This is a genomic window from Methylobacterium sp. Leaf88, assembly GCF_001422795.1.
Taxonomy (GTDB): domain Bacteria; phylum Pseudomonadota; class Alphaproteobacteria; order Rhizobiales; family Beijerinckiaceae; genus Methylobacterium.
Genome location: NZ_LMMK01000052.1, coordinates 21,253 through 133,365 on the forward strand (window position 1 = coordinate 21,253; position 112,113 = coordinate 133,365).

Here is a 112,113-nt window from a genome sequence, read left to right on the forward strand (position 1 = left end):
TAAGGGCGCCAGAGGCGTCAGCCGCCGAGATCGGCCGCGAGCCCGGCCAGCATGGCGAGGCCGAGCACCAGCACGAAGGCGCCGGCCAGGAGTTCGAGGCCGCCGACCGCGAGCACCCCGGCCCGTCCGCGTCCGCCCGCGAGGCGCAGGGCGAAGGCCTTGGCGAAGACCGCGAGGCTCGCCAGCGTGCCCGTGGTCAGCGCGGTGCCGAGGGCCATGGCCAGGGTCGCGGCGATGCCGGCGGCCAGCAGGCCCTGCGAGGCGGAGAAGACCAGGATCAGCACCGCCCCGGCGCAGGGGCGCGTGCCCGCGGCCAGCACGACGCCGGCGCGCTCGCGCCACGAGTCGAGCCGGGCCAGGGCCGCGGCGTCGTTCAGGTGGACGTGGCCGCAGCCGGGGGCGCAGGTCGGATCGGTGCGGCCGGCCAGTCGGCCGGCCTTGCGCCAGGTGACGCTGAGGCCGAGGAGCGCCACGAGGGCGAAGCTCACGGTCTCGATCACCGTGCCGGCGCGGGTCATGCCGGCGGCGGTGGCGCCGAGCACCAGGGTCCCGATGCCCACCAGGGCGATGGCGACCAGGGCCTGGAGCAGGGCGGCGGCGAAGCTGAGGCTGAAACCGCGGGTGAGGGCCCGCTCGCCGGCGACGATGTAGCCGGCGATCACCGCCTTGCCGTGGCCCGGTCCGGCGGCGTGGAAGACGCCGTAGGCGAAGCCGAGGAGCATCATCGGCCCCCACGCGCCGCCCGCCTTGAGGGACTGCACCGCGGCCTGGAGGCTGCGGGAGAAGCTCGCCTGCAGGGCGAGGATCCGGCCCCCAAGGCCGCTGGCGGACGGGGTGGCCTCGCGAAACCCGATGCCGAAGGGCGAGCGCGGCGGCGGCGCGGTGACGCTCGGGCTCACCAGCCAGGCGAGGCCGGCGACGATCAGGGTCGCGAGGGCGACGGCCGCCAGGACGAGGAGGACCTGCCGGGCGAGGCGGGACCGGCCGTCCGGGCGGGCGGCGTCGAGGGCGGTGCCTACGGACACGCGACGATGATCCGGTTGGCGAACTGGACGCCGTAGTTCGATGCCGAGGTCAGCGCCTCGAAGAACGCCTCCGACATGCCCGGTTTGGCATCGCCGGGCTTGGCATCGGCGGTCTTGGCGTCCGGGGTCTCGGTCTTGGGTCGGGTGAGGGTGGCGGCGCAGCCGGTCGGCGCCCCGGCGAGGCGGGCGGCATCCACGCCCTCCGCCAGGCTGAAGGCGACGAAGAAGGTCGGGTCGTAGACCTCCAGGGCCGTGACGCCGCGGCCCTGCGCCACCGGCGTCTTCAGGGGCAGGAGGAAGCTTAGGGTCAGCTTGTCGCCCTCCATCGCCATGCGGGGCTCGACGGGATCGGCGAAGGCCTGCTCCTTGCCGCCGACCTTCATTTTCGTGAAGTAGGCGAATTCGGCGAGGTTGGCGGTGTTCTCGGCGGCGAGGCCTGCGAGTTCGTCCGGCGTCAGCTTGCCGTCGTTGTTCGTGTCCAGCCCCTGGGTCACGAAGGCCGAATACGAGGCATCGAAGGTCCAGGCGTGGCGGACGCCGGTGACGCGGCCGCCTTCGCCGTAGGCGATCTCGGCCTTGGTGGTCACCCAGACGTGGGGATGCGCCTGGGCGGGGAGCGCGGACAGGGCGGCCCCGAGGGCGGCTCCGGCCAGGGCGGCGATGCGGAAAAGCGAGGCGGTCGGCATGGCACGGGACGCTCGCGAGTCAGGGTAAAGACTTCGTAAAGCCGCGCCGGCCGCGGGGTCCGTCGCTGCGGACCGGTCTCCCGCCTCACTGGGGCAAAAGCGAGGCGTCGGCCCACGGGCGCTTGTGCATCCGGACCACGCGCCCCGGGACCTTTGAGGCCGTGTCGCGCAGGCGGGCGGGAGCGACGCCGACCGCGCTCGGCCCGCAGCCGGCCGGGGTCAGTCTCGCCGGGTCAGAGCGGCGATCTCGGCACGCTCCTCGGCGCTGAGGCCCGCGGCGGCCGCGGCCGGGCGGCGGCGGGACAGGCGCCAGAGCCCGAACAGGCCCAGGCCGATCACCGCGACCGGGGTCAGCCACAGGAGCAGGGTGTGCAGGGCGAAGACGGGGCGCAGCAGCACGTACTCGCCGTAGCGCCCGACCACGTAGGCCTGGACCTGCTTGTCGTCGTCGCCGGCGGTCAGGCGCTCGCGCACGATGAGGCGCAGGTCCCGGGCGAGGGGAGCGTCGGAATCGTCGATGGACTGGTTCTGGCAGACGAGGCAGCGCAGGCCCGACGAAATGTCCCGCGCACGCGCTTCCAGGGCCGGGTCCTTCAGCACCTCGTCCGGCTGGACCGCCAGGGCGCCGCCGACGGAGGCCAGCGTCAGCCCGAGCGCCAGGGCGAGGTGCGGGAGCACGGCCCGGCTCATTCGGCGGGGGCCATGCCGGGCGGGACGCACTTGGCCCGTGCCCGCGCCGGGGCGCCGACGCGCATGCGCCGGTCGGTCAGGGAGATCGCGCCGCCCAGCGCCATCACCACGGCGCCGAGCCAGATCAGCAGCACGAGGGGCTTGTAGTAGAGCCGCAGGCCGATGGCGCCCTCCGGCAGGACCTCGCCGAGGCTGGCATAGACCTGGCTCGCGCCGATGGTCAGCAGGCCGGATTCCGTCACCGTCATCTTGCGGCTCGGATAGAACCGCTTGCCGGTCTCCACCGTGCCCACGAAGTCGCCGCCCGCGTTGCGGATGGTCAGGAACGCGGTGGTCTCGGCGTAGTTCTCGCCGGTGCGCGGACCGACCCGGTCGAGGGTCGCCACGTAGGGGCCCGAGGCGAGGGACTCGCCGGGCTTCAGGGTCTTCAAGCCTTCCGTCGCCCAGCCCTGCGCGGCGATGCCCAGGACCACGACGCCGACGCCCGCATGGGCCATCGCGGTGCCCCAGGCGGAGCGCGGCAGGCCCGCGGCGCGGCGCCAGATCGCGGCGCCGCGGGCGCGGTTGCCGCCGTAGCCGCGGGCGCGGGACACGATCTCCATCGCGGAGCCGATGACGAGGTAGGCGCCGAGGCCGATCCCGACGGGTGCCATCATCGGGCCGCCCCAGGTCAGGGCCGTCACGGTGAGGCCGACCACCAGCGCGGCGGCCAGGGCCGCGAACAGGCGCTGCGTCGCCGCGTGCACGTCGCCGCGCTTCCAGGCCAGGGTCTGGCCGAAGGGCACGATGAGCAGCAGCGGGATCGCCAGGGGCACGAAGGTGTAGTTGAAGAAGGGCGGCCCCACCGAGATCTTCTCGGCGGTCAGCATCTCCAGCAGCAGCGGGTAGAGGGTGCCCACGAAGACGGTGGCGCAGCCGGCGGCCAGGAACAGGTTGTTCATCACCAGCGCGCCCTCGCGGGAGATCGGCGCGAAGATGCCACCCTGGCGCAGCATCGGCGCCCGCCAGGCGAACAGGGTGAGCGAGCCGCCGATGAACAGGATCAGGATCGCCAGGATGAAGACGCCGCGGGTCGGGTCCGTGGCGAAGGTATGGACCGAGGTCAGCACGCCCGAGCGGACGATGAAGGTGCCGAGGAGCGAGAGCGAGAAGGTGAGGATGGCGAGCAGCACCGTCCAGACCTTCAGGGCGTCGCGCTTTTCCATCACCACGGTGGAATGCAGGAGGGCGGTGCCGGCGAGCCAGGGCATCAGCGAGGCGTTCTCGACCGGGTCCCAGAACCACCAGCCGCCCCAGCCGAGCTCGTAATAGGCCCAGTACGAGCCCATCGCGATGCCGAGCGTCAGGAAGCTCCAGGCGATCAGGGTCCAGGGCCGCACGGCCCGGGCCCAGACCGCGTCGATGCGCCCGTCGATCAGCGCCGCGATGGCGAAGGCGAAGGTGATCGAGAAGCCGACATAGCCGACGTAGAGGAGCGGCGGGTGCACCGCGAGTCCGAAATCCTGGAGCAGCGGGTTGAGGTCGTTGCCCTCCACCGGGGCCGGGCTCACCCGGGTGAACGGGTTCGAGGTCGTGATGATGAACAGCACGAACACGAAGGTGATCAGGCCCTGCACCGCCAGGGTGTTCGCCCGCAGGGTCGGCGGCACGGACTCGCGCGAGACCGCCACCAGCGCCCCGAACAGGGCGAGGATGAGGACCCAGAGCAGCATCGAGCCCTCGTGGTTCCCCCACACGCCGGAGATCTTGTAGAGGAAGGGCTTGGCCGTGTGGGAGTTCTCGATCACGTTGAGGACCGAGAAGTCCGACGTGACGTGGGCGTAGGTCAGCGCCCCGAAACTGAACAGGATGCAGGCGAAGGCGCCGAGGGCGGCGGGCGTCGCCACGGCCCGCAGGGCCTGGTCGCCCGAGCGGGCGGCCCAGACCGGCATCACCGCCTGGACCAGGGACAGGGCGAGCGCCAGGGCGAGCGCGAAATGGCCGACCTCGATCAGCAAGGCGGGGTGTCCTTCCAAGGGAGGATGTGCCGCGGGACGCGGGGCCGACGGGGGACGGGCCGGGGCGCGCGGGGCATCATCGCTCGCTGCGCTGGCCGAGGGTCTTGTCGCCGGCGACCGTCTGGGCCTCGGGGGCGGCCGCTGCGGGCTTGTCGACCAGGCCCTTGCCCTCCTGCCACCGGCCCTGCGCCTTGAGGGCGTCGGCGACCTCGCGCGGCATGTAGGATTCGTCGTGCTTGGCCAGAACCGTGTCGGCCCGGAACAGGCCGCCCGGCAGCAGGGTGCCCTCGGCGACCACCCCCTGGCCCTCGCGGAACAGGTCGGGCAGCAGGCCGCGGTACTGGACCGCGATGGTGGCGTTGGTGTCCGTCACCGCGAAGTCGACGGTCTGGTCCGGCCCGCGCTGGAGCGAGCCGTCTTTTACCAGGCCGCCCAGGCGGAAGCGCGTGCCCGGGGCCACGGTCTGCGCGGCCACCTCGGTGGGCGAGCGGAAGAACACGATCGACCCGCTCATGGCCGACAGGATCAGGCCGAGCGCCAACGCCAGCACGGCGCCGCAGGCGGCGATCAGGATCAGGCGGCGGCTCTTGCGGGTCACGTGGGCAGGATCCCGGTTGATGGTTCGGACGGTGGGGCGGCGCGCGTTCCGCGCCGGACCGCCCGGCGGGGTTTCTTGCAGGTTCCGGTGTCGGCCGGGGCGCCACCCGGGTCAAGGGCCGGGGCCGGGACCGATTGTCAGGGGCTCAAGGCTTTGCCGCCGCATTGCCGGGCTTCGCGCTGGGCTGGAGGCTGAGCTCGCGCGACAATTCGCCGAGCCGTTCCATGGCCGCCGCATCGGGGCTTAGGGCCATGCGGGCCCGATCGAGGGCCTGGAGGGCGCGCTCGCGCTCGCCGAGCACGCTGTAGGAGCGGATAAGGCGCAGCCAATCGTCGACGCTGCCGCCCTTGGCCGCCAGGCGGCGGTCGAGACCCGCGACCATGCCGCGGATGGCGGCGTCGCGCTCGGCCACCGGCATCGCCTTGACGGCCGCGACGGCGGCCTCCGTGCCGGCTCGGGCGGCCTCGTCGGAGGCCGAACCGCTCCGGGCGGGAGGAGCGGAGGGCGTGGCCGCGGCCGCATCCGCGGGGGCCGCGGCCAGACCGGCCTCGGCGGCGATCGCGTCGAGGCGGGTCTTCGCCTCGGGATCGTCGCCCAGGGCCTTGCGCGCCCGCTCCAGGGCGTCCTTCGCTTTGTCGCGCTCCTGGAGCACCCCATAGGAGCGCACGAGGCGCAGCCAGTCCTCCAGGCTCCCGCCCCGGTCGGCCAGGCGCTTGTCGAGGCTGTCGACCATGGCGCGGATGGCGCCGTCGCGGCTCGCCGGGGGCAGGGCCTGGAGGGCGGCCGCGGCGCCGGCCTCGGGGGCCTTCGTCTCGCCAGGCGCGGCCTCGCCCTTCAGGCGCGCCAGGTTCTCGCGCACGAGGGGCAGCCAGGGGGCGTCAGCCGGCGCCGCGTCGGCCATGGCCTGGAGGCGCTGGATCGCCTGGGGAATATCGCCGTCGAGCTCGGCCGCCCGCGCCAGGTAGAATTTCGGCTTGGCGACCTGCCCGTCGAGGTCGACCGCCCGCTGGAAGATGGCCTTGGCCTGGGGCGTGACCGCACCGTTGGCCGCCGCCACCAGGGCCTCGCCCCAGTCGGACAGGCGCTGCGCCGTCTCGCCGAGGATGCGGGTGGCGGCCTCGTAGGCATGGGCGGCGTCGTCGAAGCGGCCCATCCGCATGTAGACGGGGGCGAGCACGGACCAGCCGCGCCCGTCGGTGGGATCGGCCGCGAGCCGCGCCTCGATCTGGCCGATGGCCTTGAGCAGGTCCTGGTCGCCGCTCTGGGCGGACTGGCGCTCCGCCGCACTCTGAGCCGGCATGTGCGGCGAGCCGTAGAGACCGTAGGCGATGAGCGCGACCAGGGGGATGGTGGAGAGGGCGAAGGCCGAGGCCGCCCGGCGCTGGCGCAGGGCCGGCTCGGCGATGTCCTGGGCCGCCGGGACGCCGGCGCGGTTGGCGCGCAGCAGGCGCCGGGCCGCCTCGGTGCGCGCGGCCTCCGCTTCGGGGGGCGCGATCAGGCCGCGGGCCTCGTCGCGCTCGATCTCGCGGAGCTGGTCCTCGTAGAAGCCCGTCTCGGTGGCGAGGCCACCGCCCTCCGGCGGGGCGGCGGGATTGGCCCGGCGCGACATCGGCCAGAGCAGGGCGAACACCGCCGCGCCGGTCATGACCGCCAGTATGAACCAAAGTGCCGTCATCACGCCCCGAACGCTGCCCCGCTTGCATGTAGACGCGGGCCCCCGCCGGCACGATGCAGGCCTCGGGCGACACGGTGTCACGCGCAGCACGTCGGGGGGAGGACGCAACCCTAGAGCATGACGGCTTGCGGGGAAACCGGGTCCCGGGATCCCGGCCGGGGATCGGCGGCCCTCACGCCGGTGCGCGGCCCTCCGCGGGCCCGCGGCTCAGTGCGGGGCCACGCCAGCCGGCGCATCGCCCGGCACCTCGATCACCGCCCGCAGGCCGCCCAGCGTCGCCTCCTCCAGGCGGAAGCGGCCGCGATAGAGGGCCGCGAGATCGGCCACGATCGAGAGGCCGAGCCCGGAGCCGGGCTTGGTCTCGTCGAGGCGGCGGCCGCGCCCGAGCACGTCCGCCCGGTCCTCCGGGGCGAGGCCCGGGCCGTCATCCTCGATCGCCACGAGAAGGTGGGGATAATCGTTCTTGCCCACCGCCTCGGCGCGGATCGCCACGCGGCCGTGGGCCCATTTCGAGGCGTTGTCGACGAGGTTGCCGATCATCTCCTCGAAGTCCTGGCGCTCGCCCCGGAAGCGCAGGCCGGCCGGCACGTGGACCTCGTAGGCGATGTCCTTGTCGCGGTAGATCTTGCCGAAGGTGCGCACGAGGCCGGCCAGCGCCGGCTCGACCTCCGTGGAGGTGCCGAGGGTGCCGGCGAGTGCCGCGGCCCGGGCGCGGTCGAGGTGGTAGTTCACCTGGTCGCGCATCACCGCGGCCTGCTCGCGGATCTTGGCCGCGAGGTCGTCGGGTGCATCGGCGGCGCCGACCTCGTTGACGATGATCGAGAGCGGGGTCTTCAGGGCGTGCGCGAGGTTGCCGACCTGCGTCCGCGCCCGCTCCAGGATCTCCCGGTTGGTCTCGATGAGAAGGTTCACCTCGCCCGCCAGGGGGGCGATGTCGCGCGGATACTCGCCGGTGATGCGGTCCGATTCGCCCCGCCGGATGGCGCCCAGCGCCGTGCGCAGCTTGGCGAGCGGCGCGAGGCCGAAGCGGATCTGCAGCAGGGTCGTCAGGGCGAGCGACAGGCCGAGGAGCCCGAAGGTGACCATCAGCGAGAAGCGGAAGCGGTCGACGTCGTTCTCGATCTCGTCGGCGGGGCCGGCCACCCGTACGGTGTAGCGGCCCTCCTCGCCGAGATCGACGTCGCGCTCGATGATGCGCAGGCGGCGCTCGTCCTGGGCCCGGCCGTAGCCCTGGCGGATCTGGCCGATGCCCGCCTTGCTGTCGGGGTTGGCGGCAGCCTTCAGGGGCACGCCCACCAGGGAGCGCGAGGTGCGCAGGTCGCGCGGCTTCGCGTCGGGCCGGCCGATCTGCCAGTACCAGCCCGACAGGGGCAGGTCGAAGCGCGGATCGCTCAGGGTGAAGGACCGGCTCTCGGGGTCGTTGGGCGAGACGAGGTCGGTGGCGAGGTTGTTGGCGTAGACCAGCAGGCGGCTGTCGAAGGCGCGCTCGGTGTTCTCGCGGTACAGGGTCGTGAGGATCCAGGCGGCGATGAGCAGGATCGCCGAACTCGCCAGCAGCGCCGAGGTGGCGAGGCGCACCGCGATCGAGCGGCGGCGCATCGGGAGCCAGGAGGGGGAGGGAATCATGCTGGCCAAAGTCTGGGTTGCAGCCGATCTGCGTTGCAGCCGAAAATCAACGCGACGGCCGAGGATGTGCCGCCGCCGATCGCACGGGTCTTGGGGTGGTCGCCTGAGATTTCGATCGACTCCGGCTTGACCGGCACGCCCATTCTAGCCTGGGCGCAGGCCCGTGTCTCACCATGACTCGATCCGTATAATCCGCAGAATACGGATTATACGGATCTGTCTCCGCTTGTTGTCGAGGCTTGGATCGGCATGAACCTGTTCAAACTGATCGATACGGATGCCACCGACTTCGCCAAGCGCGCAGGATTCTATCAGGACGAGGCGATCCGTAACCCGGTCGTGATCAGCAAGAACGGGCGCCCGAAGACGGTCCTCGTGGCCTATGACGAATTCATCCGCCTGCGCGAACGCGACCGGCGTTCGTTCACGATCGACGACATCCCGGACGACATCGCCGACGCGATCCTGAGCGCCGAGGTCCCGAAAGGCCTGACGGACACGGATGAGCGCAGGTCTCCGACCATGGTCCCGGGCGAGCCGCCGATCGCCCGGGACCGTGATCCGGTACGCGTTCCTCTGGTCGGACGAGAGTCGCGAGGGTTTGGAATCGGCGCGGAAGGACCGACCCGCCGTCCTGGTCATCGCACGCAAACCCACGGACGGAAGCTGCATCGTGGTTCCGATCACCCATCGGGAGCCCGAGGGCCGAACCGTCGGCCTGTAAATTCCCGCGGAGGTTTGCAAAAGCGTGGGCCTCGATGACCGGCGACAGTAGGTCATCGTGTCCGCGGGCAACGATTTCGTTTGGCCGGGACCGGACCTACGGTCCATTCCCGACCACGACCCGCCGAGCGTGATCTACGGAACCGTGCCGCGGCGCTTCTTCGCCCTCGTGCTCGCGCACATGCAGACCCTGATCCGGGCGAGGCGGCTCGCGGTGAGTCCGCGTCGTTGAGATCACACCCGCGGCGCGGGCTGGTTCGGGTCGACGAGATAGCCGAGGCCCCGCACGGTCTGGATCAGGTCGACGGCGAGCTTCTTGCGCAGGCGGCCGACGAAGACCTCGATGGTGTTGGAATCGCGGTCGAAATCCTGGTCGTAGAGGTGTTCGGTCAGTTCGGCCCGCGAGACCACCCGGCCGGTGTGGTGCATCAGGTAGGAGAGCAGGCGGTATTCGTGGCTGGTCAGCTTGACCGGGTTGCCGTCCACGAAGACCCGGCCCGAGCGGGTGTCGAGCACCACCGGACCGCAGGCGATCTGGCTGGTGGCGTGGCCGGCCGCGCGGCGCAGCAGAGCGCGCACGCGCGCCATCAGCTCCTCCATGTGGAAGGGCTTCGTGACGTAGTCGTCGGCCCCGGCATCGAAGCCGTCGACCTTGTCGGACCAGCGGTCGCGGGCGGTGAGGATGATGACCGGGGTCTTGATGCCGGCCCGGCGCCACTTCTGCAGAACGCTGACGCCGTCGGTCTTGGGCAGGCCCATGTCGAGGATGATGGCGTCGTAGGGCTCGCTCTCGCCCAGATAGCCCCCCTCCTCGCCGTCGAAGGCCTTGTCGGCGACGTAGCCGGCCTCCTCGAGGGCGTTCACCACCTGCCGGTTGATGTCCCGGTCATCCTCCACGACGAGCAACCGCACGGTCCCGAACTCCTACGATGATGGCCCGGACCCGCGGGTCGGCGCGGCGCGCACGTTAGACGTCTCCGCGCCGGCGCGAAACGGCTTCCGGCCGAAAGCCTTCACGGTCCGCTGACCTGCCCGGTGGTGGCATCGACGACGACGTGGACGAACTGGCCGTCCCGGCGCAGGGCCGTGAGCAGGTAGACGAGGGTGTCGTCGCTCCGGCACAGGCGGGCCCGCTGGATCTCCGCGCGGGGAATCACCTGGCGGGCGGCGCGGATGGCCGCCACCGGGGCGATCACCCGCTTCTCGGCGACGGCCTCGCGCAGGTCCGCCGGACTGAGACAGGTTTCGCTGCGGGGCATCGCGATCAAGGGCGCCGAGACCGCGCTGGTGCCCGTCGTCGTCTCCTCCGCGAACGTGTCGATCGAACCCGTCGCGAAGCCCGCGACGGTCAGTCCGATCAACACCAGGGCGAGGAGGATGCGCATGCGATGACGTTTAGGAAGGATGCACTGAATGTGCCCTGAATGCCGACCCAAGCCCAACCTCGGCCATTCGGTTCCCGCCGGGCTCCCGGGGGCTCGCGGCTCAGGCCGGCCCGGGGGCCTGGGCGGCGAGGCGCGCGAGGGTCGCCCGGAGGGTCGCTCCGACCAGGGCCTGGCTGTCGATATGCGCGAGGGCGGCCCGCCGCAGGGCCTGGGACGAGCGGTCGAACCCCGCCCGGGCGTCGTGCAGGCGCAGGGCCGCCACCCGGCGGCGGTCGCGGCGGCGATTCAGCAGGAGGGCGAGGCGGTCCATGGCGGTGTCCTCAGGGGCGCGGCCGGATCTCGGCGAGCCGGCGCAGGATGTCGTCCAGCTTCTCCCGCGCCCGCTCGTCGTTGCGCTCGACGCTGCGCGCGAGCTCGGCGATCACGCGGGCGAGGTCGTCCAGCACCCGGGTCCGGCTCTCCAAGGCGGCCGCCACGGCGGCATGGCTCTGCGAGGCCCGCTCGAGGGCGGTGGCGGTGGCGCCGGTATCCCCGAGGCGCGCCTCCTGGGCGCGCACCGAGTCCCGGTGGAGATGGAAGCAGGCGAGGCCGAGGAGGACGGCGACGATCCATCCCGCGCCCTCCTGCGAGACGAGCAGGTGCGCGGCCTCCAGGGCGATCTTCTGCAAGGCCCCCTCCCTCGTGAGATTCCCCCCGCCCGCGGACCCCGTCCGTCAGGCCGGGCGGTGCGCCCGCGCCGCCCGGAGCGCGGGCAGAAGCGTGTTGGCGACCGTGGCCTCCTCCGCCAGGGGCAGGCTGCGAAACACCTTCTCGCCGAGGCCGTCGACGCCGCCTGCGGCCCGGATGAGCCAGCCCGGAGCCGCGTCGAGGCCGCGCTGGACCGCACCTGCGATCACCAGCGATCCCATCGGGACCGTCAGCGTGCGGCCTTGCGCCGCCCCCGCCACCGCGTTGACCGCGTAGGCGCCGACATTGCGCACCAGACGCTCCACCAGGCTGGCCGTGATCAGGACCCGCACGGGCCCGGCGATCCGCGCCAGGGCCGCCGTCAGGGCGGTGACCGCGAGGGGCACCACCACGCTCCCGATGCCCTGGACGGCCGCCGCGAGGGCGTCCCCCCAGGGGACGGTCACGGCGGCGGTCGCCGGTGCGGCCGAAGGGGCCGCCGAAGCCCCCGCGACCGAGGCCACTGCGACCGCCAAGAGGGCGAGGCCGACGCCGGCGGCGAAGGGGCGGGCGCGCAAGGGGCGGGCGCGCGAGGGAACGGGGACGAATCGGATCATCGCGGACTCCATCGGTGGGGACATCGAAGCGAAGGCGGAGGGGCCGGCCCTCAGAGGCCGCCGCGCAGGCGGTTGCGGAGGGTCGCCCACAGGCGGGCCAGGGCGACGGGCCGCCCGGGCGCCGGATCGGGGGCCGGCTCGAGGCCGCGGCGCGGCAGCGGCGGGATGCGCGGCACCGTCCGGCGCTGCACGGGCAGGGGCGGGGTCAGGGGAAGCTGCAGGGACGGGGTCAGGGCACTTGGCGCGGGAACCGGCGCCGCGTCGCTCCGGCGCGCCCGCGGCAGGGCGCGGTCGTAGGGCGTCAGGAACTGGTCGTGCTCGGCGCCGCGCCGCGGGATCAGCGCGGCCGGGCGGTTCCAGAGCAGGATCGCCGCCGCGGCGCCGTCGCGGTCGCCGGCCTTCAGGCGCCGGACGACGGTGGAACGCGCGAAGGCCGACGGGCCGATGTTGAAGCAGAGCGAGACCAGGGCGTCGAAGGCGTGGTCGGGCAAGGCGTCGGGCAAGGCGTCCTGGATGGCATCGTCCACCGCCCGGACGTAGCGGGCGACGTCGCGCCGGAAGAGGGCGTCGCAGGCGGCCGCGGTCAGGCGCAGGCCCGGCGTCACCAGGGGCGGCCCGGCCGCCGCGGTGTGGCCGATGCCGATGGTCCAGATCCCGACGCTGTCGCGATAGGCGGTGAGGCGGCGCCCTTCGCGCGCGATGAGCACGGCTTCGCCGATGGCACTGAGGTTCATGGCCTGTCTCCGCTTGATGGCGTGGCAGCTAGACTTGCGCGATACGCGACGCGATAACTGACGCGATACTTGGAAGGACCGCGGGGTCGGGGGCGGACATGCTGCGAAAGCTCATCTCGACGGCTTTGCGACGCGAGACCGAGACTGAGACCGGCGACATCGCCCGTGAGGGGTCGGCGCGGCCGCCCGACCTCGCGTTCCCGCCCATGCGGCCGGTCGAGCCGCCCGCCGCCCGGAACGACAACCCGCTGGCGGCCCTATGCGAGGCGGTCGAGGCCGACCTGCGGGCGGCGGGATACCTGCGCTGACCCGCGCGGATCAGGGACCGGCGGCCGCCTCCAGGGCGGTGAGCCGCGCCTCGAAGCCGCGGGCGAGGAACAGCAGCAGCTGGTCGGTGCGGAAACCGTAGCGCTCGCCGGCCGCGCGCCCGGGACAGGCTGCCCGTGCCGGGACCGCTGGCGCGATCGTGGCGCCGTCCGCGTCGCGCACGGCCTCCGTGGCCGGGACGGCCTCCTGCGGGGCGACCGCTGGCCAGGAATCGCGGCAGACGAAGCCGTAGGCGAAGGGATCGAGGCCCTCGGCCTCCATGATCGCGACGGCCCGCTGGACGGTGAGGCCGACGTGGCGCCGGGCCCCGTCCCCCTTCCGCGCCACGGCGTCATGGAACCGGAAGGTGCCGATCTCCCGGGCCAGCGCGCGGCCGGCGGCGATCTCGGCCTCCGAGAGGGGGGCGACCGGCGTCTTCTCGCGGGCATCGGACGTGCTGATCGCTCCGGTCCCGGCATAGAGCACCGAGGCGCGCAGCGCCGGCGTGCCGAGGCTCCAGGTGTTGTCGGCGGCGTGGGCGATGATGCCGGCGACCCCGAGCCGCGTCGTCAGGGGGGCGCTGGTGCCGAGGCCGAGATTGCCCTCCGGCCCGAAGCGCGCCGCCTCGCGCAGGGCGCCGGGGCGGGCTCCGTCCGCCGGCTTGACGAAGACCGCGAGGCCCCCCGGAAAGCCGCCCGCCGTTCCGCCCGTTCCGCCCGTTCCGGCCAGGCCGGCGACGGTCCAGGCGAGGCCCCCGCTCGACGCCTGCATCGTCAGGCCGCCGGCCAGCAGGCTGCCATCCGTGGCGAGGTCCTGGGTCAGGCGGAGGGCCGGCGCTCCGAGGAGAGGGGCGGGCGCCGGCCCGGCGACGTCGACCCGGCCCGTCGCCCGGTCGATCCGCAGGGCCTCCCGGAACCCCCCGGTGTCGGGCGCGACCTTGATCGTGAGATCGTCGCTGCCCGACAGCCCGATCTCGGCCCGTCCCGTGAAGGCGCTCTGGAACAGCAGGGAGAGGACGTTGCCGGGCGCCTGCTTGTTGAGGGTGCAGCGCAGGTCGCCGGTGCCCCCCTCGGCCGCCGTCAGGGCGGTCCAGAGGGCGGTGTTCAGCTTGGCCGCGAAGGGGTTGGCGGCGTCCGCGGTGGTGCCGAGGCCGAGGCGCGTCAGGGTCTGGAGCTGCCGGAGGGTGCTGCGGAACCTGACCCATCCGGCGGCCGTGAAGATGTAGAGTTCGTCCTCGTCGAGGATCCAGGCGAGCCAGCCGGGTTTCGGCGCGAGGCCCCGCCAGCGCCCGTCCTGGAACTGGGCGACCTGGCCGGACAGCCCCGCCCAGGCCCCGGTGGGGGCGGGGCTCAGCACGAGGTAGCGGTCGCCCTCGGCGGGGGCGGCCGGCGGCGCGGCGAGGTCCTTGTCGCGGCAGGCGAGCTGGACCACCGCGTCGAGCTGGATCAGGGCCTCGTTGTGGGTGACGTGCTTCTGGGCCTGGCCGGCCGCGATCAGCGGCAGCGCCAGAATCGGGGTGGTCTCGGGCATCGTCGGGCTCCGGGTGTCTCGGGACTGGGTTGAATCGCGGGTTCAGGCGGGCTCCACCGGCACCCGCGCCCGGGTCTCGGGGCCGGGTCCGGCCGCCGCGCCGACCTGCGCCACCGCCACATCGAGGCGGTCCTGGGGCGTGCCGAAATCCGCCGCCTCGTCCGCCGCGGCGTAGAGGAGGTCCGACCGGTCCGCGCTCAGGGTCCGGAGGGGGTGGCCCGCGGCGGCGTAGATCGTGACCCGGTAGGCCTCGGGCTCCTCCAGCGGGACCTCGACGGCGTCCCAGGAATCCCCGTCGCGCCGGGCCCTCCGGATCCAGGCGAGGCGCACGCCCCCTGGCGCCCGCCATGCCCGGAGATGGACGGGGCGCAGGGGCTTAAGGGCGGTGAGGCCCGCCGTGGCGCGCAGGGCGACGGTGGCCGGATCGGCCGGATCGCGCGCCGCCGGGCCGAGCCGGTAGCGGAACGGGCGGCCGGCCTCGTCGAGGCGCTCGACCAGGGGCACCACCGCCCCGTCGAGGCGCACGATCAGGCTGCCGGCCGGGGCCGCGCGCCCGGCCTGCGCCTCGCTGCTGGCCAGCCCGCGCAGGAGCCCGGTGAGCCGGTAGGTGCCCGGCCCCACCAGCGTGGCGCCGGCGGCTGCGATCAGCTCGATCGCCCCGTCCCCGGCGCTGCGCACCGCGAACAGGTTGCCGCCCGCGAGGGCCGCCGCCTCGCCGATGGCGTCGAGGTCCCCGGCGTGGCGCAGGCGGACCGTGAGGGCCGCGCCCCGGTCGAAGCGCCAGAGCGGGCCGGGGGGCAGCGCCGTCAGGGTCTCGCCGAGGCAGGCGGGGTGGTCGACGAAGCCCTGCGGCACCAGCGGGGCGGCCTCGCCCTCCGCCCGCCAGATCGCCATCGGCCCGGGCCAGGGGTCGGCCGTCACCGCCAGCGCCTGCAGGGTGGTCGGGGTGCCGCGGTCGGCCGGCAGGTCGAGGGCGACCGCGAAGGGCGGCCCGGCCAGGGCCGGCACCGCCCGGCGCGGGCGCGGTCCGGCCGGTTCGCCCGCGCGCGGCGCCCGGCCGTGACGGGGGACGCCCCGCGTCTCGATGGCGCGCCCGCGCGGGCTGTCGGCGATGCGCAGGATCCGGTGCGGGAGCCGCTCCCCCGGCAGGGCCAGGAGGTCGCCCGGCGCGAGGTCGATCCGGCGCGGGCTCAGGGTGAAGCGCGCGGTGTCGCGGGCCGCGAGGGCGGCGTCGAGGGCGGCCTCCGCCAGGGCCTCGGCGCTGGCGCGCCGGGTCACCACGGCGGCCTCCATCCGGGTCTCGCGCCGGCGCCGGCCGGTCGGCCGGGTCGCGGCGGCGCTCGCCCGGCGGTACTCGGCGGTCTCGCCGTCGGTGAAGCCGATCGCCAGGGAGCGCGGCAGCTCCGCCTCCTCGGCCCGGACCCGGGCCAGGGGGGCCTCCGCGTCGCGCAGGACCACGAGGTCGTCCGCCGCGATCGCCCGCGGCACCTCCCGGCGCGGCCCGCGCACGATCAGCGCGCCGGCCGCGGCGGAGACGTCGAGGCCGTAGAGCTGCGCCAGGGGCTCCAGGGCCGCCCGGGCCGACATCGGCCGGTCGATGACGTAGCCGTCGAGGGTCGCGTCGGCGGTGATGGCGGCCGGCACGGTGATCCCGAGGTCGGCCAGGATCGCGGCGATGAGCCGGTCGAGCTCCAGCCCCTCGATCCGCCCGGTGATCCAGTGGCCCACCGGCCAGTTGCCCGCATCCGCCCAGACGGTGTCGAAGTCGGGAAAGGCCGGGTAGGGCCGGGCGTCCCAGCACCAGACGAAGATCCCCTCCGCCGGCACCATCGGCCCGCCATAGACCGGCGAGACCGGGTTGTGGGCGGCCTCGAAGCCGGGCAGGTCCGGGTCGAACCGCCCCAGGATCGCCGCGAGGCCGCGCGCCTGGATCAGGTCGTCGCGGGTGCCGCGCGAGGCGGGCGGGCTGGCGTTCTCGGCGGATTTCGGGTCGGGGAAGACGTTGGGGCCGTTGGTGCCCTTGTCCACCGCCGGCACCCCGATCTCGGTGAGCCAGATCGGCTTGCCCCGCGGCACCCACGCCGTCGCCCGGGTCTCGCGCCCGTCCTCCCGCTCGATGTGCGGGTTCGCCCACCAGCCCACGAGGTCCTTGGCCCGGAAGATCCAGGGCTTGGCGGCGGCCCCGTCGGTGATCGGCGTGCGGACCTGCGCCGCCCGGTCGGCCGCACCGGCATAGAACCAGTCGAAGGCCTCGCCGGCGCCGAGCCGCCCCTTGAGATAGGCCGGGTCGTAGATCGAATCGGCGAGCGCCAGGTCGGCATGGGCGTCCCCGTCGCGCCAGTCGGTCAGGGGCGGGTAGTAGTCGATCCCCACCGCGTCGATGGCCGGGTCCGCGAACAGGGCGTCGAGGGGGAAGCGGACCGTGGCGCCGCCGTCGCGCACGTCGGCGCCGTACTCGGTCCAATCGGCGGCGTAGACGAGCGCGACGTCCGGGCCGAGGCGCTGGCGCAGGGCCGTCGCCAGGCTGCGGAAGCCCTCCACGGCGGGGTAGCGCCCCGCCTCCGCCCGCACCCGGGTGAGGCCGACGAACTCGCTGCCCAGGATGAAGCCGGCGAGGGGAATCCCCGCGGCGGCCCAGGCGGCCGCGAGCGTCGCGTAATGCAGCACGAAGGGGCGATACTGCGCGAGGAAGGCCGCCACCTGCGTGCCGGCCGCGGCGGTGCCGTCCGGGCTCGCCGGCTGCCCGGGGGCGGGGTCGCAGGTGATGCGCCCGCGCCAGGGATAGGCCGGCTGGCCGGCGGCGGCCGGGTCGCGCGGGTCCGGCCGGCGGTTGCCCGCCGGCACGTCCATCATCACGAAGGGGTAGAGCACCACCGCGAGGCCGCGCCGGTACAGGTCGGCCACGAGGCGGGTCAGGCCCGCATCCGAGGGCGTGCCGCCATAGGCCGGCCCGCCTTCGGGCCCGGTCGAGACGGGCGCCACCTGGTCGCGGCCCAGGCCCGCCACCGACCAGGCGTCGCCGCTCGTCACCTTGGCGGCGGAATCGACCCGGGGGGCGAGGGTGCAGAGTCCGGCGCGCAGGTCGTCCCCGAACCAGCTCGCCACCACGGAGACGCGCTCCAGCCGCGGGCAGAGCGCCTGGAGCGCGTCGAGGGAGGCGGTGACGTCGGTGCCCGCCTGCAGCTGGAACCGGTTGGCCGGGCGGGTCGTGCCGTAGCCCGCCTCCTCGGTGACGCGCAGCGGATCGAGGCCGAACTCGGTGGAGCCGGGGATGAGGCAGACCGCCCGGATCATCCCGGCGAGGCCTGCCACGGGGCGCAGCACCTCGAAGGCGAATTGCGGGATCCGGTTGCTGAACTCGGCCAGGGCCAGGCGCTCGAGCACCACGTAGGCGAGGCCGCGATAGGCGGGCGCGTTCGCCGCCCCCTCCTTGGCGACGATGAGCGGGTCCGGTGCCTGGTCCCCGTCGCCGACGTGCAGGCGGAGGGCGACCGTGGTCAGGTCGATCTCGCGCCCGTCCGCCCAGACCCGCCGGAGGCCCGCCACCGGGCCCTCGCAGAGCCCGATGGCGAGGTCGACAAAGTAGGCATAGGCCGTCCGCTTGACCTTGCCGCCGCCGATGCCCTTGCCGCCGGCCGCGCTGGCGGCGGCGGGGCTCGCCACCTCCAGGGGCCGGGTCGCCCAGATCAGGGTGCCGCCGATGCGGGCCCGGCCATAGACCCGCGGGATGGGATCGCCCTCGCCGGAGCTGAGGCCCGCCACGTCGGAGAGGCGTGGCCCCTCGACCGTGCGCCCGCCCGCCAGTCCCCCGAACAGGGCGGCGTCGAGGCCGGAGCCCGCCGCCGCCCCGAGGGCACTGCCGATGATCCCGCCGATCGGCCCGCCCAGCGCCGTACCGGCCGCCGCCCCGGCGGTTTGCAGGATCAGCGTGGCCATGACGGACTCCGATAGCGGGGGCGAGGTCTGAGATCTCGGGGCAACTCGCCCTTGCGGTATTATAGCGATGTGCTATTTTTCGTTGGTGAAACGGATCGCTTACAGCAAGGCTGCCCTGAAGACGCTGAGCCGGATGCCGGCCAACGTCTTGGCGATGATCCGCTCGAAGATCGCCCTGCTGGCGGCCGATCCGGCCGCCCAGGCCAACAACGTGAAGGCCCTCAAGGGCGAACCCGGGGTCTTCCGCCTGCGGGTCGGCGACTGGCGGGTCCTCTATACGGACCAGGGTGAAATCCTCGCCGTGATCCGGGTCGCCCCCCGGGGCAGCGCCTATGACTGACCCCGACGAACCCGTCGCATCGGACACTGCCGGAACGGACCTTCGCCCATGAACGCCCAGACCATCGTCACCCCGGCCGGCGAGCGCCTCGTCGTCCTGTCGGAAGCCGATTTTCGCGCCCTGAGCGAGGCGGCCGAGGACAATGCCGACCGCCTCGCGATCCAGGAATTCCGCCGTCGGCTCGCCGCCGGCGAGGAGGAGTTGCTGCCCTCCGGGATGGTGGACCGCATCCTTGGCGGGGAGAACCGCATCCGCGTCTGGCGCGAGCACCGCGGCCTCACCGCCCGCGCCCTGGCGGAGGCCGCCGGGATCGCCCAGCCGTTCCTGTCGCAGATCGAGACCGGCAAGCGCGAGGGCACCGTGGACACCCTGCGCCGGATCGCCGAGGTCCTGTCCGTCACGATCGACGACCTCGTCGGTTAGCCGCCCTCCACGCCCGGGAAGCGGAAGACCTGGGCGAGGTGGCGGCGCCACCAGGCCGTCAGGGCGACCTCCGTGACGGCGGCGCCGTCATGGGCGTGGATCATCGTGCCGGCGCCGGTGGCGAGGGCGCAGTGCCGGGCCGGCAGGTGGGCGCGGAAGCGGAACAGCAGGACGTCGCCGGCCGATGGCGGACCGTCGACGGGCAGGAGGTGGCGCGCGGCCGCGTCCGCCAGGGGATCGCAGCCGGGCGGCGCGGATTCGGCCCAGGACGCGGCGTAGGGCGGGGCCGCCTCGGGCTCCGGGCCGAGGGCCTCGCGCCAGACCCCGCGCAGCAGCCCGAGGCAGTCGCAGCCGACGCCCTTCAGGGAGGCCTGGTGGCGATAGGGCGTGCCGATCCAGGCCCGCGCCAGGGTGACGATCCTCTCGGGCGTCATCGATTCGGATGTCATCGTCTCGAATGTCATCGTCTCGGATGTCATGGCGGCCTCACCGGAACAGGCTGCCGCCGTCGAGGCCCGGGCCGGCGCCAGGGGCGGGGCGCAGCACGAAATCGTTGCCCGGCAGGTGCGGGAAGCCCTGGAAGTTCGGCACGTTGGCGAACTTGTCGCGGCAGGTGGCGAGGCGCTTGTCGCAGCCCGCCGTCAGGCGGAAGCGGTCGCCCGGCGCCACCGGGCGGGGCGGGGCCTGCCAGAGGTCGAGGCGGATCGTCCCCGTCGCGCCGGCCTGGTCGCGGATCTCGGCCTCCTGTCCGGCCTGGCCGTCGCCGATCCAGGCGAGGCGCCCCCCGGCGAACCACCCTGGCGCGAAATCTCCCGCCAGGGCGACGGCGAGGCGGCCGGGTTCCGGCGCCGCCAGCACCGTGCCGGTGGTGGCGAAGCGGGCCTCGGTCAGGTCCACGCGGCAGCGGGCATCGCCGAGATCGGCCCCGCAGGTGGCGCGGTAGGTCCGGCCGCGCTCGGCGTCGAGCTGGTCCATCAGCCCGCGCAACTCGGCCACGAAGGCGGTGCCGGCCCGGCGCACCTCGCCGACCGTGCCGATTTCGAGGAGCAGGTGCGTCTCGGGGCGGCGCCAGTCCACCAGCCAGGTTTCCACCGAGGCGGCGTCGTAGAGGCCGCCGGCGATGTCGGCGTCGGTGAGCCCGACCGCCGAGAGCGCCCCGGCGACCTCGCCGCCGCCGATGGCGAAGCCGAGCTCGGCGCTGGCTTCGGCCGCCTCCAGCCCGGAGCGGGCGGCGTAGGTCAGGCCGCCGAAGCTGAGGTCGCGGTCGTGGTCGGTGAAGCCGAGCCGGACGCCGTCGCGCCGGGTCAGGGCCCAGCAATGGCACAGCGTGGTCGCCCCGCCGGCGAGATGCGCAGCGAGGTCGGGGGGCAGGTCGCGCATGGTCTGGAAGCCCCGAAGAATGTCAGGAACGGGTCGGGTTGACCCGCGGGTCGGCCCGGAGCCGCGCCACCGCGAGATCGATGAAGGCCCGCACCTTGGCGGGTGCGCGCCGCCCCTCGGGGCTCACGACGTGGACCGGCATCGCCGCCGCCTCCGGATCGTCGAGGACGAGGCGCAGGCGCCCCTCCGCCACGGCCGGGGCGACCTGGTAGGACAGGAGCTGCGCGAGGCCCTGGCCGGCCAGCGCCGCCGCCAGGACGGCGTCGATGGTGTTGCAGGTCAGCCGGGGCCGCAGGGCGACGGTCCCGGGGCCGGTGCTGGCCGAGCCGATCACGGCGTGGTCGCGCAGGTCCCGCACCGTCCCGGGCGTCCCGTGCCGGTCGAGGTAGGCCGGTGCGGCGCAGAGCACCCGCCGGACGGTGCCGACCCGGATCGCCGCGAGGCCGGAATCGGCAAGCGCGCCGATCCGGACGCCCACGTCGGCACCCTCCTCGATCATGTTGACGATCCGGTCGAGGAACAGGGCCTGCGCCGAGACGGCGGCGTGATGGGCCAGGTATTCGGTGATCACCGGCAGCACGTAGAGGCGGCCGAACTGCACCGGCGCCGTCACCGTCAGGGTGCCGGAGGGCGTGGCGTAGGAGCCCGCCGCGGCGGCCTCCGCCTCCGCGATCTCCGCCAGGATGCGCCGGCAATCCTCCAGGTAGCGCCCGCCCGCCTCGGTGAGCTTCACCGAGCGGGTGGTCCGGGTCAGGAGCCGCGCCCCGATCCGCGCCTCGAGGGCCGCCACCGCCCGGGTCACGGCCGGCGGGCTGAGGCGGAGCTGGCGCGCCGCTTCGGCGAAGCCCCCGCCCTCCGCCACCCGGACGAAGACCCGCATCGCCTGCCACCGATCCATGTCGTCCTCCGCCGACTCTCGATTGTTCCATTTTGCGGAACAGTGGCTTGCGCGGAAAGCGCATTCTCCCCGTCCGGCCCCTGGTCTTGAATGCGGATGTCGCCGGTGCCCCGGCCCTGGTTCTGTCCCCGTCCCCGAGGAGGCCTCCCATGAAGCTGTTCCACGTCGCGCTGTCCGGCCACGCCCACCGGGCCCGCCTGTTCCTGTCCCTGGTCGGCCAGCCCTGCGAGATCGTCGCGGTCGATCTCGCGAAGGGCGAGCACCGGACGCCGGACTTCCTGAGGCTGAATCCCTTCGGCCAGGTGCCGGTGCTCGTGGACGGCAAGACGGTCGTCCCCGATTCCAACGCCATCCTGGTCTACCTGGCCAAGCGCCTCGGCCGCACCGACTGGCTGCCGGAGGACGCGGCCGGCGCGGCGCGGGTCCAGCGCTGGCTCTCGGTGGCGGCCGGGCCCATCGCCTTCGGGCCGGCGGCCGCCCGCCTGATCACGGTCTTCGGCGCCACCTTCGACGCGGCCGAGGTCATCGCCCGGGCCCACGCCATCCTCGGCCGCATCGAGGCCGAACTCGCCGAGCGGCCCTGGCTCGCCGCCGACCACCCGACCCTCGCGGACGTGGCGCTCTACAGCTACGTCGCCGCCGCGCCGGAGGGGAACGTCGACCTCGCCCCCTACGGCGCCGTCCGCGCCTGGCTCGCCCGCATCGAGGCGCTGCCGGGCTTCGTGCCCTTCCCGCAGACGCCGGCAGGCCTGCGCGCCGCCTGAGTCCCATCCCTCCCGTCAGGAGAACGCCCATGTCTCCCACCGACTGCCCCTCCCGCTCTCTCCCGGAAACCCGGCCCACCCCGCCCTGGCACGCGGGCGAGACCGCCCTCCAGGCCCGGGTCGGCGTCGCCGAGCGGATGGCCGAACTGGGTCCCCGGGTGATCCGCGACCACCTGATCGCGCAGCACCGCGCCTTCTACCGCCAACTCCCCTTCGTGGTGCTCGGGACGGTCGATCCGGACGGCGAGGCCTGGGCGACGGTGCGGACCGGGGCGCCGGGCTTCCTCGACGCGCCCGATCCCGGGCACCTGCGGGTCCGGGCGGCCCCCGAGCCCGACGATCCCGCCGAGGCGGGGCTCTCGGACGGCGCCGCCCTCGGCCTCCTCGGGATCGACCTCGGCACGCGGCGGCGCAACCGCCTGAACGGCACGGTGGTGCGCGACCGCCCGGACGGCTTCGCGGTCCGCGTGGCGCAGAGCTTCGGCAACTGCCCGCAATACATCCGCGTCCGGACCGATCCGGCGCCGGTCCCGGCCTCGCTGGCCGCGCCCCGCGTGTCGCACCACCTCGACGGGCAGGCCCGCGCCCTCATCGGGAGCGCGGAGACGATGTTCGTGGCGAGCTACGCCCTCGGCGCCGATGGCCGCCGGCAGGTCGACGTCTCGCATCGGGGCGGTCCCGCCGGCTTCGTGCGAATCGGCGCGGACGGGGTCCTGACGGTGCCGGATTATGCCGGCAACCGGTTCTTCAACACCCTGGGCAACCTGCTCGCCAACCCGCGCGCCGGGCTCCTGTTCATCGACTTCGCGACCGGCGACCTCGTGCAGATGACCGGGCATTCCGAGGTCGTCCTCGACGCTCCCGACCTCGCGGACCACCCCGGCGCCGAGCGCCTCTGGCGCGTCACGCCCCGCAAAGTGATCCGGCGCCCGGGCGCCTGGCCGCTGCGGTTCGCGCCCCCTACGGCACGATCTCGATGAGCGGCACCCGTGGGATCTCCCCCGCGGCGAAGGCCGAGAGGTCGATGGTGAGGTCGTCGGTGTCGAAGCGGACCGGGACGTCGAAGGCGAAGCCCGCCGTCACCCGCGCGCCCGCCGCCGGCACGGCGTCGGCCGCGAAGGTGAGGCGGCCGGTGGCGGCCTCGCAGGCGACCTTGGCCGTCGGCACCGCGACGCCGTCCACCGCCACCCGCACGCTCTCGGCCACCGGCTTGGCAATGGTCCGCCGATAGGGCGCGGGCCCGGTGCCGTAGGTCTTGGCGAGCTGGAACACCCGGGTGGCCCCGTCCCCGAGGCCGAGGAGCTGGTCGGTGGCCGCGATCGGGCGCGAGGGCGGGCCGGACGTCGCATCGACCCGGTCGCGGTAGCGGAAGCCGTAGAGCCGGCCCCGCCGCTCCTCGAAGAAGCTCAGCACCGCGTGCAGGGCGTCGAGGGTGCGGATGCCGAAGCCGGCATCGTAGCGCCGGCGGGAATCGGCCCAGCGGCTGTTGCGGTGCTCGCGGCCCGAGGCCAGGGTGACGATCTCGGTCAGCCGGCTCGGGCCGCCGCTGCCGCGCAGGGCCACGTCGAGGGGAAAGCGGACCTCGTGGAAGTCGCTCGGCGGGTCCTCGGCCATCTGGATTCCTCCTTTCGCCTCACAAGCCGCGCCGGCCCCGGGCCACCGCCCGGGCAAGGCCGGCGGCCACCTGCGCCTCCGAGCGGCGGAAGCTCTCGAGGTCCGGGGTGGCAATGTGGATGGTCACGGGGGCGGAGGCCTGGCCGCCCGTCGCGACGCCGAGCCGCCCGTCGCTGCCGCGCTTCAGGGGCAGGATCGCCTCCGGCCCGGCCTCGCCCATCAGGCCGAGGCCGTCGCGCATGGGGAAGTAGGTCGGGGCGGCCACGACGCCGCCGGCCGCGAAGGGGCGGACGCGGCCCCGCTGCAGAACCCCGCCGTCGGCGAAGGCCGCTTCGGCACTGCCCGCGCCCGACCCGATCAGCCCGTTCACCAGCCGGGTGATCCCGGCCTTCACCGGGCTCAGGGCCGCCTTGACCGTCACGCTGGAGAGCTTAGTCGCCAGCGTGCCGAGGACGCTGTCGAGCTGGCGCCCGGCCCCGACATTGAGGCTGAGCGCCTGGGACAGGCTCTGGCCGAAGCGCTGGGCGAGCCGGTCGAGGGTCTCCAGCTGCCGGGCGCGGGCCGCGGTGCTGCGGTCGGGGTCGGTCTCGGCCATGGCGGGGGTCCTCGCATCAGGTCGGGTCGGGGAAGCGGGCGATCAGGTCCCGCAGGGCCGCCCCGTCGAGGGCGGTGCGGGCCCCGGTCAGGCCGGCGGCGGCCATCAGTTCGCGCGGCGTGGCGCGCCAGAAGTCGCGCGGGCGCCAGCGCAGGCGGGCGAGGCCCAGCGCCAGCGCCTCGTCCCACGGGAAGGCGGAGGGCGGCTCCGGCGCGGTCCCGCCCGTGGGGCTCAAGGGGTTTCGGGGGCCTCGCCGAAGGCCGCGGCGAGCACGGCGCCGATCGCCGTTCCGATCGCCTCCAGGTCGCCCGCCAGCGGCAGGGCCGCGACGGCGGCCGCGTCGAGGTCGTGGCCGCCGCCGCGCAGGGCCGCGCCGAGGAGCGCGATGAGGTCCCGGCTCCTGAGCCGCCCCTCGCCGAAGCGGGCGGCGAGCTCGGTGAGGTCGGCGGCCCCGAGGGCATCCTCGAGTTCGGCCAGGGCCCCGAGGGTGAGGCAGAGGGTGTAGCGCTCGGGGCCCAGGGCCAGGGCCACCTCGCCACGCCGGCGGTTGGCCATCAGGCGGCCGTGAAGGCGAGGGGGCCGGCCGAGTCGAGGGCCAGGTCGAAGGTCACCTCCCCGGCGTGATCCCCGCGGTATTCCAGGCTGGTGATCTGGAAGATCCCCTCCAGGGTGCCGAAGGCCGGCACCACGATCTGGTAGGTCTCCAGGCTGCCGTCGAAGAACACCTGCCGCAGGCGGCCATCGGAGGCCTCGTCGCGGAACACCCCGGAGCCTGAGAGGGCGGCCCGGCGCACCCCGGCCCCGGCCAGGAGTTCGCGCCAGCGCCCGGCGGAATCGGCGTTCGTCACGTCCACCGTCTCGGCGTTGAAGGCGATCTGGCGGGCCCGCAGGCCCGCCACCGCGAGAAAGCCGCTGCCGGAGGCGATGCGGATGAGCAGGTCCTTGCCGCGTTGGGCTGCCATGGGGGGCTCCGTGGATCGAGGGGTCAGGCGGAGAGGCGCTCGGTGATCGCCCGCAGGGTCAGGGTGGCGCGGGCCTCGCCGCTGGCGGGGTCGCGCCGCACGGCGATGGCCTCCAGGTCGAGGCGCACGAGGACGTGGCCCGCGAGGGCGAGGGGCGCGTCGTGCAGGAGGTCGGCGATGCGCTCGGCGGCATCCACCGCGCTGCGGAGCGAGCCCGGCCGGGCGAAGACCGTCAGGCCGAGGGCGTGCCGGTGGCGCCGGGCGCCGTCGACGGAATCGTCGCGGATCTCGGCGTCCCCGAACAGGGCGTAGACCGGCGCGACGCCCCGGGGCGGCTCGTCGGCCAGGCGCAGGGACCCGCCCATCAGCCGCGCCAGGGGCGCGTCGGTGGCGAGCCAGGCGAGGATGGCGGCGCGCAGCGCCAGGAGCGGGCTGGTGGGCGAGCCGGCGGGAGCGGGGGCGAGGCTCATGCGGCGGCCCCGGCACCGAGTTCCTCGACGTTGAGTTCCTCGACCTGGCAGACGAGGTCGCGCCGGCGCCCGTCCGGATCGCCCGCGCTGCGCACGGCGAAGCGGCGCGGGCCGCTGGCGAGGCGCATCGCCGGCGTGATCGTGGGGCCGAAGCGGAACCGGACCCGGTGGGTGGCGACCGCCTCGGCGCGGCCGAAGCGGAGCCGCTCGACCGGGCGCAGGGGCTCGATCGCCCCCCAGAGCAGCGGGCCGGCCTCGAACCGGCGCACCACGCCGCCGAAGCCGTCCGGCGTCTCCACGGGACGTTCGAGCACGAAGCGGCGGCGGCGCGCGCCGATGGGCACGGGGGGGAGGGGCTGGGGCATGGCGGCGATCTCCGGGACGGGGCGCGCTACAGGCGCAGCCGCCGCAGCGGCGCGACCAGGGCGGCAAGGGCGGGCGGCGGGACGTCGTCGCCGGCCCCGTCGCCGCGATGCTCGAAGGCGTGGGCCACGAGGAGCCGGATCGCCTGGGCCAGGGCCGGCGGCAGCGGCGGCCCGGCGCCGCCGTAGCCCGCGTCGACTTCGATCAGGGCGGCGCGCCGGTCGAGGGCCGGCACCGCCGGGTCGATGACGAGGCCGGGCGCCTCGATCCCGTCCGCGCCGGGCCGGACGAGCCCGGCGGCGAGGTCGGTGACGGTGCCGCCGGGATCGACGAGGCCCGTCCGCGCCACGGCCACGAGGGGGCTGAGCGGCAGGGGCAGCCAGCCGTCGCCGGGCCAGGCCGTGAGCATCACGCGGTAGCGCCCCGGCGCCAGGATGCGCCGGGTGGCCACCTCCACCTGCGCCCGGGCCGCCGCGATCAGGCGCTCCACCAGGGGATCCTCGGCCCCGCCATCGTCCGGGTCCAGGCGCAGGACGCCGCGCATCTCCGCCAGCGTCACCGGCTCGACGCGGGCATCGTCGACGCGTATCGGGGTCATCGTCGTCTCCGTGTGGGGGCCGTCCAGGAAAGGGATCGCGATGGCGCGCAACGCTGGCCGGACCCGCCGCGCGGCGCGGCGCGGGCCCCCGGCCCTGCTGGGGCTTCCGGTGCTGCTGGCCGTGCTGGGACCGCCGGCCTCCGGGCCGGCCGGCGCCGTGGTGGGCGGCCGCCCCGCCCCCGAGGCGGCGGGCTCGGCCGTGATGGTGCTGTCCTCGAACGGCGGCGTCTGCACCGGCATCGTCGTGGCGGCGGACGCGGTGCTCACCGCCGGCCACTGCGTGGCGGCCCGGGCCGAGCACCGGGTGCATTACAAGGACGCGGCCGGCGCGCCGGTGCTGGCCGAGATCACGGCCCGCGCGCTCCATCCGGGCTACGATGCGGGTGCGGTGGCGGGGCGCCGCCGCTCGGTCGACCTCGCCCTGGTGCGCCTGGCCGCCCCCTTGCCGGGCCGCTTCGTGCCGGCCGCCCTCAGCGCCGCGCTGCCGCGGGCGGGCGAGCGCCTGACCCTGTCCGGCTACGGCGTCGCCGCCGCCGGGGATGCCCGCAGCACCGGGACCTACCGCAGCGTCGAGCTCGGCGTGATCGAGCCCCACGGACCGAGCCGCCTCCTGGTCTGGCTCGGGGCCGGTCCCGGCGGCGCCAGCGCCTGCCAGGGCGATTCCGGCGGGCCGATCGGCGCGGGGCCCGCCGTCCTCGCGGTCTCCGCCTGGGCCGCCGGCAAGGCCTGCGGCGGCGTCTCCCAGGGCGTCCTCCTCGGGCCGCAGCGCGACTGGATCGACCGGACCCTGTCGGGCTGGGGCAGCGCCGCGCGCTGGTCCGGCGTCTGAACGGGTCTGCGGATGACGAAAGGTCCGCGGAACCAGAGCTTGGCCGAGCCATTGCCTTCCGATAGGCTCCACGCCGTTCTCGTCCAGAACATCGCCGGACGCGGGAGAGACACGATGTTGCCGACCGCGCTGCGCAAGGCTGCCCCCAGCAAGGCTGTGCGCCACACGACCCGTCCCACCCGCCTCCGGATCGGAGCGACGGTGCTGGCGGCGGCCCTCGGCGCGCTGGCGCCCCTGCCGGCCTCCGCGGTGATCAACGGCGAGGTCTCGCGCGATCCCAACGGCCTGCGCGCCTCGGTGGTGCGGATCGAGAGCACCCAGGGCGAGATCTGCTCGGGCACGCTCATCGCCCGCGACCTCGTGCTCACCGCCGCCCACTGCGTCATGCATCAGGCCGGCTACAGCGTGGTGGCGGTCGACCGGGCGTTCCGCTCGCGCCGCATCAACGCCATCGCCTTCGCCATGCATCCCGACTTCGTGCCCGGCACCACGCCGGAGGACCAGCCGGGCATCGACCTCGCGGTCATCAAGCTCGCCGAGCCCCTGAGCGGCGATTTCCAGCCCCTCGATCCCCGCGGCGGCGCCATCAACACCGGCGACGCCGTCGACATCGCGGGCTTCGGCGTGGTCGCGGAGAACCGGCGCAACACCGCCCGGACCCTGCGCCAGGCCCACCTCGTCTCCATCGGCTCGCTGCAGGTCGCCAACCGGGTCACGGTGGTCACCGACCGCCGCCGCATGGCCGAGACGGCGGGGGCCGGTGCCTGCCTGGGCGATTCCGGCGGCCCGATCCTGCGCGGCGGCCCCGGCGGCTACCAGATCGTCGGCGTGGTGAGCTGGTCCAGCGGCGCCATGCGCCAGGACCGGAAGGCCCGCACCGCCTGCGGCGGCTTCACTGCCGTGACGCCCACCGGCGAGCATGCCGGCTGGATCAACGCCCGCGCGGCCGACTTCGCCCGCATGCCCTCCGGCGCCGCCATCGGCGCGACCCGGTCGGACTGGATGGCCAAGCCGGGCCGGCGGTAGGCCGAGGCGCTGGGCGACAACGGCTGCCGACCTACGGGGCCGGGCCGGGCTTGGCGGGGGGCATGCCCGTGCTGCGGATCGCGTCCGCGGTCCGATCCGAGGTGAGGGGGGCTCGCCGGAGCGACAGTCGAACCTGCGGCGATCCACCCCGCCTCCACCGGGTTGTGCAGGCCCTCGTTTGAGAGGGGCACCACGTCGACCGCCGCGCCGTGCTCTCGCTGATGGCGCATCGTCTTCGGACCCTGACCCTGGGAGGCGCCCGACAGGGTCCGCACGCGCAGCCCGTCATCGCGTCGAAGGCCGGCAGCGCCGCCTGGTAGGCCAGGGCGAAGCCGCCCGAGATCATGACGGTCAGGGCGTCCGCGCCATCGGGACGGTCTGCCATCGGATCACTGCCATTCGCGGGAGAGCCGCACGGATGGGGTTCCTGAAGCCTGCCGGTCCCGCCGTCACGCTGGGTCTCGGGCCCGAGCCAGAGATTGATCCCGCTCTTCGGAGCGGACACCCCCGGGCCCGGGGGGCCCGGGGGTGTCGGGCTCACGCCCCGAAGGACAGGAGCTTGATGGCGTCGAAGTCCTGGACGCCGCCGCCGACACGCTTGGTGGTGTAGAACAGCACGTAGGGCTTGGCCGAGTAGGGGTCGCGCAGCACCCGCAGGCCGGCGCGGTCCACCACGAGGTAGCCGCGGCGGAAATCGCCGAAGGCGAGGGAGAGGCTGTTGGCGCCCGCGTTGGGCATCGCCTCCGCCTCGGCCACGGGGAAGCCCAGGAGGGTGGCCGCGCGGTCGGCGGCCAGGGGAGGCTGCCACAGGTAGTTGCCGTCGGCGTCCTTGAACTTGCGGATCGTGCTCTGCAGGCGCCGGTTCATCACGAAGGTGGCGTTCTGGCGGTAGCCCGCCCGCAGGGCGTAGACGAGATCGAACAGCACGTCGGACGGGTTCGCGGCCGCGAAGCCGCCCGACACGCCCGTCGCGACGGTTCCGATCTTGCCCGGCACCCAGGCGGTGTTCGCCACGAGCTCGTAGGTCAGGAAGCCGCGCGGGCGGCTGACCCCGTTGCCGGTGACGAAGGCGGTGCCCTCCTGCTCGGCGAAGGCCGATTCGACCTCGTCGGCGAGCCAGGCATCGATGTCCACGACGGCGTCGTCGAGGAGCGTCTGCGTCGCCGCCGGCATGGCGTAGAGCTCCATGGCCGGGAAGGTCAGCTCGGACAGGACCGGCGAGTCGGTCTGCGGTCGCGGCGCCGTCTCGGCGACCCAGCCCGAGACCGCGTCGCGTACCGAGACCGCGCGCTTGTACTGCCCGCCGGAGATGACCCGGACCGTGGCCAGCGACCGGATCGGCGACAGGGCGGCGAGGCGCGTCAGCACCATGCGCTCGACCTCGGCCGGCACGAGGTAGCCGCCATCTGGGCCGGACCCCGCCGAGAGGGCCTTCGCCTCGAGCCGCTTGAGGCCGCCGCTCTCGCCGGACCGGACGTAGAGGTCGAAGGCCGCCTTGTGCTCGAGGCTGGCCCCGTCGCGCGGCGCCGGCCCGCCCTGGCCCAGGGGCGCGCCACTTCCCAAGGGCGGGCGGCGGCCGTCGAGGGTGAGGCGGTCGAGGCGGGTGCGCGCCGTATCGAGGGCGGCGTCGATGCGGGCGAGCTTCTCCTCGGTGAGCACGTCGCCCGGAGCGCGGCCCTCGATGGCGGCCAGGCGCGCGTCGTTGGTCTCCTTGAACGCCTCGAAGGCGCGGGCGAGCTCGGCCATGGCGGTGCCCACCGCCGGGTCGGACGGGGCCGGATCGTTCGAGGCACGGCCCGCGGCCTTGTCCTCCAGGGGCGGCCAGGCGCCCTTCATCTCGGGCGCGCGCGGGGCGGCGGCGTGGGTCTCGAACGGGACGGGGACGGTCATGCGAACCTCGCGGAGCGGGCGGGCAGGATGGCGGCGGGCCGGGGCCCGGGCCGGGTGGAGGGGGAAGCCGCGCGCCGGGGCGGCGCCATGCGGTGGGCGAGAGCCCGGATGTCCTGCGCCAGGGCGGCGGCCCGAGCCGGGGCGAGGCCCGCCTGGGCCGGGGCGGCGATCCGCGCGCCCGCCTGGAGCGGAAAGGTGACCAGGGAGATCTCCCAGAGGTCGATCGCCTCGAGCCGGCGCAGGCCGCCGCGCTGGGGCTGCGCCCGCACCGTGCGGAACCCGATCGAGAGCCCGTCGAGGCCGCCCGCGCCGAGCAGCGCGTCGAGCTCGCGGGCGCGCTGAACCGCGAGGTTGAGCTGGCCCGCCACCCGCAGACCGCGGGCATCCTCGCGCAGGGCGAGCCAGCGCCCCACCGGCTCGGCCGGATCGTGCTGCCAGAGCATCCGCACCCCCGCGACGCCCCGCGTCGCGAGGCTCTGCCCGAAGGCGCCCGGCGCCACCACGTCGCGCCCAAGATCGGGCACGCCGAACAGGCTGGCATAGCCGGTGAAATGGCCGTCCATGGGAAACTCCGCCGCGTGGTTTGAGAGGGAGACGGCCGGCTCCGGCCTATCCTTCGAGCCGCCGCGAGCAGGACCCTGCGAGGGGACGGGGGGCGGTGGTGAGCACCGGTGCGACGGACCGGGTGGTTCGCGTTGACCGCTTCTTTCCGCTGTGTACACATCGTGTGTGCACAATGGAGGCGGGTCATGGCCCAGGACGACGAGGCTTCACCAGAGCCGCCGCGAAAGGTCGGCGTGCGCGAGTTTCGCGGCAACTTCGCCGGCTTCATGCGGCAGGTGCGCCACGGCGCATCCTTCGCGGTGACCGCCCACAACGAGGTGATCGCGATCGTGCAGCCGCCCCCACCGTCCCGTCTGCGCCGGCCCGGCACCCTGCGCGGGCAGATCGAGATGGCACCGGATTTCGATGTCCTGCCTCCTGAGCTGCTGGCCGCCATGGAGGGCGAAGATCTGGTGGGCGGAGATTTGGAGGGCGAAGATTTGGAGGGCGCGAATTCGGAAAGCGGGGGGGAATGAGGCTTCTTCTCGATACGCACGCCCTGCTCTGGTGGCTGCTCGCGGACCCGAGACTCGGCCAGGCCGCCCAGGACATGATCGCGGACCCCGCCAACGACGTGCTTGTCTCGGTCGCGTCCCTCTGGGAGATCCAGGTGAAGGTGCGGGTCGGAAAGCTGAAGGCCGACCTCGACAGGATCCTCGACGCAGTGCGGGACCAGGGCTTCGACATCATCGGGATCGCCCCGGCGCATCTGCTGGCCCTCGGTGACCTTCCGCGCCACCACGGGGATCCGTGGGATCACCTGCTCATCGCCCAGGCAAACGCCGAAGGCGCCGTCTTCGTCTCCGAGGATCGGCACGTTCCGGCTTATCCCGTGGCGTTCGTCCGCTGTTCCGGGTCGGCGCAGGTGCGGCCGGCCGGCCAGTCCGAGACGAACCCTCCGGCTTTGGACGGGACCTGAGACACGGGATCTGCGGCTTGGGCCGGCGGGCTTGGGCCGGCGGGCTCGGGCCGGCGGACCGTCCGACCTCAGCGCGGCCCGTAGCCCACCGCCTCGCGCTTCTCTGCCTCGGTGAGGAAGTCGGCGGCCTGGACCCGGCGCCACAGGCTCTCGCGCTCGGGGGCCAGGGCCTCGATGGCGTCGAGGTCGGGCTCCAGGCGGGCGGGGCCGAAGGCCGGCTCCAGCCAGTGGGCCAGGGCCTCGGCGGTGCGGCGCACCAGGGGGATCACGGTCTGGCGGTAGAAGGCGCGGTTGGCCTCGGCGTAGTTGGCGTGGGTGTTGTCGCCGGGCAGGCCCAGCAGCAGGGGCGGCACCCCGAAGGCGAGGGCGATCTCGCGAGCGGCCCCGCTCTTGGCCTCGACGAAATCCATGTCCTTGGGCGAGAGCGCCAGGGGCTTCCAGTCGAGCCCGCCCTCCAGCAGCAGGGGCCGCCCGGCATTGCCGGCGCCCTGGTAGTTCGCCTCGAGCTCGCCCTTGAGCCGGGTGAACTGCGCGTCGCTCAAGGTGGAGCCGGCGGCGGTGGCGAAGACCAGGGCGCCGGAGGGCCGGGCGGCGTTGTCGAGGAGCGCCTTGTTCCAGGCCCCCGCCGCGTTGTGGATGTCGAGGGCCACCGCCGCCGCCTCCATCGGGGAGAGGCCGTAATGGTCGTCGGTGGGGTGGAACAGGGTGAGGTGGAGGATCGGGGCCACGCCGTCCGCGCCCTGGTCGAAGCGCAGGGTGCGGCCGCCCACCGCGTAGTCGTAGGCCGCCGGCCAGCCGTCGGGGCCGGGCACCACCCGCATCCGGTCGGGCCGCAGGGCGTGGAGCTCGCGGGGCACGCCGTCGAGGCCCGTGGCCTGGAGGTAGGCGTTGCCGGAGACCATCAGGTGCCCGTAGAGCGATTCGAGCAGGGCCGCGCCGCCCTGGCGCGGGTTCGGCCGGGCCAGCAGCGCCGCCAGAGGGTGCGGCCCGGCGGCGGACGTCCCCGCCAGCCCGAGGGGCAGGGCGGCGGCGGCCTCGGCCACCAGCCGCACGGCCCGGTGCACGATGGCGTTCCTCTGGAAGCCCGCGCGGGCCAGCGCCCCGATGTCCCGCGGCGTCCAGGAGGCCGGGCCCTCGCCGTAGAAGGCGACGCCGAGGCCCGCGAGGGGCGCCGCCTTGCTGTCGGGGGCCGCGGGCGCGGCGCGGCGCACGAGCCGGGAGAGGAGGTTCGCCATCGGGGCCTCGCGGAAGCGTCGGTGTGGACGGGGCGTCAGAGCCGCCGGATGCGCGGCTCGGGGCCGCTGCGCAGGAGGAGATGCGTCAGGGCCCAGACCAGGGCGTCGAGGCGGTCCGGCGAGGCGCCGGAGGACAGGCCGTCCGGCCCGAAGTCGCAGAGCTCGTCCTCCAGCGCCGGCAGGGCGCCGACATGGTGGACGCGGCCCTGTGCGTAGAGCATCGAGACCGGCTCGGCCCGCAGGTACTTGCCGCGCGTCGCCCGCACGGGGGTCACCGGCACGGCGGCGTCGACCTGGTGCAGGACGGCGGTGGCCATCTCGCCTCCCTGGTTGACCTCGACCACGAGGCTGTCGGCCGCGAGACGGTGGTAGAGCGCCAGCGCCGTCGCGGCCCAGGCCTCGGGGGCGGCCCGGCCCAAGGTGGCGTCGGCCAGCACGTAGGCGTGGCCGGCGGCGTCGAGGCCGGCGGCGACGATCCCGCAGGCATCCGCCCCGGCCTTCGAGGAGGCCGGCGGGTCCACCGCCACGACGATGCGGCGCAGGGCCTCCGGCGCCGCCGGGACGCGGGCCGCCTCCAGGCGGTCGCGGCTCCAGAGGGCGTCGGCCCGGTCCGCGATCAGCTCGCCGTCGAGCTCCTGGCGCCCCAGCCGGGTGCCGGCGTAGCGGCCCACCACCGCCTCGAGGAAGGCCGGGGCGAGGTTCGCCGCGTTGTCGGCGGTGCGCGCCCGGCTGACCACGGTGCGCGGGTCGGCGAGGATCCGCCGCAGCAGCGGGATCGGCCGGGGCGTGGTGGTGACGAGGCCCCGCGGGCGGTGCCCCAGGCGCAGGCCGAACTGGATCATGTCCCAGGCGGCTTCGGCGTAGCGCCACTTGGCGATCTCGTCCGACCAGGCCGCGCCGAACTGGGGCCCGCGCAGGGAATCCGGCTCCTCGGCCGAGAAGGCGAGGCCGACCGCGCCGTTGTCCCAGTCGAGGCGCCGGCGGGAGGGCGACCAGCGCGGCCGTTGCCCGGCCAGGCCGAGGAGGCCGGAGGGCCCCTCCACCATGACGTCGCGCACGTCCGCGAAGGTCTCGCCCACGAGGGCGATCCGCCCCACCGGCCGGGCGGTGAAGGCCGGGTCGCCCAGGGCCAGGGCGCGGACCCACTCGGCCCCGGTGCGGGTCTTGCCCGCCCCGCGCCCGCCGATCACCGCCCAGGTGGTCCAGTCCGGCAGGGCCGGGCAGGGCGGAAGCTGGTCGTCCCGCGCCGCCAGCAGCCAGTCAGTCGCCAGGGCCCGGATCAGGGGCGGCGGCAGGCTCGCCAGCAGGGCCGGCATCCGCCCGCTCGCCGCCGAGTGCCGCAGCGCGCCGCGCGATCTCCGCGCGCAGGGCGGGCAGGTCGTCACCCGCCCCGTCGCGGGCGGTCGCGTCGTGGTCGCCGGAGCCTGCCCCATCGCTTCCCCCCGCCCCGTCGTCGGTCGTCTCGTCGAGAAGGCGCTTCAGGCCGCCGAGATCCCGCAGGACCCGGGCGCTGTCGAAGGCCGGAGCGCCCGCCGCCCCGTTCAGGGCCGCGTCGAAATGCAGGATCTGCCGGGCGATCTGCGCCCGGAGCGCTGCCCGCATCCGGCGGGGATCGGCGTCCAGCCCCAGGGCGCGCCCGACCTCGCCGGGCCGGCGCCCCTCCAGGCCGCACTGGGCGAACAGGGCCTCGGCCCGGTGCCGGGCGACGCCCAGGGCCTGGGCGAGGTCGCCGATATCGATCCAGTCCTCGCGGTAGAGCCGGGCCACCGCCGCCCGCCGCGCCGGCTTCCAGCGCGCGGGGGTGAAGGCCGTGGAGGCCGTCGCCGCCGCGGGGCGCCAGCCGAAGCGCTTGTTCCAGGTCCGGATGGTGGTGACCCGCACCCCGGTCTCCGCCGCGATGGCGGTGACGGGGCGCGTGGTGTCCCGCATGGCCGCCTCGACGGCCCCCCGGATCGAGGCGACGATCGGCACGAGCTTCGCCATCGCCGTCTCCCGTGCCACTCACACTTCCTGAGCGTGCCCTGTTGATACCCCAGGAGCGTCGCGCTGTCAAACATAAAATCCCATTCATGGACTTTATTCATCGTCGCGCGATGGTGGGATTCTGCCGGGCGCGAAGAGGGCAGACACCCGATTACGACCCGATCCCGGGTCGATGGAACCGCCCGGCGCTTCCCGGTCCCGGGCATCGCGCGGCGGGACGTCCCACGCTTCATTCCGGTCTCGGCCGGCAACGACCGGATGTTCCCTCAGGATCAGGCGTTGAAGCGGCCGGATTGGTTCGATCCTGAGCTTCGTCGCCGCCCGGACATCGAGACGCGCGGACGTCACCGCGGCGTCCGGCGAGCGATCCGTGCCGGCAAACGGACATGATCGAAAGGAGGGCATTGGTGGGACGCCGACGTTTCGAGGCCCCCCGAAAAGACCTGAATGGCATCATCCAAGACGAAATCACAATTTCGTCATCAGTCCTTTGTTAAGACGAATCATCCTGCTCGCCCAACAAGATGATCGGAAGACTTCCGAGTGGACAGCGATGCGCGACGACGCATCGGAGGGAACAGGACATCATGCGCGCCCGCCTGCGTCGTGCCCGGACAAGCCCATCTCCCGGAGAGGGGGCGTGCATGAAGCACCGGCGCAGGCCGACCCTGCACCGGGCGGTGGACGCGCCGATCCGGATTCGCGCACGCGATCGGGGCGGCTTGCGCAGGGTCTAAAAGGCCGGGTGATCGGCCGTGGCGGCCCGCAGAGCCGCGACCGCCGGCCTCGCCGGCAAACCGCGACGCTCCGGGATGATCCGGGTTGATACGCAGATCCACGATGCAACTACAGTCATGGATTCAGCCTTTAGTCGAGTTTTATCGGATTTAACTAATAATCAATCTGACAAGACTTAGATTTAGGCATGATCATCAGAGACTTAGTCAGACTGATTGGGCATCCGATCGTGGGGATCTGGTTCCTCGCGGCGATCTCGTACTTCGCAGCCGCCGCTTTGACGATCCATCTGACGAGCAACGGACGCGACATCGCCACCATCTGGCCGGCCAACGCGATCCTCGTGGCCCTCCTGCTCGCGCAGGAGCGGCCGCGCTGGGGCGCGGTGCTGAGCGCGGGCTTCGTGGCCGGCGTCGCCGCCAACCTGATCACCCGGGGGGCCTCTGCGGGAGCGATCCTCTACGGCCTCGCCAATCTCATCGAGGTCGGCTTGGCCGTCTCCCTCCTGCGGCGATCGGGCGAGCGGGAGGGCATCCTGCACACGACGGGCGCCGTCCTGCGCTTCATCCTGGTGGCGGGCCTGGTGGCGCCCGCGGTGAGCGCCGTTCCCGGCAGCCTGACGGCCTTCGCCCTGTACGGCGAACCCTTGCCCAAGGCTTTCGCCACCTGGGTCGCCAGCGACGGCCTCGGCCTCCTGGTCTTCACACCCTTCCTCTCCACGGTCGTCCGGGGCGACTTCGTGGACGGCTTCGCCCGGAAGACCTGGCGCGAACGAGGCCTTTCGGCCGCGCTGCTGGTCCTGGTGGGCCTCGTCGCCTACGGCGTCTTCTTCCTGGCGACGCGGCCCCTGCTCTTCGCGATCTTTCCTCCGCTGATGCTCGTCACGTTCCGGGTCGGACGCCTCGGCGTGGAGGCTGCCGTGATGCTGGTCGCGGTCATCGGGGGGATCGCCACGATGCAGGGGCGCGGGCCGATGATCCTGATCGCCGCCGACGCGGCGACGCAGGCCCAGGCTTTCCAGGCCTTCCTGGCCGTGACGCTCGTGACCTGCCTGCCGGTCGCCGCCGAGGTGACCGCCCGGGCCCGCCTCACCGCGGCCCTGGCCGCGCACGGCCAGGAGATGACCGCCTCGGCGATCACCGACGCCCTGACCGGGACCCTCAATCGCCGGGGCTTCGAGGCCGAGGCCCGGCGCTGGCTGCGCGCGGAGGCGCCGGGTTCCCTGAGCCTGATCGCCGTGGATTTCGATCATTTCAAGCAGATCAACGACCGCTGGGGCCACCAGGCCGGCGACCAGGCGCTCCGGCACTTCGCCGCCCTGGTGTCGTCGCATGTCCGCGCCGGGGACCGGGTCGGCCGGCTCGGCGGCGACGAGTTCATGATCCTCCTGCCCCACAGCGATCTCGACCTCGCCAGGGGCGTCGGCGAGCGCGTCCGGGCGGCCGTGGAGAACGCACCGCTGGCCTTGGGCGGCCAGCCGGTGGCGTCCCTCAGCCTCAGCATGGGAATCGCCGCCGCCCGGTCGGGCGAGAGCTACGAGGACCTGGCGCGGCGGGCCGATCGCGCCCTGTACGAGGCCAAGGAGGCCGGCCGCAACACGATCCGGTGGGCGGGCTGAGCCGCGCCGCGCGCGGTTTCCGGGCCCGAGGGGGCCGCCCGGGACCGGCTCCCCGGCGGCAGCGTTTCCCGCTACTCTGCCGGGGCTGCGAGACAACCGGCAAAATCAAGGATACGCATGCGATGAGTACGGACAGCCTGACGGCGCACGGCGTCTTCGACGTGGCGGAGGAGGCCGCGCGCCTGCCCGAGACCTCCGACACCATGGTGGCGGATCACCGCTTCACCGACGATCCGGCGGCCAGCGCCCGGGTGTTCCGGGTCTACCATCCGACGCCGCCGCACAGCCACGCCTCCTGCGACGAGTACCTCTACGTGCTGTCCGGGCGCTGCCTGATGACATTCGGCGACGAGGCGCCGGTGGAGGTCGGCCCCGGCAAGCTGGTGTTCTTCAAGCGCGGGGTGGTGCACGCGGTCCCCGAGATCCTCGAGCAGCCGATGGTGTTCCTCTCCGTCGACACGCCCCGGCGCGAGCCGCGCGACATCCGCTTCGTCACCGACGGCACGGGGACGCCCGACACCTTCATGCGCCAATCGTAAGGGGCGCCCGTCGCCGACGGGGGCGGCCTACTCGACCTTCTCGTTGGGATAGACGCCCCAGAGCCGGTCCTGGCGGATGTAGCCGTCCACGTCGCCGCGCCGCTGGGGCAGCGCCACGATGATCCGGCACCAAGCGCCGGTGCAGGTCTTGACGCTGCCGATGACGCCGGCCTGGAGGCGGGCCTCCTCGCCGGAGGCCTCCTCGGCCTTGGCGTAGAGCGGCACCGGGGCCTTGTCGCCCCCCTTGCCGGCGGTGACGATGGAGGTGCGCCGGCCCGAGAGCAGCGAGTGCAGCACCCAGCCCTCGGTGCCCTCCGAATCGCGGATGCGGCGCCAGGTCTCGAACTCGGCCACGATCTCGACGGGCAGGCCGGCCCGCTGGAACACCCAGAGGGTGCGGTGGTCCTTCGAGGGGCCCTCGCGCAGGTTGACCCGATCGGTCTTCAGACTGGCGTAGCGCGGCAGGGGCAGCTTCGTCACCGGCCCGAGGGCGACGTCGGGGCCGGCCCCCGACGCCGGGGCGGCCGCGGCGGCGCCGGCCGACAGCAGGGTCGCGAGGGTGAGGAGCAGGGCAGGCGCGCGCATCGTCCGGTGATCCTTCACGCTGTCCGGTGCGAGCCGAAGGGTGGCGGCCGGCCCCGGCGTGCATTGTGTTCCGCGGCCTCTCTGGTAGAGAGGCCCTAGGGTCGAGGGGACCCTGGGGTCGTGGCCTTCCGGCTGTCGGCCCGGTCGTCTCGAATGTCTTGACCGGTGCGTGGTTAACGCGCGGTAAGCCGGTGGTGTCGCCCCCGCATCGGAGATCGCGCCGGAGACCGGCCGGGTCGGATCGGGGCTGGCCGACACCGTTCGCGGGGAGGGTGCATGTCGTCGTTGAAGCGCAAGCCGCTCGTGGTCGTCACGCGGCGTCTGCCTGAGGTCGTGGAGGCGCGCATGCGCGAGCTCTTCGAGATCCGACTCAACACCGACGATGCCCCGATGGCGCCCGACGCCCTGATGGCGGCCGTGCGCGAGGCCGACGTCCTGGTCCCGACGGTGACCGACGAGATCGATTCGGGACTCCTCGCCCAGGCCGGCCCGAACCTGCGGCTGATCGCCAACTTCGGCAACGGCGTCGACCACATCGACGTCGCCGCGGCCCTGGAGCGCGGCATCACCGTCACCAACACCCCCGGCGTCCTCACCGAGGACACCGCCGACATGACCATGGCGCTGATCCTTGCCGTGGCCCGCCGGGTCACCGAGGGCGCCCGGATCATCCCGGACGACGCCTGGACCACCGGCTGGTCGCCGACCTGGATGCTCGGCCGCCGAATCACCGGCAAGCGCCTCGGCATCGTCGGAATGGGCCGGATCGGCCAGGCCCTGGCCCGCCGGGCCAAGGCCTTCGGCCTGCAGATCCACTATCACAACCGCAGGCGCGTTCCCGCGCAGATCGAGCGCGACCTCGACGCGACCTACTGGGAATCCCTCGACCAGATGCTGGCCCGCGTCGACATCGTGTCGGTGAACTGTCCGCACACGCCGGCCACCTACCACCTGCTCTCGGCCCGCCGCCTCAAGCTCCTCAAGCCCGAGGCCGTGGTGGTGAACACCGCCCGCGGCGAGGTCATCGACGAGACCGCCCTCGCCCGCCTGATCGAGGCCGGCGACATCTCCGGCGCCGGCCTCGACGTGTTCGAGCAGGAGCCGGCGGTGAGCCCCCGCCTCGTCAAGCTCGCCCGCGCCGGCAAGGTCGTGCTCCTGCCCCACATGGGCTCGGCCACCCACGAGAGCCGCGTCGACATGGGCGAGAAGGTCATCATCAACATCAAGACCTTCATGGACGGGCATCGGCCGCCCGACCGGATCCTGCCCAGCATGCTCTGACGGCGCCGCCGTCCCGCGGTATCCATGCCGGCAGCGGATGGCGGCCCCCCATCACAACGTAGGATCGGAACGGGCCCATGCCCGGCACGTTGACCGGCGCTGGCTCGGACGGGGCCGGTGTTTGGAACGGGTGGATCGAGACATCATGGCCGCGGACACACCGTCGACCGAGGCGGCATCGGTGAGTGTTATGGGGTGCGGCGAGTTCCGGCGTTTCGCCGATTTCGTGCCCCTGATGATGTGGCGTGCCGATCCCCAGGGGGCCGCCGTCCATCACAACGAATCCTGGCTCGCCTTCACGGGCCGCTCGGTCGAGGAGGAGCTCGGCCACGGCTGGCGTCGCGGCCTCCATCCCGATGACCTCGAGCGCCACGCCGCCATCGTAGCCAAGGCGTTCGCCGCGCAGGAACCATTCACGTCCGAGTTCCGCCTGCGCCGGCACGACGGCGCCTACCGGTGGCTGCTCGATACCGCCAAGCCCTTGCGCGAGAACGGCGATTTCGTCGGATTTCTCGGCACCTGCTTCGACATCACCGACCGCAAGCATGCCGAGGAGCATTCCGAGCGCGCGCTGGTGGAGAAGGAGGCGCTCCTCGCCGAGGTCTACCATCGGGTGCGCAACAACCTCCAGGTGATGGTCAGCCTGATCGGTCTCTACGGCCGTGCCGCGCCGGCCCCCTGCCGAGGCAGCTTCGAGGCGCTCGGTCAACGGGTCCGCGCCATCGCCCTCGTGCAGCAGCACCTTCACGAGGCACCCCACATCGCCTCCATCGACCTGCGCGACTACCTGCACCGGCTCGCCTCCGGCCTTGGCCAGTTGCGCCGGGCGGGGCGCATCGGAGTCACCGTCGGCGGTCATGGCACCAGCCTCGTCGAGCCGCGCACCGCCAACGCCCTCGGGATGATCGTCGCCGAGGTTGTGTCGGAATGCCTCGACACCACCGCCGAGACGGTCGCTTGCACCATCGCGATCCAGATCGACGCTGCGGCGGGCGGTCCCGTGCGCCTCAGCATCGTCTCCGGAGCAGGAGAGGGCGCCGCCCCCGGCAAGCTCGAGGTGCCGAATCTCGGCCCTCGCCTGATCGCCGCCTATGCTTCGCAGGCCGAGATCGCTGTTCGGGGCATCGGTACGGCCGCCGAACCCCTGGCGCTGCAACTCCCCGAGGTCCTGGCGCAGCCGTCCTGAGGATCGCATTGGCGCCGGCATGGACTATATGCGCAGGGGTGCCGCCGCACAGGAGCCGTTCCCCCACCCATGCTTCCAGATATTGCGACGATCATCGACAATTTCGGCATCCTCGATGAGGGCCCGGACCGCTACGAGTATCTGATCGAACTCGGGCGTGCCCTGCCGCCGTTCCCGGAGGAGTTGCTGACCGAGGAGAACCGGGTCCATGGCTGCGAGAGCCAAGTCTGGGTCGACGCCCATATCGATCGCGCCGAGACCCCGCCCCGCCTGCACCTGCGGGGGACCAGCGATTCGGTGATCACCAAGGGGTTGATCGCCCTCGTCATGGCCCTTCATGACGGCAAGGCGCCGGAGGACATCGCCAAGGTCGACGTCTTCCAGACCTTCAAGGAGATCGGGCTCGGGGCCCATCTGACCTCGAAGCGTTCCAACGGCGTCCGGGCCATGGCGGAGCGCATCCACCGGGATGCGATCCGCCTGACAGCCGCCTGAACGGTCCCCGCCAAGAACCGATCAGCCCCGCCGCGCCGCTTGCACCGAGGCTTCCCGCCACAGGCGCAGCCGGGCACGGTCCGGCCCGACCGCCGCGCGCTCCAGCCCATAATGTTCGGCCAGGCGCGCCAGGGCGATCCGCGCCACCACCTTCGCCGAGCGGGCCGGCCAGCGTCGCTCCGCCTCGATCCGCTCCAGGCCCTTGAGGAAGCCGCACAGGTCGATCAGCAGGCCGGACAGGTCGCTGCCGACGGCATCGAGGGCCGCCCGGACCCGCTGGCGTGCGGCCAGCATCGCGTCGGAGCCGGCGGCCGGATCCCGCGGACCTGATCCATCGACCTTTACGCCGCTCCAATCCTGACCCATCCGCGGCATCAGCGCGGCTCCGGTCAGGTCCCGGCGCAGGCGTTCCCCCGCCTCGAAGCAGGCTGCGTCGATGAGAGGCGTGCCGTCGCGATCCCGCCGCCGCGCCATCCAGGCCAGGGGGCTCTCGGAAGCATCGCGGACCGGCCGGTCCGGCGCGACAAGGCTGCTCACGAGGTCGAGATGCTGGGCGAGATAGGGTGTCTGCGGGCCGGCCGCTTCCCGGCGCAACCGCGCCCGTCCGGCCGGGCTGATCGTCAGGCGGGCCCGGCGTCCCGAGCCGCATTCCGCGAGATCCCGGGCCAGCAATTCGGCGCCCGCGCTTCGCCCGAAGCGACCGCCGCCGACGGAGATGCCGGTGCCGCCCTCCCGGACGATCCATTCCTCGGTCTCGGTGGGATCGGGCAGCGCGTAAGCGCCTTCCTGCGCGAGGGCGTTGAGAAGACGCCGGGCATTGGGGCTCAACACCTCGTTCCCGCAACGGGCGTGCAGAGGGCGGGCGCCATACTCCCGAGCCGGACGCACGGCAGCGATCGACGGGGCAGTCCGATCAATGTTCATGGTTTGTTCCAATACTCAGGACAGCGGCGGCACGCGCCAGAACGCCGACAGTACGGGAAAAATATCCTAGTTCAAGTCTTGACGGCCATTTTGCCGACCGCTCGTCAGCCCGTCCCGGTTCGGGGTGGTTGGGGCCGGTCGCGACGCGATCGAGGCCTTTTCGCCAATGGAGACGGGCTCCGGAGACCACGGGTGCTCCGGAGTGGTCGCAGCATCAAGCCGCTTCGTCGTAGTTCCCGCTGCGGGTCTGTCCGAGACCGATCGCCTTCGCGAGGTCCGAACGCGCCTTGGCGTAGTTCGGAGCAACCATCGGGTAGTCAGGCGGCAGCCCCCACTTGGCGCGGTATTGCTCGGGGCTCATGTCGTACTTGGCGCGCAGGTGGCGCTTCAACGACTTGAAGGTCCGTCCGTCTTCGAGACAGATGATGTGATCGGCCGTCACCGACTTCTTCACGGAGATTGCGGGCTGAAGCGGCGCGGCAGGCGTCTTGGCCTCGATCTGGCCGCTGGCAATCTGGGTCAGCGCCCCATGAATGCGCGTGATCAACTGAGCCAGTTCGCCGGGAGGCACCGGGTTGTTGCTTACGTAAGCCGAAACGATGTCGACGGTCAGTTCGACATAATCCGCGGAGTGTTCGATGTCGGTCATAATCGGAAGAGCTCTCCTGACGCGATGCAGTGAATAGGGTACGCAAGCAACTCGACCGCCTTTGCGCCGATGCTCGCTCGTTCCGCGGATCGAACCCGCGGCGTCACCGTCTGTCCTGCACGCGCTATAGAATGCGCAGCAACTTCGCCCGCTACGATTTCTTGATATGCTATTCTCAATGACATCGCAAGACGGGCGTGCGCAGTTCGATAACGTCAAGCAACTGTTGCGAACAATATTTCAACCTTGCCGAATTCTCAGGATCTTCATCCAGGCGTCCGAGCATGAGCCCCCGAGAGACCGTCGGACAGATTGCCGCAGGAGCGGCCGCATCCCTCGTTCCATGTCCCGCACTCCCCACGCGCTTGCTTGCAGCTCACGCTCGCGCCACATGGCACGGCAATATGGAGCGACGCGTCTCCGTGTCTCGACCCTGCGCCAGGATTTTTTGCGATGGCCTCCCAATCAACAAGCCTTTCGGTTTCAGCCACCGCTCCGGTCGCGGAAGTGCGCCCGCACACCTACGAAGTCCACGGCCATGTGATCCGCGACGACTATGCTTGGCTGAAGGCTGAAAACTGGCGGGATGTCCTTAAGGATCCGGCGGCCCTGCCCGCCGATATCCGGGAGCATCTGGCGGGTGAGAACGCCTATTCGGACGCCGCGCTCGCGAACACCACTGCGCTGCGCAAAACCCTCGTCGCCGAGATGCGTGCTCGGATCCGGGAGGACGACAGCAGCGTGCCCGAGCCTGACGGCCCCTATGCCTACTACACCCGCCATCGCGAGGGCGGACAGTATCCGCTTGTGTGTCGGCGGCCGCGCACCGTCGTGGTGATCCCCGGGCAGGGCGCCGAGACGGCGGCCGATGGGGGGCCGGAAGAGGGGGAGGTCATCCTCATCGATGGTGATCGCGAAGGTGAAGGGCTGACCTTCTTCGAGATCGCCGCAGCGGTCCATTCCGATGACCACCGGTTGCTCGCCTGGAGCGCCGACACCAAGGGCTCGGAACTGCACAGCATCCGGGTGCGTGATTTGGAGACGGGCTCGGAGCTGACGGACCGCGTCGAGGCGACCACCGGGGAGGTGGTCTGGACCGCCGATTCCCAAGCCTTCTTCTACGTCGCCGTCGACGACAACCACCGGCCCGCGCGAGTGATGCGCCATCGCCTCGGCACCGCGCAGGACGCCGATACCCTCGTCTACGAGGAGGCCGATTCCGGCTTCTTCGTCCATATCGACGAGACGCAATCGGGCGACTACGTGGTGGTGACGGCCAGCGACCACGAAACGTCCGAGGTTCATTTCCTCGACCGTCGGACGGGGGAGGGTACGCTCACCGTGGTGCAGCCGCGCGAGCCGCTGCTGATCTACTCGGTCGAGAACTGGGCCAACCACCTCTTCATCCTCACGAATGCCGACGGAGCCGAGGACTTCAAGATCGTCACCGCCCGGGTGGAGGCTCCCGGTCGCGAGAACTGGACCGACGTCATCGCCCACCGTCCCGGCGTGATGATCCGTCACCAGCACGTGATCGCCGATCATCTCGTGCGCCTCGAGATCGAGAATGCACGCCCGCGGATCGTCGTGCGCGACACCAAGGGCAACGAGCACGTGGTGGCCTTCGCCGAGGAGGCCTATTCCCTCGGCCTGCAGCCGGGGCACGAGTTCGAGACGGCGGTGATCCGCTTCACCTACTCGTCGATGACGACGCCGGCGGAGACCTACGATTACGACTGCGTCACCCGGGCCCGGCAGTTGCGCAAGCGTCAGACCGTGCCCAGCGGCCACAACCCGGCGGACTACGTCACCCGGCGCCTGTTCGCCACGGCGGCGGACGGCGAGACCGTGCCGATCTCGCTGCTACACCGGCGCGATTGCCCGCTCGACGGTACCGCCCCGCTGCTACTCTACGGCTACGGCTCCTACGGGACGCTGATGCCGGCCGCCTTCCGCACCAACCTGCTGTCGCTGGTCGACCGCGGCTTCGTCTACGCCATCGCCCACGTGCGTGGCGGGACCGAGAAGGGCTGGCGCTGGTACCTCGATGGCAAGCGCGAGAAGAAGCCCAACACCTTCTCGGATTTCGTTGCCTGTGCCCGCGCTCTGATCGAAGCCGATTATACCGCCCAGGGCCGCATCGTGGCCCATGGCGGCTCGGCCGGCGGCATGCTGATGGGGGCGGTCGCCAACCTCGCGCCGGAGCTGTTTGCCGGCATCGTGGCCGACGTGCCCTTCGTCGACGTGCTGAACACCATGCTCGATGGTGAACTGCCGCTGACGCCGCCCGAATGGCCGGAATGGGGAAACCCGCGCGAGAGCCTCGCGGCCTTCGAGACGATCCTGGCCTACTCGCCCTATGACAACGTGGCGGCCAAGGCCTATCCGGCGATCCTGGCGCTCGGTGGCCTGACCGACCCGCGCGTGACCTACTGGGAGCCGGCGAAGTGGGTCGCGCGCCTGCGGGCGACCATGACGGGCGGTGGCCCGATCCTCCTGCGCATCAACATGGAGGCGGGGCATGGGGGCGCCGCCGGGCGCTTCGATCGCCTGGAGGAGGTCGGCCTGATCCAGGCCTTCGCCCTGCTGGCCGTCGGCAGGGCCTGAGAGGCGTACGCGGGCGAAGGGTCGAGCCAGATCGAGGGGCGGGACGAAATCCCGCCCCGAATTGCTTCGAACCGCGCAACTTTATTGATCCTTGTAAGATCCGCCGCATCCCTGGTCGGCATTCTCCCGTGAGGCAACTTTTGGTTGTGTCCCGAGGGGGTGTGCATGACGAGAATTTCAGTGACATGGGCCGACGATTGGTCCCGGAGCCAAGCCGGCGGGCGAGCGGACCTCATCCTAGCCACTGCGCAAGCTGCCGCCGATGGTTGGGGCAAGTATATCCAGGGCAACGGCACGATCGACCTCACCGTCGCAATCGGCAACGTCGGAGGTGGGAATTATCTCGCGAACGGGGGTCCGAACGGAACCTGGGACGGACGCTTCTCGGCAGCCATTCACAAGGCGCGCTTGGGTTGGGACGGAAATGGAGGCGCTCCGGACGGGAAGGTGACCTTGGGCGAGCACCGGCTCGACAGCTTGTTCTACGATCCGACGGGTGCGGCCTCTGTTCCGTGGGATAAAATCGATGCCTATTCGCTGTTCCAGCATGAATTCGGGCATGCCCTGGGATTCGTCGACCTTCCGGCCACATGGTCCAACGGGAACAACGAGTTCTCTGGGCCCAACGTTCAGGCTTCGAACGGCCGCTCGATCCCGCTCGACGACTCCCGCTCCCATGTCGCCGGTCGAGAGGATCTGATGGATCCCTGGTCTTCTATGGGCAGCCGTGCGGCGATCACGGATCTCGATCTCGCGATCTTCCAGGATATGGGCATGCCGATCGCCACCGAGCGGGCTGACCGGATCGGGCTCGACTACCCGAACGAGGAATTCTTTGCCTTTGGTGGGGACGACTGGGTCGATGGCGGGTGGGGCGACGATCGGATCGACGGGGGGACCGGCGACGACAGCCTGTTCGGCAGCGGCGGCAACGATATGCTGATCGGTGGTGCGGGCGACGATATCCTGGATGGGGGGTGGGGGTACGACACCCTCGATGGCGGCGAGGGCCGCGACCGGGCGACGTATTCCGGTAACCCCGCCGACTTTGCCGTCATCTACGATGCCACCAGCAGGGGCGGCGCCCTCAGGATCAAGAACATCGCCAGCGGCGAGGTCGACATCCTCACGGGGATCGAATCCCTGCGCATCGGCGACGTCGAACTTGATGTGAAGGGTTTGTTGGCTCACCTCCGGGCACGCTTCGGCCCCATCGGGACCGACTCCAAGAGCCGGTTCGAGATGCTGTTGACGGACACCTCCGACGAAGCCTTCGTGGCCGACATCCCGGAGATCGACGGCGGCTTCGTGGCGAGCGCCCTGGTGCGCTTCGATAACCTCGCCGGCGGCAGCCATCAGCGCGTCTTCGACACCGGAAACGGAGCGTGGAGCGATAACATCTGGCTCGGCCAGGTCGGCAGCAGCCGCGACATGGGCTTCGAGATCTATGCCGGCTCCGGCGTGCATCGCATCGTGGCCAAGGATGCGATCGTGCAGGGGGTCGAGGCGCGCTGGACGGCTGCCGTGGACCCCAACGGGCGCATGAGCCTGTCCAAGGACGGGGTCCTCCTGGCGCAGGGGCAGGGTGAGGTCCCCCGCGACATCGTCCGTACGAGCGACCTCGTGGGCAAGTCCAACTGGTCATACGACACGGACCTCATGGGCACCGTCTACGACCTGAGCTTCAAGGCGGACGGAGTCGCCGATCTTCACGGCGCCTTCTCGGCCACCGCCAAGGTCCGGTTCGACGATCTCGATGCGGGTCCCTGGCAGCGGGTCTACGACCTGGGCAACGGAACGAGTGGCGACAACGTCTTCCTCGGCCAGATCGGGACGTCGAATGACATGCAGTTCACGATCCAGAACGGGAGCAGGGAGGGAACCCTGATTGCCAGGAATGCGATCGTGGAGGGACAGGAGGCGTCCTGGACGACCAGCGTCAACGAGGCGGGCTGGATGCGCCTGTTCAAGGACGGTACGATCCTGGCCGAGGGGCAGGGCGTCGTGCCGAAGGACATCGAACGGACCAATGAGTTCGTCGGCAAATCCCCCTGGTCCATCGATGCCCCGCTGGCGGGCAAGGTCAGCGACCTGGAGGTCACCGCGTACAAAGGGATCCCAGAGATCGAGGGCGCCTTCAAGGTGTTCGCCGAAGCCCGCTTCGACGATCTGGCCGGTGGCAGTTACCAGCGCATCTTCGACACCGGCAACGGGGCCTGGGAAGACAACGTCTGGCTCGGTCAAGCCTGGACGAGTGACGACATGGCCTTCGAGATCATCGCGGGGTCGGAAACCTACCGGATCACCGCCTACGATGCGATCGTGGAAGGCGAAACGGCCCGATGGCAGGCCAGTGTGGACGACGGGGGCTACATGCGCCTGTTCAAGAACGACACCCTGATGGCCGAGGGTCCAGGGGGCGTTCCCCGCGATGTGCTCCGCACCAGCGATCTGGTGGGGAAGTCGAACTGGTCCTACGATGCCGACCTGGCCGGTCAGATCAACGAGCTGATCTTCATGTAGAACGGCACCGCCCACCCCTTCCGCTAGGGGCCCGGGGGCGGACCCTCCCGGTCCCGGGGCGGCTCCGGCTCGCTGCGCTGGCGGCGCGCCGCCTCTTCGGCGGCCCTTTCGGCCTCCTGCTGGGCCGCTTGCTGTGCCCGCAGACGCGCCTGGCGGGCGGCGTCCTCGGAGGCCGCTTTCTCGGCCGCCAGCTTGTCCGCCGCGGCCTTGATGGCGAGAGCGCGGACCCTGTCCATCTCGATGCGGGCGCGGCGGCGCTGGCGCTCGCTCTGGTCGGCTTCGAACAGCTCGATTTTCTCGAGTTCGCGCTGGAGCACCAGGGCGGCGAGCCCGTTGGTCACCGGTCCGGCGTCGATGCTGCGCTCAGGGTTTCGGATCGGACCGCTGAAGCCGAGCTGGATCGAGGGGTTCGCCCCGCTCCAGCCCTTGGGCGCCTGGCCGGCGAGGAGAGACCCGCGCGCATCGATGCGCGCGTCCCTCAGGTCGACGCCGAGAGTCCCGCTCCAGCGCGCGGATCCGAGGGGCAAGGTCAGCGGGCCGGCCCGCAAGGTGCCGCCGACGAGGCTCGCCGGGCTCGAGACCGGCCCCTTCACGGTGAGCGGGCCCGCGCCGAGTTCCTCGGCCGCGAGGGCCTGCAGGCGGCCTTCCCGCAGGGGATCGTCCTCCGCGAGCGCCCGTGTCAGCGCCCGATCGAGACCGGCCGGATCGGCCCCCGGCAGGCTGAGGCCGGTGAGCGTGAGGGTGCCGCTCCCGCCGAGGTTGTTCATCAATCCGGTCAGGCTCTCGCCCGAACTGCCGAAGCGGAGCTGGGCGGAGACCCGACCGTCCACCGGCCCCGGGCCGACCAAGCCGGGGATCGCCGCATCGGTGATCTGGCCCTCGCCGGAGAGCGCGGCGGCGCCGCCCTGACGTGTCGAGGTCGCGCGTCCCGCGATGCGTCCACCGGCGAGGGTCGCGTCGAGGTCACGCAGGGTCAGGGTCTCGCCGTCCAGGGTGACGCCGAGGGTCGCGCCGGTCGCCGTGAGCCCGCGCCCGAGGTCGAGGCTGTCGACCCGGAGGCCGAGGGAGACCGCCGGCCGGCCGGCCGGAACCGGCGCGAACCGCGCGCTCGCGGGGCTCTGGCCGGGTCCGCGCGGGGCCTCGGTCGGCAGGATCGTGGCACTGGCCAGAAGCGGCAGGGCGAGGCGGGTCAGGGACGCGCTGCCGCCGATCGCGCCCTCGGCCGTGCGGGTGAGGTCGGCCGAGACGGGCTGGCTGGCGATCCGGCCGACGACGCCCAGGCGCAGGTCCGGGCCGGCCCGCGACAGGCGCAGACCGAGATCGGCCGGCAGCGGCCCGGGGATCGGCACGGCGCTGCCCGCCAGGGTGAGGAGCGGCGCGAGATCGGGCAGGGCGAACTGAAGCGCGCCGGCTCGCGGCAGGGGCTCGGCGGCGTCGAGGAGGATCGGCTGCACCGTCGCGACGGTGATGTCGGCGACCGTCCCGCTCAGGCGCAGGGCGAGCCCCCCGGGAGACGCGGTGCCGTCGGACGGGGCGGGTACGCCGGCGATGCGCAGGTATCCGGGCCGGCGCAGGGCCGGGACATCGGTGCGCCCGAACCAGGGGGCCGCGTTCGCCGTCGCGATGGTGAGGTCGAGGGTGTCGATGCGGCCCGCCCGGCTCAGGAGGTCGAGGTCGAGGGTGCCGCCCGCCGCGTCGCCCTTGGCGCCGACCCGCAGGGTGTCGGCCGCGCCCGCATCCCGCTCGAGGTTGACCGCGAGGTCGAGGGCCCCGTTTCGCAGGAAGGCCGGGACCCGGCGGGCCTCCGCCACCCAGACCCGGTCGAGGAGCGCGAACAGGGGGGCGGCCACCGCCGCCGAGACCTGCCCGGCGATCCGGCCCGTGCCGTCCGGGCTGATCCGGCCCGAGAGCTTGGCATTGGCGCCGGCCAGGTCGGTGATGGCGAGGCTGTCGACCACGAGGCTCGGGCCGTCCGACTGGATGCTCGCCGCGATGGTGCCGTTGCCCGAATGAGCGCCGGCGGGCCCGTAGCGCACGTCCCGGGCCTGGAGCGTGATCCCGACATCGTGGCCCCGCAGGTCCGCGAGGGTGCCGCTCAGCACCGGCAGGGCGGCGATGTCGATGCCCTGCGCGGCGAGCTGTGCATCGAAGCGGCCGCGCGCCGGTCCCTCGGCCGCCGTGTAGCGGGCATTGCCGGTGATGCGGGCCTCGCCGAGCCCGAGGCGCAGGTTGCGCAGGGACACCGTGCCGGCGGCCACCGAGAGGTCGGTATTGACCTGCACCGGACGACCGTCCATCACCGCCACGGCCGGGCCTTCGAGCCCGAGGCGCCGCAGGTAGCGGCCGAACCCGTCGGAGGCCGGCGTGTCGAGGGACAGGCGCCCGGTGAAGCGCAGGCCGGTCTCGGTGTCGATCTCACCGCTGGCGCCCAGGGCCGTGGCGCCCGGCGCGGTGACGTCGAGGCGGCGCAGCACCACGCCGCCGGTGCGGTCGAGGGTGCCGCTGGCGGCCAGCCCCGTCCACTCGTCGAGGCCGAGGGCCAGGCTCTCCGCCGCGAGGTCCAGGTCCACCATGATCGGCAGTCCGAGGCCGTTGCGGCCGCCGGTGTTCGGCAGGCCGCGGGCGATCAGCGCCTGTCCGGCCGCCGAGGTCAGGAAGGCGTCGAGGTCGAGGCGACGGGCGGAGAGCGCCAGGGCGCCGCGCCACTGCTTCAGGTCGAGCTGACCCGAGCCGCCCAGGCGCAGGGCCTGGCCGCCGGGATCGATCTCCAGGGCGACGTCGGTGAACCGGGCCGTCAGGCCGCGCCCCTTGAATTTGCCGGCAAGGGAGAAGGGCAGATAGGCGCCCGCCGCCTGGACCGGCGGCCCGACGACGATCCGGGCGCTGCCTTCGGCCACCGCCGAGGTCAGGCGCTGTCCGCCCGTCGCCGTGCCGGCGGGTGCGAGGCCGATGCGGGCATCGGCCTCGAAGCGGGGCTGCGTGTCGCCGCCGCCCGCGATCTTCACGTTGACGCCGTCGGGCCCGAGCTCACCGGTCGAGACCCGGAAGGGGACGCCCCGGCTCGTGCCTTTGGCCCGCCAGGGGCCGACGAGGGCGGGCGCGGAGACCTGAAGGGCCTCGGCGTAGAACTGCTCGGTCCGGCCCGTCGCGAGCACCTGGGTCGTCAGCACGAACTGCCGGATCGACAGGTCCTCGATGGCGAGGTCGCGCCGCAGGGCCGCCGACAGCCCGCGCGTGGGCAGGAGCATCGCCTCGCCATCGGTGACGGGGAGCTTGACCTCCGCCCGGCCGACCCGCGTCTCGGTGAACAGGATCTCGCCCTTCAGCAGGGGCGCCAGGGCGATCTCGGCCTTGATCCACTGCAGGTCGAGCTGGGGCTGGTCGAGGGCGGGCTTCTGCGCGGCGCCGGCCCCGGACCCCAGCCGCAGGCGATCGAGCTTGAGGCGCGGCGAGGGCAGGAGCCGGACACCGATACGGCCCTCGGTCTGAGCCGCGACCCCGAGGGAGCGCGCGATCGTCCGGTCGATCGTGCCGCGATAGCCCTCCCAGGCCACGAAGGGCGGGACGGCGAGCGCCGCGACGAGGAGCAGGATGACGGCGCCCGCCAGCGCGGTCAGGATGTCACGCACCGTCTCTGTTCCGCCTCGTCACCCGGGTCGGGCCCCGCTCCGTCGGCGGACATAGCACAGGGAACGCCCGCGCGCGCCAGGGCCGGCGCGCCGCGTCCGGCGCCCCGGGGCCGCGGCTCAGCGACGGCCCGGAACGACGATCGGGGCGGGGGGCGCGCTCGGCCGGAACAGGTCGCCGCGCTGGATCTGCAGGCGCGTCTGGTTGGTGTCGAATTGCTGGCGCTGCTCGATGCCCCGGAGTTCGCTGCGGTTGGACAGGCGCTCGTTGGTGGCATTCAGGCTGTCGACGCCCCGCGACGAGACCTGGGCGAGGGCCGGACCGGCGGCGAGGAGCGCGAGGCCGGCGAGAAGGGCGGGGGAGCTACGCATGGCGGCGTCCTTGTCAGGTGCACTGTGATGTCGTGATCTGGTGAGACGACCTGCCGGTGGGAAGGCGGGTTCCGGTTTTCGAAGGTTCTGCGACGCTGCGTGAGACTGCCGCATCGATCGTCGGCAGCGACGGGAGGTTGCGGGTTTCCGTCCTCTTCCGTCCTTGGCCGCCGGAGTCTCAGTGTGTCGCGGCCTCTGCTTGGCGGACCGCGCCACCCTACGCCGCGCTGGGTGCGCCCACGCGGCGCGGGCGGCCCCGCTTGCGCGGCCGGTAATGGGCGTGGAGCAGGATCGGGTCGCGCAGGGCCGCCCGACACGCCATCGCAACGGGAGTCGGCACCGCGCTGATGCCCGCCTTGTAGGCGTTCCACGTGCTCAGCGAGAGGCCGAGGAAATCCGCGGATTCCTGGTTCGACAGTCCGGCGGCTGTCTGCCACGCAGTCACCTCCGCGCGGCCGAACCGCCGCTGTTCGTCCGCGATCAGCCTGAGATGATGCGCATCGATGGCGAGGTCCCCGTCCTCGCTGCCCCATTCCACGGAGGTCCCGTGATCTCCGAGCTGGACCGTCGCGAACAGGGCCGGATCGTTCAGAGGCGACAGGATCTCACCGCCGGTAGCGATCCATCCGGCGAGGTCCACGCGGTCGGACCGGTCGTCGCGCCACATCACGCAGAGGCCGGTGGGACCCGTGGCGATGACGGTTGAGATGCGGGGCAGGGGATCGTTCACGGCAACCTCCTCAGGCAATCGGGAAGCGGGCGTTGGTCCGATTCCATTCGGCCGCGACGGCGGCGCGGTTCTCGGCGGCCCAGGCCAGGGCCTCGCGCTCGATCTTGCCCGGCAGGGCGCCGGCCAACAGTCGGAGGGTGGCAATCTCCACGAGAGCCTCGTCATCCGGTGTCAGGATGTGGAAATGCGGCGGCAGATGATCGTTGGCATAGAACCGAATGATGATGCTCCCCGACTGATAGAGCTCGCCCATCGCCGCGCCTCACCCATCCCGTCGAGACATAGTCCTGGCCCGGGCTGGCGGAAATTCCTCATCCGATTTTCGGATGAATTTAATCGCCGATCCGACACTCTCCGGGATACGAGGTGCGTCCGAGATGGAGCCTCGGAGACCGTCCAGGCGGAGGCCGGGCCACTCCGGAAACGCGCGCGACCCTCGACGCCGTTCGCGTTTTGGTCCAGGGATGCGCGATGACTCAACGCTTCGACGCGGCCGGCGCATCCGCCTCCGACGCCGCCCCGACCTCCATCGCCGCCCGTGCCATGGCCTCCCTCCGGCCGCAGGGCTCGCCCTACCTCGAAGGGCTGAACGCCGAGCAGCGCCGCGCCGTCGAGGCGACGGACGGGCCGGTGCTCGTGCTGGCCGGGGCCGGCACCGGCAAGACACGGGTGCTGACGACGCGCATCGCCCACCTGATCGCGACGGCCAAGGCGCGGCCCTTCGACATCCTCTCGGTGACCTTCACCAACAAGGCCGCCCGCGAGATGAAGCACCGCATCGGCGGGCTCATCGGGCCGGCCGGCGAGGGCATGCCCTGGCTCGGCACCTTCCACTCCATCGGCACCAAGATCCTGCGCCGGCACGCCGAACTGGTGGGCCTGCGCTCCGACTTCACGATTCTCGGGATGGACGACCAGCTGCGGCTGATGAAGCAGGTCATCGTCGATCAGAACATCGACGAGAAGCGCTGGCCCGCGCGCGCCCTGTCCTCGGCCATCGACGGCTGGAAGAACCGCGGCCTCCTGCCCGAGCAGGTGCCGCCCGGCGAGGCCCAGGCCTTCGCCTTCGGCAAGGGCGGGGCGCTCTATGCCGCCTATCAGGCCCGGCTCCTGACCCTCAACGCCGCCGATTTCGGCGACCTGCTGCTGCTCTGCCTCAAGCTCTGGCGCGAGAACCCCGACGTGCTGGAAAACTACCAGCAGCGCTTCCGCTACATCCTCGTGGACGAGTACCAGGACACCAACGTCGCCCAGTACCTCTGGCTGCGCCTGCTGGCGCAGGGCCACCGCAACGTCGCCTGCGTGGGCGACGACGACCAGTCGATCTACGGCTGGCGCGGTGCCGAGGTCGACAACATCCTGCGCTTCGAGCACGACTTTCCCGGCGCCGTGGTGGTCCGCCTGGAGCGCAACTACCGCTCCACCGGCCATATCCTCGCCGCCGCCTCCGGCCTCATCGCCAAGAACGAGGGCCGCCTCGGCAAGACCCTGCGCACCGAGGACGTCGCTGGCGAGAAGGTGACGGTGTCGGGCGCCTGGGATTCGGAGGAGGAGGCACGCCAGGTGGCGGAAGCCATCGAGAGTCTCCAGGCCCAGCAGCATCCCCTCTCGGAGATCGCCGTGCTGGTGCGCATCTCGGCCCAGATGCGCGAGATCGAGGACCGGTTCGTCCAGCTCGGCCTGCCCTACCGGGTCATCGGCGGCCCGCGCTTCTACGAGCGGGCCGAGATCCGCGACGCGCTCGCCTATCTGCGCGTCACCGCCAACCCCTCCGACGACCTCGCCTTCGAGCGCATCTTCAACACGCCCAAGCGAGGCCTCGGCGACGCCACCCTGCAGGCGCTGCACGCCTATGCCCGGGCCGAGCGGGTGCCGCTGCTCCAGGCGGCCCGCCTCGTCGTGGAGACCGACGAGCTGAAGCCCCGCGCCCGGTCCGGCGTCCGCGCCCTGGTCGAGAGCTTCTCACGCTGGGCCCGGCTGGTGGGAACCCAGCCGCATTCGGAGGTGGCGCAGACCATCCTGGAGGAATCCGGCTACACCGAGATGTGGCAGAAGGAGAAGTCGGCCGACGCCGCCGGACGCCTGGAGAACCTCAAGGAGTTCGTCCGCTCCATGGAGGAGTTCCCGGACCTCGCCGCCTTCCTCGAGCACGTCTCGCTGGTCATGGAGGCCAGCGAGCAGGAGGGGGCCGACCGGGTCTCGCTGATGACCCTCCACGCCGCCAAGGGCCTGGAATTCGACACCGTCTTCCTGCCGGGCTGGGAGGATGGCCTGTTTCCGAACCAGCGGGCGCTCGACGAGAGCGGCCGCGCCGGGCTGGAGGAGGAGCGCCGCCTCGCCCATGTCGGCCTGACCCGGGCCCGCAAGCGCGCCAAGCTGTCCTTCGCCGTCAACCGGCGCATCCACGGCCTGTGGTCCTCCACGGTGCCGAGCCGCTTCATCGACGAGTTGCCCGAGGACAGCGTCGACGTGATCGATGCCCCCGCCCACTTCGCGGCCGGGGCCTCGCGCTTCGACCGGAACCCGGCGCCCTTCGGCTCGTCCTACGGCACGCCCGGCTGGCAGCGGGCCCAGGCCAATACGGCGCAGTCCGGAAACGCCAACGGCTACGGGGTCGGCAACCGTTCGCCGGCCAGTCGGGGCGGCCCGCGCCAGATCGAGGGCGAGCTCATCGCCAAATCGACGGGCGCGCCCTCCGCTTTCAGCGTCGACATGCGGGTGTTCCACACCAAGTTCGGCCCCGGCACCGTCGCGGGTGTGGACGGCAACAAGCTGACCGTTGATTTCGACAAGGCCGGCCGGAAGATGGTCCTCGACAGCTTCATCCAGGCGGCCTGATCGCGGGACGCGGGGGCTGCGGAGGACGTCTGGCGGATGCAGACTGCGTCTTTTGCGACACAGCCCAGGGCAATCGACCGCCGCGGCGGATCGGCTCCCGCAGCGCAGCATCGACGCAGACTTTTTACATCATTCCGAAGAATAGTGGATGTCACGCCCCTGTCGCGCCCGGCGCGGCATGGTGCGTGCAACGCACAGTCCTGCGGTCATCGGGACCGTATCGGGAATCCACAGCCTTGAGGGACCCGTCCGGAACTTGAGGGCGGTCTCCGGATTGGCTGTGAAGCGGGCGAAGTCGAAAGGATCGCCGAAACGGGATCAATCGAAAGTGATGCGAAGCAAGTTCAGCAAGTCAGGCTCAGATTAAATCCAGGTTGGCAAGTCCGGTTGGAGTGTTGATCGATGAAGAGACGCCGCGCACGACTTGAACTCGTCGAGGACCGTCCGGTCCGGCTGCACAAGACCCGCTTCGACGAAGAACGCAACCTAAGTCCGATCCAGCCCCTCACCGACCGGCAGGCGCAGTACCTCGACGCCCTTGCCCTTCACAAGCAGGTGATCGTCCTCGGCCCCGCCGGCACCGGCAAGACCTTCATCGCCGGGACCCGCGCCGCCGACCAGCTCCGCCAGCGCCGCATCGCCAAGGTGATCATCACCCGGCCGAACGTGCCCTCCGGCCGCTCCCTCGGCTTCTTTCCCGGAACGTTGGAAGAGAAGATCGCCCCCTGGGTCGCTCCCCTTACGGAGACCATGAAGGAGCGCATGGGCGAGGCCGCCTTCGAGATCGCGGTGAAGACCGGCGACATCGAGGTGGTGCCCTTCGAGGTCATGCGTGGGCGCACCTTCAAGAACTGCCTCGTGATCCTCGACGAGGCCCAGAATACCACCACCGCCGAGATCAAGATGTTCCTCACCCGCATCGGTGACGATTGCCAGGTGATCATCAACGGCGACGTGTCCCAGACGGACTTACGCGAGACGTCTGGCCTGCGCACGGTGATCCACCTGATCAAGAGTCGGATGATGCCGATCCCGGTGGTAGAATTTACCCTCGACGATATCGTCCGCTCCGGAATTTGTGCTGAGTGGGTGCGGGCTTTCGAGGAAACGAATCTCTGACTCAGGTGTTGTCAGCGGCGGGCCGGAACGGGGCCTGCCGCTCACTCCGGTGCGCGACACGAGTTTCTCGGCCTCGGGTGCGAGAGAACAAACCGGGTGCCGCGCTCGGACAAATGAGAATGGGAGTCTTCACGTGAGGAAACTGACCCTTGCCTTCGCCGTGCTCGCCTCGCTCGGCGGTGCCAGCCTCGCCACCTCCGCCTCTGCCGCACCGGGTGCCCCGCTGGGCGTGACCGCCCCCGAGACCGTGTCCACCGTGCAGATGCGCATGGAGCGCCGGATGGAGCGTCGCATGATGCACCGTCGCATGGAGCGCCGCATGATGCGCCGTCACATGGAGCGCCGGATGATGCACCGTCGCATGATGCGCCGGATGTGATCGGTCGACCGATCTGACTGATCTGGAGAAGGGTCCCTCGCGGGGCCCTTTTTCGTTGCGCGCCGGGCTGCCCCGCCTCCCGGCCGGGCGCGGCCCCGGACGCGGTCTGCTAAGAGGCTGCCGGAGCGCACCAGGGCGTGCGCGTTCGATCCGGGAGCCCGGCCGTGACCTTCCAGACCTGGTGGCTGTTCTTCGGCGCCGTCTTCCTCCTGTCCGGCACGCCGGGGCCGAACATGCTGCACATCCTGGCGCGCAGCGTCCGCGTCGGCCTGCGTCGCAGCCTCGCCGCCATGGCCGGGTGCCTGAGCGCCGTGGTCCTCGTGCTGGTGGCCTCCGCGGCGGGACTGAGCGCCGTCCTCCTTGCGTCGCCGGTCCTGTTCGATGGCCTGCGCTATGCGGGCGTCGCCTATCTCGTGGGGCTCGGCATCCGGGCCTGGCGCGGGCGGGACGGGGCGCTGGACGTCCCCGGGCACACGGGGAGCCCTGCGCCGGTCAGGCTGGGGCGTCTCTACCGCGACGGGCTGCTGATCGGCCTGAGCAACCCCAAGCTCCTCCTGTTCGCCAGCGCCTTCCTGCCGCAATTCGTCGAGCCGGCACGGCCGCAGGCCCCGCAATTCGCGATCCTAGTCGTCACCTTCGCGGGGGCGGAGCTGTTCTGGTACGGGGTCTACGCCCTCGGCGGCCGCCGGCTCGCCGCATCCCTGACCCGCCCGGCGCTCCGGCGGGCCTTCGACCGGATCACCGGCGGGATCTTCCTCGGCTTCGGCGCCATGCTCCTCGGCACGCGCTGAGGCGGGGCGGCCCGGCCCGCCTCGGTTCCTCGCCTCAATCCTTGGGCGTGGGGGAGCTCTTGGGCGTGGTGGAGCCGGTGGTCTTCGGCGAGGCGGTCGCGGCGGCCGATGCGGTCTTGTGGACCGGCTTCGCCGCCTTCTCCTCGTCCGGCTTGCCGCCCTTGGCCGGGGCGGGCGCGGCGTGTGCCGCCTTCGCGGGGGCGTGCTTGGGCGCAGGTTTGGCGGCGATGGGCTCCGGCACCGCCGCGGCCACGGCCGGGACGGTGGCGGCGTCGGTGGCCGGTGTCGCGGGCGCGCCGTTGCTGAACACGTTGCCGAAGAGCTTCTTGTAGGCGGCCGGATCGCCCTCGGCGTCGGCCACCATCACGCGGGCGGGCTTGGCCGGCTCGGCCACCACGGGCTCGGGCTTGGCCGCCGGGGCGGTACCCTTCCGGGCGAGGTTCGCGGCGGCCGCCTTGGTGGGGATCGGGGCGACCGCGGCCATCATCACCGGGCGGCCCTTGGCGTCGACCTCGATCTCGCGCTCGCCGGCGGCCAGGCTCTCGGGACGGCTGACGTCGCCGAGCTTGTGCTGGGCATAATCCTTCGGGTCGTACGGCAGTTCGGGCTCGGGGGGCGCCTTGCCCAGGCTCGCGAAGGTCAGGGTATTGGCGGGCGTCTGCTGACCGCGGAACACCGGGTTCTGGCTGCCGTCGTCGTAGACGAGGCGGGTGGCGGGCGTGCCCTTGGCGATCAGGTCGGCGATCTCGCGATTGTCGCGCTCGCGCTTCTCCGCCACCTGGGGCTCGACCCGCGGCGTGCAGGAGCCGGCCGCCGCGTCGGCGCCGCCGAAGACGTACTTCGTTCCGCACAGGCCGACCCGCGGCTCGTCGCGCAGGGCCTCGAAGTAGTCCGAGCCTTCCTTGAGGTTCTTCCAGAACGGCGCGTTGGGGTCGTTGCGGAACTTGGCGATGTTGGCCGCCGTCATCCGGAACGGGTACGATTGGAACTGGAACGCGCGCTGGCCGCCCGCGAAGGAATCCCGCGCCAGGGCGTAGATCTCGCCCATCGACTCGTCGGTCATGGCAAAGCAGCCCGACGACGAGCAGGTGCCGTGCACCATGATGTAGTTGCCGGTGCGCCCGTTCGCCCGGTCGTAGGCGTTCGGATAGCCGGTGTCGAACGAGAGGTAGTAGGACGAGTTCGGGTTCATCTGGCCCGGCGTCACGGTGTAGAAGCCCTCGGGCGCCTGGCGGTCGCCCTGCTTGGTCTTCGGGCCGAGCTGGCCCGACCAGCGGCAGATCGGGAAGGTCTTGAGGAGGGCGTACTGGCCGTTGGTGCCGCGCTTCCACACCTCCATCTCCGCTTCCCGCTTGTAGGCGCGGATCAGGATGGGATCGCTCTGCGACATGCCCTTCTGGGCCATCAGCGCGAGGGTCTTCGGCGGCACCGGGGCCAGGGCCCGCAGCGGAACGCCACCGCCCATCGAACCGTCCTGGCAGGCGCCGAGCGACAGGGCGAGCAGAGCGAAACCGGCGGCCACGAGCGGGCGCATAGCCATGGGGAACCTATCCTCAGTCACGCAGCCCCGGGCTCGCGCCCGTGGCATGCCACTCCCCAACCCCTTAGCGTCGTTAAACTTACCCGGTTGTTACCGCAAGGAGACCGCCTTCGTGGCCCGGGCGGGATGTGGATTGCGGACATCGTCGGCCCGTCGACCCGATCTCGCCGCATTTGATGCCGCGCGGAGCGTGCCGACGGAAAGAGGATTGATTTCACAGGTTTTTCGCCGCCGATCCGCCAGGCGTCGGTGTGGCGAAACCTTGGCGGGCGCAACGGACGCATCGGGAGGTTTGGTTCCCGCGCGCATCCGCGGCGCAGTGTCGCACTCTCAGAGCTTGCGACCGATCTCCAGGAACTTCGCCGCGCGCCGGTCCCGGATCTCGTCCGGGCCGAGGCCCTGGAACTCCACCAGGGCGGCCTCGATGGCGGCCCCCGTCGCCGCGATCGCGGCGTCGCGCCCGCGATGGGCCCCGCCGGTCGCTTCGGGCACGATGCCGTCGATGATGCCGAGGCGCAGCAGGTCCTGCGCGGTGATCTTCATGGCGGTGGCGGCGTCCGCCGCGCGACCCTGGTCGCGCCACAGGATCGAGGCCGCGCCTTCCGGCGAGATCACGCCGTAGATGGCGTGCTCCAGCATGAGCACCCGGTTGGCGGTGGCGAGCGCGATGGCGCCCCCCGAGCCGCCCTCGCCGATGACCACCGCGACATTCGGCACACCGAGGGCGAGGCAGGCCTCCGTCGAGCGGGCGATGGCCTCGGCCTGTCCACGCTCTTCCGCCTCGATGCCCGGAAAGGCGCCTGCGGTGTCGACGAAGGCCAGCACGGGCAGGCCGAAGCGGTCGGCGAGCTCCATCAGGCGTACGGCCTTGCGGTAACCCTCGGGCTTGGCCATGCCGAAATTGTGCCGCAGGCGGGTCTCGGTGGTGGAGCCCTTCTCCTGGCCCAGCACGCAGACCGGACGGCCGCGGAAGCGTCCGAAGCCACCGACGATGGCCTGGTCCTCGCCGAAGGCGCGGTCCCCGGCGAGCGGGCTGAAATCCGAGATCAGGCCGGCGCAGTAATCGATGAAGTGGGGGCGCTGCGGGTGGCGGGCGACCTGGGTCTTCTGCCAGGGCGTCAGGCCGGCATAGATGTCCGAGAGGGCGGCGGCGGCCTTGGCCTCCAGGCGCCCGACCTCTTCGCTGATCGAGACCGCGCCGTCGCGGGCGGCCATGGTCTTCAGCTCCTCCAGCTTGGATTCGAGCTCGGCCACCGGCTTCTCGAAGTCGAGATAGGAGCGCGTCACCGACATGGGTCAGGGATCCTTGTTCGTCGCCATCGCGCGCGGGGCGGCCGGGTCAGGGACGATTGCGGCGGAGGGCGTGCGGGAAAAGCCGCGACTGGGCGGGGGGTGTTGGCGAAGGAACTGCGCCTGTCAACCGTCCACGGGACCGGGGCGAGGCTCGACCGCGTGTCCGGCCGGCGCGTTTCGGCCGGGAGTCCGTCGGTCGAGCCGAGAGGCTCGGATGCGAATCGTGCCGGGTCGTCACCGCCGGCTGCCGCACCCGGGCGCCCGAGCGCGCAGGCCGAGGGCCTGACAACCGGGCCGCTTCGTCCCACCCGAGGGATGGTGATCGCCCCGGCCTTGCGTCATGGTGGTACTGTCCTCTTACTGCAACCTCGGATTGGGTTTGGGCGGGCCGTGGGCGGGACGCCTTCCGGGATCCCCCGAGGCGGGGTGTGGTCCGGAAAGGAGAGGGCCGGTCGTGACGGCATGTCCCAGCGGCGAAACGAAGGTTCTCGTGCTCCAGGGCGGCGGGGCGCTCGGCGCCTACCAGGCCGGCATCTACGAAGCGCTGGCCGCCCAGGACCACGCCGTGGATTGGGTCGCGGGCATCTCCATCGGAGCCATCAACGCGGCGCTGATCGCCGGAAACCCGCCGGAGCGTCGCGTGGAGTGGATGAGAGCCTTCTGGGAGCTGGTCTCCTCGGGGGTGACCGGGGTTCCCTGGTTTCCCGGGGAGCGGGCGCGGGCGGCCTTCAACGAGGCCAGTGCCGGCTGGGTCGCCGCCTTCGGGGTGCCCGGCTTCTTCAACCCCCGCTTTCCTCCCGCCAGCTTCTATCCGGCCGGCGCGCCGGAGGCGCTGAGCTACTACGAGACGACCCCGCTCCGGGCGTCCCTCGAGCGCTTCGTGGATTTCGACCTGATCAACGGGGGGGCGACCCGCCTCAGCGTCGGTGCCGTCAACGTACGCACCGGAAACTTCGCCTACTTCGACACCCGGTGCGACCGCATCACGCCCGAGCACATCATGGCCTCCGGTGCCCTGCCCCCGGGCTTCCCGCCGGTCACCATCGCGGGCGAGCCCTACTGGGACGGCGGCATCGTCTCGAACACGCCGCTGCAATACGTCCTCGACGAGGAGCGCCAGCGCGACCTCGTGGTGTTCCAGGTGGACCTGTTCTCCGCGCGCGGAGCGATGCCCCGGACCCTGATCGACGCGGCCGAGCGCGAGAAGGATATCCGCTTCTCCAGCCGGACCCGGCTCAACACCGACATGAGCCTGGAGATCCGCAAAGCCAAGGCCGCCACGCGCAGCCTCCTGGGCAAGCTGCCGCCCGAATGGCGCGACGACCCCGATGCCGCGTTTCTGCGACGGATCAGTCACGACAACGTCGTGACGATCCTGCAGCTGATCTACCGTCGCAAGGCCTACGAGGGGAATTCGAAGGATTACGAGTTCTCGCGCGCGACCATGCTGGAGCACTGGGCCGCGGGGCTCGGCGATCTGCGCCGGTCCCTGCGCGCGCCGGCCTGGCGCGACCGCCGGCCCGACGCGAGCGGAATCTGCGTGCTCGACCTGACCCGCGACGCGCAGGACTGAACGCCCTTCACCCCCAGGGAGACGAGCCCGTGACCCGCGACGAGATCCTCGAGACGCCCTCGATGCCCGCCTTCAGCCCGAGCTATCCGCGCGGGCCGTTTCGCTTCCTCCGGCGCGAATACCTGATCGTGACCTACGAGACCGATGCGGACGCCCTGCGCCGGGCGCTGCCCGAGCCCCTGGAGCCGCATCCGGACAATCGCGTCTATTACGAGTGGATGAAGATGCCGGATTCCTCCGGGTTCGGCGATTACGAGGAGAGCGGCTCGGGCGCTCTCGCCACCTTCGACGGCGAGCCCTGCAACTTCTCGATCCAGATGTACCTCGACGACGAGCCGCCGATCACGGCCGGGCGCGAGATCTGGGGCTTCCCGAAGAAGTGGGGCGTGCCCCGCCTCAGGCTCACCAAGGACACCCTCACGGGGACGCTGCACTACGACGACGAGCGGGTCGCGATGGGCACCATGACCTACAAGCACCGGAGCCTGGAGCACGATCTCGCCGCGGTGAAGCAGGGCCTGGGCAAGCTCAACATCAACCTCAAGCTGCTCCCGGATGTCGACGGCGGCCCGAAGGTCGCGCAGCTCGTCGGCTACCGCCTGGAGGACATCACCGTCCACGCCGCCTGGGAGGGGGAGGCTCGCCTTCACCTGATTCCGCACGTGAACTGCCGGGTAGCCGACCAGCCCGTGCGCCGCATCGTCGGCGGCCGGCACATGGTCGTGGACTTCACATTGCCCTACGGGCAGGTGCTGCACGATTATCTCGCCTGATCGACCCGATGTCGCGCGTCGTGCCGGACCCCGCGCTCAGGCTTTGTTCGACCGCGCGCCTGTCGGACGCGCTAGGATCCCCCGCGTCGAAGAGTGCCCCTAGGAGGCTTCCATGATCCTGAAATCCAAGACCGCCGTCGTCACGGGCTCCACCAGCGGCATCGGCCTGGCCTGCGCGCGCGCCTTCGCCAAGGAGGGCGCCAACATCGTCCTCAACGGCTTCGGCAAGCCCGAGGACATCGAGGCGGCGCGGTCCGGGATCGAATCCGAGTTCGGCGTGAAGGCCGCCCATTCGCCGGCCGACCTGACCAAGCCCGGCGAGATCGCGGGGCTGATCCGACTGGCGGAGGAGACCTACGGCTCCGTGGACGTGCTCGTGAACAACGCCGGCGTCCAACACGTTTCGCCGATCGAGGACTTCCCGCCGGAGAAGTGGGAGCAGATCATCGGTCTGAACCTGTCCTCGGCCTTCTACACCATGCGCGCCGCGATCCCCGGCATGAAGCAGCGCGGCTGGGGCCGGATCATCAACACGGCCTCGGCGCACTCCATGGTCGCCTCGCCCTTCAAGTCCGCCTACGTGGCGGCCAAGCACGGCCTCGTCGGCCTGTCCAAGGCCGCGGCCCTCGAACTCGCCACGCACGGCATTACGGTGAACTGCATCTCGCCGGGCTATGTCTGGACGCCGCTCGTCGAGAGCCAGATCCCCGACACCATGAAGGCGCGGGGGATGACCGAGGACGAGGTCATCAACGAGGTGCTGCTCAAGGCGCAGCCCACGAAGGAATTCGTCACCATCGACCAGGTGGCGGCCCTGGCCGTGTTCCTGGCCTCGGATGCGGCGAGCCAGATCACCGGCGCCAACATGGCCATGGATGGCGGCTGGACGGCGCAGTAGCGCGGTCCCGTATGGCCGCCCCGCTCCGCCGCGATGGCGGACGGAGCGGGGACGGCCGGGGGGCGGGCTCAGCGGCGCCCGTGCAGCAGCAGGGCGAGGCCGTAGCCGACGGCGCCCGCGATCACGAGGGCGATGAACGGGTTCTCCTCCACGCGGTGACCCACCACCCGGCTGCCGTCGCGCAGGTAGGTGCCGCCGCGCTCGTAGGCGTCGCCAGCGTAATCCGAGACGTTGTCCGCGACGTCGCGCAGGGTGTCCTTGGCCTGTCCGTAGATGTCCTGCGCGCGGCCCTCGGCCTCTCGGTAGCGACCCTCGGCCGAGGTGCGCGAGGAGCCCGCGAGGTCTCCCGCGGCGCCCTGAACCTTACCGCCGAACTCCTTGGCGGCGCCGACGATGCGATCCGTATCGACCATGGTCTCTCTCCTGAACGTGGATGATGCGGACCGCCCGTCCGGGTCGGGGCGCCCGCATCCGACGTTCACAGAACGCCCGACGGCGCGAAGGAGACCCATGCCGGGGGTGAAAATCTTCCCGCGCCGGCAAAGGGCCCTGTCGCCCGCCCCTCAGCCGCGCGCCTGGCCGCGGATCACCAGGCGGCGCGCGACCTCCGCGCAGGCCCGGGCGAGACGCTCCCCGGGGGCCTCGCGTCGCGGCCGCACGGGTGCCTTCGCGGGCCGGCTCGTCCGGGGCGGGAGCGGGATGTGCACGAACAGCGCCGGGGGTGATTCGCGTAAGGCGCGAAAATAGCTGGCGTTGCAAAGGTAGCGCCCCGCATCCCGCGAGGGGACCGCCGCGATCCCGTGCCCGCGCAGCGTCGCGAGCGCGGAGGCCGCCGCGGGCGAGCGGCGCGCGGGCGGGCCATCCCGCTCCAGGGTCAGGCGCGACGCGGTCCGGCCGGAGGCATCGGGAAAGAGCCGGCTCGTGCGGTTGCGGCCCTGCATCTCCACCCGGACCCGCTTGGCGCGGGTCGCGACGCCGAGCATGAGGATCGCGGCCGGCGCTTCGGCCAGGGCCGGCGCCAGCCTGTCGGGGATCGCCGCGTAGGTGGTGCGCAGGATCAGCACGCGCACCGGAATGCCGCCCAGCTTCGGGCGCGCGAGGGCACCGATGCGCCGGGCCAGGGCCGCGCTCGGATTGCGCGGCACGCCGGGAAACGGACCGAAGCCGGTGACCAGCAGCGGTCCCGTCATGCGGGTCAGAGGCCGATCAGGGTGGCGATGGCCTCCGCCCCGGCGGCGGGCGAGGCGTCCCCGCGCCCCACCGAAGCCTCGGCCTCCGCCGTCCGGCGGCGCACCTCGGCCGAGCCGACGAGGCGCTGATGCAGGCGCTCGTGCACGAGGGCCCACATCCACTTCACGTCCTGGGCCCGGCGCTTCGCGGCGATCTCGCCCGTGGCGGTGAGCTTGTTGCGATGGTCGACGATCCGCTCCCACAGGCCGTCGAGGCCCTTGTTGTTCAGGCCCGAGATCGTGACCACCGGGGGCGTCCAGGTCGAACTCGGCGCCGAGAGGATGTGCAGGGCGGCGCGATACTCCGAGGCGGCCGCGCTGGCCCGGCGCTCGCCCTCGCCGTCGTCGGCCTTGTTCACCGCGATCATGTCGGCGAGTTCGAGGATGCCCTTCTTGATGCCCTGGAGCTCGTCGCCGGCTCCCGGCAACATCAGGACGAGGAAGAAGTCGGTCAGGTCCGCCACCGCCGTCTCGGATTGGCCGACGCCGACGGTCTCCACCAGGATGACGTCGAAGCCCGCCGCCTCGCAGAGCAGCATGGTCTCGCGGGTCTTGGCCGCGACGCCCCCCAGGGTGCCGGAGGAGGGGGAGGGGCGGATGAAGGCGTTGGGGTCGAGGGCGAGGCGCGCCATCCGGGTCTTGTCGCCGAGGATCGAGCCGCCGGTGCGCGTCGAGGAGGGGTCGACGGCCAGCACCGCCACCTTGTGGCCGGCCGCCGTCAGGTTGGCGCCGAGCGCGTCGATGGTGGTCGACTTGCCGACGCCGGGCACGCCGGTGATGCCGACGCGGATCGCCGTGCCGGTCTGCGGCAGCACCGCGTCGATGAGGCCGCGCGCCGCCGCCCGATGATCGGGCCGCTTCGATTCGGCCAGCGTGATCGCCCGCGCCAGGGCGGCGCGGTCTCCGGCGAGCAGCCGCTCGCGCAGGGCATCGATGTCGAGGGCGGGTGCGGGGGAGGCGGCCATGGTTGTCTTCTTTGCCGGTCCGGCCCGGTTTCGTCGAGGGGGGCGGCCCGGCGCGCGGGCGCTTCCCCCGCAAACCGGCGTGAACCGGGGGCGTGCCGCCCTGTGCGTTCGGGGCCACAGCCCTGCCTCTGCCCGCAATCCACATCGCCACGGCCACGCCTCCGCCCCGCCATGGTCACGATCCTGATCGACAGGATACTGACGCGCTGCGCCCGTCCCGGGGCCACCACGTTCAGGGCCGCCTTGCACGACATGATCCGACCCGAGCTCCGACCCATGATCCGATCCCAGCCTCCCACCCGTCGCGCGCTGCTGCGCTTCGCCGCCCTCTCGGGGGTGGCCGGCCTGACGCCCGGGCTGGCCGGCTGCGTCGCCGACGGCCTCGTCACCGATGCGGTCGGGGGCGGCGCGCCGGAGCGCCAGTCGGCCCTCGACGTCAGCCCGGTGCTGCTGGTGGCCACCACGCGCAAGCCCGTCGGCTCGCCGCCGAAGAGCCCCTACTTCACCTCCGAGCGCGGCCGGGGCCTCAGCTTCGCCGAGGTGCGGCTGTCGGCGCCCGACCGCTCGCTGATCGGCAAGGTCTCCTCCGTGGTGACGGGCGACTGGGCGGTGACGGCGGTGCCGCAGGTCGAGACCGGCGCGGGGGCGGCCGCCGCCTTCGCCCAGGCGGCACTGGGGCGCGACGTGCTGATCTACGTCCACGGCTACCGCGAGAGCTTCCAGTCGGCGGCCCTGAGTGCGGCCAAGCTTTCCGACGGCATCCGCTTCCGCGGCGCCTCGGCCCTGTTCACCTGGCCCTCGGCGGCCGCCACCTTCGATTACGGCTACGACCGCGAGAGCGCCCTGTGGTCGCGCGACGGCTTCGAGGACCTGCTGAAGGCGCTGGCGAACTCCCCCTCGGGCGGGCGCATCAACATCGTCGCGCATTCCATGGGGACGCTGCTGACCCTGGAGACCCTGCGCATGCTGCGGGCCGAGGCCGGCGAGGCCGCCATGGCCCGCATCGGCGCGGTGGTGCTGGCCGCCCCCGACATCGACATCGACCTCTTCACCAGCGCGGTGGAGCGGATGGGGCCGGACGTGCACAAGATCACGGTGATCTCGTCGACGAACGACCGCGCCCTCGAGCTCTCCGGGGCCATCGCGGGGGGCATCGTGCGGGCCGGCGCGGCGGATCGCGAGCGCCTGGAAGCCCTCGGGGTCCGCGTGGCCGACGCCTCCGACTACGGCGGCGGCCTCATCAACCACGACCTGTTCCTGTCCAATCCCGACGTGCAGGGCGTGGTCAAGCGCGCCATCGCCCGGGCGAGCGGCGGGGCCTGAGGCCCGGCCACCCACCGCAAACCAACCCCCGCCCGTCCGGGCCTTGGCCTCCGCCCCGTTCGCCCCTACACGGACGGCGGCCCCGAGGCTGCAGACAACAAGGATTCGCGATGTTCACACTCGAGATCGATGGCGTGGCCATCGCGGTCATCAACGGCTCCGAGGAGGTCGCCAACGACCTCTTCACCTGCGATGGCTTCAAGGACGACATCCAGACCATGAAGAGCGACGGCAAGGTGCTGTGGAACGGCACCTCCCCGCTCAAGGTCCGGGCGGCCACCGAGGAGGAGATCGAGATCTTCGAGGACGCCCTCGCCGAGGACGATTCCGAGGAGGACGAGCCCTACGAGCCGGATGCCCGCCATGCCGAGGCCTCGAACGACGACGAGGCGGACGACGAGGACGAGGAGGATGCCGACATCGTGTTCCTGGTCGACATCGACGAGGACGGCGGCCTCGATTCCTGATCGCCGACCCGTCCGGTCGCTCCGTCGCGGGCGACCGGACGGGGGCGCCGTTCAGGCGCCCCGCTGCCGGACCGGGAACGGATCGGGCCTTCCGCGATAGGGGACGGCCTCGAAGGCGCCCCGGCCCCGTGTCGATCGGGCGGACGTCGAAGGGCGGTCCGGATGGCCGCCTCGCACCAGATCCGCGTCGATGTTCACCGCGCTCAGGCCGTTGACGATCACGGCGACGCGCGGCTGCTCGCGGTCGTTCAGGACGTGGTCCAGCTCGGCTGAGGGCGAGAACCCGGTGCCGAAGGTCGTGGCCGGCGTCGTCGTCCGCGACGGGACCGAGGTCGCAGCGAACCCAGATCACCGCGCCGCCTGACCACCTCCGTCACCGGAAATCCCCATAGCTCGCGGAGAACGGGCCTCGACCCGAGCCCATCAACCCGCGCGAACATGATCGTCCAGCCTGCCTGCCGTGCCGTCAATCGGAGCGTTCGGTCAGCGCTGACCCGTGAGCCCTGTCACGTCCCGAACTTCCTGCAGAGTTCGGACTTGGCGACGGAAAACCGGCGTGATACAACCCTGAGATGATTGGGTATAAGTCTTTCGACTAGGAATTGCGACCGTGTGTGATCAGCATGCATCTCATGTCTCACGCCGCACCCTGCTGACCGCCGTCGCTGCCGGCGCGCTCGCCATGCCGGCGGCACCCGGAGCGGCCGCGGAGGTCTCGGGGTCGAACGTCATGACGCCCGACGCGGCTCTCGCGCGCCTGCTGGAAGGCAACGGGCGCTACGCAGCGAATACGCCGTCGTACAGGGACTTTTCCGCCGGCCGAGCGGCGAGGGTCGCCGCACAGCATCCGATCGCCTGCGTGGTCGGCTGCGCCGATGCCCGAGTCGCACCGGATTTCGTCTTCGATCAGGGACCCGGGGACCTGTTTGTCGTCCGGGTCGCGGGCAATTTCGTCAACACCGACAGCCTCGCCAGCCTCGAATACGGCGTGGCGGTGCTGGGCGCGCCGCTGATCCTCGTGCTGGGCCATTCCGATTGCGGTGCCGTCAAGGCGACGATCGAGGTCATGAAGACGAACGTCGTGCTTCCGGGCCATCTGCCGATGCTGATCGACGCGATCCGGCCGGCGGTCGACTTGGCCGAGAAAGCGCGGGCACCGGATCCCCTTGCCGAGGCGATCGCCCAGAATGTCCGGCACAACGTCCGGCGTCTCGAGCAGGCCGGGCCGATCCTCTCGGACCGCGTCGCCCGCGGGCAGGTGAAGGTCGTCGGCGGCTTCTATGGCATCGGCAACGGCAAGGTCACGCTTCTCTGAGGCGCCTCGTCCGACGCACCTTGCCACGCGCGGTACGCCGTCGATCAAGGCCGCTGGCACGTCGAGACAGAACCCACGAGACCGCCATGGCCAGGTGCTAGGCAGGAGGCTCGCCACCTCGCTCTGCGAAGCTGCTCCGCGCGTTCCGCCGGACCCTGGGTGATCCGTCTCCTCGCACGGCCCCCGTCGGAACGCGCTCGCAAGATGATACCATTCAATTGATGGCGATCCCGGGTCTTGTCAGCCGCGCGTCGTCTCCCGAGAGCGTCCGAGCGGACGGGCCACGACAGGTGGCCGGGGCGGACCGGAGGAAGGCGCCCCCCATCGCGCCGGGCGAGCCCTTGCGATAGGGGAACGGCCGGCTTGGGCTCAATCCGTGGGGGGAAGCGCCGCGCGGCTGGGGATCGATCCCGGGGGGACTAAATCGCCTGCCGTCTTCTCGGCGCCGGTACTCGTCGGCCTGGGCGCAGCTGCCTTGCCGGGGCTCTGAGCCGGGGCCGCGCCGGGCACGGCTCCCTTATCCGCGATCACCTTCGGCACGGGCCTGGGTGGGACCGGCGCAGCCTGAACCGGCTTGGCAAGGGATGGCTTGGCAAGGGATGGCTTGTCGCCGGGAGTCCGGGCGGATGCGGACCCGGTGCTGGACGCCTTCGGCGTCGCGGGCACGGCCGCCGACTTGGGAGCGGTCGGCGGCGCGATCGTACCCGTCGCCGCCACGTCCGGCATCGGCACCGCAGGGCTGTCGATCCCGTAGATGTCGTCCCGGAAATGAGCGCGGCCGTCCGGGGTGGCGTAACCGGTGAGATACACGAAGGTCACGGGGATCTGCTTCGGCAGCTTGATGTCGAGGCGCTCGTTGGTGGCGATGCTGGTCTCGATCTCGATCGGGCCCCAGGTCGAGCCGGGACCGTTGGGGCCGGGCGTGCCCTCGAGCAGCCAGCCGGCGAGCTCCTTCACCTGCGCGACGCGCACGCAGCCATGGGAATGGAACCGCACCTCGCGGGCGAACAACGATTTCGACGGCGTGTCGTGCATGTAGACCGCCTGCTTGTTCGGCATGTCGATGCGCACCTGACCCAGGGAATTGTCCAGGCCGGAATCCTGCCGCAGGGTGTAGTTTGCCGCCTTCTCGCTCGACCAGTCGATCGCGGTGGGGTCGACCTCGACGCCACCGGGACCGAGGATGCGGATGCGCTCCCGGGCGAGGTAGCCGGGATCCTTGCGCATCTTCGGAATGATCTCCTTCTTGATGATGGAGACCGGCAGGGTCCAGGTCGGATTGAGGTTCACGTCGGTGATGCGGGCCTCGATCCGCGGCGTCGCCTTGTCGGGCTTGCCGACCACCGCCACGTAGCGGCGCACCACGACCCCGTGGTCCACGGCCTCCACCGTGGCGGAGGGGATGTTCACGACCACGTAGCGGTCGCCATAGGCGAAGTTCGAGCCGATCTGGCGTGCGGCGGAGGCGGCGAGCTGGCGCTGGCGGGTGGCCGCCGGCACGTTGAGTGCCGCCACCGTCTGGCGGCCGATCAGCCCGGTCTCGGGCAGGCCGTGGCGGGCCTGGAACGCCTTCACGGCCGCCACCAGGGTGGCGTCGAGCTGGTCGTTCATCGGGGCATCGGCAGCCAGGTCGCCCACGAGCGCGAGATGCTTGCGCAGGGCCGGGATGGCCGGATGGCCGGCGCCGGGCTTGACCACGAGGTCGGCGGGCAGCGCGGTCCAGCCGCCGGCATCCACCATGGCCTGATAGCGGTCGGCCATCCGCAGGGTGTCGAGGAACGTCGCGGGACTGAGGGTCGGCACCGGGTCGGCGGAGACCCGGGCCACCACCAGCGGCGGCAGCTCGCGCGACTTCCGGGCCTGGGCGGCAGCCGGGGCGGCGGTGGCCTCGGCTGCGCCCGGTGCGATCGCCTGGACGGCGGGCGTCGCCGGAGCGGTGGTGGTGGTGAGGCTCTCGATCTTCGGAGCCTTCGCGGGCGCGGGGGCTTCCGGCGCGCCGGAGACTTGAGCCGTGGCGGCGCCGCCCAGCACCCAGAGGAGGGCCAGGGGCGACAGGCCCGCGCGGAGGCGGTGCGGGCGGAGGGCGACGGTCCTGTGGCGCGAAAGCATCGCGAACCTTTCGAGTGGCAAGTCTCCCCGACCATGCGCACAGACGGTTACCAATCTCCTGCCGTGCCGTGACGGGGGCCGGCGCGCGCCCTAACTCCCGCCCCGGAACGGCAGAGGAGCAGCGGCCATGACCAACCATCCGGCAATTCAGGCGGGGCGGACCGCCGTCGTCACCGGGGCGGCGAGCGGCATCGGGCTGGCGGCCGCCCGGCGCTTCGCCGCGGCGGGCATGCGGGTCTGGCTCGCCGACCTGCCGGGCGCGGCGCTGGACTCGGCCCGCGCCGAGGTCGCGCGCGGCGGGACGGCGGCGTCCGTCCACGCGATGGCCACGGACGTGGCCCGGCCCGAGGCCGTCGCGGCCCTGGGCGCGGCGGCCTGTGCGGAGGGGCCGCCGGCCGTGGTCATGCTGAATGCCGGGATCGAGGCCGGGGGACGGCTGTTCTCGGACCCCGAGACGTGGGCGCGCATCCTCGATACCAATCTGTGGGGCGTCATCAACGGCATCCAGGCCTTCGCACCGGCGATGATCGCCGGGACCGAGCCTGGCGCCATCGTGGTCACGGGCTCGAAGCAGGGCATCACCACGCCGCCCGGCAACACGCCCTACAATGTCTCGAAGGCGGGGGTGAAGGTCGTCACCGAGGCCCTGGCCCACGACCTGCGCGAACGCGAGGGCGTCCGCGTCAGCGCGCACCTGCTCATCCCGGGATTCGTCTATACCGGGCTGACGCGGGCCCGCGGGGTCAGCGAGAAGCCCGCCGGCGCCTGGACGCCGGACGAGACCGTGGATGCCCTGATGGCCGGACTGGCCCGGGGCGACTTCTACATCCTGTGTCCGGACAACGAGACCACCCGGGCACAGGACGAGAAGCGGATCGCCTGGGCGGCCGGGGACATCATCGAGAACCGGCCGGCGCTGTCCCGCTGGCATCCGAACCATGGAGCGGCGTTCACGCGTTTCGTCGGATCGTGACCGGGCGCGGGGAGGGGTGCCCTCCCGCACGCCCCTCGGGTGGCGGATGCCTTGCATAGCGTCACGGGGAAGCCGACACACCGGGGGCGATTCGTCGCGACCCGCAAACCGACCCGCAAATCGACTCGCCAGCCGACTTGCCGACCCGCGAACCGCCTGACTTGCAAACCGAACGGGAGCCGCACTTGGCCACCATTATCCCCGTCGCCTCCTTCGATTGCGTCGTCTTTGGCGCCACCGGCGACCTGACCACGCGCAAGCTGCTGCCGGCCCTGTTCTACCGCTTCATGGACGGACAGATTCCGGAGACGAGCCGGATCATCGGCGCCTCGCGTTCGGAGATGACCACCGAGGCCTTCCGCGAGCGCGCCCGCGACGCCATCAAGCGCTTCGTTCCGGCCGGCGACATCGGCGAGGACAAGCTCGCCGCCTTCCTGGACCACCTCGATTACGTCGCGGTCGACGGAGCCGGCGACGAGGGCTGGGAGGATCTGGCTGCCAAGCTCGCCGAGCGCCCGGACCAGGTGCGGCCCTACTACCTCGCCACCTCACCCGACCTCTACGGCTCGATCTGCCAGAATCTCGCCAAGCACGGCCTGATCGGCGAGAAGTCCCGCGTCGTGCTGGAGAAGCCCATCGGCAAGGACCTGAAGTCGGCCCGCGCCATCAACGATGCGGTCGGCACGGTGTTTCCCGAGGAGCAGATCTTCCGCATCGACCACTATCTCGGCAAGGAGACGGTGCAGAACCTGCTGGCCCTGCGCTTTGCCAACACCATCTTCGAGCGGCTCTGGACGGCCGACGTCATCGACCACGTCCAGATCACGGTGGGCGAGACCGTCGGAGTCGAGGGCCGCGCGGGGTACTACGACACCTCGGGCGCGCTGCGCGACATGGTCCAGAACCATATGCTGCAGCTTCTCTGCCTGATGGCGATGGAGAGTCCGCTCTCCCTCGACGCCAATTCGGTGCGCGACGAGAAGCTGAAGGTCCTGCGGGCCCTGAAGCCCATCACGCCGCACGACGTGCAGAGCGTGACGGTGCGCGGCCAGTACTCGGCCGGCGCCGTCGGCAGCCAGCCGGTGGACGGCTACCGCACCGATCTCGGCGGAGACGTCGACAGCCGGACCGAGACCTTCGTCGCCCTGAAACTCGAGGTTCAGTCCTGGCGCTGGGCCGGCGTGCCGTTCTACCTGCGCACCGGCAAGCGCCTGCCCCGGAAGCTGTCCGAGATAGTGGTGCAGTTCCGCGCCTCGCCGTTCTCGATCTTCCCGGCGGAATCCTTCGGACGCGAGCCCAACCGCCTCGTCATCCGGCTCCAGCCGGAAGAGGGGATCAAGCTCGAAGTCATGACCAAGGATCCGGGTCCGGGCGGGATGCGGCTGCGGCCGACCAACCTCGACATCTCCTTCGAGGAGACCTTCAAGCAGCGCTACCCCGATGCCTACGAGCGCCTGCTCATGGACGTGGTGCGCGGCAACGCCACGCTGTTCATGCGCCGCGACGAGGTCGAGGTCGCCTGGGCCTGGGCCGATTCCCTCCTGAAGGCCTGGGCCGACCGGCCCGAGCCGCCGCGCCCCTATCCCGCCGGAAGCTGGGGTCCCACCGCCGCCATCGCGTTGATCGAGCGCGACGGCCGGACCTGGCACGAGGAGCTTCGCTGAGAGACGCTCCCGCCGGATCAGGGCGGGGTGGTGTCGGGTGAGGCCGCAGGCGGCTCGAAGACCCGCGGATCCGTCATCCCGGTGGGGTCGCCCGGCTTTCACCGGAGGCCTGTGCGCGGAACCGGGCTATAGTTCCGCACTCCCTCGACAGGTCTCAGTCGACGCATTACCAGAGGGAGTATTTTTCATTCCTCTTCCAGACGTCGTGGACCCATGAACAAGATCGAACCGGGCCTCGGCATCAACCGGCGCTATCTGCACGATGAGGTCGTCGACCGAATGCGCGACCTCATCCGCTCGGGTGAGCTGGAGCCGCGGGCGCGGATCAACGAAAGCGAACTGACCGAACGCTTCGGCATCTCCCGCACGCCCCTGCGCGAGGCGATCAAGATCCTCGCCACCGAGGGGCTTCTCGAGTTGCTGCCCAATCGCGGCGCCCGCGTCGCCAGCCTGTCGCAGTCCGAGATCGAGGAGATGATCGAGGTCATTGCCGGCCTGGAGGCCACCGCCGCCGATCTCGCCTGCCGCATCATCACCGACGCGGAGATCGACGGCATCTCCCGCGACCACGAGGCCATGGTGGCGGCCTGGCGCGCCGGCGAGGAGGGGGTCTACTTCGCCCTCAACCGGGAGATCCACGAGGCCATCATGCGGGCCAGCCGCAACGCCACCCTCGGGGGCATCTACGACAGCCTCTCGGGCCGCATCCAGCGCTCGCGCTACGCCGTGCATCAGACGCCGGAGCAGTGGGCGCAGTCGGTGGCCGAGCACGAGCGGATGATCACGCTGCTGCGCGCCCGCGACGGCGAAGCGCTCGCCCTGCTCATGCGCGCCCACATCCGGGCCCGGACCCCGGTGATCGCCGAGAATTTCGGCGCCGCCAGCCGCGAGGCAGCCGGGTCGGCGGCCTGAGCCGCCATCCGTCCTCGCACCGGCCCGACCCGGCCGGCCATCCGCCGGGGGGCGCGGGCGGCGCCGCTCCGAGCGCTAGTTCCAGGTGTGCAGCACGGTGCGCCAGCCGTCGGGGCGGCGCTCCATCACGTTGATCCAGTTGCCCTCGAACTTCTTTCGGGCTCCGCCCTCGCCGGGGCCGTTCATCTCCCAGCGCCCGGACAGCACCAGGACGTCGCCTGTCTCCCGTGCGGACTGGACGGTGATCCGGTGATCGTCGAAGCCCTTTGCCTTCAGCCCCGAGAAGAACGTCTTGATCTCGCTCGGTCCCGAGATCGCCGCGCCCTTCGGGATCACCAGCGCGTCCGGGGCGTAGAGCGTGCCCAGGGCGTCCATGTCGCCGCTGTTGTAGGTCTTGTCCCAGGTTTCGGCGGCGCTGCGCCCGGCCGTGGCGGCGGTGTCGGCGCGGGCCGCCACCGGCAGGACGAGGCACGCGGCCAGAGCCGCACCGAGAAGATGTCGGGTCATCATCGTTCCCTCCCTCGCAAGACCGTTTCCGTACGTCCCGCAAGGGTTATTGGACGATCGAAACCGAGGAAAGTAAAGAGTCCGCACGAGGATCCGGCGTGATTGCCCGCGGGGACATTCTATTTGATTAAGCCGCGCGAACCGTGCCGAGGAAGCGTGCCAGTTCCTGGGCGAGGTGCTCCGCTTCGTGCGAGAGCTCGGAGGCCGAGGCCAGGACCTGGGACGCGGCGGCGCCGGTCGCCTCGGCCGCTCCGGCGACCCCGGCGATGTTGGTCGTGACCTCGCCGGTGCCGGTGGCGGCCTCGCTGACGTTGCGCACGATCTCCTGGGTGGCCGCGCCCTGCTCCTCCACCGCCGCCGCGATCGAGGTCGCCACGTGGCTGATCTCGCGGATCCGCCCGCTGATGCCCTCGATCGCGGTCACGGCCTGGCCGGTGGACCCCTGGATGCGGCCGATCTGGCCGCTGATCTCCTCGGTGGCCCGCGCCGTCTGGTTGGCGAGTTCCTTCACCTCGGCCGCCACCACGGCGAAGCCGCGACCGGCCTCGCCGGCCCGCGCCGCCTCGATGGTGGCGTTGAGGGCCAGCAGGTTGGTCTGGCCCGCGATGGTCGAGATCATGGCGACGACGTCGCCGATCCGCGCGGCGGCGGCGCTGAGTTCCTGGACCTGCGACGCGGTCCGGGCGGCCTCGTCCACCGCCCGCTGGGCGAGTTCCGTGGAGCCGTCGACCTGGCGCCCGATTTCCTGGACCGAGGCCCCGAGTTCCTCGGCGGCGGCCGCCACCATGCCGACATTGGAGGCCGCCTGATCCGCCGCCGCCGCGACCGTGCCGGATTGCTGGGCGGTCTCGGAGGCGGTGGTCGCCATGCTCTGGGCCGTGCCGCGCAACTGGCCCGCCGCCGCGGTCACCCGGTCGAGGATGACGCCGACGGCGCCCTCGAACCCGTCGGCCATCTCGCGCATCGCGGCCTTGCGCTGCGCCTCGGCGCCGGCGCGGGCGAGGCGGGTCTCCTCCTCGAGGACGCGGCTGCGCAGGAGGTTGGCCCGGAAGGTATCGAGGGTGTCGGCCATGGCGCCGATCTCGTCCTGGCGGCCGACGCTCGGGATCTCGGTCTCGGCCTCGCCGTCCGCCACGCGCCGCATGGCCGCCGTCATCGCGCCCAGCGGCCGTGTGATACCGCGGATCGTGTGGGCCATGGCGGCCAGTGCCATGAGGACGGAGAGCCCGAGCGTGACCTGGGTGGTCCGCACGGCGCTCGCCTGTTCCGCCCGCGCCGCCGCCTTGGCGGCCTCGCCGGCCTCGCCGTTGAGCGTCACGAGCTTGCGCATGCTGGCGCTGGTGGCGAGGTAGTTGGCGTTCATCGGCCCCCGGAACAGGGTCAGGACCTCGTCGCGCCGGGCGGGGTCGATGGCCCGGAGCTGGGTCCAGTCCTGGCCCATCTGGGCGAGCTTGGCGCTGACCTCGTCGTAGAGGGCGCCCTCGGCGCGGGAACTCACCAGGGTCCCGTAGGCCGCGCGCCGGGTCTCCAGGTCCGTGGCCAGGGTCGCGGCCTGCGCGACGCTGTTGGTGCGCTCCTCGGCGGTGTCGGCGATGACGTAGCGGAACTGCCAGAGCCGGATCCGCATCACCAGGGCGTTCATGGCATGGGCGGCATCGACGGAGGGGAGGGCGTTGTCGGACAGGACCGTGATGCGGTCGCCGATGGCATCCATCTTCGTCAACGAGACGAGGCCCTGCCCGGTGGTGATGAGCGCCAGTAGACCGAAAAGGCCGATCAGCGTCGACTTGAGAGAGAGGCGCATGGGGAAAGCCGGTGACCGCTTGGCGAGAAAGAGCGTTCCTCGATTAGCGGGCCTCCCTTAAGATTGACTTGCCCTTCACCCGGCGACATCCACCAGTTGTGTCGTCGCCCCGGGCGGCGATGCGAGCGAAGCCCTCCGCGAAGGGTCAGGCCGCGGCGTTGATCGAGCGCAGACCCGCCACGAGATCCGAGAAGCGGTCGCCCTGGACGATGACGTGCGCCCGCAGCCGGTCGGAAGCCGCGGTCTCGTCGCCCGACACGATGGCGGCCACGATGGCGTCGTGCTCGGCCAGGGACTGGCCGAGGCGGTTGCGGGCGCGAAGCTGGAGTCGTCGGAACGGCGCCAGACGCCGGTGCAGCTGGCGCGCCTGCTCCTCCAGGAACCCGTTCCGGCAGGCCCGGTACACCACCGTGTGGAAGATGTAGTTCTCGGCGTAATAGGTCTCGGGGTCACCGGCCGCGGCCGAGGCGGCGCAGGCCGCCAGGGCCGCCTTGAGGGCGGCCTCGTCGTCGGGGATGAGCCGGCGCGCCGCCAGCCGCCCGCAGGAGGCCTCGATCTCCGCCATGGTCTCAAACATCGCGATCAGGAGCTGTGGGTCGGGGGCGCTGACGATGGCCCCGCGCCGGGGCTTGATCTCCACGAGGCCCGTCATCGCCAGTTGCAGCAGCGCCTCGCGGATCGGCGTGCGCGAGACCCCGAATCGCTCCGCGAGTTCCGTCTCGTCCAGGCGCGCGCCGATGGCGAGGCGACCGTCCACGATCTCGGTCTCGATGGTCTGCCTGAGGCGGCGCGATTGGTTCATGCGCTGAGATCCCGGCCCGTCCTAATCCCGCCGACTCGCAAAAATCAGGCGTCCACCATTATTCAATCGCGTTGACAAAATATACAAGGCGTCGTTTCATGTATAACGAAGACGCGGTGCAGTATAAATGCTGCGCTGCAAAAACGAGCGGCCGGGGTCCGGCCTAGGGAGAGACACGCCATGATGCTGACACGCCGTGCCCTCGTTGCCGGCGGCCTCGCCGCCCCAGCCATCCTGTCCCTGGGCTCGCGTGCCCAGGCTGCCACCACCCTGAAGCTCTCCCACCAGTTTCCCGGCGGCACCATCGACGAGGGCGACTTCCGCGATCGCATGTGCCGCAAGTTCGCGATGGCCCTGGCCGAGCGCTCGAAGGGCACCCTCGAGGTGCAGGTCTATCCGGGTTCGTCGCTGATGAAGACGAACGCCCAGTTCGCGGCCATGCGGAAGGGCGCCCTCGACCTCTCGCTCTACCCCTCGCCCTACGCGGGCGGCGAGGTGCCGGAGCTGAACATCGGGCTGATGCCGGCGCTGGTGAGCTCCTACGAGCAAGCCATCGCCTGGAAGAAGGCGCCGGTGGGCCGCAAGCTCACTGAGATCCTCGATGCGAAGGGCATTATCCTCGTTTCCTGGGTCTGGCAGGCGGGCGGCGTCGCCAGCCGGGAGCGTCCCCTCTACGCGCCGGCCGACGCCAAGGGCCTCAAGGTCCGGGGCGGGTCGCGCGAGATGGACCTGATGATGAAGCAGGCCGGCGCCGCCACGCTCTCCATTCCTTCGAGCGAGTCCTACGCCGCCATGCAGACGGGCGCCTGCGACGCGGTCATCACCTCGTCCACCAGCCTGATCTCGTTCCGCCTGGAAGAGTTGGGCAAGGCCCTGACCTCGGGCCGCGAGCGCTCCTACTGGTTCATGCTGGAGCCGCTGATGATGTCGAAGCTCGCCTTCGAGCGCCTGCCCAAGGACCAGCAGGACCTGATCATGACCATCGGCGCCGAGCTCGAGCCGTTCGGGCAGGCCGGGGCCAAGGCGGACGACACCAAGGTCGAGGAGATCTTCGCCAAGGCCGGCGCGAAGGTCCAGAACCTCGACGAGAAGACCCTGGGGCAGTGGCGTGACATCGCCCGGGATACCGCCTGGAAGGACTTCGCCGGCAAGTCGGCCGGCTGCGCCGAGCTCCTCAAGCTGGCGGAGCAGGTGTCGTGAGCCACGCCTTCGACGCGGCCTCGGCCGCCGCCGCGACGCACACGACGGCAGAGCCCCGGGTTCCGGGGCTCCTCGGCACCATCGACCGGGCCCTGAAGGGCGTCAATCACGTCATCATGCTGCTGGGCGGCATCGCGCTCGTCTGCGCCTGCCTGGTCCTCAGCTACAGCGTCGTCATCCGCTACGTCCTGCATGAGCCCACCGACTGGCAGGACGAGATGGCGGTGTTCCTCATCGTTGGCGCCACCTTCTTCTCGGCCGCCGCCGTGCAGGCCAAGCGCGGCCACGTGGCCATCGAGGCGCTGACCGGCCTGCTCTCGCCGCGGGTCAACCGCGCCCGCCTCCTGGTGGCGGACGTGATCAGCTTCGTCTTCGTGACGTTCTTCGCCTGGAAAAGCTGGACCCTGCTTCATGAGGCCTGGGTCGACGGGCAGGTGTCGCAGTCGAGCTGGGGGCCGCCGCTCTGGATCCCCTACATCCTGATGGCGATCGGCATGACCCTGCTGGGCCTCCAATTCGCCCTGCAGATCGCCGAGGAGATCCTCTACGGCGCCGAGAAGGCGGGCTGGGCGAACCCCAAGATCGGCCTCGGGGCCGATCTCAACCGCGATGCAGCGGGGCAGTCCGGCGCCACACCGACGGGCACGCGGCCCCTCGGCGATCCCCTCGCCAACACCGTGCCGGACACGAAGGTCACCGGGAGGCATCCATGAGCGTCGCGGCCATCGGCTTCCTCTATGCGGGGGCCACCCTGAGCGCGATGCTCGCCGGCATCCCCATCGCCTTCGCCCTGGGCTTCGTCGCCCTGGCCTTCATGTATGTCTTCATGCCGGGCGCCTCCCTCGATACGGTGGCGCAGAACGTCTACGAGGAGATGGCCTCGATCACCCTGCTGTCGATCCCGCTCTTTATTCTGAAGGGCGCGGCGATCGGGCGGTCCAAGGCCGGCCAGGACCTCTATTCGGCCATGCACGCCTGGATGCACCGCATCCCCGGCGGCCTCGGCATCGCCAACGTGTTCGCCTGTGCGCTCTTCGCCGCCATGGCGGGGTCGAGCCCGGCCACCTGCTCGGCCATCGGCTCGGCCGGCATCCCGGAGATGCGCAAGCGCGGCTACTCGCCGGGCTTTGCCGCCGGCATCATCGCGGCGGGCGGTACCCTCGGCATCCTGCTGCCGCCCTCGATCACCATGATCCTCTACGCGGTGGCGGCCGAGCAATCGCTGGGACGCCTGTTCCTCGCCGGCATCGGACCGGGCCTGCTCCTGGTCGGCCTGTTCGCAGCCTGGTCGGTCTACCGGTTCCGCGCGGAATACGCGGCCGCGAAGGTCGCCTACGAACGGAACGGCACCGCTTCGGCGATCCTCGCGGAGGACACCTACAGCATGCGTCAGCGCTTCTCGACGCTGCCGCGGGTGCTGCCCTTCGTGATCCTGCTCACGGGCGTGATGGTGGCGCTCTACGGCGGCTACGCCACCCCGTCCGAGACGGCGGGCCTCGGCGGCCTCCTGGCGCTGGGCCTGATCGCTGTCATCTACGGCGTCTGGCGCCCGCGCGACGTCAGCCCGATCCTCACCGCGACCCTGCGGGAATCGACCATGCTGATGCTGATCATCGGCATGTCGCTCCTCTACGCCTACGTGATGAGCTACCTGCACATCTCTCAGTCGGCGGCGGCCGCGATCGTGGCGATGCAGCTCTCCCCCTGGGTGCTGCTGGTGACGATCCTCGGCCTCGTGATCCTGCTCGGCTTCTTCCTGCCCCCGGTCTCGATCATCCTGATGACGGCGCCGATCATCCTGCCGCCCCTGAAGGCGGCCGGGTTCGACCTCGTCTGGTTCGGCGTCGTGATGACCATCACCATGGAGATGGGCCTGATCCACCCGCCCGTGGGCCTGAACATCTTCGTCATCAAGAACATCGCCCCCGACATCCCGCTGAAGGACATCATCTGGGGCACGCTGCCTTTCGTCATCCTGATGGCGGTGGCGATCCTGATCCTCTGCCTCGTCCCCGGCATCGCCATGTGGCTGCCGAACTGGCTGCTGCCCACCACGCGGTGACGGCGGGCGTCGCTCAGGCGACGACCCTTACACACGGACCCGGCCCCGGAGGGGGCGTGCGACAGGCCCCAGGCCGTCGCGCGCGCCGTCCGGGGCCGATGCTTGTTCGCGTGCCCCATCCCTGGATCATCGGATCAGAGGAAAATGCGCGCCTTTAATCCTTTGAACACGGGTTGTTAACGAAGCGGTAACCATACCGGGCATCAATGGTCTGGTAAGGAATCGCGAGAGCCCGTGACTGACACAAGCCCTCCCCGCAGACCCGTTCAGCTTCGTGGCCGCGCCTTCAAGTCCTTGGTGCTGGCCCCGGAGACACCGCTTCCCGATTGGTTCGCCGATCTGGACGAGGCGCTCCAGCGCTCGCCGACCCTGTTCGACGGGCGCGCCCTGATCCTCGACGTGGCGGCGCTGGCGCCCGCCGCGCCGGACCTCGACAGCCTGCTTGCCGAACTCGGCAGCCGGCAGATCCGCATCCTCGGCATCGAGGGTACGGACGTGTCTCTCCTCGGACCGGGGCGCCCGCCGCTCCTCGTCCAGGGACGGCCCTCGAACACGATCGAGATCCCGGCCCAGCCGGAGCCGGAGCCCGAGGTGCCGCCGGCACCTCCCGAGCCGGCCACGACGTCCCTCACCATCGAGGGCTCGGTCCGGTCCGGGCAATCCATCGTCCACCCCACCGGCGACGTCACCGTCATGGGGTCGGTCTCCTCCGGCGCGGAGATCCTCGCCGGCGGCTCCATCCACGTCTACGGCGCGCTGCGCGGCCGGGCCATCGCCGGCGCCGCCCGCAACCCCCGCGCCCGCATCTGCTGCCGCAAGTTCGAGCCCGAGCTTCTCGGCATCGACCGCCTCGTCCGTACGGCCGAGGAGATGGGCAATCACTTGCGCGGCAAGGCCGTGCAAATCTGGCTCGATGGCGGCGCCATCAAATTCGCATCCTTGGATTGAGGAGACAGCTCATATGGCCAAAATTCTGGTCGTGACATCAGGCAAGGGCGGCGTCGGCAAGACGACGACGACGGCGGCCCTCGGCGCGGCGCTCGCGCAGGCCGGCAAGAGCGTGGCGGTGGTCGACTTCGATGTCGGCCTGCGCAACCTCGACCTCGTGATGGGCGCCGAGCGGCGCGTCGTCTACGACCTCATCAACGTGGTCAACGGCGACGCCAAGCTCAACCAGGCCCTCATCCGCGACAAGCGCCTGGACAAGCTCCACCTGCTGCCCGCCTCGCAGACCCGCGACAAGGATGCGCTCACCGACGAGGGCGTCGCCCGCGTCATGGACGAGCTGCGCGAGAAGTTCGACTGGGTGATCTGCGACTCCCCGGCCGGCATCGAGCGCGGCGCCACGCTGGCCATGCGCCACGCGGATGTGGCGGTGGTGGTCACCAACCCCGAGGTCTCCTCGGTGCGCGACTCCGACCGGATCATCGGCCTGCTCGACTCCAAGACCCTCAAGGCCGAGCGCGGCGAGACCATGGAGAAGCACCTGATCCTCACCCGCTACGACCCTGCCCGGGCCGATCGCGGCGACATGCTCAAGATCGAGGACGTGCTCGAGATCCTCTCGATCCCGCTGCTCGCCATCATTCCGGAGAGCATGGAAGTCCTGCGCGCCTCCAACGTCGGTTGCCCGGTGACCCTGAACAACCCGCTCTGCGCCCCGGCCCGCGCCTACACCGACGCCGTGCGCCGCCTCAACGGCGATGCGGTCCCGATGTCGGTCCCCACCGACAAGAAGTCCTTCCTCGACAAACTCTTCACCCGGAGGGCAGCATGAGCCTCCTCAACATGTTCAACCGGCGCGGTTCGGCGCCGGTCGCCCGCGACCGCCTGCAACTCATCCTCGCCCATGAACGGGCGGGGGTCGGCGGCTCCGATCTCGTGATGGTGCTGCGCGAGGAGATCCTCGCGGTCATCGCCAAGCACGTCGAGGTCAACAGCGACAAGGTCCAGATCCGCCTCGACCGCGGCCAGGACATGTCGACCCTCGACATCGATATCGAGCTGCCGCTCACGGCCGTCGCCAAGGCCGGCCCCGCAAAGGTCAAGGCGGCGAAACTCGCCGCCGCATGACCCTCCGCGCAAGCATCCCGGCCGGCACAGCCGTCAGGCCCCGATGAACAACCCGGCGAGCGTCGCGCTCGTCAGGTTGGACAGGGTGCCGGCCAGGATCGCGCGCAGGCCGAAGCGGGCGATCTCCGCCCTGCGCTCGGGCGCGAGGCTGGCGAGGCTCGCGAGCTGGATCGCCACCGAGGTCAGGTTGGCGAAGCCGCAGAGCGCGAAGCACAGGATCGCGGCCGTGCGCGGATCGAGGCTGCCCGCCTTCAGGACCGGCGAGAGCTGCGCGTAGGCCAGGAACTCGTTGAAGGCGATCTTCTGACCGAGCGCCCCGCCGACGAGGCCGGCCTGGTCCCAGGGCACGCCCATCAGCCAGGCCAGGGGCGCGAACACCGCGCCGAGGAGGCCCTCCAGGCTCAGGGCGGGATAGCCCGCGAGGCCACCGGCCCAGCCCATGAACCCGTTCAGCAGGGCGATCAGCCCCGTGAACGCGATCAGCATCGCCCCCACCGAGACCGCCACGGCGAGCCCCTTCTGGGTGCCGTCGGCCGCCGCCTCGATCACGTTGACCGCCCGCGTCTCCGCGAAGGTGACCCGCGTGGAGGTGACCCGGCTCGGCTCCGTCGTCGGCACCAGGATCTTGGCGTAGAGAAGCCCGCCCGGCACCGCCATGGCGCTGGCCGCCAGGAGGTACTCCATCGGCACGCCCAGGGCCGCGTAGCCGGCCAGAATCGTGCCCGCCGTGGAGGCGGCCCCGCTCGACATCACCGCGAACAGCTCGGCCGAGGTCAGCGCCCCCAGGAACGGGCGCAGCGCGATGGCGATCTCGCTCTGGCCGATGGCGATGGTGATCACCGCCGAGAAGGTCTCGATCCGCGAGGTGCCGATCACCCGCTGCAGCGCCGCGCCGATGCAGCGCGCGGCCGCCTGCATCACCCCGAAATGGTAGAGCACCGCGATCAGCGCCGAGACGTAGAGGATCTGCGGCAGGATGCGCAGGGCCAGGATGAAGCCGCTGCCGCCGAACAATTCGAACATCCGCGGCTCGACGAGGCCGCCGAACAGGAACGCGGTGCCCCGGTCGCCGTAGTTCAGCACGGTCTGGACGAAGCCCGCCGCCGCCGCGAGGCCCGTCCGGCCCGCCGGGATGAACAGCACCAGGGCCCCCACCGCCACCTGCAGCGCCAGGGCCGAGAAGACCACGCGGGGCGAGATCGCCCGCCGGTTGGTGGAGAACAGCACGGCCACGGCCAGCAGCAGGGCGAGGCTCATCCCTGCGTGAAAAAGCTTCTCGACCATGCCGCCCCGCTGTTCTGCCTTGCGCGGAGCAAGCCCGATGCCGGGGCGTTTGTCGCGGGTGAAATGGCGCTGTCTCCCGGCGCCGGCGGGGAAGGATTGCCGGAGACAGGGCCGCCCGCGTGGTTCCGCGCCTCGACTCGCTCCGCCGCGCCTGGCCGGTCCTGTCCGGGCGCTCGCGCCTGCCGCGGGACGAGATCGCCGGGTGAACGGCCGCCGAGACCAAGCGCCCGCTCGTCACCCTGTCGATCCGCACCGCGCCGGTCTCGCCGCCGACCCGGGTCACCGGCGTATTCGGCCCGACCATCGAGGGGCTGTTCATCGGCGAAATCGAGAACGGCTCGCTCCGCGCCCTCGCGATCTGCGGCCTCGCGGCGCCGGCGATCCACGGCGTGATCCGCCGGCTCGGGCTCGTCAAACGGCGCGGCTGATCGTAAGCCGGCTCTCTGTCGCGGCGGGGCGTGCCTGAAAACACCGCGACCGCCGCAAGATCGTCATCGAAGCGTCACGTCCCGTCGCGAACGGTGCGCCAAACGCCCCTGGGAGCCTTTTCCGCATGGACTTCTTTCGCCGCTTCACCGTCCTGATGTGTGCGCCGAACTTCGACCCGGACGATCTCGAGGGCGTGCGCGTCCAGCAGATCATCGGCTCCGTGGAGAAGCTCGGCTTCGAGGTGGTGCGGGCCCGCCGCGTCGAGGATGCGGCCATCGCGGTCCAGACCGATTCGGCCATCGGCTGCATGGTGGTGGACTGGGGCAAGCGTGGCCTCGACGGCAAGGCGGCGGCCCTCATCAACCTGATGCGCAAGCGCGGGCTGGAGATGCCCATCGTCATCATGGTCCGCCGCAAGCGCCTGGAGGACATCCCCGTCGAGGTGCTGGACTTCATCGACGGCTACATCTTCCTGGCGGAAGAAACCCCGGACTACATCGCCCGCGGCCTAGTGAGCCGCGTGAAGCAGTATGCCGAGACCCTGAAGACGCCGTTCTTCGGCGCGCTGGTGGATTACGCCGAGCAGGGCAACCAGCTCTGGACCTGCCCGGGCCACAACGGCGGCATCTTCTACAACCGCTCGCCGATCGGACGCATCTTCGTCGAGCATCTCGGCGAGGCGGTGTTCCGCGACGACCTCGACAACTCGGTGCTCGATCTCGGCGATCTCCTCGTCCACGAGGGCCCGGCCCTGAAGGCGCAGAAGGAGGCGGCCGTCATCTTCGGGGCGGAGAAGACCTACTTCGTCCTCAACGGCACCTCGGCCTCCAACAAGATCGTGCTCTCGGCCCTGGTCGCCGAGGGCGACCTCGTGCTGTTCGACCGCAACAACCACAAGGCCGCGCATCACGGCGCGCTGTTCCTCGGCGGTGCGATCCCGGTCTTCCTGGAGACCGACCGCAACGCCTACGGCCTGATCGGCCCGATGTACCACGAGGCCCTGGACGAGACGCGCATCCGCGAGAAGATCCGCACCAACCCGCTGATCACCGACACGGAGGCTTGGCGGCGCGAGCGGCCGTTCCGCGTCGCGGTGGTCGAGCAGTGCACCTATGACGGCACGATCTACAACGCGCAGATGATCCTCGATAAGATCGGGCATCTCTGCGACTACATCCTCTTCGACGAGGCCTGGGCGGGCTTCATGAAGTTCCACCCGCTCTTCGCCGGCCGCTTCGCGATGGGCTTGAAGGGCCTCGACGAGACCTCGCCGGGCATCATCGCCACGCAATCGACCCACAAGCAATTGGCGAGCTTCTCCCAGGCCTCGCAGATCCACACCAAGGACAGCCATATCCGCGGCCAGACCCGGCGCATCGAGCACCGGCGCTTCAACGAGACCTTCCTGGTCCACGCCTCGACCTCGCCGTTCTACCCCCTGTTCGCCTCCCTCGACGTCGGCGCGCAGATGATGAAGGGGCGCTCCGGCGTCGTCCTGTGGGACGACACGATCCGCCTCGGCATCGAGTGGCGCAAGAAGGTCCGCGCCATCCGCCGCGAGTTCGAGGAGAAGGAGGGCGATCCGCTCAAGCGCTGGTTCTTCGATCCCTTCGTGCCGGACACGGTCGAGGGACCGGACGGCAAGGTGCCGTGGGAAAGCCTGTCGACGGACGAACTCGCCGGCAACGTGAAGTACTGGGAACTGACGCCCGGCGCCGACTGGCACGGCTTCACCCACGTGGCGCCCGACTACGCCATGACCGACCCCAACAAGCTCACCGTGCTGACCCCGGGTTTCAACCGGCACACCGGGGAATATGCCGCGCACGGGGTGCCCGCGCCGATCGTGGCGCAGTACCTGCGGGAAAACCGTATCGTGCCGGAGAAGAACGACCTCAACTCGCTGCTCTTCCTGCTGACGCCGGGCGTCGAATCCTCGAAGGCCGGCACGCTGATCTCGGGGCTGGTCGCCTTCAAGCGCCTGCACGACGAGAACGTGCCGTTGGAGGAGGCGATGCCCGAATTCGTCCGGCGCCGGCCCAACCGCTACAAGGGCGTGCGCCTGCGCGACCTGTGCGCCGACTTCCACGCCTTCCATCGCGAGCACAGCACCAGCACGCTCCAGCGCAAGCAGTTCGAGCCGGGGCACCTGCCCGAGATGGTGATGACGCCGAAGGAGGCGGTCCAGCAGCTCACCCGCAACAACGTCGATTACGTGCCGATCGCCGAAGCCGAGGGCCGCGTGGCGACGACCTTGCTTCTGGTCTACCCGCCGGGCATCGGCACGGTGCTGCCGGGCGAGCGATTGGACGAGCGGGCCAAACCCATGCTGGACTATTTCAAGATGTTCGAGCGCTCCGCGAACCTGTTCCCGGGCTTCGAGGCCGAGATCCAGGGCGTGTTCCGCGACGTCGATCCCGACGGCACGATCCGGTTCCACACGTATGTCATGCGAGAGCCCCGCGTCATGCGCGAGGGGCGCTGATGGCGGGCGTGGCCGAGAGCGATCCCGACCTCGTCATCCGGCCCTCGTCGGATGCCGACGTGCCGGACATGGTGGACATCTACGCCCACCACATCCGGCGCGGCGTCGGCGATGTCGGGGATTTCGAGGAGGACCCGCTCCATCCCGACGACCTGAAGAAGCGTCGGAAGGCCATGCGCAAGAAGCGCCTGCCGCACCTCGTGGCCGACCGGGACGGGATCGTGGCGGGCTACGCCTACGCGGTGCCGTTCCGCAAGCGTCCCGCCTATCGCTACACCCTCAAGCACTCGATCTACGTCCACCACGCGCACCTGAACGCGGGGATCGGCCGGCGCTTGCTGCCGGCGCTGATCGAGGCCTGCGCGGCGGGCGGCTACCGGCAGATGATCGGTTACATCGACGCCCAGAACGAGGCGTCCCTGCGCCTCCACGAAGCCTGCGGCTTCGTCCGTGTCGGGCTCTTGCCGGCAGTGGGCTACAAGTACGGGCGCTGGAGCGACAGCGTCATGGTGCAGTGCGCGCTCGGAACCGGGTCCACGGACCAGCCCGGCACCTGGACCCGCACCGTGGAGGCCGTGGTGGCGGGGCACGACTGGATCGGAAAGTAGCGCGCCGGCGCCGGAGGCGCCCGCTCAGGGATCCGGCCGCCTATTGCTGCGCGCGGTTGATCAGCGTCTGCAGCGCCCGGGCCACCGCCTCGCTGACGTTCTTGCGGTACTTGCGGTGGACCAGCTGGCCGTTGTGATAGATGTCGTGCTCCACGTAGAGCTTCTCGCCGTCCCACCGGACGATGTTGTCGGTCTCGGTGGTCTCCTCGACGCCGAGATCCTCGCGAAAGGTAACGCCCCCGGCTTGCGCAAACATGGCTCGTCCCTGGTGATCGAAGCGATTTTCCGGCGTGCCGGAGGGGTATCTTAGGCAGACGGCGCGTGGCGCGCTACCCGAAACGGGGCTCAGCGCACCGTGACCTGATCCTTGATCCGCTCATAGACCGCCCGGCTGAGGACGCGCTTCGACAGGAGCTCGCCGACGGAGGCGTAGGGCCGCTTCTGCACGATGGCGCGCCCGATCATGCCGCCGCCCCGGAGGCCGTTCAGCTCGGCGACGGTTCCAGTGTTGAGGTCGACGATCGCGACGCCCCTCGGCCCGGCCGTCTCGGCGGCGGTGTCGATGGCCTCCTCGCCGGCCGACGGGGGCGTCGGGCGGGAGGCGGTCCCGAGGTCCGGGAGGGCCGGCGCCGGGTCGCTCGGCGCTGGCGAATGGGGCGACGGCGCCGTCGGCGCGGGCGCCGGCAGGGGCGCATTCGGTGCGGGCGCGGGCGTCGGCGGCACGGCGGCTTGTGGCGCCGGGGCGGGCACGGCCTGCGGCAGGGGCGCCGGCGCCACCGGGGAGACGGGCCGCGTCGCGGCCGGCGGCACCGCGGCCTGGGTTCCGGCGGCCCCGGTCTCCGGGGCCGTCCGGGTGATGGGCGTCTCCGGTGTTCCGCTGTCCTGCGGACGCAGCATTTGGATGATCCCGGCCAGGACGGCTGCCACCACGATGAGAATGCCGACCCGCAGGACCGCTGAACCGCTGAGCATTGTGAGGGCGGCCTCGCGCCTGAGAAGAGGATGAACGCCTAACATAGGCGATAAAGTGAAGTCTCGCCGGCGAATCGCCTGTCCTCAAGAGCTTGAAGACGTTGGCCGGTCCCGCGCTGACATCTGCGCGACCGGGTGCGGCGTCTGCGGCATCGACGGAGGTGCCGCTCCCGGTCATGGTCCCGGCCGATGCCCGACCGCCTCTCCCCTCTGACCGTCCTCTCCGCGCGCCTCGGCGCCCTGCGCCACCTCCCGGCCCTGGCGCGCCTCGTCTATGCCGCGAGCCCCCGCCTGCTCGTGGTGAGCCTCGGCCTGCGTCTGGCGCGGGCGAGCCTGCCCGTGGCAATGCTCTACCTCGCCAAGCTCATCCTCGACGCGATCGTGGCCGAGCATGCCCGGCCGCATCCGGGCGGCCTCGGGCCCGAGGCCTGGCTGTCCGATCCCACCCTGCGGCACCTCGCCGTGCTGGTGGCGGCGGAGTTCGGCCTTGCCATCCTCGCCGACCTCCTCGGGCGGGCCAGCACCCTGGTCGACGGCCTCGTGGCCGACCTCTACGGCACGTCCGCCACCCTGAAGCTGATGCGGCACGCCGCCGAGCTCGACCTTGAGCAGTTCGAGGACAGCGCGGAGCAGGACCGCCTCGAGCGGGCCCGCCGTCAGGTCACCGGCCGCTCGAACCTCCTGTTCCAGCTCTTCGGTCAAGGGCAGGATCTCATCACCCTCGTGGCCTTCGCGCTGGGCCTCGTGGCCTTCGCGCCCGGGCTGATCCTGCTGCTCGTGGTCGCCCTGGTGCCGGCCTTCCTCAACGAGACCTACTTCAACCGCGAGGGCTATCGGCTGGCCTGGACCCGGACGCCCGAGCGGCGCGAGATCGACTACCTGCGCTTCCTCGGGGCGAGCGTGGAATCCGCCAAGGAGGTCAAGCTGTTCGGGCTGAACGGCTACATCGCCGAGCGCTACCGGGGGCTGGCGTCCAAGCTCGTGGCCGACAACCGCGCCCTGGCGCTGCGCCGCGCCGGCTGGGGCGGGGCCTTCGCGGCCCTGGGCACGCTGGCCTACTATCTCGCCTACGCCACCATCGTCTGGCGCACCGCCGCGGGCCAGTTCTCCATCGGCGACCTCGCCTTCCTGGCGGGCTCCTTCCAGCGCCTGCGCGGCCTGATCGAGGGGCTGCTCCTCGGCTTCTCGCAGATCGCCGCCCAGGCACAGTATCTCGACGACCTGTTCTCGTTCTTCGCCGTGGTGCCGGCGATCCGCTCACCCGCGAACCCGGCGCCCCTGCCGCGTCCGATCCGGAGCGGAATCGTCTTCGAGGCGGTGGGATTCCGCTATCCCGGCACCGACACCTGGGCGGTGCGCGACCTCAGCTTCCACCTCGCGGCCGGAGAGGTGCTGGCCCTGGTGGGGGAGAACGGCGCCGGTAAGACCACCATCGTCAAGCTGCTCACCCGGCTCTACGACCCGACGGAGGGCCGCGTGCTCCTCGACGGTCGGCCCCTCTCCGCCTACGACCTCGAGGACCTGCGCGGCCGCATCGGCGTGATCTTCCAGGATTTCGTGCGCTTCAGCTTCACCGCCCGCGAGAACGTGGCCGTGGGCCGCATCGAGGCGCGCGACGACCCCGACCGGATCGCCCGTGCGGCCGGGCGCAGCCTCGCCGACGGCGTCATCGGCCGGCTGCCCCTCCAGTACGACCAGCCGCTGGGCAAGCGCTTCGCCGAGGGCGTCGACCTGTCGGGGGGCGAGTGGCAGAAGATCGCCATCGCCCGCGCCTACATGCGCGAAGCCGAGATCCTGATCCTCGACGAGCCCACCGCCGCCCTCGATGCCCGGGCCGAGTTCGAGGTCTTCCAGCGCTTCCGCGAATTGAGCCACGGGCGCACGGCGGTGCTGATCTCGCACCGCTTCTCCACGGTGCGCATGGCGGACCGCATCCTGGTCCTTGCCGGTGGTCGGGTCATCGAATCGGGCAGTCATGCGGAGCTGCAGGCGCTGGGTGGCCGCTACGCCGAGCTGTTCGAGCTGCAGGCGGCCGGCTACCGCTGAGCCGGCCTAGACGCCGAGGGCATCGCGATAGGCGGGCGCGAGGCGCAGGCCGAGGGGCAGGGGGGAGCGCGGCGGCGGCGCGTGCACGCACTCGCTGAAATACGCCAGGGTGTCGAAGATGACCGCCTCGGTGAAAGGCTTGGCGATCACGCCGGCAGCCCCTTCGAATCCCTCGGGCAGGTGCTGGGCATTGGCGGTGACGAAGACCAGGATCATGGCGGCATCGTCCCGCAACGCCCGGACGATGTCGATGCCGGACGAGCCGCCGCGCAGCTGGAGGTCGACGAAAACGAGATCCGGCCGCACCTCGCGGGCGATCCCGATCGCCTCCGCGGCGGTCGCCGCGCTGCCGAGGACGACGTGGCCGGCATCCTCCACGAGGAATTCCAGCTGCATCAGAATGAGCGCCTCGTCTTCCGCGATCAGTACCCGGAGGGGTTCGCTCACGTGCTGTCCTTGGCGCCCGGGGATTCGCGCGGGAGGCGAATGTCGATCGACGTTCCGGGATCGCCCGGTTGCCAGGCGATACTGGCATTCAGCTGGCGCGCCAAGCTCTCGATCAGGCGCTTGCCGAAGGAGCGCGTGCCGACGACCTCCTGGGGCATGCCGATGCCGTCGTCGATGATCCGGATGCCGAAGTAGCGTCCATCGGGCTGGACCCGGATCGAGAGGCGTCCCGGCCGGTTGCTGGGGAAGGCGTGCTTCAGCGCGTTGGTGATGAGTTCGTTCATCATCAGCGCCACGGGCGGCGCCTTCTCCACCGGGACCTCCACGGGCTCCAGGTCGAGGTGAAGGATGATCTCGGATCGGCCGGAGCCGCGCACGAGGTCCGTGGCGAGCTCGCGGGCGAACTCGGCCACGTCGAAGCGCTCGACGTCGTGGGACTGGTAGAGGCGCTTGTGCACCGTTCCCAGGGCCTCGACCCGGGTCAGCATCGACTTCATTGCCTCGCGCGCCGTAGGGTCCGAGATGCTCCGGGTCTGCATCGTGAGGAGCGAGGCCACCATCTGGAGATTGTTCTTCACCCGGTGGTCGACCTCGTGCACGAGCATGGTCTTGGCCGCCAGGGCGTCCGACAGCTCGCGCGTCCGCTTGGCGACCTCGCGCTCGAAGTGCTCCTTCTCGTTCTGCGTCCGCATCTGCGCGTCGACCCGGTCGGTGACGTCGAGCTGCGAGGCGAAGAAGTAGTGCAGGTCACCACCCTTGGTGATGACCGGACTCATGTAGAGGGCGTTCCAGAACGAGGTGCCGTCCTTGCGATAGTTCAGGATGTCGACGGAAATGTCGCGCCGGGCACCCACGGCCTCGCGGAGCTGCTGGATCGCGTTCGGGTCGGTGTCGGGGCCCTGCAGGAAGCGGCAGTTGCGCCCCATGATCTCGCCGCGCTCGTAGCCGGTGAGGCGCAGGAAGGCATCGTTGACGAAGACGATCGGATTGTCGTCGCGGCGCGGGTCCGTGACGATCATGGGCATGCGGGTGGCCCGGATGGCGGCGGCGAACGGATCGCCCTTGCCGTGCTCGACCATCAGATCGCCCGTCAGGTGCCACGCGTCGTCTCGTTCCATCGCCTCTGCCTCTTCGCGCCACCGATCCCTGGGGCTGTCCTGCTCACGCCGTCATCGTCAGGACCATCGACGGCACATGCGGGCGGCACGGCCGCTCCGCGTGAGCGCGACCGGTCGGCGAAAGCAGGTTTCGCGAGGGAAACTGGACGTCGGGTCGTGACTGCAACGGTCAACCGTCACCGTATGGTGCTCCAACGGACGTGTGCGCAGGAAGTTCATTTGATGTCGGGCCGGGCCGCGGAGGCTCCGGCCGTCGACATGCTTCCGCACGATCCCGTGGGATCGCGCGGCTGCTGCCCGAATGCCACACCGGTCCAGCGTCGCGAAGCGTAGCCGGAACACGGCAACGGCCAAGCTCATTTTCCGTGCTAGGGTCGTGCCGGGGTCGGGCTCCGGGATTGAGGCTGTGGACTTGGCTGTGGACATGTCGAACCTGCGTCGTCGCCGTTGGACCCGGGGGCTCCTGGCCCTGCTCGTTGCGGGCCAGGTCGCGGCCTGTGGCAGCACGCCGCGCACGCCCTACACGGCGAGCGAGGCGGCCGACGCGGTCCTGCCAGGGCTCGATCCGAACGTCCGCGCCTACGCGGATGCCTCGGAGAAGACCTTCACCGAGATGTCGGCGCGCCCCCAGAACAGCAGGGTGCCGTTCGCCTACCTCGCCCTGTCCGGCGGTGGCGGCGACGGGGCCTACGGCGCCGGCCTGCTGAACGGCTGGACCGAGTCCGGCAAGCGCCCGGAATTCTCCCTGGTCTCCGGCGTCTCCACCGGTGCCCTGATCGCGCCCTTCGCCTTCGTCGGGCCGGAATACGACGCCATCCTGAAGGACATCTACACCAGTGGCGTCGCCTCGACCCTGGTCCAGTCGCCGAGCTTCGCCAACGTGCTGTTCGGCTCGGGCCTGTTCGGGGACGGGCGCCTGCGGGACCTCGTGCGGCGCTACGTGACGCCGGACCTCCTGGCGGCGGTCGCCGCCCAGCATGCCAAGGGCCGTCGCCTCCTCGTGGTGACGACGAACCTCGATGCCCAGCGCGCCGTGATCTGGAACATGGGTGCCATCGCCACCAGCGGCGGCCCCGCCGCCCTCGACCTCTTCACCGACGTGCTCACCGCATCGGCCAGCATCCCGGCGGTGTTCCCGCCGCAGCTCATCGACGTCCAGGCGGCGCAGCGCACCTTCCAGGAGATGCATGTCGACGGCTCCGTGGTGACGCCGGTCTTCACCCTCCCGCAATCGTTCCTGCTGCGCGACGGCCGGTTCAAGGCGGGCGCCAAGTCGGACATCTACGTCATCATCAACGGGCGCCTGGAGCCGGAATTCGACCTCGCCCAGAACAACACGCTCTCCATCGTCGAGCGCGCGTTCACCACGGCGAGCCGAGCCCGCAGCCGCGCCACCCTGGCCTCGACCTATGCCTTCACCCGCAACAACGGCATCGGCTTCAACCTCGCCTACATCGACGAATCCGCGCCCAACACCTCCACGGCCCGCGGCTTCGACACCGGGTACATGCGCAGCCTGTACGAGACCGGCTACGAGACCGGCCGCACCGGCACGTTCTGGCGCAAGAGCGTGCCGGTGGCGCCGCTGGTGAAGGCCTCGGTGGTGGCCGCGCAATAGGCCGGCGCCCGGGTCGTTTCCCGCCCGGGCACGACCCGAGGCGCGTGGGGCGAGGGGGCCGGTTGCGTGCCGCACCCCTCGCGCCGGATGGTGCGGTGCGATAGGGTCCGGCCCGCGTCCGGGTCCGTCCGGTGCCCCCGCCCCCGACGAGCCCCCCGCATGATTCAGATCGACGACCTCACCTTCAGCGCCTGGGGCCGGCGCTTCTTCGATCGCGCCAGCGTCGCGGTGCCGCCCGGCGCCAAGGTTGGGCTCGTCGGCCGCAACGGCGTCGGCAAGTCGACGCTCTTCAAGATCATCCTGGGTGAACTGCAGCCGGACGGGGGCGCCATCCTGCTGCCGAAGACCGCCCGCGTCGCCTCCGTCGATCAGGAACACCCCGCGACCCCCGTCAGCCTGATCGATACGATCCTGGCCGCTGACGTGGAGCGGGAGGCCCTGAACGCCGAGCTCGAGACCGCCGCGCCCGAGCGCCTGGGCGAGATCTATGCCCGCCTCATCGAGATCGACGCCGACCGGGCCCCGGCGCGCGCTGGCGAGATCCTCGCCGGCCTCGGCTTCTCCGTGGAGGACCTCACCCGGCCGATGGCGGAATTCTCCGGCGGCTGGCGCATGCGCGTGGCCCTGGCCGCCGCGCTCTTCGCCGAGCCGGACATGCTGCTCCTCGACGAGCCCACCAACTACCTCGATCTCGAGGGCGCCCTCTGGCTGGAGGCGCGCCTGAAGCGCTACCCGCACTCAGCCCTGATCATCAGCCACGATCGCGAGCTCCTGAACAACTCGGTGGATGCGATCCTGCACGTGGCCGGCGGCAAGCTCGAACTCTACACCGGCGGCTACGACGACTTCGAGAAGCGCCGGGCCGAGAAGGCCCGCCTCCAGGCCTCGACCAAGCAGAAGCAGGAGGCGGAGCGCGCGCACCTGCAGAGCTTCATCGATCGTTTCAAGGCGAAAGCCTCGAAGGCCGCCCAGGCGCAGTCCCGCGTCAAGCGCCTCGCCAAGCTGGAGCCGATCGCCACCACCATCGAGGAGCACGTGGCACCGTTCCACCTACCCTCGCCGAAGCGGCCGCTGGCTCCGCCCCTGATGCACCTCACCGACGCCACCATCGCGTATGGCGACGACGCGCCGGTGCTGCGCGACCTCAACCTGACCCTCGACGTCGACGACCGCATCGGATTGCTGGGGGTCAACGGCGCGGGCAAGTCGACCTTCGCCAAGATGGCGGCGGGCGCCCTCGCGGTGCGGGACGGGCGCATGGTGCGGGAAGGGCGCGTGCAGGTCGGCTGGTTCCACCAGCACCAGATCGAGGCCCTCGACCCGAAGGACACGCCGCTCGCGATCATCCGGCGCGAGCGCCCCGACGACAGCGAGTCGGCCCGGCGCGCCAAGCTCGCAAGCTTCGGCCTCGCCTTCGACAAGCAGGAGACGACGGTGGACGCGCTCTCGGGCGGCGAGCGGGCGCGCCTGCTACTCAACCTCGTGGCGATGCAGGCGCCGCACCTGCTCATCCTCGACGAACCGACCAACCATCTCGACATCGACAGCCGGAGGGCGCTCCTCGACGCGCTCAACGATTACGGCGGGGCGGTCATCCTCATCACCCACGACCGCTCGCTGATGGAGCTGGTGGCGGATCGCCTGTGGCTGGCGGCCGACAACACGGTCAAGCCCTTCGCGGGCGACATGGACGATTACGCGAAATTCGTGCTCGACCGGACCCGGGCCGGCCAGCGCGCGCCGGGCCAGGGACGCGAGAAGAAGGCCAAGCGCCGGGCGGCCTGAGCCGCGAGAACAGTCCGGAGCCGGGCGGACTCAGCCGCCCAGGGCTTTGGAAACCGGGCGGCCTCGGCCGCCCGGAGAGCGCTCTTACTTCCGCAGGATCTTGGTCACGAGGCGGCCGAGCGGCGTGCCGGAATCGTAGTTGCGGTCGTCTCGGACCACGGGACGATCCTCGTTGCCGAGAAGCTTGGTGACGATGCGTCCGATCAGGCTCATGGGTGGACCCTCTAGATGTGTGGGGCGCCGGGCGAGCCGGGCTCTCGGCCCGCGAAATGGCGCAGCTTGTCGTTCAACCCGCGATGTGCGGTCCCCGTTCCCTCGGACCGTCGCCGGCCCCTCACGCCGTATCAAGCCTGTCATGATGCCGTGGTCTAAGCGCGGCCGGCATTTCGGCGGGGACGGGGCTTCCACATGGACGGCGGACAGCGGGCAGCGCAGATCGAGGCGATCCGCCGGGAGGTCGCCGACGATTTCGACGAGGAACTCGAGCTCGAGATGGAAGACGAGCGCCTCGAGCGCCTGGCCGACGGACTCGGGCAGCCCGCCCGTCCGCCCGGCCTCGACCGCAAGGTCTATTTCCGCGAGCTGTTCCGCTTGCAGCACGAGCTGGTGCGCCTGCAGGACTGGGTCCAGGCCCACAAGCTGCGCGTCGTGGTGATCTTCGAGGGGCGCGACTCCGCCGGCAAGGGCGGCGTGATCAAGCGCATCACCCAACGGCTCAACCCGCGCGTCTGCCGCGTCACGGCGCTGCCCGCCCCGAACGAGCGCGAGCGCACCCAGTGGTACTTTCAGCGTTACGTCGCCCACCTGCCGGCTGGCGGCGAGATCGTGCTGTTCGACCGCTCCTGGTACAACCGCGCCGGCGTCGAGCGCGTGATGGGGTTCTGCTCGCCCGACGAGGTGGAGGAATTCTTCCGCTCCGTACCCGAATTCGAGCGCATGCTGACCCGCTCCGGGATCATCGTGCTCAAGTACTGGTTCTCGATCACCGACGAGGAGCAGGCCTTCCGCTTCCAGATGCGCATCCACGATCCGCTGAAGCAGTGGAAGCTCTCGCCGATGGACGTGCAGTCCCGCCGCCGCTGGGAGGACTACACCAAGGCGAAGGAGGACATGCTGGCCCGGACGCACATCCCCGAGGCGCCCTGGTGGGTGGTCGAGGCGGTCGACAAGAAGCGCGCCCGCCTCAACTGCATCAGCCACCTCCTGACGCAGATCCCCTACGGCGACGTCGCGCATCCGCCCGTGCACCTGCCGGACCGCGAGCGCCACGACGACTACACCCGCCACCCGGTGCCGCCCGGGATGTTCGTGCCGTCCGTGTTCTGAGGCGGGAAGGGGGCCGGCCGCTTGCTCCGCCCGGCCCCGATGGGCGAGAGGAAAGGGGCACGCATCCGCGCCCGGCGCCCAGGGACCCCGCATGACCCAGATCGACGAACTCCGCTTCACGGTCGAGGGCGGCATCGCGCGTCTCACCCTCAACCGGCCGCAGGCGCGCAACGCGCTCACCTTCGGGATGTACCAGGGCCTGATCGACGCCTGTGCGCGCCTCGAGGCGGACGGGAGCGTCAAGGCCCTGGTCATCACGGGTGCGGGCGAGAAGGCCTTCGCGGCCGGCACCGACATCGCCCAGTTCCGGAGCTTCACGAGCGCGCAGGACGCGATCGACTACGAGCGCTTCATGGACCGGGTGATGGGCGCGCTGGAGCGCCTGTCCGTGCCCACCATCGCGGCGATCGCCGGCGCCTGCACGGGCGGAGGCGCTGCCATCGCGGCGGCCTGCGACCTGCGACTGGCCACCCGCGACGCCCGCCTGGGCTTTCCCATCGCCCGGACCCTGGGCAACTGCCTCTCGCTGGGCAACCTGCGGCGGCTCTCCGCCCTGATTGGGCCGGCGCGGGTCAAGGACATGATCTTCACCGCCCGCCTCGTCGGGGCCGAGGAGGCCCTGGCCATCGGGCTCGTCGGCGAGGTCGTGGCCGATGCCGAGGCCCTGGCGGCCCGCGCCACGGAGCTCGCGACCCTGGTGGCCGGTCACGCGCCGCTCACCCTGCGGGCGACCAAGGAGGGCCTGCGCCGCCTTCAGGACGCGGACGATGCGGGCGACGAGCGTCCCGGCGACGACCTGATCCGCCTCTGCTACACCAGCTCGGATTTTCGCGAGGGCATGGAGGCGTTCCTCGCCAAGCGTCCCCCGGCCTGGACGGGCCGGTAGGGCCTAGTCCAGGCCGGCCACCTTGATGGCGTCGCCCTCGAGACGGACCTGGGCGGGCAACCCGCGCTGGACCGGGCCGAGGTCGTCGGCGGTGCGGTAGAGCCCGTCGATGGCGATGAGTTCCGGCTCGAACCGGCGACAGGTGATGCGCGCGTCCGGGTTACCGGCCGCCCCTGCGATCGCCCGGCCGCGCAGGGCGCCGTAGACGTGGAGCGAGCCGCCCGCGATCACCTCGGCCCCGGAGGCCACAGAGCCCATCACGGTGATGTCGCCCTCCAGGTGCAGGATCGTCTGCCCGGAGCGGACGGGCGCATCGAGGATCAGCGAGCGGAACGGAGCCGGCGCGGACGGCACGACCGGCGCGGCATCCGCCGTCGCTTCCGGGGTCGGGACCGCATCGACCGGGCGCCCGCCCGCCGGGGGCGGGGGCAGGCCGGCCCCGAGCTGGCCCGGATCGGCCCCCTCGATGCCCATCACGGCCACGTCGCGGGCGGCGAGGTCGGCCACCAGGGCGACGAGGGCCTCCCGCTCGAGCCCGAGCCCGGCCACGTCGAGGATGACGGGGCGACCCACGAAGAAGGCCGGCGAGCGCCGGGCCAGCGCGTCGAGCTCGTCGAGCCAGTCCGAGACGGGCAGCACCGGGGCGAGCACCAGGGCCATGAACGAGCGGCCGCGGAAGCGGATCGGGGGACGGGGGGAGCTTGCGGTCACGATCGGGTGTCTTGTTCTCGGGTGGTATGGGCGGGAAGCGGACGCTCGCCGTCACTTTATCCTAACCCGCGGTCCGGTTGCACAGGGCGCGACCTGCGGCCCGTCAACACGAATTCCGCACGCCGCCACCGTCCTGCGCGCCGTCACACCGGCGCGCGAACCGCAACGTTGCCGCAGGCGCGACGCAGCATCCCAAAGTCGAATTGGAATGATTCCATAACATAGGGTTTGCGAGCCCAAGACCAGGATCGCTATAGCGGGGGTGATCCTCACGCGTTGGGGACTCGGCCGGCGCTTTGTCCCGGCCGGGATTGCCGATCTTGCCTGCCGTTGCGGGGCCTGTCTCCGCACCGGTCTCGCCCGTGTAAGTCTCGAAGGGTTTGCCCGTGACGGAGATTTCCGGTCCCCTCGACAGGGCCCGCTTGCGACGTGGCTGGCGCTACCGCTCCGCGGTGGCGGCACGCGTGGGGCTGGCGGCCTTCGGCGGATACGCCCTGGCCGGGCTCGCGACGGCGTTCCTGTCGCTGACCCTGCCGATGGTGCGCTCCGAGGCGGTGGCCACCGCGACCCTGATCAGCTTCGCCATCCTGGCCGGCGCCGTGATCTGGGTCTTCGCCGCCCGGACCCTGCTGCGCGCCGCTCTGGGCCTCGGGCTTCCGATCGCGCTGGTGGGCCTCGGCCTCTGGCTGGCCCTCGACGGCGTCGCGATGGGACCGCCCGCATGAGACAGGGATTTCGCCAGTCGATGGCCTGGCTCCACACCTGGGCCGGGCTCGTCACCGGGTGGGTGATGTTCGCCGTGTTCGTCACCGGCACCGCCACCTATTACCGCGCAGACCTCTCGCTCTGGATGCGCCCGGAGCTGCACGCCGGTCCCTCCGATCCGGTTCCGGCCGCCGAGCGCGGCGTCGCCTACCTGAAGGCCCATGCGCCGAAGGCCATGGCCTGGTACGTCTCCGTGCCGCAGCCGGACCGGCCGATGATCGCCGTCTACTGGATGGACAGCCTGGAGGCTCCCCTCGGGCAGGCCATGCTCGACGTCGAGACCGGCGCGCCCACCAAGGCACGCGACACCCAGGGCGGCGACTTCTTCTATCGCTTTCATTACGAGCTCCAGATGATGCCGGTCCTCGGCCGCTGGATCGTCGGCGCCGCGGCGATGATCCTTCTCATCGCCCTGATCTCCGGCATCGTCACGCATCGGCGCATCTTCGCCGATTTCTTCACCTTCCGGCGGGACAAGTCGGCCCAGCGCGGCTGGCTCGACGCCCACAACGTCACCGGCGTCCTCGCCCTGCCGTTCCACCTGATGATCACCTATACGGGGATCGTGACCCTCGGCGTGATGTACATGCCCTGGGGCGTGACGGCGGCCTACAAGGGCGACGACCTGCGCTTCTACGTCGAGGCGGCCCAGACCACGACCTGGCGCCCGGCCGCCGGCCGACCCGGCGAGGCCGTGCCGCTGGCGCCGCTGCTGGCCCGGGCCCAGGGCGAGGTGTCGGAACCCCTCGAGATGGTCATCGTCAACAATCCGGGCGATGCCAACGCCACCGTGGTCGCCGTCTTCGAGGAGCCCCACGGCCTCGCCCACCAGCATCCGCAGATCGCCTTCGACGCCACCTCCGGGACCGTCGTCGAGCGGGTCGAGCCCTTGAAGCCGGCCGCCCAGGTCTTCACCAGCTTCATGGGCCTGCACGAGGCGCATTTCGCCAGCACGGCCCTGCGGGCACTGTTCTTCCTCTGCGGGCTGCTCGGCTCGGCCACCATCGCCACGGGCCTCGTCCTCTGGACCGTCGCCCGGGCGCCGAAGGCGGGCGAGGCGCCGGGCTTCGGCCTGCGCCTGGTGCGCGGCCTCAACCTCGGGACGATCCTCGGCCTGCCCATCGGCATGGCGGCGTTTCTCCTCGGCAACCGGCTGCTGCCCGTCGACCTCGCCCACCGGGCGACCTGGGAGGGAAGCGTCTTCTTCGGCGCCTGGGCGCTGGCTGCCTTCGTGTCCCTGCTTCGCCCGCACCGCAGGGCCTGGACCGAGCTGGGCCTCGCCGCCGGCTTCCTGTTCGGCGCCGTGCCGGTGGTCGGCGCGCTGACCACGGATCGCGGCCTGGATTTCCTGGCCTTCGACGCCGCCATGCTGGGGCTGGGCCTCGCCCTGGCCCTCGGGGCGCGCAAGGTTTCCGACTACGAGGCGCGCCGGCAGGCCGCACGCCCCGGCCCGGCCCGGGTGCCCGAAGGTTTCGCGGAAGCATGACGCCGCTCTCCATCGCCCTCAACCTCGCCCTCAGCTTCGCCGGGCTGGCGGCCCTCTGCCTCGCCATGGACCGCCACCACCGGGCCATCGCGGGGCGCAGCCAGACGCGGACCCGCGCCGGGGCGCTGCGGCTCGCCGGCTGGGCCGCCATCGCGGCCTCCTTCGCGGCCGCCGTGGTCACCTCGGACTGGAATTTCGGCCCTGTGCAGTGGATCGGCTCGCTCACCGGCGCGGCGCTCCTGGTGGTCGGGCTGGTGTCCTACCGCCCGGCCTGGATCCGCCCGGCGGCGCTGCTTGCCCTGCCCGTGGCGCTGGCGGCGGCGCTGCTCGCCTGAACCGGCCGGCACCGCTATCCTGGCCGCACCCCTCGCCAGCGCCGGAGCGCCGATGCCCCTCGATCCCGCCCTTGCCGCCCGCATCGCCGAGGCCGTCGCGGCAGGATTTCCCGAGCAGGTCGCCCACACCCAGGCCCTGGTGCGGTTCGGGTCGACGCGGGGCGCGGAGCACGCGATCCAGGATTTCGTCTTCCGGGCCTTCCGCGCCCGCGGCTATGCCATCGACCGCTTCACCATGGACGGGGCCGCCCTTGCCGCCCATCCGGGCGGGGCGGCGATGTCGGAGGCGCATTCGCAGGCGCCCCTCGTCGTGGGCATCCATCGGCCGCGGGCCGAGACCGGGCGCTCGCTGATCCTCCAGGCCCATGTCGACGTGGTACCGCCCGGCCCCGCGGATCTCTGGACCCATCCGCCCTTCGAGCCCGTCATCGACGGCGACTGGATGTACGGCAGGGGGGCGGCCGACATGAAGGCGGGCCACGCCGCCAACCTGTTCGCTCTCGACGCGCTGGCCCGGATCGGCCTTCAGCCCGCGGCCACCGTCACCCTGCAATCCGTGGTCGAGGAGGAATCCACCGGCAACGGCGCCCTGATGACCCATCTGCGCGGCTACCGCTCCGATGCCGTGCTGGTCCCCGAGCCCGAGGACGAGAAACTCGTGCGCGCCAATGTCGGCGTGCTGTGGTTCACCGTCGAGGTCCGCGGCCGTCCGGTCCATGTCCGCGAGATGGGCGCTGGCGCCAACGCCATCGACGCCACCTATCGGGTGATCGGCGCCCTGCGGGCCCTCGAGGCGCGCTGGAACGCCGAGAAGGCGGCCCATCCCCACTTCGCCGACCAGCCCGACGCCATCAACCTCAATGTCGGTCGGATCGCGGGCGGCGACTGGGCCTCCTCGGTGCCGGCCTGGTGCCGGATCGACTGCCGCATCGCCCTCTATCCGGGCGTTTCGGCGGCGGAGGCCGCCCGCGCGGTGGATCAGGCGATCGGCGATTTCGCCCGGGACGACGCCTTCCTGTCGAACACGCCGCCCCGCGTCAGCTTCGACGGCTTCTTCGCCGAGGGCTACGCCCTGGCGGAGGGATCGGAGGCCGAGGCGGCGCTCGGCCGGGCACACCGGACCGCGACCGGCGCGGACCTGCAGAGCTTCATGTCGCCGAGCTATCTCGATACCCGGGTCTACGCCCTCTACGACCGGGTGCCGGCGCTCTGCTACGGCCCGATCAGCCAGAACATCCACGGCTTCGACGAGCGCGTCAGCCTCGCCTCCGTGCAGCGGATCACCACCGCGATGGCCCTGTTCATCGCCGAGTGGTGCGGGACGGAGGCCCGGGACGCTGGCTGACCCGGCGATCCTGCGCGGAAATGTGAGGACCGACGGTGTGGATGGCGCCCCGGCGAAGCCTTGTCGAACCGCGGGGCTACGCTAACCCTCTCCACCGTGACACATCCGCGGACCTTCCCCCTCGCTGCGCCCTCCGGCGTTCCCCGTCAGCCGGCTCGCCCGCGGGTCGTCCCGTCGGCGTTTCTGCCGCTTCTCCTGGGGTTCGCGGCAAGCCCTGCCGGCGCGCAGACCACCGATACGAGTTGCTACGTCACCGGCGGCGGCACCCTGGAGATCTGCCGGGGGAGCGAGGCCGAAGGGGTGTTCTTCGCGCCCCCGGCCTGTGAATCCGCCAGCGGCGTGCAGGTGATCCGCACGACGCCCGGCACCGGACCGCTCCAGGCCGTATACCAGGCCGAGACGCCCCTGATCGCCAAGAAATCCCGGCGCGGCGCTGCGGACGGGGCCTGCGCGCCGCGCCGTGCCACCGACCCCCTCGACGGCGGCTCGGTCCGCTCCGGGGCGATGCCGGAGCAACTCGCCACCACGATGCCGCCGACCCAGGGGCGCCTGTGGGAGATGGCCCGCGAAGTCGCCCGCAGCCAGGAGGGCGCCGGCGCCCAGGAGCGCGGACGCCGCCGCGGCCGTCGCCGGGCCGAACCCGCACCGGCCCCGGCGCCCGAGCCGGCCGGCGAGGGCATCGCGGCCCGGCATCCGATGACGGTGGCGGGGCGCGCCTGGGGTGGGGATGCCTACAGCTACGTGTTCTTCCTCGCGGCGGTGCCCACCGAGGCCGGCAACCGGCACGCGCTGCTCCAGGCCCGCACGCTGGACTTCGCCAGCTTCGACATCCGCGGCCGCACGGAGGCGGGCACGGTCTGGACGCCGTTCGGCGGGGACCGTCCGGAAGCACGCTCCCGCCGCGGCCGGTCGCGGACGCCCGAGGCGCCGAGCCCAAGCGCCGTCCTCGACGAGACCGGGGCGGCGCTCATCGGCAACTGCGCCGGGCAGGGCTTCGACCGCACCGATCTGGTCGGCGCGATCAGCGTGGTCGATCAAGTCTACCACTACTACTACACCGACGTGCTGCCCTCGGACTGCAACGAGCCGGCGGCGAACCGGCGAATGGGCCTCTACCTGCGCACCAGCAGGGATCTCACCGCCGACCGCGTCTGGTCGCCGGCCCGGACCGTCGCCGAGCCGCTGCCGGCCCAGAGCCTGGTGCGGGTGGCCAAGGCCCGGGACATGGACCGCTGGGTGGCGGCCTATCGCTGCAACCGCCCCGCCAACACCATGGACGGTCCCGTGGCCGACATCTGCGTGCAGTACACCGCCGACCTCGCGCCGGGCTCGCTCGCGGGCCTGACCTGGTTCTCGGAGCCGCAGGCGATCATGCGCTCCACCGCTTATCTCGGCCTGCGCTCGGGCGGCGACGGGTCGGGCCGTTTCGGGCGCGGCCAGCATTTCTGGATGACGGACCGGTACGGCAACCTCGCAACCCCGACGAACTACCGCGCCAAGGCCGGCTTCCTGACCTGGCTCGACCGGCTCGCGCCGGGGCCGGGCGGCGCGAACGCGTCCAGCGTGTTCGGCCGCCCCGTCTACTGGGCCACCTGGTCCGTGCGGCCGGTGGCGGCGAAGTAGCGGCCGGGCCCGGCGCGTATCGGTTGGAGCGGGGCATCGGGCTCGACCGTGTGCCCCATCGCGTGCGGTGCGGTCCGGGGCTTGCTGGACCGTCCCTCCGCCCCGCTCGATCGCCCGGGAGACCACCGCATGTCCGAACCTTCGATGCCAGAGTCGGCGCTGCGCCAGCCGGCCCGGGCCGCCATCGCCGCCTTCGTGGGCACCACGATCGAGTGGTACGACTTCTTCATCTACGGCACGGCCGCCGCCCTGGTGTTCGGGCCGCTGTTCTTCGCCGAGGCGACGCCCTTCGTGGCGACCCTGGCGGCCTTCGGCACCTTCGCGGTCGGCTTCTTCGCCCGGCCCCTCGGCGGGCTGGTCTTCGGGCATGTCGGTGACCGGCTCGGGCGCAAGAAGGCGCTGGTGGTCACCCTGGTGATGATGGGCCTGGCCACCACCGGCATCGGTCTGCTGCCGACCTATGCCACCATCGGCATCTGGGCGCCCATCGCCCTCGTGGTCCTGCGCATCCTGCAGGGCATCGCGGTCGGCGGCGAGTGGGGCGGGGCGGTGCTGCTCGCCGCCGAGCATGCCCCGAAGGGACGCTCGACCTTCTTCGCCTCCTTCGCCCAGCTCGGCAGCCCGGCCGGGCAGATCCTGTCGCTGCTGGCCTTCCGCCTCGCCGGGCTGATGGACAGGGAGAGCTTCCTTGCCTGGGGCTGGCGCCTGCCCTTCCTCGTCAGCGTCGTGCTCCTCTTCGTGGGCCTCTTCATCCGCCTCGGCGTCGGCGAATCACCCGACTTCCAGGAGGATCGAGACGCCGCGAGCCGGACGGCCGCCCCGGCCCAGGCCCCGATCCGCGAGGTTCTGATCACCAGCCTGACGCCGCTCGCCCTGGCGGCGGGCGCCAACACCTTCGCGATCGGATCGGTCTACCTCTTCAACACCTTCATGATCACCTACACGACCCAGTATCTCGGCCTGCCCCGGGCGACGATCCTCGACGCGCTGCTGGTGGCGGCCTGCGTCCAGTTCGTGATGACGCCGGTGGGCGCGCGGATCGCCGAGGCGATTCGCAACGAGCGCCTGTTCCTCCAGGGCACCCTGATCTGGGCGATGCTGGCGCCCTATCCCCTGTTCCTCCTGGTCGATCTCGGCTCCGTCCCCGCCCTGACGCTCGGCCTCGCCCTCAACGTGCTCGGCAGCGCCACCTTCTATGCGGTCATCGCCGGCTACGTGGCCGGCGCCTTCCCCACGCGGGTGCGCTACACGGCGATCTCCGTCGCTTACCAGGTCTGCGGCGCGATCGCGGGCGGCCTGACCCCGATCGTCGGCACCCTCCTGGCCGAGCGCTTCCAGGGCCATTGGTGGCCCATCGCCGCCTTCGGCACCACGCTCGCGGCGATTTCGTTCGTGTGCGTCACCGCGCTCGGCCGCTACCGGGTCCGGGCCCTGCGCCTGGAGGCCGCCCGCGCCTGACGGGGGTGGGGCATGCTTGGTCCGACGGCGGTCGCCCCTTGCCCCGGAGCCTCACACCTTATATTGCGACGCGATAGCTCGATCCCGTGACCCGGCGCAGCCGGCCGCATTCCTGCGGCCCGTCGCGTGACGGGCTCTTCTCGCTTCCGGATACCCTATGAAGCTTCGCAACATCGCCATCATCGCCCACGTCGACCACGGCAAGACGACGCTCGTCGACAAGCTGCTGTCGCAGTCCGGATCGTTCCGCGAGAACCAGCGCGTGGAGGAACGCGCCATGGACTCGAACGATCTCGAGAAGGAGCGCGGCATCACCATCCTGGCCAAGGCGACCTCGGTCGTCTGGAAGGACACCCGCGTCAACGTCGTGGACACCCCCGGCCACGCCGATTTCGGCGGCGAGGTGGAGCGCATCCTCTCGATGGTGGACGGCGTGATCGTGCTCGTCGACGCGGCCGAGGGCCCGATGCCCCAGACCAAGTTCGTGGTCGGCAAGGCCCTCAAGATCGGCCTGAAGCCGATCGTGGCGATCAACAAGGTCGACCGTCCGGACGCCCGCATCACCGAAGTGGTGAACGAGGTGTTCGACCTCTTCGCGGCCTTGGACGCCACCGACGAGCAGCTCGACTTCCCGATCCTCTACGGGTCCGGCCGCGCCGGCTGGATGGCGACGGCGCCCGACGGCGACCAGAGCGAGGGCCTCGCCCCGCTGTTCGACCTCGTGCTCGAACACGTGCCCCAGGCCAAGGTCGAGGAGGGTCCGTTCCGGATGCTCGGCACCCTGCTGGAGGCCAACCCGTTCCTCGGTCGCATCATCACCGGCCGCATCGCGTCCGGCACCGTAAAGCCGAACCAGGCCATCAAGGTCATGGACCGCACGGGCAAGCTCGTGGAGACCGGTCGCGTCTCGAAGATCCTGGCCTTCCGCGGCCTGGAGCGCGCGCCCATCGATGTGGGCGAGGCCGGCGACATCGTCTCCATCGCGGGCCTCGTGAAGGGCACCGTGGCCGACACCTTCTGCGATCCGCAGGTCGAGACCCCGATCCAGGCCCAGCCGATCGATCCGCCCACCGTCACCATGTCCTTTATCGTCAATGATTCGCCGCTGGCCGGCACCGAGGGCGATAAGGTCACGAGCCGCATGATCCGCGACCGCCTGTTCAAGGAGGCCGAGGGCAACGTCACGCTCAAGATCGAGGAGGCGGCCGACAAGGATTCGTTCTTCGTCTCGGGCCGCGGCGAACTCCAGCTCGCCATCCTGATCGAGACCATGCGCCGCGAGGGCTTCGAGATCGCCGTCTCGCGTCCCCGCGTGGTGCTCTCCAAGGACGAGAACGACAACGTCCTCGAGCCGGTCGAGGAGGTCGTGGTCGACGTCGACGAGGAGTATTCCGGCGTCGTCGTGCAGAAGATGTCCGAGCGCAAGGCCGAGATGATCGAGATGAAGCCGTCGGGCGGCTCCCGCCTGCGGCTCGTCTTCCATGCGCCCACCCGCGGCCTCATCGGCTACCAGGGTGAGCTCATGACCGATACGCGCGGCACCGCGATCATGAACCGTCTGTTCAAGGCCTACGAGCCCTACAAGGGCGAGATGCCCGGCCGCCGCAACGGCGTGCTGATCTCCAACGACAAGGGCGAGGCCGTGGCCTACGCCATGTGGAACCTTGAGGATCGCGGCCCGATGATGATCGAGCCCGGCGCCAAGGTTTACCAGGGCATGATCATCGGCGAGCACAACCGCGAGAACGATCTCGAGGTGAACGTGCTCAAGGGTAAGAAGCTCACCAACATCCGCACCACCTCGAAGGACGAGGCCGTGCGCCTGACGCCGCCGATCCGCATGACCCTGGAGCGCTCGCTCGCCTGGATCCAGGACGACGAGCTGATGGAGGTCACGCCGAAGTCGATCCGCCTGCGCAAGACCTACCTCGACCCCAATGAGCGCAAGCGCTTCGAGCGCTCGGGCGGCGTCGCCTAAGGACGCACACCCTTCTCAAGCACAGACGATGGGAGGCCGGGCGAAAGCCCGGCCTTTTTTCGTTTTTCCGTCCCGCCTCTCGCGCCCTCGGCGGCGCCTCAGGATCGCAAAATAATACCTAGAATATATTTATTACCAACGTTAGGTTGGATCATGTTTAGCGTTCCCGCTTTCGATCGCCCCCGCCCTGCAGCCTTCCCCAGGTGGCCCCTGCGACGACCTCGATCCCGCCCCGGTCGGAGACCGGCCTCTTCGGGTCTGCCCGGTCCGTTCGGACGCGAGTCGCGGGCGCCCACGCTGTCGTGCTCCGCAACGCCGTGCGGGGAAGCCCGGCAGGCGGCCGGGCCTGTCCGTCTTCGCCCCGGTGCCGGTCCGGCGATCGGATGACGCCGGAACACGCGGTCGAGATGGATGCGCAAGCGTTGGAGTGTTTCGGATGGACCTGCAGCGAGGCCGCGAGTTCGATCAGTTTCTCGTCGTCCTGGACCGGTTGTGCCAGCGCTTCGCGAAGTATCGTCCGGAGTATCGCAAGGGGCTGGACGAGTACTCGCTGCGGAACGAGTACCTCGATCCATTCTTCGAGGCGCTGGGCTGGGACGTCAGGAACACGAAGGACGACCCGCCCTTCATGCGCGACGTGCGGGTCGAGTACAGGGCCTATGACGGCGTCATCAACGGCAAGGCGGATTACGTCTTCCGGATCGGCGGGTTCGATCGCTTCGTCTGCGAGGCGAAGAAGTTTCCCGAGAAGCTGGAGAACCACCGGTTCCAGCTGCAGAACTACGTCTACAACCTGCGTCTCTGGATCGGCCTGACGACGAATTTCGACGAGTTGAACCTGTTCGTCGTCGGGGGGAAGCCGAGTCGGGAGAAGCCGTTCAGCGTCGTGCCGGGCTGGCGCCTCTGCTACCAGGATTACCGGGATGCGGCGCCCAAGATCTGGGACCTGCTGTCACGGCAAGCCGTCGCGGCCGGTTCCCTGGAAGCCTTCATCCAGAACCTGCCCAAGGTCACCTCCCGGACCGACCGGCAACTCTGGCTGATCAAGCCGGACCGCAACCGGGCCGTCGATACCGATTTCCTGCAATACCTCGAAGGCGAGCGCGCCCGGCTGGCCAAGTCCCTGATCCGGCACAACGCAGCCCTGCACTGGGACGTGGAGTCGATCAACGAGGCCGTCCAGGTGATCCTCGATCGCCTCATCTTTCAGAGGGTCTGCGAGGACCGCGACATCGATACCTTCCAGACGCTCCGGCAGGCATTGGCGCTCTGGGAACGGCACGGACGCCGGAAGGGCGAGCTGTGGACCGTGATCGTCGGCAACCAGGCGAACATGCGGGCGGCCTTCAACGGCGGGCTCTATGGACGGGCCGGAGCGCCGGCCCACTTCGTCGAGTCCTGCGTGGTCGATGACCGATGGCTCGCCGATTTCATCGATCATCTGGCCGGTGACGAGTCGCCCTATCTCTTCAGCACCCTGCCGATCGAGATCCTGGGGTCGGTCTACGAGCGCTTCCTCGGTTCGGTCATCGACGAACAGGGGAACGTCACCCCGAAGCCCGAGATCCGGAAGCAGGGCGGCGTCTTCTACACGCCCGAGCACATCGTCGCCCACATCGTCGACGGCGCCCTGGCGCCGCTCCTCGACGGCAAGACGCCGGAACAGATGCGTCGCATCCGGATCCTCGATCCGGCCTGCGGGTCCGGAACCTTCCTGATCCGTGCATTGGAAAAGCTCTTTCAGGCGCATATCCACTATTACCATCTCAACGTGGACAAGCGGGACGGCAAATCCGTCTATCTCGACGCCCATGGCGACCTGAAGCTGACCAGCGAGCTGAAGAAGCGCATCGCCAAGGATTGTATCTTCGGCGTCGATATCGATCGCCAGGCCACCGAAGTCTCGGAGATGTCGATCTATCTCAAGATCCTCGAGGGCGAGACCCAATCCACCCTGGGGCGGCAGAGGGTACTGTTCCCGAACGAGACGTTTCTTCCGGACCTGACCGGCAACATCCATGTCGGAAACAGCCTCGTCGGACAGGATGCCTACGCGCTTCTGCCGGCCGGCCTGCGGATCACCGAGGCGAAACCGTTCTCCTGGGAGCTGTCGTTTCCGGAGGTCCGTGCCCGCGGCTGGTTCGACGCGGTCATCGGCAATCCGCCCTACGACGTCATCGAGAAGGAGCGCGGCGCGGCCTCCTGGCCCCACGACGTCTTCCGCGCCTACCTCGCCCGGACGGACCGACTGGACGCCGCGAAGGGCGGCAAGCTGAACCTGTTCCGGTTCTTCCTGATCCAGAGCCTGCAGCTCGTCAGGCACAACGGTTCCCTGGGCATGATCGTGCCCATGGCGCTGCTCGCCGACTTCAGCTGCAAGACGACGCGCCTCGCGGTCCTGGATCAGGTCGACGAGCTGAACGCGCGGGCCTTTCCCCAGAAGGACATCCGCCAGCATCGCGTCTTCTACGATGCCAAGCTGTCGACGGTGGTCGTCGGAGGCCGCAAGCGCCCGCCGTCCCGGCGCAAGCACAACCCGCGCATCAGCCTCCACGTCTATCCCCGGGCGTCGTTCGACGATCCCTCCCGGGACGTCACGATGCGACGGAGCGAACTGGCGGCCATCGATCCCCTGGGCCTGCCGATCCCGATCACCGATCAGGCCTCATGGGAGCTGGCCAAGAAGCTGCATCAGGCGAACTCGGTCGCGCGCCTCGACGGAATCGCGGGGATTCGGATCGCGCGCGGCGAGATCAACCAGACGATCTACCGCGCCTACATCACGGACGATCCCCGGCACAGCAGGCTCCTGAAGGGCGTGGAGGTCTCCGCCTACGCGATCCATCGCACCCTGAGCCAGGGGCGCGTCGAATGGTTCGACCGTGCGCGCTACGAGCAGGCCCACATCACGCCGGATGCCGTCGGCGTCCGGCGCATCGCGACCCAGAGGATCACTGGCGTGGACGAGCGGCATCGGATCGTCGCGACCCTCTCGGAGCCGGGCTGGTACTTCGCCGATTCGACCAACGCGGTCGTCGTCGCACCGACCTGCGATCTGTCCCCGGAATACATCCTCGCCTGCCTGAACAGCCAGCTGCTGCAATGGCGATTCCAGCTGACCAGCTCCAACAACAATGTCGGAACGAACGAACTCGCCGCCCTGCCGATCAAGTTGCTCGACCTCGGAGATGCCGGCGAGGCCCGGACGCACGCTGCGATCGTCGCCCAGGTCGGACACCTGATGCAGCTGGGTGCGCGCCTCAATGCCAATCCCAGCGTGAAGGTCCGGGCGGAGGCGATCGAGCGCTTCCGAGAGGTTCGCTCCAATCTCGATCGGACGATCGAGACGCTCTACAGCCTGACGACGGATGAAGCGGCTCTGGTCCATCGCAGGTTCGCGGCCCCACCGTGAGCGGGCGACGGGCGGGGCCGTCGCCCGCTCACGTCTCCTTCGCCCGTTCCCGCAGCAGGTACTTCTGCACCTTGCCGGTCGAGGTCTTCGGCAACTCTCCGAACACGATGTGGCGCGGGAGCTTGTAGCCGGCCAGCCGCTCGCGGCACCAGGCGATGAGGACGTCGGCCTCCACGGTGGCATCGGGCTTCAGCTCGACGAACGCCATCGGGGTCTCACCCCACTTCGCGTCGGGGCGGGCCACGACCGCGGCGGCGGAGACGGCGGGGTGGCGGAACAGGGCGTCCTCCACCTCGATGGAGGAGATGTTCTCGCCGCCCGAGATGATGATGTCCTTCGAACGATCCTTGAGCTGGATGTAGCCGTCCGGATGCTTGACCCCGAGGTCGCCGGAGCGGAACCAGCCGCCCGCGAAGGCGGCCTGCGTC

106 protein-coding genes (1 of these 106 only partly in view) are annotated in these 112,113 nt (G+C 71.3%); 51 read left to right on the forward strand and 55 right to left on the reverse strand.

Translation table 11 applies throughout. The annotated features are described in order from the left end of the window. Positions 1–17: 17 nt before the first annotated feature. From ASF20_RS20195 to ASF20_RS20225, 7 genes are all read right to left on the reverse strand, one after another. Entirely contained in the window at positions 18–1,025 is a 1,008-nt protein-coding gene (locus ASF20_RS20195) for a nickel transporter (protein ID WP_056277361.1), read from the reverse strand. Then, positions 1,016–1,711 carry a DUF1007 family protein gene (locus ASF20_RS20200; protein WP_056277364.1) on the reverse strand — a complete coding sequence of 232 codons (696 nt, stop codon included), beginning with the start codon at positions 1,709–1,711 and terminating at the stop codon, positions 1,016–1,018. The genes ASF20_RS20195 and ASF20_RS20200 overlap by 10 nt, the downstream gene beginning before the upstream one ends. Before the next feature lie 219 nt (positions 1,712–1,930). Then, positions 1,931–2,401 (reverse strand): cytochrome c-type biogenesis protein, encoded by a 471-nt coding sequence (locus tag ASF20_RS20205; protein WP_056277367.1) that lies wholly within the window; start codon positions 2,399–2,401, stop codon positions 1,931–1,933. Then, positions 2,398–4,398, reverse strand: a complete 2,001-nt coding sequence (locus tag ASF20_RS20210; RefSeq protein ID WP_056277370.1) for a heme lyase CcmF/NrfE family subunit — start codon at positions 4,396–4,398, stop codon at positions 2,398–2,400. Before ASF20_RS20210 ends, ASF20_RS20205 begins: the two co-directional genes overlap by 4 nt. A gap of 76 nt (positions 4,399–4,474) precedes the next feature. Further along, positions 4,475–4,996, reverse strand: coding sequence for a cytochrome c maturation protein CcmE (ccmE, locus tag ASF20_RS20215; protein WP_056211898.1), 522 nt, complete (start codon positions 4,994–4,996; stop codon positions 4,475–4,477). 145 nt (positions 4,997–5,141) lie between these two features. Then, positions 5,142–6,671: a c-type cytochrome biogenesis protein CcmI gene (ccmI, locus tag ASF20_RS20220; protein WP_056277374.1), complete on the reverse strand. Its 1,530-nt coding sequence runs from the start codon at positions 6,669–6,671 to the stop codon at positions 5,142–5,144. Between the two features lie 207 nt (positions 6,672–6,878). Next, positions 6,879–8,297: a sensor histidine kinase gene (locus ASF20_RS20225; RefSeq protein WP_056277378.1), complete on the reverse strand. Its 1,419-nt coding sequence runs from the start codon at positions 8,295–8,297 to the stop codon at positions 6,879–6,881. 249 nt (positions 8,298–8,546) lie between these two features. Here ASF20_RS20225 and ASF20_RS25375 point away from each other — a divergent pair, with 249 nt between their 5' ends. Continuing rightward, positions 8,547–9,059 carry a type II toxin-antitoxin system prevent-host-death family antitoxin gene (locus tag ASF20_RS25375; RefSeq protein WP_082501473.1) on the forward strand — a complete coding sequence of 171 codons (513 nt, stop codon included), beginning with the start codon at positions 8,547–8,549 and terminating at the stop codon, positions 9,057–9,059. Positions 9,060–9,254: 195 nt separating this feature from the next. Here ASF20_RS25375 and ASF20_RS20235 read toward each other — a convergent pair whose 3' ends face one another. The 6 genes from ASF20_RS20235 to ASF20_RS20260 all read right to left on the reverse strand — a co-directional run bounded on the left by ASF20_RS20235 (position 9,255) and on the right by ASF20_RS20260 (position 12,422). Then, positions 9,255–9,932: a response regulator transcription factor gene (locus tag ASF20_RS20235; RefSeq protein ID WP_056211908.1), complete on the reverse strand. Its 678-nt coding sequence runs from the start codon at positions 9,930–9,932 to the stop codon at positions 9,255–9,257. A 101-nt stretch (positions 9,933–10,033) separates the two neighbouring features. After that, entirely contained in the window at positions 10,034–10,405 is a 372-nt protein-coding gene (locus tag ASF20_RS20240) for a PepSY domain-containing protein (protein ID WP_056211910.1), read from the reverse strand. Positions 10,406–10,505: 100 nt separating this feature from the next. Beyond that, positions 10,506–10,715 carry a hypothetical protein gene (locus ASF20_RS20245; protein ID WP_056277383.1) on the reverse strand — a complete coding sequence of 70 codons (210 nt, stop codon included), beginning with the start codon at positions 10,713–10,715 and terminating at the stop codon, positions 10,506–10,508. A gap of 10 nt (positions 10,716–10,725) precedes the next feature. Next, positions 10,726–11,073 carry a hypothetical protein gene (locus ASF20_RS20250; protein ID WP_056277385.1) on the reverse strand — a complete coding sequence of 116 codons (348 nt, stop codon included), beginning with the start codon at positions 11,071–11,073 and terminating at the stop codon, positions 10,726–10,728. Between the two features lie 45 nt (positions 11,074–11,118). Next, a complete protein-coding gene (locus ASF20_RS20255; protein ID WP_082501486.1) occupies positions 11,119–11,688 on the reverse strand; it encodes a hypothetical protein in 570 nt (189 codons plus the stop codon). Between the two features lie 50 nt (positions 11,689–11,738). Then, complete coding sequence (locus ASF20_RS20260; protein WP_082501474.1) at positions 11,739–12,422, reverse strand: lysozyme; 684 nt, start codon at positions 12,420–12,422, stop codon at positions 11,739–11,741. A gap of 98 nt (positions 12,423–12,520) precedes the next feature. Here ASF20_RS20260 and ASF20_RS20265 point away from each other — a divergent pair, with 98 nt between their 5' ends. After that, entirely contained in the window at positions 12,521–12,730 is a 210-nt protein-coding gene (locus ASF20_RS20265) for a hypothetical protein (RefSeq protein WP_056211916.1), read from the forward strand. Between the two features lie 10 nt (positions 12,731–12,740). Here ASF20_RS20265 and ASF20_RS25130 read toward each other — a convergent pair whose 3' ends face one another. Both ASF20_RS25130 and ASF20_RS20275 read right to left on the reverse strand, forming a co-directional pair. After that, complete coding sequence (locus ASF20_RS25130) at positions 12,741–14,258, reverse strand: DUF2793 domain-containing protein (protein ID WP_056277388.1); 1,518 nt, start codon at positions 14,256–14,258, stop codon at positions 12,741–12,743. Positions 14,259–14,300: 42 nt separating this feature from the next. Continuing rightward, complete coding sequence (locus ASF20_RS20275) at positions 14,301–18,194, reverse strand: glycoside hydrolase/phage tail family protein (protein ID WP_056277391.1); 3,894 nt, start codon at positions 18,192–18,194, stop codon at positions 14,301–14,303. A gap of 85 nt (positions 18,195–18,279) precedes the next feature. On the opposite strand from ASF20_RS20275, the gene ASF20_RS20280 reads away from it, so the two are divergent. Next, on the forward strand, positions 18,280–18,534 hold the full coding sequence (locus tag ASF20_RS20280; protein ID WP_056277598.1) for a type II toxin-antitoxin system RelE/ParE family toxin: 255 nt from the start codon (positions 18,280–18,282) through the stop codon (positions 18,532–18,534). Between the two features lie 48 nt (positions 18,535–18,582). After that, positions 18,583–18,957 carry a helix-turn-helix transcriptional regulator gene (locus ASF20_RS20285; RefSeq protein WP_056211922.1) on the forward strand — a complete coding sequence of 125 codons (375 nt, stop codon included), beginning with the start codon at positions 18,583–18,585 and terminating at the stop codon, positions 18,955–18,957. Here the strand turns inward: ASF20_RS20285 and ASF20_RS20290 are convergent. The 3 genes from ASF20_RS20290 to ASF20_RS20300 are packed head-to-tail and all read right to left on the reverse strand — an operon-like array spanning position 18,954 to position 21,235. Next, the gene (locus tag ASF20_RS20290; RefSeq protein ID WP_056277601.1) at positions 18,954–19,406 is read right to left on the reverse strand and encodes an NlpC/P60 family protein; all 453 of its coding nucleotides are present in this window, start codon (positions 19,404–19,406) and stop codon (positions 18,954–18,956) included. The genes ASF20_RS20285 and ASF20_RS20290 overlap by 4 nt on opposite strands. A gap of 37 nt (positions 19,407–19,443) precedes the next feature. Further along, positions 19,444–20,337, reverse strand: a complete 894-nt coding sequence (locus ASF20_RS20295; RefSeq protein WP_056277394.1) for a DUF2163 domain-containing protein — start codon at positions 20,335–20,337, stop codon at positions 19,444–19,446. 22 nt (positions 20,338–20,359) lie between these two features. Further along, positions 20,360–21,235, reverse strand: coding sequence for a LysR family transcriptional regulator (locus ASF20_RS20300; RefSeq protein ID WP_056277397.1), 876 nt, complete (start codon positions 21,233–21,235; stop codon positions 20,360–20,362). A gap of 149 nt (positions 21,236–21,384) precedes the next feature. Here ASF20_RS20300 and ASF20_RS20305 point away from each other — a divergent pair, with 149 nt between their 5' ends. Both ASF20_RS20305 and ASF20_RS20310 read left to right on the forward strand, forming a co-directional pair. Then, positions 21,385–21,999 (forward strand): glutathione S-transferase, encoded by a 615-nt coding sequence (locus tag ASF20_RS20305; protein WP_056277400.1) that lies wholly within the window; start codon positions 21,385–21,387, stop codon positions 21,997–21,999. Between the two features lie 29 nt (positions 22,000–22,028). Then, positions 22,029–22,979 carry a pyridoxamine 5'-phosphate oxidase family protein gene (locus tag ASF20_RS20310; RefSeq protein ID WP_056277404.1) on the forward strand — a complete coding sequence of 317 codons (951 nt, stop codon included), beginning with the start codon at positions 22,029–22,031 and terminating at the stop codon, positions 22,977–22,979. Here the strand turns inward: ASF20_RS20310 and ASF20_RS20315 are convergent. From ASF20_RS20315 to ASF20_RS20350, 8 genes are read right to left on the reverse strand one after another with little or no spacing between them, the layout of a single operon-like run. Beyond that, complete coding sequence (locus ASF20_RS20315) at positions 22,960–23,613, reverse strand: DUF2460 domain-containing protein (RefSeq protein WP_056211935.1); 654 nt, start codon at positions 23,611–23,613, stop codon at positions 22,960–22,962. The two genes, ASF20_RS20310 and ASF20_RS20315, sit on opposite strands and share 20 nt — an antisense overlap. A 19-nt stretch (positions 23,614–23,632) precedes the next feature. Then, positions 23,633–24,208: a phage tail tape measure protein gene (locus ASF20_RS20320; RefSeq protein WP_056277406.1), complete on the reverse strand. Its 576-nt coding sequence runs from the start codon at positions 24,206–24,208 to the stop codon at positions 23,633–23,635. A 16-nt stretch (positions 24,209–24,224) separates the two neighbouring features. Continuing rightward, the gene (locus ASF20_RS20325; protein WP_056277409.1) at positions 24,225–24,443 is read right to left on the reverse strand and encodes a phage tail assembly chaperone; all 219 of its coding nucleotides are present in this window, start codon (positions 24,441–24,443) and stop codon (positions 24,225–24,227) included. Further along, a complete protein-coding gene (locus ASF20_RS20330; protein WP_056277413.1) occupies positions 24,440–24,763 on the reverse strand; it encodes a gene transfer agent family protein in 324 nt (107 codons plus the stop codon). The genes ASF20_RS20325 and ASF20_RS20330 overlap by 4 nt, the downstream gene beginning before the upstream one ends. Next, positions 24,763–25,170: a phage major tail protein, TP901-1 family gene (locus ASF20_RS20335; protein WP_056277416.1), complete on the reverse strand. Its 408-nt coding sequence runs from the start codon at positions 25,168–25,170 to the stop codon at positions 24,763–24,765. Before ASF20_RS20335 ends, ASF20_RS20330 begins: the two co-directional genes overlap by 1 nt. Positions 25,171–25,193: 23 nt before the next feature. Next, on the reverse strand, positions 25,194–25,640 hold the full coding sequence (locus ASF20_RS20340) for a DUF3168 domain-containing protein (RefSeq protein ID WP_056277419.1): 447 nt from the start codon (positions 25,638–25,640) through the stop codon (positions 25,194–25,196). Then, on the reverse strand, positions 25,637–26,005 hold the full coding sequence (locus tag ASF20_RS20345) for a head-tail adaptor protein (protein ID WP_056277422.1): 369 nt from the start codon (positions 26,003–26,005) through the stop codon (positions 25,637–25,639). Before ASF20_RS20345 ends, ASF20_RS20340 begins: the two co-directional genes overlap by 4 nt. A 26-nt stretch (positions 26,006–26,031) precedes the next feature. After that, a complete protein-coding gene (locus tag ASF20_RS20350; protein ID WP_056277425.1) occupies positions 26,032–26,601 on the reverse strand; it encodes a hypothetical protein in 570 nt (189 codons plus the stop codon). A gap of 40 nt (positions 26,602–26,641) precedes the next feature. Between ASF20_RS20350 and ASF20_RS20355 the strand changes: the two genes are divergently transcribed. Together ASF20_RS20355 and ASF20_RS20360 are read left to right on the forward strand one after the other, a co-directional pair. After that, the gene (locus tag ASF20_RS20355) at positions 26,642–27,430 is read left to right on the forward strand and encodes a S1 family peptidase (protein ID WP_082501476.1); all 789 of its coding nucleotides are present in this window, start codon (positions 26,642–26,644) and stop codon (positions 27,428–27,430) included. Positions 27,431–27,544: 114 nt separating this feature from the next. After that, positions 27,545–28,456 carry a trypsin-like serine protease gene (locus ASF20_RS20360; protein ID WP_082501477.1) on the forward strand — a complete coding sequence of 304 codons (912 nt, stop codon included), beginning with the start codon at positions 27,545–27,547 and terminating at the stop codon, positions 28,454–28,456. 537 nt (positions 28,457–28,993) lie between these two features. On the opposite strand, the gene ASF20_RS20365 is transcribed toward ASF20_RS20360, so the two are convergent. Then, entirely contained in the window at positions 28,994–30,202 is a 1,209-nt protein-coding gene (locus tag ASF20_RS20365; protein WP_244476514.1) for a phage major capsid protein, read from the reverse strand. A gap of 140 nt (positions 30,203–30,342) precedes the next feature. Then, complete coding sequence (locus ASF20_RS20370) at positions 30,343–30,909, reverse strand: HK97 family phage prohead protease (protein ID WP_056277429.1); 567 nt, start codon at positions 30,907–30,909, stop codon at positions 30,343–30,345. A gap of 186 nt (positions 30,910–31,095) precedes the next feature. Here ASF20_RS20370 and ASF20_RS20375 point away from each other — a divergent pair, with 186 nt between their 5' ends. Both ASF20_RS20375 and ASF20_RS20380 read left to right on the forward strand, forming a co-directional pair. Then, positions 31,096–31,425, forward strand: coding sequence for a prevent-host-death protein (locus ASF20_RS20375; protein WP_348271554.1), 330 nt, complete (start codon positions 31,096–31,098; stop codon positions 31,423–31,425). After that, on the forward strand, positions 31,422–31,868 hold the full coding sequence (locus ASF20_RS20380; RefSeq protein ID WP_056277432.1) for a type II toxin-antitoxin system VapC family toxin: 447 nt from the start codon (positions 31,422–31,424) through the stop codon (positions 31,866–31,868). The genes ASF20_RS20375 and ASF20_RS20380 overlap by 4 nt, the downstream gene beginning before the upstream one ends. Before the next feature lie 68 nt (positions 31,869–31,936). Here the strand turns inward: ASF20_RS20380 and ASF20_RS20385 are convergent, their stop codons facing one another. The 3 genes from ASF20_RS20385 to ASF20_RS20395 are packed head-to-tail and all read right to left on the reverse strand — an operon-like array spanning position 31,937 to position 35,086. Beyond that, entirely contained in the window at positions 31,937–33,103 is a 1,167-nt protein-coding gene (locus ASF20_RS20385; RefSeq protein WP_056211958.1) for a phage portal protein, read from the reverse strand. A gap of 35 nt (positions 33,104–33,138) precedes the next feature. Then, complete coding sequence (locus ASF20_RS20390; protein ID WP_056211960.1) at positions 33,139–34,419, reverse strand: terminase family protein; 1,281 nt, start codon at positions 34,417–34,419, stop codon at positions 33,139–33,141. Further along, positions 34,364–35,086, reverse strand: coding sequence for a hypothetical protein (locus tag ASF20_RS20395; protein ID WP_056211963.1), 723 nt, complete (start codon positions 35,084–35,086; stop codon positions 34,364–34,366). Before ASF20_RS20395 ends, ASF20_RS20390 begins: the two co-directional genes overlap by 56 nt. Before the next feature lie 967 nt (positions 35,087–36,053). Between ASF20_RS20395 and ASF20_RS20400 the strand changes: the two genes are divergently transcribed. Further along, a complete protein-coding gene (locus ASF20_RS20400; protein ID WP_200927250.1) occupies positions 36,054–37,442 on the forward strand; it encodes a GGDEF domain-containing protein in 1,389 nt (462 codons plus the stop codon). Positions 37,443–37,564: 122 nt separating this feature from the next. Beyond that, on the forward strand, positions 37,565–37,981 hold the full coding sequence (locus ASF20_RS20405) for a cupin domain-containing protein (RefSeq protein WP_056277437.1): 417 nt from the start codon (positions 37,565–37,567) through the stop codon (positions 37,979–37,981). Positions 37,982–38,008: 27 nt separating this feature from the next. Here the strand turns inward: ASF20_RS20405 and ASF20_RS20410 are convergent, their stop codons facing one another. Further along, positions 38,009–38,566 carry an SH3 domain-containing protein gene (locus tag ASF20_RS20410; RefSeq protein ID WP_056211969.1) on the reverse strand — a complete coding sequence of 186 codons (558 nt, stop codon included), beginning with the start codon at positions 38,564–38,566 and terminating at the stop codon, positions 38,009–38,011. Positions 38,567–38,842: 276 nt separating this feature from the next. Here ASF20_RS20410 and ASF20_RS20415 point away from each other — a divergent pair, with 276 nt between their 5' ends. From ASF20_RS20415 to ASF20_RS20425, 3 genes are all read left to right on the forward strand, one after another. Then, complete coding sequence (locus ASF20_RS20415) at positions 38,843–39,847, forward strand: D-glycerate dehydrogenase (protein WP_056211971.1); 1,005 nt, start codon at positions 38,843–38,845, stop codon at positions 39,845–39,847. 145 nt (positions 39,848–39,992) lie between these two features. After that, positions 39,993–41,033 (forward strand): PAS domain S-box protein, encoded by a 1,041-nt coding sequence (locus ASF20_RS20420; RefSeq protein WP_056211972.1) that lies wholly within the window; start codon positions 39,993–39,995, stop codon positions 41,031–41,033. A gap of 69 nt (positions 41,034–41,102) precedes the next feature. Beyond that, entirely contained in the window at positions 41,103–41,528 is a 426-nt protein-coding gene (locus tag ASF20_RS20425) for a SufE family protein (RefSeq protein ID WP_056211975.1), read from the forward strand. Between the two features lie 21 nt (positions 41,529–41,549). Here ASF20_RS20425 and ASF20_RS20430 read toward each other — a convergent pair whose 3' ends face one another. Both ASF20_RS20430 and ASF20_RS20435 read right to left on the reverse strand, forming a co-directional pair. After that, positions 41,550–42,356, reverse strand: a complete 807-nt coding sequence (locus ASF20_RS20430; protein ID WP_244476512.1) for a DUF6456 domain-containing protein — start codon at positions 42,354–42,356, stop codon at positions 41,550–41,552. A 310-nt stretch (positions 42,357–42,666) separates the two neighbouring features. Beyond that, entirely contained in the window at positions 42,667–43,101 is a 435-nt protein-coding gene (locus ASF20_RS20435) for a MucR family transcriptional regulator (RefSeq protein WP_056211977.1), read from the reverse strand. Between the two features lie 453 nt (positions 43,102–43,554). Between ASF20_RS20435 and ASF20_RS20440 the strand changes: the two genes are divergently transcribed. Continuing rightward, on the forward strand, positions 43,555–45,708 hold the full coding sequence (locus ASF20_RS20440; RefSeq protein ID WP_056277440.1) for a S9 family peptidase: 2,154 nt from the start codon (positions 43,555–43,557) through the stop codon (positions 45,706–45,708). A 144-nt stretch (positions 45,709–45,852) separates the two neighbouring features. Next, the gene (locus ASF20_RS20445) at positions 45,853–48,231 is read left to right on the forward strand and encodes a hemolysin (RefSeq protein ID WP_348271555.1); all 2,379 of its coding nucleotides are present in this window, start codon (positions 45,853–45,855) and stop codon (positions 48,229–48,231) included. A 23-nt stretch (positions 48,232–48,254) separates the two neighbouring features. Here ASF20_RS20445 and ASF20_RS20450 read toward each other — a convergent pair whose 3' ends face one another. The 4 genes from ASF20_RS20450 to ASF20_RS20465 all read right to left on the reverse strand — a co-directional run bounded on the left by ASF20_RS20450 (position 48,255) and on the right by ASF20_RS20465 (position 53,212). After that, positions 48,255–51,860 (reverse strand): AsmA family protein, encoded by a 3,606-nt coding sequence (locus ASF20_RS20450; protein ID WP_056277448.1) that lies wholly within the window; start codon positions 51,858–51,860, stop codon positions 48,255–48,257. Between the two features lie 117 nt (positions 51,861–51,977). Further along, complete coding sequence (locus tag ASF20_RS20455; protein ID WP_056211983.1) at positions 51,978–52,229, reverse strand: hypothetical protein; 252 nt, start codon at positions 52,227–52,229, stop codon at positions 51,978–51,980. A 217-nt stretch (positions 52,230–52,446) separates the two neighbouring features. Further along, positions 52,447–52,959, reverse strand: coding sequence for a DUF2442 domain-containing protein (locus tag ASF20_RS20460; protein WP_056277451.1), 513 nt, complete (start codon positions 52,957–52,959; stop codon positions 52,447–52,449). 10 nt (positions 52,960–52,969) lie between these two features. Then, positions 52,970–53,212 carry a DUF4160 domain-containing protein gene (locus tag ASF20_RS20465; RefSeq protein WP_056211987.1) on the reverse strand — a complete coding sequence of 81 codons (243 nt, stop codon included), beginning with the start codon at positions 53,210–53,212 and terminating at the stop codon, positions 52,970–52,972. 218 nt (positions 53,213–53,430) lie between these two features. On the opposite strand from ASF20_RS20465, the gene ASF20_RS20470 reads away from it, so the two are divergent. The 4 genes from ASF20_RS20470 (at position 53,431) to ASF20_RS20485 (ending at position 58,086) form a co-directional block, all read left to right on the forward strand. Next, complete coding sequence (locus ASF20_RS20470) at positions 53,431–55,797, forward strand: UvrD-helicase domain-containing protein (protein ID WP_056277454.1); 2,367 nt, start codon at positions 53,431–53,433, stop codon at positions 55,795–55,797. Positions 55,798–56,199: 402 nt separating this feature from the next. Next, positions 56,200–56,916: a PhoH family protein gene (locus ASF20_RS20475; protein ID WP_055945921.1), complete on the forward strand. Its 717-nt coding sequence runs from the start codon at positions 56,200–56,202 to the stop codon at positions 56,914–56,916. 133 nt (positions 56,917–57,049) lie between these two features. Beyond that, positions 57,050–57,295: a hypothetical protein gene (locus ASF20_RS20480; RefSeq protein WP_056211991.1), complete on the forward strand. Its 246-nt coding sequence runs from the start codon at positions 57,050–57,052 to the stop codon at positions 57,293–57,295. A 164-nt stretch (positions 57,296–57,459) separates the two neighbouring features. Next, entirely contained in the window at positions 57,460–58,086 is a 627-nt protein-coding gene (locus tag ASF20_RS20485) for a LysE family translocator (RefSeq protein WP_056277457.1), read from the forward strand. A gap of 34 nt (positions 58,087–58,120) precedes the next feature. Here ASF20_RS20485 and ASF20_RS20490 read toward each other — a convergent pair whose 3' ends face one another. Beyond that, positions 58,121–59,626, reverse strand: coding sequence for a murein L,D-transpeptidase family protein (locus ASF20_RS20490; protein ID WP_082501478.1), 1,506 nt, complete (start codon positions 59,624–59,626; stop codon positions 58,121–58,123). Positions 59,627–59,956: 330 nt separating this feature from the next. Further along, the gene (locus tag ASF20_RS20495) at positions 59,957–60,919 is read right to left on the reverse strand and encodes an acetyl-CoA carboxylase carboxyltransferase subunit alpha (protein WP_056211996.1); all 963 of its coding nucleotides are present in this window, start codon (positions 60,917–60,919) and stop codon (positions 59,957–59,959) included. 454 nt (positions 60,920–61,373) lie between these two features. On the opposite strand from ASF20_RS20495, the gene ASF20_RS20500 reads away from it, so the two are divergent. The 3 genes from ASF20_RS20500 (at position 61,374) to ASF20_RS20510 (ending at position 64,163) form a co-directional block, all read left to right on the forward strand. Further along, positions 61,374–62,492: a patatin-like phospholipase family protein gene (locus ASF20_RS20500; RefSeq protein ID WP_056277460.1), complete on the forward strand. Its 1,119-nt coding sequence runs from the start codon at positions 61,374–61,376 to the stop codon at positions 62,490–62,492. Positions 62,493–62,521: 29 nt separating this feature from the next. Beyond that, a complete protein-coding gene (locus tag ASF20_RS20505) occupies positions 62,522–63,265 on the forward strand; it encodes an acetoacetate decarboxylase (protein WP_056277464.1) in 744 nt (247 codons plus the stop codon). 112 nt (positions 63,266–63,377) lie between these two features. Further along, positions 63,378–64,163 carry a 3-hydroxybutyrate dehydrogenase gene (locus ASF20_RS20510; protein WP_056277466.1) on the forward strand — a complete coding sequence of 262 codons (786 nt, stop codon included), beginning with the start codon at positions 63,378–63,380 and terminating at the stop codon, positions 64,161–64,163. A gap of 68 nt (positions 64,164–64,231) precedes the next feature. On the opposite strand, the gene ASF20_RS20515 is transcribed toward ASF20_RS20510, so the two are convergent. The 3 genes from ASF20_RS20515 to meaB all read right to left on the reverse strand — a co-directional run bounded on the left by ASF20_RS20515 (position 64,232) and on the right by meaB (position 66,357). Then, a complete protein-coding gene (locus ASF20_RS20515; protein ID WP_056277469.1) occupies positions 64,232–64,576 on the reverse strand; it encodes a CsbD family protein in 345 nt (114 codons plus the stop codon). A 150-nt stretch (positions 64,577–64,726) separates the two neighbouring features. Further along, positions 64,727–65,353, reverse strand: coding sequence for a peptidase C15 (locus tag ASF20_RS20520; protein WP_056277473.1), 627 nt, complete (start codon positions 65,351–65,353; stop codon positions 64,727–64,729). Positions 65,354–65,358: 5 nt separating this feature from the next. Further along, positions 65,359–66,357, reverse strand: a complete 999-nt coding sequence (meaB, locus tag ASF20_RS20525; RefSeq protein ID WP_056212008.1) for a methylmalonyl Co-A mutase-associated GTPase MeaB — start codon at positions 66,355–66,357, stop codon at positions 65,359–65,361. 276 nt (positions 66,358–66,633) lie between these two features. Between meaB and ASF20_RS20530 the strand changes: the two genes are divergently transcribed. The 3 genes from ASF20_RS20530 (at position 66,634) to ASF20_RS20540 (ending at position 69,462) form a co-directional block, all read left to right on the forward strand. Next, a complete protein-coding gene (locus ASF20_RS20530) occupies positions 66,634–67,680 on the forward strand; it encodes an alpha/beta hydrolase (RefSeq protein WP_056212010.1) in 1,047 nt (348 codons plus the stop codon). Positions 67,681–67,790: 110 nt separating this feature from the next. Then, on the forward strand, positions 67,791–68,147 hold the full coding sequence (locus tag ASF20_RS20535; RefSeq protein ID WP_056212012.1) for a hypothetical protein: 357 nt from the start codon (positions 67,791–67,793) through the stop codon (positions 68,145–68,147). A 610-nt stretch (positions 68,148–68,757) separates the two neighbouring features. Further along, positions 68,758–69,462, forward strand: a complete 705-nt coding sequence (locus ASF20_RS20540) for a carbonic anhydrase (protein ID WP_056277477.1) — start codon at positions 68,758–68,760, stop codon at positions 69,460–69,462. Positions 69,463–69,831: 369 nt separating this feature from the next. Here the strand turns inward: ASF20_RS20540 and ASF20_RS20545 are convergent, their stop codons facing one another. After that, positions 69,832–71,571 carry a L,D-transpeptidase family protein gene (locus tag ASF20_RS20545; RefSeq protein ID WP_082501481.1) on the reverse strand — a complete coding sequence of 580 codons (1,740 nt, stop codon included), beginning with the start codon at positions 71,569–71,571 and terminating at the stop codon, positions 69,832–69,834. Between the two features lie 127 nt (positions 71,572–71,698). On the opposite strand from ASF20_RS20545, the gene ASF20_RS20550 reads away from it, so the two are divergent. The 3 genes from ASF20_RS20550 to ASF20_RS20560 all read left to right on the forward strand — a co-directional run bounded on the left by ASF20_RS20550 (position 71,699) and on the right by ASF20_RS20560 (position 75,120). Further along, positions 71,699–72,544, forward strand: a complete 846-nt coding sequence (locus ASF20_RS20550; RefSeq protein ID WP_056277480.1) for an SDR family NAD(P)-dependent oxidoreductase — start codon at positions 71,699–71,701, stop codon at positions 72,542–72,544. A 185-nt stretch (positions 72,545–72,729) separates the two neighbouring features. Continuing rightward, on the forward strand, positions 72,730–74,208 hold the full coding sequence (gene zwf / locus ASF20_RS20555; RefSeq protein WP_056277483.1) for a glucose-6-phosphate dehydrogenase: 1,479 nt from the start codon (positions 72,730–72,732) through the stop codon (positions 74,206–74,208). A 213-nt stretch (positions 74,209–74,421) separates the two neighbouring features. Then, a complete protein-coding gene (locus ASF20_RS20560; RefSeq protein ID WP_056212020.1) occupies positions 74,422–75,120 on the forward strand; it encodes a GntR family transcriptional regulator in 699 nt (232 codons plus the stop codon). 75 nt (positions 75,121–75,195) lie between these two features. Here the strand turns inward: ASF20_RS20560 and ASF20_RS20565 are convergent, their stop codons facing one another. The 3 genes from ASF20_RS20565 to ASF20_RS20575 all read right to left on the reverse strand — a co-directional run bounded on the left by ASF20_RS20565 (position 75,196) and on the right by ASF20_RS20575 (position 78,233). After that, a complete protein-coding gene (locus tag ASF20_RS20565) occupies positions 75,196–75,630 on the reverse strand; it encodes a nuclear transport factor 2 family protein (RefSeq protein WP_056277485.1) in 435 nt (144 codons plus the stop codon). Positions 75,631–75,754: 124 nt separating this feature from the next. Then, positions 75,755–77,431 carry a methyl-accepting chemotaxis protein gene (locus ASF20_RS20570; RefSeq protein WP_056277490.1) on the reverse strand — a complete coding sequence of 559 codons (1,677 nt, stop codon included), beginning with the start codon at positions 77,429–77,431 and terminating at the stop codon, positions 75,755–75,757. Positions 77,432–77,576: 145 nt separating this feature from the next. After that, the gene (locus tag ASF20_RS20575) at positions 77,577–78,233 is read right to left on the reverse strand and encodes a GntR family transcriptional regulator (RefSeq protein ID WP_056212028.1); all 657 of its coding nucleotides are present in this window, start codon (positions 78,231–78,233) and stop codon (positions 77,577–77,579) included. Between the two features lie 180 nt (positions 78,234–78,413). Between ASF20_RS20575 and dctP the strand changes: the two genes are divergently transcribed. The 6 genes from dctP to minE all read left to right on the forward strand — a co-directional run bounded on the left by dctP (position 78,414) and on the right by minE (position 83,568). Then, positions 78,414–79,433, forward strand: a complete 1,020-nt coding sequence (gene dctP / locus ASF20_RS20580) for a TRAP transporter substrate-binding protein DctP (protein WP_056277492.1) — start codon at positions 78,414–78,416, stop codon at positions 79,431–79,433. Continuing rightward, entirely contained in the window at positions 79,430–80,146 is a 717-nt protein-coding gene (locus tag ASF20_RS20585; RefSeq protein WP_056212032.1) for a TRAP transporter small permease, read from the forward strand. The genes dctP and ASF20_RS20585 overlap by 4 nt, the downstream gene beginning before the upstream one ends. Then, positions 80,143–81,495 (forward strand): TRAP transporter large permease, encoded by a 1,353-nt coding sequence (locus tag ASF20_RS20590; protein ID WP_056212034.1) that lies wholly within the window; start codon positions 80,143–80,145, stop codon positions 81,493–81,495. Before ASF20_RS20585 ends, ASF20_RS20590 begins: the two co-directional genes overlap by 4 nt. Positions 81,496–81,729: 234 nt before the next feature. Further along, entirely contained in the window at positions 81,730–82,443 is a 714-nt protein-coding gene (minC, locus tag ASF20_RS20595; protein WP_056212036.1) for a septum site-determining protein MinC, read from the forward strand. 13 nt (positions 82,444–82,456) lie between these two features. After that, entirely contained in the window at positions 82,457–83,272 is an 816-nt protein-coding gene (minD, locus tag ASF20_RS20600; protein ID WP_056212038.1) for a septum site-determining protein MinD, read from the forward strand. Next, positions 83,269–83,568 (forward strand): cell division topological specificity factor MinE, encoded by a 300-nt coding sequence (minE, locus tag ASF20_RS20605; protein WP_056212040.1) that lies wholly within the window; start codon positions 83,269–83,271, stop codon positions 83,566–83,568. The genes minD and minE overlap by 4 nt, the downstream gene beginning before the upstream one ends. Before the next feature lie 33 nt (positions 83,569–83,601). Here the strand turns inward: minE and ASF20_RS20610 are convergent, their stop codons facing one another. Beyond that, complete coding sequence (locus ASF20_RS20610; protein WP_056277495.1) at positions 83,602–84,852, reverse strand: nucleoside transporter C-terminal domain-containing protein; 1,251 nt, start codon at positions 84,850–84,852, stop codon at positions 83,602–83,604. A gap of 553 nt (positions 84,853–85,405) precedes the next feature. On the opposite strand from ASF20_RS20610, the gene ASF20_RS20615 reads away from it, so the two are divergent. Both ASF20_RS20615 and ASF20_RS20620 read left to right on the forward strand, forming a co-directional pair. Beyond that, entirely contained in the window at positions 85,406–87,766 is a 2,361-nt protein-coding gene (locus ASF20_RS20615) for an Orn/Lys/Arg decarboxylase N-terminal domain-containing protein (RefSeq protein WP_056277498.1), read from the forward strand. Further along, the gene (locus tag ASF20_RS20620) at positions 87,766–88,374 is read left to right on the forward strand and encodes a GNAT family N-acetyltransferase (RefSeq protein WP_056212046.1); all 609 of its coding nucleotides are present in this window, start codon (positions 87,766–87,768) and stop codon (positions 88,372–88,374) included. The genes ASF20_RS20615 and ASF20_RS20620 overlap by 1 nt, the downstream gene beginning before the upstream one ends. Positions 88,375–88,414: 40 nt before the next feature. Here the strand turns inward: ASF20_RS20620 and ASF20_RS20625 are convergent, their stop codons facing one another. After that, positions 88,415–88,630 carry a hypothetical protein gene (locus ASF20_RS20625; RefSeq protein WP_056212048.1) on the reverse strand — a complete coding sequence of 72 codons (216 nt, stop codon included), beginning with the start codon at positions 88,628–88,630 and terminating at the stop codon, positions 88,415–88,417. A gap of 89 nt (positions 88,631–88,719) precedes the next feature. Next, the gene (locus ASF20_RS20630; RefSeq protein ID WP_056277502.1) at positions 88,720–89,346 is read right to left on the reverse strand and encodes a helix-hairpin-helix domain-containing protein; all 627 of its coding nucleotides are present in this window, start codon (positions 89,344–89,346) and stop codon (positions 88,720–88,722) included. Between the two features lie 189 nt (positions 89,347–89,535). On the opposite strand from ASF20_RS20630, the gene ASF20_RS20635 reads away from it, so the two are divergent. Continuing rightward, a complete protein-coding gene (locus ASF20_RS20635) occupies positions 89,536–91,392 on the forward strand; it encodes an ABC transporter ATP-binding protein (protein WP_056277506.1) in 1,857 nt (618 codons plus the stop codon). Positions 91,393–91,398: 6 nt separating this feature from the next. On the opposite strand, the gene ASF20_RS20640 is transcribed toward ASF20_RS20635, so the two are convergent. Both ASF20_RS20640 and ASF20_RS25320 read right to left on the reverse strand, forming a co-directional pair. After that, on the reverse strand, positions 91,399–91,839 hold the full coding sequence (locus tag ASF20_RS20640) for a response regulator (protein ID WP_056212054.1): 441 nt from the start codon (positions 91,837–91,839) through the stop codon (positions 91,399–91,401). Next, a complete protein-coding gene (locus ASF20_RS25320) occupies positions 91,836–92,957 on the reverse strand; it encodes a histidine kinase dimerization/phosphoacceptor domain -containing protein (protein ID WP_056277510.1) in 1,122 nt (373 codons plus the stop codon). The genes ASF20_RS20640 and ASF20_RS25320 overlap by 4 nt, the downstream gene beginning before the upstream one ends. 424 nt (positions 92,958–93,381) lie before the next feature. Between ASF20_RS25320 and ASF20_RS20650 the strand changes: the two genes are divergently transcribed. After that, positions 93,382–94,575, forward strand: coding sequence for a patatin-like phospholipase family protein (locus ASF20_RS20650; protein WP_056212057.1), 1,194 nt, complete (start codon positions 93,382–93,384; stop codon positions 94,573–94,575). Between the two features lie 159 nt (positions 94,576–94,734). Further along, the gene (locus ASF20_RS20655) at positions 94,735–96,360 is read left to right on the forward strand and encodes an ABC-F family ATP-binding cassette domain-containing protein (RefSeq protein ID WP_056277513.1); all 1,626 of its coding nucleotides are present in this window, start codon (positions 94,735–94,737) and stop codon (positions 96,358–96,360) included. Positions 96,361–96,444: 84 nt separating this feature from the next. Here the strand turns inward: ASF20_RS20655 and ASF20_RS20660 are convergent, their stop codons facing one another. Continuing rightward, positions 96,445–96,573, reverse strand: a complete 129-nt coding sequence (locus ASF20_RS20660; protein WP_055945825.1) for a hypothetical protein — start codon at positions 96,571–96,573, stop codon at positions 96,445–96,447. A gap of 195 nt (positions 96,574–96,768) precedes the next feature. Here ASF20_RS20660 and ppk2 point away from each other — a divergent pair, with 195 nt between their 5' ends. Beyond that, entirely contained in the window at positions 96,769–97,686 is a 918-nt protein-coding gene (gene ppk2, locus ASF20_RS20665) for a polyphosphate kinase 2 (protein WP_056277516.1), read from the forward strand. A gap of 91 nt (positions 97,687–97,777) precedes the next feature. Then, on the forward strand, positions 97,778–98,572 hold the full coding sequence (locus ASF20_RS20670; protein ID WP_056277521.1) for an enoyl-CoA hydratase/isomerase family protein: 795 nt from the start codon (positions 97,778–97,780) through the stop codon (positions 98,570–98,572). A 3-nt stretch (positions 98,573–98,575) separates the two neighbouring features. Here ASF20_RS20670 and minC (ASF20_RS20675) read toward each other — a convergent pair whose 3' ends face one another. Beyond that, a complete protein-coding gene (gene minC, locus ASF20_RS20675) occupies positions 98,576–99,232 on the reverse strand; it encodes a septum site-determining protein MinC (RefSeq protein ID WP_056277524.1) in 657 nt (218 codons plus the stop codon). Positions 99,233–99,678: 446 nt separating this feature from the next. On the opposite strand from minC (ASF20_RS20675), the gene ASF20_RS20680 reads away from it, so the two are divergent. From ASF20_RS20680 to ASF20_RS20715, 8 genes are all read left to right on the forward strand, one after another. Beyond that, positions 99,679–100,008: an iron transporter gene (locus ASF20_RS20680; RefSeq protein ID WP_244472641.1), complete on the forward strand. Its 330-nt coding sequence runs from the start codon at positions 99,679–99,681 to the stop codon at positions 100,006–100,008. Next, positions 100,005–101,534, forward strand: a complete 1,530-nt coding sequence (locus ASF20_RS20685) for a PepSY-associated TM helix domain-containing protein (protein WP_056277527.1) — start codon at positions 100,005–100,007, stop codon at positions 101,532–101,534. The genes ASF20_RS20680 and ASF20_RS20685 overlap by 4 nt, the downstream gene beginning before the upstream one ends. Next, positions 101,531–101,869 carry a DUF3325 domain-containing protein gene (locus ASF20_RS20690; protein ID WP_056212070.1) on the forward strand — a complete coding sequence of 113 codons (339 nt, stop codon included), beginning with the start codon at positions 101,531–101,533 and terminating at the stop codon, positions 101,867–101,869. The genes ASF20_RS20685 and ASF20_RS20690 overlap by 4 nt, the downstream gene beginning before the upstream one ends. A gap of 52 nt (positions 101,870–101,921) precedes the next feature. After that, on the forward strand, positions 101,922–103,214 hold the full coding sequence (locus ASF20_RS20695) for an ArgE/DapE family deacylase (RefSeq protein ID WP_056277530.1): 1,293 nt from the start codon (positions 101,922–101,924) through the stop codon (positions 103,212–103,214). A gap of 96 nt (positions 103,215–103,310) precedes the next feature. Next, positions 103,311–104,837 (forward strand): hypothetical protein, encoded by a 1,527-nt coding sequence (locus ASF20_RS20700; RefSeq protein WP_082501483.1) that lies wholly within the window; start codon positions 103,311–103,313, stop codon positions 104,835–104,837. Positions 104,838–104,966: 129 nt separating this feature from the next. Beyond that, positions 104,967–106,295, forward strand: a complete 1,329-nt coding sequence (locus ASF20_RS20705) for an MFS transporter (RefSeq protein WP_200927251.1) — start codon at positions 104,967–104,969, stop codon at positions 106,293–106,295. A 157-nt stretch (positions 106,296–106,452) separates the two neighbouring features. Beyond that, a complete protein-coding gene (gene typA, locus ASF20_RS20710; RefSeq protein ID WP_056212074.1) occupies positions 106,453–108,273 on the forward strand; it encodes a translational GTPase TypA in 1,821 nt (606 codons plus the stop codon). Between the two features lie 436 nt (positions 108,274–108,709). Beyond that, the gene (locus tag ASF20_RS20715) at positions 108,710–111,685 is read left to right on the forward strand and encodes an N-6 DNA methylase (RefSeq protein ID WP_056277533.1); all 2,976 of its coding nucleotides are present in this window, start codon (positions 108,710–108,712) and stop codon (positions 111,683–111,685) included. Positions 111,686–111,713: 28 nt separating this feature from the next. Here ASF20_RS20715 and ASF20_RS20720 read toward each other — a convergent pair whose 3' ends face one another. Then, positions 111,714–112,113 carry the final stretch of an acyl-CoA synthetase gene (locus tag ASF20_RS20720; RefSeq protein WP_056277536.1) on the reverse strand. 1,256 nt of this gene lie beyond the right edge of the window, so 400 of the gene's 1,656 nt are visible here — the last part of the coding sequence; its start codon lies off the right edge, out of view; its stop codon occupies positions 111,714–111,716.

Coding starts and splice junctions, on each gene's coding strand:
- ASF20_RS20305 (WP_056277400.1), top strand. CDS start 21,385: ATGAAGCTGTTCCACGTCGCGCTGTCCGGCCACGCCCACCGGGCCCGC.
- ASF20_RS20390 (WP_056211960.1), bottom strand. CDS start 34,419: ATGCCGGCCCTGCTGGCGAGCCTGCCGCCGCCCCTGATCCGGGCCCTG.
- ASF20_RS20440 (WP_056277440.1), top strand. CDS start 43,555: ATGGCCTCCCAATCAACAAGCCTTTCGGTTTCAGCCACCGCTCCGGTC.
- ASF20_RS20590 (WP_056212034.1), top strand. CDS start 80,143: ATGAGCGTCGCGGCCATCGGCTTCCTCTATGCGGGGGCCACCCTGAGC.
- ASF20_RS20625 (WP_056212048.1), bottom strand. CDS start 88,630: ATGTTTGCGCAAGCCGGGGGCGTTACCTTTCGCGAGGATCTCGGCGTC.
- ASF20_RS20550 (WP_056277480.1), top strand. CDS start 71,699: ATGACCAACCATCCGGCAATTCAGGCGGGGCGGACCGCCGTCGTCACC.
- ASF20_RS20660 (WP_055945825.1), bottom strand. CDS start 96,573: ATGAGCCTGATCGGACGCATCGTCACCAAGCTTCTCGGCAACGAGGAT.
- ASF20_RS20405 (WP_056277437.1), top strand. CDS start 37,565: ATGAGTACGGACAGCCTGACGGCGCACGGCGTCTTCGACGTGGCGGAG.
- ASF20_RS20465 (WP_056211987.1), bottom strand. CDS start 53,212: ATGGGCGAGCTCTATCAGTCGGGGAGCATCATCATTCGGTTCTATGCC.
- ASF20_RS20345 (WP_056277422.1), bottom strand. CDS start 26,005: ATGCCCCAGCCCCTCCCCCCCGTGCCCATCGGCGCGCGCCGCCGCCGC.
- ASF20_RS20410 (WP_056211969.1), bottom strand. CDS start 38,566: ATGCGCGCGCCTGCCCTGCTCCTCACCCTCGCGACCCTGCTGTCGGCC.
- ASF20_RS20535 (WP_056212012.1), top strand. CDS start 67,791: ATGTTCACACTCGAGATCGATGGCGTGGCCATCGCGGTCATCAACGGC.
- ASF20_RS20565 (WP_056277485.1), bottom strand. CDS start 75,630: ATGATGACCCGACATCTTCTCGGTGCGGCTCTGGCCGCGTGCCTCGTC.
- ASF20_RS20620 (WP_056212046.1), top strand. CDS start 87,766: ATGGCGGGCGTGGCCGAGAGCGATCCCGACCTCGTCATCCGGCCCTCG.
- ASF20_RS20705 (WP_200927251.1), top strand. CDS start 104,967: ATGTCCGAACCTTCGATGCCAGAGTCGGCGCTGCGCCAGCCGGCCCGG.
- ASF20_RS20420 (WP_056211972.1), top strand. CDS start 39,993: ATGGCCGCGGACACACCGTCGACCGAGGCGGCATCGGTGAGTGTTATG.
- ASF20_RS20265 (WP_056211916.1), top strand. CDS start 12,521: ATGCTGCGAAAGCTCATCTCGACGGCTTTGCGACGCGAGACCGAGACT.
- ASF20_RS20650 (WP_056212057.1), top strand. CDS start 93,382: ATGTCGAACCTGCGTCGTCGCCGTTGGACCCGGGGGCTCCTGGCCCTG.
- ASF20_RS20530 (WP_056212010.1), top strand. CDS start 66,634: ATGATCCGATCCCAGCCTCCCACCCGTCGCGCGCTGCTGCGCTTCGCC.
- ASF20_RS20455 (WP_056211983.1), bottom strand. CDS start 52,229: ATGCGTAGCTCCCCCGCCCTTCTCGCCGGCCTCGCGCTCCTCGCCGCC.
- ASF20_RS20630 (WP_056277502.1), bottom strand. CDS start 89,346: ATGCTCAGCGGTTCAGCGGTCCTGCGGGTCGGCATTCTCATCGTGGTG.
- ASF20_RS20575 (WP_056212028.1), bottom strand. CDS start 78,233: ATGAACCAATCGCGCCGCCTCAGGCAGACCATCGAGACCGAGATCGTG.
- ASF20_RS25320 (WP_056277510.1), bottom strand. CDS start 92,957: ATGGAACGAGACGACGCGTGGCACCTGACGGGCGATCTGATGGTCGAG.
- ASF20_RS20490 (WP_082501478.1), bottom strand. CDS start 59,626: ATGGCTATGCGCCCGCTCGTGGCCGCCGGTTTCGCTCTGCTCGCCCTG.
- ASF20_RS20200 (WP_056277364.1), bottom strand. CDS start 1,711: ATGCCGACCGCCTCGCTTTTCCGCATCGCCGCCCTGGCCGGAGCCGCC.
- ASF20_RS20615 (WP_056277498.1), top strand. CDS start 85,406: ATGGACTTCTTTCGCCGCTTCACCGTCCTGATGTGTGCGCCGAACTTC.
- ASF20_RS20560 (WP_056212020.1), top strand. CDS start 74,422: ATGAACAAGATCGAACCGGGCCTCGGCATCAACCGGCGCTATCTGCAC.
- ASF20_RS20495 (WP_056211996.1), bottom strand. CDS start 60,919: ATGTCGGTGACGCGCTCCTATCTCGACTTCGAGAAGCCGGTGGCCGAG.
- ASF20_RS20670 (WP_056277521.1), top strand. CDS start 97,778: ATGACCCAGATCGACGAACTCCGCTTCACGGTCGAGGGCGGCATCGCG.
- ASF20_RS20435 (WP_056211977.1), bottom strand. CDS start 43,101: ATGACCGACATCGAACACTCCGCGGATTATGTCGAACTGACCGTCGAC.
- ASF20_RS20570 (WP_056277490.1), bottom strand. CDS start 77,431: ATGCGCCTCTCTCTCAAGTCGACGCTGATCGGCCTTTTCGGTCTACTG.
- meaB (WP_056212008.1), bottom strand. CDS start 66,357: ATGGCCGCCTCCCCCGCACCCGCCCTCGACATCGATGCCCTGCGCGAG.
- ASF20_RS20475 (WP_055945921.1), top strand. CDS start 56,200: ATGAAGAGACGCCGCGCACGACTTGAACTCGTCGAGGACCGTCCGGTC.
- ASF20_RS20715 (WP_056277533.1), top strand. CDS start 108,710: ATGGACCTGCAGCGAGGCCGCGAGTTCGATCAGTTTCTCGTCGTCCTG.
- ASF20_RS20245 (WP_056277383.1), bottom strand. CDS start 10,715: ATGGACCGCCTCGCCCTCCTGCTGAATCGCCGCCGCGACCGCCGCCGG.
- ASF20_RS20360 (WP_082501477.1), top strand. CDS start 27,545: ATGTTGCCGACCGCGCTGCGCAAGGCTGCCCCCAGCAAGGCTGTGCGC.
- ASF20_RS20285 (WP_056211922.1), top strand. CDS start 18,583: ATGAACGCCCAGACCATCGTCACCCCGGCCGGCGAGCGCCTCGTCGTC.
- minD (WP_056212038.1), top strand. CDS start 82,457: ATGGCCAAAATTCTGGTCGTGACATCAGGCAAGGGCGGCGTCGGCAAG.
- ccmI (WP_056277374.1), bottom strand. CDS start 6,671: ATGACGGCACTTTGGTTCATACTGGCGGTCATGACCGGCGCGGCGGTG.
- ASF20_RS20205 (WP_056277367.1), bottom strand. CDS start 2,401: ATGAGCCGGGCCGTGCTCCCGCACCTCGCCCTGGCGCTCGGGCTGACG.
- ASF20_RS20370 (WP_056277429.1), bottom strand. CDS start 30,909: ATGGACGGCCATTTCACCGGCTATGCCAGCCTGTTCGGCGTGCCCGAT.
- ASF20_RS20225 (WP_056277378.1), bottom strand. CDS start 8,297: ATGATTCCCTCCCCCTCCTGGCTCCCGATGCGCCGCCGCTCGATCGCG.
- ASF20_RS20515 (WP_056277469.1), bottom strand. CDS start 64,576: ATGGTCGATACGGATCGCATCGTCGGCGCCGCCAAGGAGTTCGGCGGT.
- ASF20_RS20255 (WP_082501486.1), bottom strand. CDS start 11,688: ATGATCCGATTCGTCCCCGTTCCCTCGCGCGCCCGCCCCTTGCGCGCC.
- ASF20_RS20690 (WP_056212070.1), top strand. CDS start 101,531: ATGACGCCGCTCTCCATCGCCCTCAACCTCGCCCTCAGCTTCGCCGGG.
- ASF20_RS20320 (WP_056277406.1), bottom strand. CDS start 24,208: ATGGCCGAGACCGACCCCGACCGCAGCACCGCGGCCCGCGCCCGGCAG.
- ASF20_RS20695 (WP_056277530.1), top strand. CDS start 101,922: ATGCCCCTCGATCCCGCCCTTGCCGCCCGCATCGCCGAGGCCGTCGCG.
- ASF20_RS20290 (WP_056277601.1), bottom strand. CDS start 19,406: ATGACATCCGAATCGATGACGCCCGAGAGGATCGTCACCCTGGCGCGG.
- ASF20_RS20355 (WP_082501476.1), top strand. CDS start 26,642: ATGGCGCGCAACGCTGGCCGGACCCGCCGCGCGGCGCGGCGCGGGCCC.
- ASF20_RS20350 (WP_056277425.1), bottom strand. CDS start 26,601: ATGACCCCGATACGCGTCGACGATGCCCGCGTCGAGCCGGTGACGCTG.
- typA (WP_056212074.1), top strand. CDS start 106,453: ATGAAGCTTCGCAACATCGCCATCATCGCCCACGTCGACCACGGCAAG.
- ASF20_RS20335 (WP_056277416.1), bottom strand. CDS start 25,170: ATGGCAGCCCAACGCGGCAAGGACCTGCTCATCCGCATCGCCTCCGGC.
- ASF20_RS20510 (WP_056277466.1), top strand. CDS start 63,378: ATGATCCTGAAATCCAAGACCGCCGTCGTCACGGGCTCCACCAGCGGC.
- ASF20_RS20330 (WP_056277413.1), bottom strand. CDS start 24,763: ATGGCCAACCGCCGGCGTGGCGAGGTGGCCCTGGCCCTGGGCCCCGAG.
- ASF20_RS20315 (WP_056211935.1), bottom strand. CDS start 23,613: ATGGCCGAGGACCCGCCGAGCGACTTCCACGAGGTCCGCTTTCCCCTC.
- ASF20_RS20415 (WP_056211971.1), top strand. CDS start 38,843: ATGTCGTCGTTGAAGCGCAAGCCGCTCGTGGTCGTCACGCGGCGTCTG.
- ASF20_RS25375 (WP_082501473.1), top strand. CDS start 8,547: ATGAACCTGTTCAAACTGATCGATACGGATGCCACCGACTTCGCCAAG.
- ASF20_RS20300 (WP_056277397.1), bottom strand. CDS start 21,235: ATGGATCGGTGGCAGGCGATGCGGGTCTTCGTCCGGGTGGCGGAGGGC.
- ASF20_RS20610 (WP_056277495.1), bottom strand. CDS start 84,852: ATGGTCGAGAAGCTTTTTCACGCAGGGATGAGCCTCGCCCTGCTGCTG.
- ASF20_RS20380 (WP_056277432.1), top strand. CDS start 31,422: ATGAGGCTTCTTCTCGATACGCACGCCCTGCTCTGGTGGCTGCTCGCG.
- minC (WP_056277524.1), bottom strand. CDS start 99,232: ATGGCCCTGGTGCTCGCCCCGGTGCTGCCCGTCTCGGACTGGCTCGAC.
- ASF20_RS20385 (WP_056211958.1), bottom strand. CDS start 33,103: ATGGCGAACCTCCTCTCCCGGCTCGTGCGCCGCGCCGCGCCCGCGGCC.
- ASF20_RS20425 (WP_056211975.1), top strand. CDS start 41,103: ATGCTTCCAGATATTGCGACGATCATCGACAATTTCGGCATCCTCGAT.
- ASF20_RS20340 (WP_056277419.1), bottom strand. CDS start 25,640: ATGAGCCTCGCCCCCGCTCCCGCCGGCTCGCCCACCAGCCCGCTCCTG.
- minE (WP_056212040.1), top strand. CDS start 83,269: ATGAGCCTCCTCAACATGTTCAACCGGCGCGGTTCGGCGCCGGTCGCC.
- ASF20_RS20685 (WP_056277527.1), top strand. CDS start 100,005: ATGAGACAGGGATTTCGCCAGTCGATGGCCTGGCTCCACACCTGGGCC.
- ASF20_RS20260 (WP_082501474.1), bottom strand. CDS start 12,422: ATGAACCTCAGTGCCATCGGCGAAGCCGTGCTCATCGCGCGCGAAGGG.
- ASF20_RS20655 (WP_056277513.1), top strand. CDS start 94,735: ATGATTCAGATCGACGACCTCACCTTCAGCGCCTGGGGCCGGCGCTTC.
- ASF20_RS20375 (WP_348271554.1), top strand. CDS start 31,096: ATGGCCCAGGACGACGAGGCTTCACCAGAGCCGCCGCGAAAGGTCGGC.
- ASF20_RS20395 (WP_056211963.1), bottom strand. CDS start 35,086: ATGGCGAAGCTCGTGCCGATCGTCGCCTCGATCCGGGGGGCCGTCGAG.
- ASF20_RS20545 (WP_082501481.1), bottom strand. CDS start 71,571: ATGCTTTCGCGCCACAGGACCGTCGCCCTCCGCCCGCACCGCCTCCGC.
- ASF20_RS20240 (WP_056211910.1), bottom strand. CDS start 10,405: ATGCGCATCCTCCTCGCCCTGGTGTTGATCGGACTGACCGTCGCGGGC.
- ASF20_RS20635 (WP_056277506.1), top strand. CDS start 89,536: ATGCCCGACCGCCTCTCCCCTCTGACCGTCCTCTCCGCGCGCCTCGGC.
- ppk2 (WP_056277516.1), top strand. CDS start 96,769: ATGGACGGCGGACAGCGGGCAGCGCAGATCGAGGCGATCCGCCGGGAG.
- ASF20_RS25130 (WP_056277388.1), bottom strand. CDS start 14,258: ATGCCCGAGACCACCCCGATTCTGGCGCTGCCGCTGATCGCGGCCGGC.
- ASF20_RS20520 (WP_056277473.1), bottom strand. CDS start 65,353: ATGACGGGACCGCTGCTGGTCACCGGCTTCGGTCCGTTTCCCGGCGTG.
- dctP (WP_056277492.1), top strand. CDS start 78,414: ATGATGCTGACACGCCGTGCCCTCGTTGCCGGCGGCCTCGCCGCCCCA.
- ASF20_RS20470 (WP_056277454.1), top strand. CDS start 53,431: ATGACTCAACGCTTCGACGCGGCCGGCGCATCCGCCTCCGACGCCGCC.
- ASF20_RS20365 (WP_244476514.1), bottom strand. CDS start 30,202: ATGGCCGAGCTCGCCCGCGCCTTCGAGGCGTTCAAGGAGACCAACGAC.
- ASF20_RS20295 (WP_056277394.1), bottom strand. CDS start 20,337: ATGCGCGACCTGCCCCCCGACCTCGCTGCGCATCTCGCCGGCGGGGCG.
- ASF20_RS20310 (WP_056277404.1), top strand. CDS start 22,029: ATGTCTCCCACCGACTGCCCCTCCCGCTCTCTCCCGGAAACCCGGCCC.
- ASF20_RS20275 (WP_056277391.1), bottom strand. CDS start 18,194: ATGGCCACGCTGATCCTGCAAACCGCCGGGGCGGCGGCCGGTACGGCG.